Consider the following 115,343-nt stretch of genomic DNA (forward strand, 5'->3'; position numbering starts at 1 on the left):
ATGTCCCGCTCCTGCATCTCCAGCACCCCAAGACCGGTGGCCAGCAGCTCCTCTTCACGAGCCTGGATCAACTCATCGCGGGGATAGGTTTCCAATACGTTCAGCAGCGCCTTGTAGGCGTGGGAGCCCTTCTCGTGACCGGAGGCGGCCATGATGCGTTCGAGACGATGGCTGATGAGCGGGATCTGGGTCGCGCTGGTGTTGTAGATGGAAGAGGCGTAGAGGCCGATGAAGCGATCTTCCCCGATCACCTTGCCATGCTCGTCAAAGCGCTTGATGCCGATGTAATCCACATAAGCCGGACGGTGCACCCGGGACTTGCTGTTGGATTTGGTGAGGATCAGCAGGTCAGAACTCAGAGCGGCGTGACGGGCGCTGGCCGGCATATTGCCAAGGCGCTGACCCACCTCCTTGATGGAGTTTTTCATCAGCCCAAGGCTGGAGCTCGCCTGCGGCAGGATCTCGTGATCCCCCTCCACTGCCTTGACGTCGTAACGGCGATACCCCATCAGGGTGAAGTTGTGGGCAGCCACCCATTTGAGGAAGGCAACGCAGGAGGCCACCTCCTCCTTGCTGACCGGGTGCTTGCGCTTGGGCAGTTCGTCAATGATCTCATTGAGCTTGGCCAGCATGGGCTGCCAGTCGCCCACTGCCAGCGCCACTTCACCAGCCACCGAGTTGAGCTCGGCAGCCAGCGCGGCCATCTGCTCCTCGCTGGTGAGGTGATCGATCTCGATAAGGAAGGCCGTTTCAACCGAGGTCTGCCCATCGGTGTTGTCGAGCGCCAGAATGGCGTCAATCTTGCCATCCGCTCCACGAATGAGGTGCAGCGGTTGGTGCAGCATCATGTGGGCGGTGATATTGAGTCGCTTGAGCGCCATCCGGATGGAGTCCACCAGGAAGGGGGAGTCCTGCAGGATCACCTCGACGATGGTATGGGGCGATTGCCAGCCGTGACGGATCAGTTCGGGATTGTAGACCCGGATGTAGGGATCGGTACCGCTGCGCTGATTGAGGGCATTCCACAGGCTCAGGGCCGCGCCGTAGAGATCGCTGTCATTGCGATCGTGCAGGTCGGAGCTCGCCATGTTGCCGTAGAACTTGGCAACGAAGCGTTCGACCAAAGAGGCACTGTTTTTGGGCAACTTCTGATGGATCAGGCTGAGAACGTTTTCGAGCAGAACTGAGGTAGGGGCGTCTTTCAATGCCATTTTTATATTCCTTATCGGACGACATTAACCACCGACGCAGAGGCAACCACCCTGGTTACCCGCTGGTGCAGAGTTGTTGCGAAGTGTAATGGCTTGGATAAGGGAAGGCGAGGAAAGGTGATAACGAGATGTTAAAAACAAGGTGCAGATCACGGCTTAAACTGTGAGAAATTTTGCAAATAACCAAAAATACAGAAATTCCCACTACCTTTATGCCAGTTTACCGGATAGATAGTGACGCAAAGCAGATAAACAGTCGGTAATCTGTTCGATTTTTGTTAATTTATGCGTTCGAGACTGATAAAGCGGTAATCGTCCTGGGTTTTCAGCCGAAAGTAGCCATGCACACCATTGATGGCGACAAAGGGCCGTATTTTTTCTATACCAAGTTCCAGGGTCAATCCCTGTTCGCTACGCACCACCAGCCGTCTGACGTGGCCCTGATACATCAGCATCACCTCATCGCTATTCAATGAGAGCCGAAAAGTAAACTGCTTCACGCTTGCTCCTGATCACACGACAAATCACACAATGGGGCAGGAGCGTAACGCTCCTGCCCCATCGACACTTACTGCTGCAGCGCCTTGCTGACCTTCTCGAACAGATCCCGTGCCAGCCCCTCAAGGTTGGCAAGACGGGTCAGCTCGGCGCGGATCAGCGCCTTGCGCGCCTCATCCAGTCGCTTGAACTGGATAAGCGGCGTGATGAGGCGGGAGGCCACCTGCGGATTGACTTCGTTGAGCTCGATCAGCAGATCAGTCAGGAAGCGGTAACCGCTGCCATCCACCGCATGGAACTGCACCTGATTGCTCATGGCGAAGCTGCCGATCAGCGCCCGCAGCCGGTTCGGGTTGCGAATGCTGAAGGTAGGATGATTCATTGCCTGCTTCACTTCGCCGAGCACATCGGCAGCCGGCTTGCTGCCAATCAGCCGCAGCCAGTTGTCCAGCACCAGTCCATCCTTGGCCCACTTGCCCTCGAAGTCGGCCAGCAGCGCAGCGCGGCATGGCAGCAGATAGCCGTTGGCCACCTGCAACGCCGCCAGGGTGTCGGTCATGTTGTCGGCGGTTGCGTACTGCTCGCGCACCAGCGCATCGGCATGCTCCGCATCCAGCGCAGCCAGATAGCCGAGCACCACCCCTTTGAGGGCCCGCTTGGCCATATCGGCGTGCACCACCTGATAGCAGCTCAGACGCAGGCTCTGATAGGTAGCCGCCAAGCGCGCGCCAAAGGCCTCGGCAAGACGGGTGTGGATCGCGTCGCGCACCTGATGGATGGCATCGATATCGGCCACCTCGAACAGCTCGGCTAGGGTCGCTTCACCTGGCAGCGCCAGGATCTCCGCCTTGAGGGCCAAATCCAGCTCGCTGTCGTCCAAAATGGCGACGAAAGCGGCCAGCAGGGTTTGGGAGAGCTCAACCCCCTGCCCGTGTTGCACCCGCGCCACCCCGTCGATGACCGCTTTGTTGATCAGCATCTGGGCGGCATCCCAGCGGGCAAACTCGTTGCGAGCAAAGCGCATCAGGAAGGCGAGCGCTTCATCGCTGTAGTCATAGTACAGCTTGACCGGCGCGGAGAAGTCCCGCAGCAGGGAGGGAACCGGCTTGACCGGCACCTGATCGAATTCGAAGGTCTGCTCCGCTTCGAGCACATCGAGCACGTTGCCGATGGCCTTGCCCTGATATTGCAGCGCGATGACGGCACCTTGCTCGTCATAGAGCTCGATATCGAAGGGGATATGCAGCGGCAGCTTCTGCGGCTGATCCTGAGTCGGCGGGGTGTGCTGGCTCACATGGAGGCGATAGATACCGCTGGCGGCATCGTACTCGTCGGTGACGGTCAACTCGGGGGTACCGGACTGGCTGTACCAGCGGCGGAAACGGCCGAGATCGACACCGGATGCATCCTCCATCGCCTGCACGAAATCATCGCAGGTGGCGGCCGAGCCGTCGTGACGCTCGAAGTAGAGGCGCATACCGGCCTGGAAGGCCTCTTCACCTAGCAGGGTGTGCATCATGCGGATCACTTCCGACCCCTTCTCATAGACGGTCAGGGTGTAGAAGTTGTTCATCTCGATCACCACATCCGGGCGGATCGGATGCGCCATGGGGCCGGCATCTTCGGCAAACTGCGGGCCGCGCACGGTACGCACGTTGTTAATGCGGTTGACGCCGCGGGAGCCCAGATCGGAGGAGAACTCCTGATCCCGGAATACCGTCAGCCCCTCTTTCAGGCTGAGCTGGAACCAGTCGCGGCAGGTGACGCGGTTGCCGGTCCAGTTGTGGAAATATTCGTGACCGATCACCCGTTCGATACCGTGGTAGTCGCTGTCGGTGGCGGTGGCCGGGTTGGCCAGTACGAACTTGGAGTTGAAGATGTTTAGCCCCTTGTTCTCCATGGCGCCCATGTTGAAGAAGTCCACCGCGACGATCATGTAGATGTCGAGATCGTACTCGAGGCCGAAACGCTGCTCGTCCCAGCGCATGGAATTGATGAGGCTCTCCATGGCAAAACCGGCGCGATCGAGGTTGCCCTTGTCGACGAAGATCTCGAGGGCCACTTTGCGGCCGCTCTTGGTGGTGTAGTGGCTGCGCTCCACATCGAAATCACCGGCCACCAGCGCAAACAGGTAGCTCGGTTTGGGGAAAGGATCCTGCCACTGCACGAAGTGACGGCTGCCATCCAGATCACCGCTGTCGACCTTGTTGCCATTGGATAGCAGGAAGGGATATTTGGCTTTGTCGGCGGTAATGCGGGTGCTGTAGCGCGCCAGAATGTCGGGGCGATCCAGATAATAGGTAATGCGACGAAAGCCCTCAGCTTCACACTGGGTGCAGTAGGCATCGCCAGACTTGTAAAGCCCTTCGAGTGCGGTGTTGGCGGCCGGATCCAGCAGGGTGACAATGGTCAGCACACATTCGGCCGGCAGGTTGAACAGGGTCAGACTGCTCTCGCCTTGCTCGTAGTGGTCACAGGGAATGCCATCGATGGCAATGCTCTTGAGGGTCAGCTGCTCGCCATCAAGGACCAGCGGCGCATTGTGCTCGCCGTTGCGGCGAATGCGGGTGATGGCAGTGACCTGGGTCAGTGGTTCCTGCAATTGGAAATCGAGGTCGATAGTGTCGATCCAGTAGAGCGGCGCCTGATAATCCTGGCGATATTTGGCCGTCATGGCCTGGGAGTGATCGGTCATTATTGTCTGCTTCCACGCTTGTTAAAGGCGAGAAAGAGGCTGTCACAACCAACTGGCGGGGTCAAACGATTTGCATGACGTCAGATGTGCCAGATAAAAAGAAAGGGCGACCGCAGTCGCCCTTGTGCATGATGGGTTGCCTGTCAGCTGCGTTTGCTGTCCATAGCCAGATCCGCCGTGATATTGGCCGCTTCGATGAGATACTCATCGGGCGCTTCAAAATCAGCGGGCAGTTCGTCCAGGCTCTTGACTGCCGGCTTGCCAAGACGTGCCAAGCGCTCATTGGTACGTTTAAGCGCTTTCTCATCCTGTTTCGCCTGCTCTGCAACACGCTCCGCCTCGTTGAGGGAGACCGACTTCTTGTCTTTCTCCTCCTTGTAGTCAGCGATGTCCTGCATCACATAGGCAAACTCGGGATCCTTGGCGATCCGGGCATCGTGGGCAGCCTGCAACTTGGGCAGCAGACTGGTGAAATTGCCGAGTTTCTCGTAGTTGGCTGAGGCTATCTTGTCCCAAGGCAACGCATTAAACTCGCGGCTTTCGCCCGTCTCTTCCGGCGCAACCGGTGTCGGGAAGCTGATATCCGGCGCAACGCCCTTGTTCTGGGTACTGCCACCATTGATCCGGTAGAACTTGGCGATGGTGTACTGCACGTGACCCAGCGGCTGCTCGTAGAAGTCATAGACCTTGGCGAGGCTGCGATGTTGTTGCACCGTCCCCTTGCCGAACGAGTTTTCCCCCAGGATCAGGGCGCGACCATAATCCTGCATGGCGGCGGCGAAGATCTCGGAGGCAGATGCACTGTATCTGTCGATCAGCACCGACATGGGACCGCCGTAATAGACGTTGCCATCATCGTCACCGTTGACCGTAATACGACCCATATGATCCCGGATCTGAACCACAGGACCGCTGCCAAAGAAGAGACCGCTCAGGGCAGAGGCTTCGGTCAGGGCTCCGCCGCCGTTTCCGCGCAGATCGATGATCAAACCATCGATCTTCTGCTTGTTGAGGCTGGAGAGCTCCTTGATCACATCATCGTGCAGATTGACGTAGAAACTTGGAATCTCGATGACACCGATCTTCTTGCCTTCGGCGGTGATCACCTTGGACTTGGCTGCCCGGTCTTCAAGGCGCACCTTGTCACGGGTCAGCTCGATCTGTTCGGTCTTGGCGGTAGCGCCCTTGCCGCGCTGAATTTCAAGCTTGACCTTGCTCCCCTTGGGTCCCTTGATGAGCTCGACAACGTCATCGAGACGCCAGCCGATCACATCAACAATCTTGCCATCTTCCTGTCCCACCCCGGTGATCTTGTCATCAGGCTTGAGGTGGTTGGATTTGGCAGCAGGACCACCGGGTACCAAGGAGCGGATGACTGTAAAGTCATCTTCCGCCTGCAACACGGCACCGATCCCTTCCAGCGAGAGGTTCATCTCGGTGTTGAAACGATCGGCACTGCGCGGTGAGAGGTAACTGGTGTGGGGTTCGATGGCGCGAGCGAAGGAGTTCATGAAGAGCTGGAAGACATCTTCGCTCTCGGTCTGGGACATTCGCTTGATGGCGTTGTTGTAACGCTTGCCAAGCAGCTCCTTGATCTCGGGCCACTCCTTGCCGCTGAGTTTGAGGCTCAGGGCATCGAACTTGACTCGCTGACGCCACAGCTCGTTGAGCTCTGCTTCATCTTTGGGCCAAGCCGCACCTTCTCTATCGAACACATAGTTGTCGGGCTGGGTGAAATCAAAGGGAGTGTCAAGCAGTTTGAGGGCGTATTCGAACCGCTCATAACGCCGTTGCTGACTCAGGTTGAACATCTCGTAGGCGGGTGCCAGACGGCCTCTTTCGAGGTCGGTGTCAAAACCGTTACGGTATTTTTCAAAACGGCTGATATCAGAGGCCAAAAACAGGTTGCGACTGTAGTCCAGATTCTCCAGATATTTATCGAAAATCACGGAGGAAAAGGCATCATCCAGCTTGAACTGTTTGTAGTGCGAGCGGGTAAACAGATTGGTAATTCGCTTGCTGGCCGTAGCATGTTGGCTCTCTTGAGCCAACACAGGCAAATCACTCTCCTTGAGCACCGGCTCGATGGCCTGTGCAAGCCCGGCAAGCGCCAGGCTACAGGCAACGAGGGAAAAACGAATTACGCCATGCTTCAACATTTGTCTCCTTAGAGAACCAAGTGCTCTGATTTGACCCGCACCATCATGCCGGTCTGCAGTTGGACCTGTACATCGTCCTTGGTCACTTCCTTGATGGTTGCCGGAACCGGGAATTTACCCATAACGACGCGCACATCCTGGCCCACTTTCAGCGTAGCGGCATCCACTTTAACAAGCGGAGCTTCAGCAGCGGGCACTTTGGCGGCAGCCTTCGGCTTGGCAGCGACATCAGCCTTCTCGGTTTTGTGCACAGCAGGGCGACGAGGCTTCTTGGCCTTCTCATCCTTCTCTTTGGTATTGGTACGACGGCTGGCGAATACGCGCTCTTTGCTCTCTTTCAGAGCTTGCTTGGCGTGCTCGATGTGCTCTTCGGTCAGCAGTTCACCCGGATTACCATCCAGATCAACGCGAGCCTGGCCAGCTTTGAGTCCGTGCAGGTAGCGCCAGCTGGAGGTGTATTGACGCAGTGCGGAGCGCAGCATGGTCTTGGAGACTCTGGCATCGTCAGCAAGACGCTCGGCCAAATCCTGGAAGATGCCAATCTTGAGCGGCTTGGCCTCTCCTTCAGCAACGAAGCAGGCCGGGAATTTCTCGACCAGGTAGGCAACGATCTCTTTACTGTTCTTCAGCTTCTCAGTGTTTTCCATGTATAACCTTGGCTTTCATATAAACGCACGGGCACGTCCCGAGCACAACAAAGGCCCCATTATAGAGAGCTTGGGGCCTTTTGCGAACCATCTAGCAATGACTTAGAGCATGCTTTCCAAAATTTGCACTGTTTCTTCAAGACCAATTCGATCTTGCTGGTCGAAACGGTTAAAAACTGGACTATCGATATCGAGTACCCCGATGATCTCGTCACCGCGGCGCACCGGGATCACGATTTCCGAGTTGCTCGCGCCATCGCAAGCGATGTGACCGTCGAACTGGTGGACATCATCAATGAGCTGGGTTTTCCCCTCTGCCACTGCTGTGCCACACACCCCGCGGCCGACCGGGATCCGCACACAGGCCGGTTTGCCCTGAAACGGCCCCAATACCAGAGTCTCGCCCTGCAACAGATAAAAACCGACCCAGTTGATCTCCGTCAGCTCCTGATTCAGCAGCGCAGACAAGTTGGCCATATTGGCAATCAGATCGGTTTCGCCCTCCAGTAGTGCCTTGGCCTGCTGGTTGAGGGTGCGATAAAATGGTTGTTTTTCAATCATGATTAAATGCACTTCACTCCCTGATGGTTTGGGGAAGGTAACGCCTGCCAGGGAAATTTCAAATATTTTTTCCACTCTGCCACCATTGAACGATTATTCACGGGCAACAGAGAGGGCCAATTGCTGGCGTTGGCCATTGCTCCATTCAATATTGAGCAACCAGACCATGACCGGAGAGGTACAGCTTCCTACCTGTGTTGTACCCTGCCATCCTCCCGCGACTTGTTCAAAGTTCACCGGAATGGTCCCCATAAACATATCTCGCCCTTCCAGCCAGGCTTTTAACGGCTTGATTTCCGGGTCGCCCCCTTGGATATCTATTGCAAAGTCATGTTCGGCACGTAGCGGTAACACCTTGATGGCCACCGTTAGTGGCTTGTTACCAATCAATGCGCTGCAAGGTGTGTGGGAAAGATCACAAATCTGATCTTTTGTCTGGCCAGCAGTCATGCTGTTATCGGCCGAAAACCAGGTGCGATAGGCCACCAGCGCCAATAGCAGCGCCAATACAAGTGCAAGGTGCAGTACTTTACGTGCGGTAAGTCTCTCTTTCATCAAAAAACGTCCGTTTAAGATGCAATTAAAATGTTTTTTGTGATCTCGAACAAGGTAAAAAACGGCCAGAACGATACCGGACGGAACCAAATATATCACTGTTTATACTGTTATTTTACCTGTCGCTTCAGTATCATTCCCATGCAGTTTTCATTTAGCCATCTTTTGCTTTTCCTTTCGTTAACAGGCGTTAACAACTGGTTGGCGGTGGCTTGATGGAGCCAGTCCGGTTTTCCGGATAAAACATCAAACAACAGCAGCATCGGAAGCGGAATATAACGATGAGCCATACAACTAACCATCCTGAGTACAACTACACCGTTGTTCGCCAGTTTACCGTCATGACGATTGTCTGGGGAATTGTCGGCATGTCGGTTGGCGTACTGATCGCAGCCCAGTTGATCTGGCCTGCCCTCAACTTCGAAACCCCCTGGCTGACTTACAGTCGTCTGCGGCCCCTCCACACCAACGCAGTGATCTTCGCCTTTGGCGTCAGTGCCCTGATGGCCACCTCGTTCTACGTGGTACAGCGCACCTGTCAAACCAGACTGTTTGGTGGCCCGTTGGCAACCTTCGTCTTCTGGGGCTGGCAAGCCATCATTCTCTCTGCCGCCATCTCTCTGCCGCTGGGTTACACCTCCGCCAAAGAGTATGCCGAGCTGGAGTGGCCGATTGATATCGCCATCACTGTGGTATGGGTCGCCTATGCCATCGTCTTCTTCGGCACACTGATGAAGCGCACCACCTCCCACATCTATGTGGCGAACTGGTTCTTCGGCGCCTTCATCATCACCGTTGCGGTGCTGCACATCGTCAACAACATGGAAGTGCCGCTCTCCGGCATGAAGTCCTACTCCATGTACTCCGGCGCCATGGATGCAATGGTGCAGTGGTGGTATGGCCACAACGCGGTAGGCTTCCTGCTGACCGCCGGCTTCCTCGGGATGATGTACTACTTCGTGCCCAAGCAGGCGGGTCGTCCGGTTTACTCCTATCGCCTCTCCATCGTGCACTTCTGGGCGCTGATCTCCCTCTATATCTGGGCCGGTCCGCACCACCTGCACTACACCGCACTGCCTGACTGGGCTCAGTCGCTGGGCATGGTGATGTCCCTGATCCTGTTCGTACCCTCCTGGGGCGGCATGATTAACGGCATCATGACCCTCTCCGGTGCCTGGCACAAACTGCGTTATGACCCTATCCTGCGCTTCCTGATCGTCTCCCTGTCGTTCTACGGCATGTCGACCTTCGAAGGCCCGATGATGGCGATCAAAACCGTTAACGCCCTCTCCCACTACACCGACTGGACCGTCGGTCACGTTCACTCCGGTGCGTTGGGCTGGGTTGCCATGGTCTCCATCGGTGCTGTCTATCACCTGATCCCGAACCTGTTCGGCCAGGGCCGGATGTACAGCGTCAAGCTGATCAACGTTCACTTCTGGCTGGCGACCGTTGGCACCGTGCTCTACATCGTTGCCATGTGGATTTCCGGCGTGATGCAGGGCCTGATGTGGCGTGCAGTCAACGAAGACGGCACCCTGACCTACAGCTTCGTTGAAGCGCTGCAGGCATCCTATCCCTTCTATTTCGTGCGCTTCCTGGGAGGTTGCTTCTTCGTCACCGGCATGTTGCTGATGGCTTACAACGCCTATCGCACCATCACTGCGCCCAAAGGTTCTCTGGAACCTGTCGCCCAGCCAGCATGATTGAAGAGGTCAACCCATGAGCAACAATAACCGTCACGAAATATTTGAAAAAAGCGTTCCCATGCTGGTGGTCGGCATCATCTTCGCCATCAGTCTGGGGGGCCTGGTTGAAATCACTCCGCTGTTCTTCCAGAAGCAGACCACAGAGCCGGTGGAGGGCCTCAAGCCTTATACCGCACTGCAGATGGAAGGGCGCGATATCTTCATTCGCGAAGGCTGCACCAACTGCCACAGCCAGATGATCCGTCCGTTCCGTGCCGAAACCGAGCGTTACGGTCATTACTCGGTTGCTGGCGAGAGCGTCTGGGAGCACCCCTTCCTGTGGGGCTCCAAGCGTACCGGTCCGGATCTGGCCCGTGTCGGTGGCCGCTACTCCGACGAGTGGCACAAGGTTCACCTGATCAACCCGCGCGATGTGGTACCGGAATCCAACATGCCCGCCTACCCCTGGCTTGATACCAACGTGCTGACTGGCGAGATGACCGGCAAAAAACTGGCGCTGTTCCGCGATCACTTCGGTGTGCCCTATACCGACGCCGATATTCAGGGTGCTGGCGAAGCCGTGAAGGGTAAAACCGAGCTGGATGCGCTGGTGGCCTATCTGCAATCACTGGGTCATGCCCTGAAATAAGGAGGCGAAAATGGACTACGGCACATTTCGCGGTCTGTATACCTTGCTGTTGATGGCCATCATGATTGGCATCATCGTCTGGGCCTACAGCAAACGCCGCAAGACCTCTTTCGACGAGGCTGCCAATCTGGTTTTTGCCGATGATGAGCAACCCGGTGCTGATAAAAAGAACGCAGGAGCGAAACAATAATGAGCACTCTGTTTAGCATTTTTGTGACTGTCATCAGTCTGGGAACCATCCTCGGCTGCTTCTTGCTGCTGATGTGGTGCCGCAAGGACAAGATGGGTGTTGAAGAAGGCAAATCGATGGGTCACTCCTTCGATGGCATCGAGGAGATCAACAACCCGCTGCCGAAGTGGTGGACTTACATGTTCCTCTTCTTCATCGTCACCGGTCTGGTCTATCTGATCGCCTTCCCGGGGCTTGGCAACTTCAAAGGCCTTCTGGGCTGGCAAAGTTCCAACCAGGACGTGCGCTCGCTGGCAGAGTCCAAGGCTGCAACCGAATCGGCTAAGGCCGAAGGTCGCGCAGTGGAGTATGACCGCGAGGTCGCCAAGGCTGACGAGATCTACGGCGCCAAGTTCCGTGAACTCACCTACGAAGCGGATGGCAAAACCTATCGAGCCATCACCGAGATCGCCAAGGATCCGGAAGCCCTGAAAGTGGGTCAGCGTCTGTTCCTGCAGAACTGCTCCCAGTGCCACGGCTCCGATGCCCGTGGTGGCCGCGGCTTCCCGAACCTGACCGACAGCGAATGGCAATGGGGCGGCCAGCCTGATCAAATCAAGACCACCATCATGGGCGGTCGTCAGGGGATCATGGCTGCCTGGGGTGAAATCCTCGGCAAAGATGGCGTTCAGGAAGTGGCCTCCTATGTGCTGAGCCTCTCCGGTCGCAAGGTTGACCTGGTGGAAGCGAAGAAAGGTGAAGCCCGCTTCGCCATCTGCGCAGCTTGCCACGGTGCCGATGCCAAGGGCGGTATTGCCGTCGGGGCGCCAGATCTGACCAACAACACCTGGCTCTACGGTGGCTCCCGCGAAGTGGTGGTACAAACCATCACCCACGGTCGTCACGGCGTGATGCCAGCCTGGAAAGATATTCTGGGTGAGGACAAGGTTCACCTGCTGGCCTCCTACGTTTACAGCCTGTCCCATCAGCCTGCTAAATAAAGGTCGCTCACATAAGTCGTAACATGTGATAAACACGTGATTACACAGCAAAAAGCCTCGACTCCTCGAGGCTTTTTGTTATCTTGTGTTACGTAAAAACCATCTTCCACGTTAATCATTCGTTTCATGGCAGTAGCAATCATGACCCAACCTCTATCCAAACCGTGGTATCGCCAATTCTGGCCCTGGTTTATCATCGCCCTCCCCACTGCCGCCGTTGTCGGCAGCATCGCCACCGCCATCATCGCCAGCAAGGATGGGGTCAATCTGGTAGCCGAGGACTATTACAAACAAGGGAAAGAGATCAATCAGGACTTGAGCAAGTTTGACCGCTCCGAAGCGCTCAATATCCGCTTTGGGCTGGAGGTTGACGGCAACGAGCTGACCCTCAAACCCATCAGCGGTGACATTCCTGCCGGGCAAGCTCTCTATCTCTCATTGTTCCACCCGACCTTGGCCGGTCAGGACAGTGAACACATGATCACCGCCGATGCGAGCGGTACCTATCGCCTCCATTTCGACAAGCCGCTGGTCGGCAAGTGGCACATTCGGGTCGATGCCTTTGATCACCAATGGCGATTGCAAGAGACCGTCCAGCTGCCCACCCTGGCCCCTGTCGAACTCGACCCGAAAGGACGCTAAGCCATGACCGGCTGTTCTCACTGTGGCGAGCCGGTGCTCGCCAGTGCCCCTGCTGCTTGCATTCTGCATTCAGGGAGGCATAACGCATGACCCCCTGCTTTCACTGTGGCGAGCCGGTACCCGCCAATAGTGGCTATTCCCTCGAGATAAAGGGGATTGTTCGCCCCATGTGCTGCCCCGGCTGTCAGGCTGTGGCAGAAACCATCATGGAGTGCGGCCTCGCCAGTTACTACGATCACCGCACCGCTCCCGGCACCAAGGGCGATCTGGTGCCCGAGGAGCTGGCCGCCCTCACCCACTACGATCTGGCAGAAGTACAACAGGATTTTGTCACCGACAACGGTACCCTTCGCGAAATCCAGCTGACAGTTGAAGGGCTCACCTGCGCCGCCTGTGCCTGGCTTATCGAACGTCACCTAATGACCCTTGGCGGCCTGCGCTACATCAACGTCAACACCACCACCCACCGGGCCCGCATCAAGTGGGATCCGGGCCAGCTCTCCCTGAGTGACATCCTCAAGGGATTTGCCCAGATCGGCTATCGCGCCTATCCGTTCCAGACCCATCAACAGGAGGCGCTCTACGCCAAAGAGGTGCGCAGCTATATGTTCCGGCTGGCACTGGCAGGGCTTGGCTCCATGCAGGTGATGATGTGCGCCGTGGCTCTCTATATGGACCTCTTCATCAGTGTTGAAGATGAGTTCATGGTCTACTTCAAGTGGATAAGCCTGTTGCTCTCCACCCCCATCATGATCTATTCAGCCCAACCCTTTTACGTGGGTGCCTGGCGCAGCCTGAAACAGGGCCATCTGTCGATGGATGTGTCGGTGTCGCTGGCGCTGATCGGGGCTTTTATCGCCTCCATGTGGGCCACCGTGTTCAATACCGGTGAAGTCTATTACGACTCCATCACCATGTTCGTCTTCTTCCTGCTGCTGGGGCGCTTTCTCGAGTTGCGGGCCCGGCGCAAGGCGTCGGAATCGAGCTCCAACCTGGCGCGACTGGTGCCCATCATGGCGACCCGCATCGATGAGGAAGGGGAACATGAGGTAGCGGCCAAGACCTTGCAGGTCGGCGATCGGGTACGTGTGCTGGCTGGCGCCACCTTGCCGGCGGATGGCATCATTGTCGAAGGGCAAGCCAGCCTCAACGAATCCATGCTGACCGGTGAACAGCTGCCCCTGCTCAAACAGCGCGGTGATCAGGTCTATGCCGGTACCATCAACACCGATGCCCCGCTGCAGATCCGGGTCAGCCACCGTATCGAAGAGTCGCGGATCGCCCAGATCATGCGGCTGCAGGATCACGCCCTCGATGATAAACCGGCCATCGCCCAGATGGCGGATCAGCTGTCGCGCCACTTTATTCTGGTGCTGCTGATCATTGCCGCCGCGGTCTGGACCTTCTGGCACTTCCATCAACCGGATCAGGCGTTCTGGGTCACCCTCGCCGTGCTGGTTGCCACTTGCCCCTGTGCCCTGTCGCTGGCCACTCCGACGGCGCTAACCTCGGCCACCGCCAATCTGACCCGCAACGGCATTCTGCTGCGCCGTGGTCATGTGCTGGACATACTGACCAAGGCAAACCGGATCGTGATGGACAAGACTGGCACCCTGACCACCGGTGAGATCAGTCTGACCGGCACCACCACCTTGGCAGAGATGGACGAGACGCACTGCCTCGCCATCGCCCGGGCCATGGAGGCGCAATCCGAGCACCCCATAGCTCGCGCCTTCCGGCTGCCCGCCGACAGTATCAGTGTGCTGCCATCCGCCCGCGAGATCACCCCGGTCATAGGTCACGGCATCACAGCGCTGGTTGATGGCGTACGCTACCGCATCGGCAGTGCCCGCTGGCTTGGGCTGGATCCGGCGCAAGAGCGCGGCCGCGGTCTGGCTATCTATCTGGCCGACGAGCAGCAGGTCTTGGCCCGCTTCAATCTGGAAGATACCCTGCGCCCCGATGCCAGGGCGCTGATCGCGGCATTCAAGGCGGCCGGTCTGCAAACTACCGTGCTGACTGGCGACAGCTCTTTGCAGGCAGACGAGATTGCCCGCGAGCTAGGAGTGGATGAGCTGGTCAAGGGGGTCTCGCCCGATGGCAAGCTGGCCTACCTCAAGGCCCGGGAAGCCCAAGGGGATATCAGCATCATGGTGGGCGATGGCATCAACGACGCCCCGGTACTGGCTGGCGCTCACGCCTCGTTTGCCATGGCTGGTGGCACCGATCTGGCGAAAAACAGCGCCGATGCCATCCTGCTGGCCGATGACCTGAGCCGACTGCTCGAGGCCAGAGTGCTGGCAATGCGTACCCGCAAGATCATCATCGAGAACTTCGCCTGGTCCATCGGTTACAACCTGCTGGTGCTGCCGCTGGCGGCCTGCGGCTGGCTGCCCCCCTATCTGGCGGCGGCGGGCATGTCGCTCAGTTCACTCATCGTGGTAACCAACTCGATGCGCCTCAACCGATGAGACCGGTGGCGGAAAATAGCTGAAAATGTGGCCTGCCTCCAATGCAGGCCACATTTCTCACTGATAGCGGCTGGCCCCCTGCCCAAACAGGGTTACCATAGGGGACACTTGCCAAGGATGAACGCCAAGGTACCTCTCATGAATATAATTTTTGTCCTGATCCCCATCGCCATCCTGTTTGTGATCATCGCCGGGGTCGTCTTCTTCTGGGCCATTCGCTCCGAACAGTTTGAAGATCTCGACCGGCAGGGTTCCAACATCCTGTTTGACGAAGAGCAACCTGCCCACAAACCCGTAAAGCCTGCTGACCATGACCCACAACCTTGATCTGGCCGGCGCCCTGCTGGTCGGACTGGCAGGCTCTGCCCACTGTATCGGCATGTGCGGTGGCGTCTCCGCCGCGCTCTCCATGGCGATCCCCGCCAACAAGCAGCACTTCTGGGGGCGGCTTGCCTATCTGCTCAACTACAACCTCGGCCGGATCCTGAGCTATGTGATTGCAGGTGCACTGGTGGGCGGCCTGCTCGCCACCACCAGCGAGCTGGGCGCAGGCAAACACGCCATCGCCGGCTTACGCCTGGTGGCGGCGTTATTGATGATTGCGCTTGGTCTCTATCTGGCGGGCTGGTGGCAAGGGATCTTGCTGCTGGAGCGGCTCGGCGCAAGACTTTGGCCCCGTATCAAACCGCTGGCGGGCAAGTTTCTCCCCTTCACCTCACCTGTGCAGGCACTGCCCTTTGGCATGGTGTGGGGTTGGCTGCCCTGCGGGCTGGTCTACTCCATGCTGACCTGGAGCGCAGCGGCCGGTTCGGCCAGTGGCGGGGCGCTGATCATGCTCTTTTTTGGTCTCGGCACCCTGCCCACCCTGTTCGCATTGGGCGGGCTTGCCGATCGCCTGAGATACTGGCTCACCCTGCGCAGTTTGCGCCTTGGCGGTGCCCTGCTGCTCATTTTGTTCGGGGTGCATACCTTCTGGATTGGCATTGCTTCCTTTTGAAACCCTATCCAAAACGGATGAGTTGATGGTAAACTTGTTTGATATAAATCAATTATTCGTATGAGCCTATGATCCCGGAAAAGAAACCTGGCAGACGTATCCAGAGCGGTGGCTGTGCAATTCATTGCCAGGATTGCAGCATCAGTCAGCTCTGTATTCCCTTCACTCTGAACGACAACGAGCTTGATCAGCTGGACAGCATCATCGAGCGCAAGAAGCCGATCCAGAAGGGTGAAGAGCTGTTCAAGGCTGGCGATGAGTTCAAATCGCTCTATGCCATCCGTTCCGGGACCATCAAGTCTTACACCATCACCGAGCAAGGGGATGAGCAGATCACCGCGTTCCACCTCGCTGGCGATCTGGTCGGTTTTGACGCCATCCACAAACAGGCCCACCCCTCCTTCGCCCAGGCGCTGGAAACGGCCATGGTGTGCGAGATCCCGTTTGAAGTGCTGGATGATCTCTCCGGCAAGATGCCCAAACTGCGTCAGCAGATCATGCGTCTGATGAGCAACGAAATCATGGGCGATCAGGAGATGATCCTGCTGCTCTCTAAAAAGAATGCCGAAGAGCGCCTCGCCGCCTTCCTGCACAATCTGTCGGTACGCTTCTCCGAGCGCGGCTTCTCCGCCAAGGAGTTCCGTCTCTCCATGACCCGTGGTGACATTGGTAACTATCTGGGACTGACCGTCGAGACCATCAGTCGTCTGCTCGGCCGTTTCCAGAAGTCCGGTCTCATCAGCGTCAAAGGCAAATACATTACCGTGCTGGATCAGGTCGCGCTGGGCATGATGGCCGGTGCCACTCGCCCGCCCTGCGGCTGATTTTTCCGCTTACCCTCTCGCTTTTCTCCTGCTTTCCCTGCCGGATCCTTTCCTCTGGAATGTGATCCGGTACGTTCCCCATACCCTCCTCCTGCGCTAAGCTGTAATGGCTAAGATTCTGCTGTCATTGGACTTTTCCAAGGAGGAGAAGATGGTCAAATATCAGAATATTCTGGTGGTTATCAATCCAGAAGAGGAGCGTCAAATCGCCCTCGAACGGGCAGTCAAAGTCGCCGAGCTGGACGAAAACGCCCATCTGACCCTGCTGCTCACCATCTATGACTTCTCGTATGAAATGACCTCCATGCTCTCGGTGGACGAGCGGCAAGAGATGCGTGATGGCGTCATTTCACAGCGACGTGAGTGGCTGGACGAAATCCTGACCCCCTATCGGGCACAGGGGATCGAATGCGAAGTGAAAGTGGTCTGGCACAATCGTCCTTTCGAGTGCGTCATTCAGGAAGTGCTGGAGCAGCGACACGATCTGGTGGTCAAAGCCACTCACCATCACAGCTTTCTGCAAACCTTCATCTTTACCCCCACCGACTGGCACCTGCTGCGCAAATGCCCCTGTCCGGTGCTGCTGGTCAAGGAGGGTCACTGGCAACGGGGCGGCAACATCATCGCCGCCATCAACTGCTCAAGCGACGATCCGGATCAGAAATTGCTCAACGAACGGATCACCCAGGAAGGAAGCGACATCGCCGAGCTGCTGGGCTCCAATCTCTATCTGGTCAACACCTACCCGGGCACCCCGGTCAACGTGGCCATCGAGCTGCCGGAGTTTGACCCCAACGCCTACAACGAAGCGATCCGCAAACACCACGAAAGCCTGCTGCTCAGCCATGCCGACAAGTTCGGGATCGGTCATCTCTGGACCCGGGTAGCAGAGGGGCTACCGGAAGAGGTGTTGCCGGATATGGCCGAAGAGCTCAAGGCGACCCTGATGATCATGGGCTGCGTCGGCCGTACCGGGCTTTCTGCTGCTCTGCTCGGCAATACCGCCGAACATGTGATTGACCGCCTCTCCTGCGACATCCTGATCCTCAAACCGGCGGACTACAGCTGCCCGGTCGACAGTCGTCGCAATCAATCATAAGGTACCTGGCACCTTGCCCTCCCCCGGGACATGGCTATAATAACGCGCTTATTTGTGTCCCGGGTTTTACGAGCATGCTAGAAGAGCTGAACGCCAAAGAAAAATACAGTTTTAACAAACTGCAAAAGCGCCTGCGGCGCAACGTGGGTCAGGCCATTGCCGACTTCAACATGATTGAAGAGGGCGACAAGGTCATGGTCTGCCTCTCCGGCGGCAAGGACAGCTTCGGTATGCTCGACATACTGATGAGCCTCAAAGCCAGCGCCCCCATCCATTTCGATCTGGTTGCCGTCAACCTGGATCAGAAGCAGCCCGGCTTCCCCGAGCATGTGCTGCCCGAGTATCTGGATTCCCTCGGTATCGAGTACAAGATCGTCGAGGAAGATACCTACTCCATCGTCAAAGAGAAGGTACCGGAAGGCAAAACCACCTGCTCACTCTGCTCACGGCTGCGCCGCGGTATTCTCTACCGCACCGCCCAGGAGCTGGGTTGTACCAAGATTGCCCTTGGCCACCACCGCGACGACATCCTCGAGACCCTGTTCCTCAACATGTTCTACGGTGGCAAGCTCAAGTCCATGCCGCCCAAGCTGGTGAGCGACGATGGCAAGAACGTGGTGATCCGCCCGCTGGCCTACTGCAAAGAGAAGGATCTGATCCGCTACGCAGACGTCAAAGCCTTCCCCATCATTCCGTGCAACCTGTGCGGCTCGCAGGAGAACCTGCAGCGTCAAGCCATCAAACAGATGATGCAGGATTGGGATCGCCGCTTCCCCGGTCGTATCGAGACCATGTTCACCGCCATTCAGGACGTGATCCCGAGCCACCTGCTCGACCACAAGCTGTTTGACTTCAAGAGCATCAACCGCGACTCCGGCATCATCGATGGCGGCGACAAGGCGTTTGATCCGCCCGAGATGCCAAAGGCGCCGCTGCTGGATATCGACGAGATGGACATGCTGGATGTGATTGAAGTGCGCTAAGCCGCCGTCACAGGGCAAACACCACGCAATAAAAAAGGAGCGATGATCGCTCCTTTTTTGCTTTCTTTATCTGCCTGTTACCAACCCATCGGCATCAGCCCTTGTGCAACCAGGGGGTCAGTCGCAGCACGTCCCCCTGCAGGCGCAGTTGCCCGGCAGCGAACGCGGCCAGTTGCTTATTGCTCAGCAGCAGGTGTCCTTCCTGCCAGGGCAGCGCCTCCTGACGGGCGCCATCAATCAGATAAGCAGTGCCGCTCTGCTGCACCAGGGTAATACGTACCCCTTCCATCTTCGGCAGGAAGTGCTTGCCGACCATGCCCGCCATCTTGTCGAGTAGCGACTGCATCTGCTGCTGACGGGCCGCCAGCTCGGCCAGCGGCAGCTCGGGACCGTTCGGCGCATCGGCCATCACCTGTACCGTCATATCGCAAGTGGCGTGCTCTTCTTTCAGGCCGACGGTCACGATCCCCTTGTCGAGGTTGAGATCCTCATCAAAAGGCAGACGCAGTTCGCTATCGACCGTTACCTCGCCCGCCACTTCCTTGCTGTCGGTTGCAACCCGGGCAAAGGTGAGGCCGCAGCGCTGACCATTTTGCGGATCGGTCAGATAAAACCCCAGTCTGGCATGGCCAAACTCACCCTTGGCGAAGGTCTTCATCTGGCTGTAGAAGGCGCCATATTGCAGCTCCAGCACAGGTTGCCCAGCCATCGCCAGTGTCGGCAGCAGCAGGCTGGCCAGCAGGGTACGACGTACGGTAGAGATCACTCCATATCGACAGATCATTCAGCGTCCTTTTGCATCATGCATTGAAATGGTTGGGTCCTTCAGCCACCTCGTTAACCTCTACCGCCACCCCGCAGAGATCCCGATAGAGGATCCCCTTGCAGTTGAAGTAGAGCGGTGCCACCCAGATAAGACCCAACCCCATCGGGATCAGGGCCACAAAGAAGAGCGCAGCCATCACGCCGTGAAACAGCACCAGGCTCGGCCAGCCGCGCAAGAAGATCTTGAGCGAGACCACAATGGCCTGCGGCGGCGTCATGCCGCGTTCCAGCACCAGCGGCACGGTAAAGAGCAGCCCCATGCCGATCAGTGCGGAAGGGATAAACGAGAACATCACTGGCAACCCAATCAGCTCGAACAGCGGGCCAAACAGACTGGTGAGCAGACTGCCGAGCAGACTCAGCATGCCAAGGCGCACAAAGTGGCGGAAGAAGTCGAACACCTGGCTCGCCCGGGCGCGCACGCCGACCGACTGCTGCAAACCGAGCATGTCGAGGGCACTGGTCATGGGAGCCATGATGACGGTGATCAGCAGGCTCAGAACCATCGCCACATTCATCTGGCTGTCATCGCCGATATAGGGCACCAGCACCATGTTGCTGAGCAGGATCCAGATCGCCGTGACGCCGACAATCGCCAGCAGCAGGCCAAATCCGGTACGGCGGGTCTGTTGCCACCCCTCTTGAATGACCCCTTTGAGGTCCAGGCGATAACCCTTGTTCAAAGATTGCTCGAGAGAGCCGCCAATACGCATTCTGTTACTCAATTGACTATCCAACATCGAAAACGACCAAATCAGGTGGCACATTATAGCGACTTGGCCTGCTATTCGTAGTCGTTTTTCCTGACCACTTGCGGCCAAAAAGCCTTTAATTTCATGGATTGGCTGCATAGAATGCGGCCCTCTTTCAACATGATGGCCACTGGCTGGGGTGAGACTGGCGGATGATGAACAATCCACAGGTAATTGTCGCGCTGAACAAGATCAGCAAACTTTATGACGGCAAGGCGATATTGAGCGACCTTGACCTTGAGATCTATGACGGTGAGTTTCTCACCCTGCTGGGCCCCTCCGGCTGTGGCAAGACCACCTTGCTGCGCCTGCTGGCCGGGCTCGAATCGGTCGACGGTGGCACCATCCATCTGGCCGGTGACGAGATCACCCATATCCCCGCCGAACACAGGCACATCAACACCGTGTTCCAGAGCTATGCGCTCTTCCCCCATATGACGGTGTTTGAAAACGTCGCCTTTGGCCTCGAGATGCAGAAAGTACCGGTCAGCGAGATCCGCCAGCGGGTCGAGGAGACCCTCGCCATGGTGCAGCTCACCGAGCTGGCCAACCGACGCCCGGATCAGCTCTCCGGCGGCCAGCAGCAACGGGTCGCCATCGCCCGCGCCGTGGTCAACAAGCCGCGCCTGCTGCTGCTCGATGAATCCCTCTCGGCGCTCGATTACAAGCTGCGCAAGCAGATGCAGAGCGAGCTCAAGGCGCTGCAGCGTCGCCTTGGCATCACCTTTGTCTTCGTCACCCATGATCAGGAAGAGGCGCTCACCATGTCTGATCGCATCCTGGTGATGGAGGGAGGCAAGATCATCCAGCGCGGCACCCCGCGCGATATCTACGAATCGCCAGCCAATCTGTTCGTGGCCCGCTTTATCGGAGAGATCAATGTGATGGATGGCAAGCTGATCAATCAGCGCGAGCCCGGTATCTGGCAGGCGGAGGTAGAGGGGCGCGAATGCCTGCTTCATACCACCTTGCCATTCCATCCAGACGACAAGGTACTGGTGCTGCTGCGCCCGGAAGATCTGCGCATTCTCGATCAGGATGACGATCAGCGTGGTGCGCTGCGCGGCAATATCCGCGAGCGCAACTACAAGGGGGCGACGCTGGATTCGGTGATCGAGCTCGAAAGTGGCAAACAGCTGCTTATCTCCGAGTTCTTCGACGAGGATGACCCCGACATTGACTACCGCCTGGGTCAGGAGGTGGCGATCCACTGGGTCGACAGCTGGGAGGTGGTGCTGCCCTATGAGCCTCACTAATCTGCGGGTAGCGCACAGCTTTGCCCACAACGGCTTTCGCAACACGGCCATCGCGCTGATCCTCGGCTGGCTGACGCTGTTTGTCTTCCTGCCCAACCTGATGATCATCGGCGTCAGCTTCCTGACCCGGGATGAGTCCGAGCTTATCGCGCCGCTCTTTACCCTGAGCAACTATGGCCGCCTGCTGGACCCGCTCTATTTCGAGGTGCTGCTCCACTCCCTCTGGCTGGCGCTGCTCGCCACAACCATCTGCTTGCTGGTGGGCTACCCCTTTGCCTGGCTGCTGGCCCATCAGCCAGCGCGCATCCGCCCGCTGCTGCTGTTTCTGGTGGTGGTGCCGTTCTGGACCAACTCCCTGATCCGTACCTATGCGCTGAAAGTGCTGCTCGGCACCCGGGGGCTGATCAATGGCTGGTTGCTGGATCTGGGGATCATCGAGCGGCCGCTGCAGATGATGTATACCGAGGTGGCCGTCATCATCGGGCTGGTCTATGTGCTGCTCCCGTTTATGGTGCTGCCGCTCTACTCCAGCATCGAGAAGCTGGATGGCCGTTTGCTGGAGGCGGCGCGAGACCTTGGCGCCAACGGCTGGCAGCGGCTGGTGCGGATCATCTTGCCCCTCACCCTGCCCGGCATCATCGCCGGTTGTCTGCTGGTGTTTCTGCCCGCCATGGGGATGTTCTATGTCTCCGACTTGCTGGGTGGCGCCAAGCACCTGCTGATCGGCAACCTGATCAAGACCCAGTTCCTCAACAGCCGTGACTGGCCCTTTGGCGCCGCCATCAGCGTGATGCTGACGGTGCTGATGGCGCTGTTGGTCTACTGCTACTGGCGGGCGGGCAAGCTACTCAGCAAGAAGGGGGAGCTGGCATGATGCGCGCACTGAAGGCTCTGTTCCTGCTGCTGGTGTTTGGCTATCTCTATGTGCCCATCGGGGTACTGATCGCCAACTCCTTCAACCTGTCGAAATATGGCATCGACTGGCGCGGCTTCACCCTGGGCTGGTATGAGAAGCTGTTTGCCAGCGCCAGCCTGATGCAGGCGGCCCAGCACTCCCTGACCATCGCCGCCCTCACCGCCACCGCAGCGACCCTGATCGGCACCCTCACCGCCGTGGCGCTGTTTCGCTACCGCTTTCGCGGCAAGCAGTATGTGAGCGGCATGCTGTTCGTGGTGATGATGTCCCCCGATATCGTGATGGCAATTTCGCTCCTGACCCTGTTTGTGGTGACCGGCATTGCGCTGGGCTTCTGGTCGCTGCTGATCGCCCACATCACCTTCTGCCTGCCGTTCGTGGTGATCACCGTCTACTCGCGGCTATGCGGTTTTGATGTGCGGATGCTGGAGGCTGCGCGGGATCTGGGGGCTGGCGAGTGGATCATCCTGCGCCGCATCATACTGCCGCTGGCGCTGCCGGCGGTGATGGCGGGCTGGCTGCTCTCCTTTACCCTGTCGCTGGACGACGTGGTGGTGAGCTCCTTTGTTACCGGCCCGGCCTACGAGATCCTGCCGCTCAAGATCTACTCCATGGTCAAGGTGGGGGTCTCCCCCGAGGTCAACGCCCTGGCCACCCTGATGCTGGTCGCCTCCCTCGGGATGGTGCTGCTGGCGCAACTGTTACTGCGTAAACGGCAGGGTTGACCCTGCCCGTTTCGTCCCCGCCATCTTTGGCGAACTCTGTCACGGTGGGCCGCAAGGCCCCATAACCCCAAGGAGTTGTTGATGACAATCCAACACAAGGCCGGCGCCCTGCTGGCAGCCGCCCTCACCCTCACCACCCCGCTGCTGAGCCAGAGCGCTCACGCGGCCGACGACAAGGTGGTCTACTTCTACAACTGGTCGGAATATGTGCCGGACGGCCTGCTGGAGCAGTTCCAGCAAGAGACCGGCATCAAGGTGATCTACTCCACCTACGAATCCAACGAGACCCTCTACGCCAAGCTGAAAACCCATGGCGACGGCTATGACGTGGTGGTGCCCAGCACCTATTTCATCTCGAAAATGGCCAAAGAGGGGATGCTGCAGCCGCTGGATCGCGCCCAGTTGCCCAACTTCAAGCACCTCGACCCTACCCTGCTCAACCACGAGTACGACCCGGACAACCGCTACTCCATCCCCTATATCTGGGGCGCAACCGGCATCGGCACCAACACCGATATCATCGAACAGCCGGTGACCAGCTGGAAGCAGCTCTGGGCACCGGAGTGGAAAGAGAGCCTGCTGCTGATGGACGATGCCCGCGAGGTGTTCCATATCGCGCTGGTGCAGCTGGGCTACAGCCCCAACACCCAGGACAAGGCGCAGATCGCCGAAGCGTTCGAATACCTGAAAAAGCTGATGCCCAACGTCAAGGCGTTCAACTCCGACAACCCGGCCGACCCCTTTATCGCCGGTGAGGTCAATATCGGCATGCTGTGGAACGGCTCGGCCTACGGCGCCCAGCGCGAATATCCCTCCATACAGATGACCTACCCCGAAGAAGGCGCCGTGCTCTGGATGGACAACCTCGCCATCCCGGCCAAGGCCAAGCATGTGAAAGAGGCCCACGCCCTGATCAACTTCCTGATGCGCCCCGATGTGGCCGCCAAGGTGGCCGAGGCGATTGGCTACCCCACGCCGGTCAAGGATGCCATTCCCCTGCTCACCCCGGCGTTTCGCAATAACCCCATGGTCTTCCCGAGCGACGAGATCAAGCGCAAGGGCGAGTTCCAGTCCGATGTAGGGGATGCCTCCCGCCTCTACGAGCAGTACTTCCTGCAGCTTAAAGCCATGGTGGCCAAGACCGGTTAAGTCGGCGGTTAATCGACCCTCTGACGGGCTTAATGGATAAAGGGGGCAATATTTGCCCCCTTCTCTTTTTAACCACCAGCGCAATTTTTAAGCACAACAGTCATAGACACTGAGAGGCACAGGCGCGCATCGATTAACAGCAAAATATATAGATAGTCATCTTTAAGCCAGACAGACCACAATTTTTGTAAGTGCTCCACTGCAGCCGGCTTCAGAGCAAATTTGTAGGGAAATATGAGGGGGGCGATGTATTTCTCCATTTAGAAGGGAGGAACTCATAGCGACCCCACTGTGGAGATATAGGCAAAACGGATGTGTTTATGGGGAATAACTGTGCAATTTTATCGAAACAGCTAACGTCCGATTACGATTCGCTAATCTAACTAACAGTCTTTATACCCCCTTTTCATAGGACAAATTATTATTTAGTGGATCGCCATATGCACTCTCTAAAACAGTATTTTGTTTAGCGCTTGACATTTTGTCCTCCATAACGAATTTAAAATTAACTATCGATGGTAGCGGTTTATTATGAACTTTATAATTACGTCTATATGTATTTACTTCTCTTTGATTCAGTCGCTTACAAACAACACCACCTTTTAATTTGTTAAGACCAACATCTGGTCGGCATGAAATATTTACACTCCCCAATTTTAACTCACTCCAATTGCTGTATGCTGAAGATAAAAAATACCCTTGACGATTATGTTGATCTGAAGGGTTAGCTTTCAAATTAGCCTCCAACTCGGAACCTGCCTTCACTATAAAATAGCCAACAGAATCTAACACCCAATTACATCGGTCAGGCAATAAATAGTCTTTTGACACTTTTACACTGAATCTGTTTGATTGATATTTCTTAATGGGGTTATCTATTTGCCATCCCCTGAGTCTAGTATTTGCAGGTATAACACCGAACGCATAAAAAGTTTTGCTGCAAGTAGAGTCAGTTTTATTAGATGCAATGAAAGTACTATGAACAGCTAATTGATAGCCCTTATCAAAAGGAAACTCACCCTGAATAGTAAACAATTCTGTTGGGGTGGGATTAATCTCTGGCTCAATATAGGGCTCTTTAAGCCACCAGTACCACCCTCCGCCTATCACGGCCAAAGCTACAAAACCCGATATCAGTTTGGTTTTATTTTTGATATTGCTTGAGTTTCCCTTTTCATCATCCATTGATCACCTCTTTATTTTCCTTAACCTACTTCCTACCTTTCCTTAAGACTCTCAATTTCGCTGAGTTTCACTCCCCTTCTCTTAGTAAACAACATGGCTACTGCATATATATTTCCAACTACCTACATGCTGTTTTATAACCGGATTAAAGCATGATAAAACATTACAGCCACCATGAAAGCCGTGGAAAGTTTGTAGAAGAACATGGTATCAAACACAAACGATTGCAGTCATCAAAAAGTTATCTAAAAAGGCCGTTTTCTGTTTGATGATCTAAATGAAGATCAGTCTTGTTAGATAGGATTCATTGTAACGACCCAAAAATTAGAATATCTGATGACGATCATATCGTGCAAGAGCGGGAGAACAACCAAGGACGCTATTGTGCCCCAGTCCTTTCAGTACCAACCGCCCATCCTCAGGTATCAACTATCCCATCAAGTTCAACACCATCTGATTTGCGCCCTTAGCCGAGGAATTTATGAAATGGTCAAACAAACCGATTAATTCTGCGCTTTTTCATTACCCCTTAGGGGTGTAGATTGGTTGTGGGGGCAAACGTTGCCCCCTCTCTTTTTTCATGACCCCTCGAGGTATCACGGAAAACACGTTTTTCGCCGATATCGCGGGTGGCCTGAGCCAATCAGGAGTATTCATGTCCGATCTGACCCTCTATTTCGCTCCCGGCACCTGTGCCATGGCCGTGCAGATTGCCCTGCTGGAAGCGAATGCCCCGTTCCAACCCCGTCTCGTCAACCTCGCCGCAGGAGAGCAGCGTGATCCTGCGTATCTTGCCATCAACCCCAAAGGGCGGGTACCTGCCCTTGTCACCGAGCAGGGCACCCTGACCGAGACCCCGGCCCTGCTGCTCTATGTGGCGCAGCGCTTCCCCGATGCCAAGCTGGCGCCGCTGGACAACCCGTTCCTGCTGGCTCGCATGCAGGAGGTCAACAGCTTCCTCGCCTCCACCGTGCATGTCTCCCACGCCCACGGTCGCCGTGGCAGCCGCTGGGCCGATGACGAGCAGGCCATTGCCGCCATGCAGCAGAAAGTCGCCAGCAATATGCGTGACGGCTTTACCCAGATTGAGCAGCACTATCTGGCAGGCCCCTGGGTGCTGGGCGAGCAGTTCAGCGTGGCGGACATTTATCTGTTCGTGGTCGCGGGCTGGCTGAAAAGCGATGGGGTCGAGATCAGTGAATTCCCCAAGGTTGCCGATCATTATCAGCGCATGCTGAGCCGTCCGGCGGTCGCCAAGGCACTGGCCAACTAACCATAAAATCAATAGCTCGATGAATAACAAGGGTGTCAGGGCTCTGCTGACACCCTTCCTGCCTCCTCCCCTGCACTTCTTCTCCCGCCTTTGAGATCGTTTTCACATTTCCGTGGTTTTGCCGTGGCCCTTCCTTAGTAAAAAGCCTATCTTTGCGCCATAACGCAACCGGTTGCGTAACCGGTTGCCTGATAAGAAACTGCGATGGCGAGAGCCTGATGAGGTGCTGTATGAAACGAGGCGTACTGCTCAATGCTCCCCTGAGTGCTCTGGTGGCACAGATGGGCCACACCGACGAGATCACCGTCTGCGATGCAGGCTTGCCCATTCCGGCAGGTCCGGAGCGGATCGATCTGGCGCTGATGGCGGGCACCCCCAGCCTCGAAACCGTACTGACTGCCCTGCTCACCGATCTGGTGGTGGAGAAAGCGATCATGGCAAGCGAGATCAAGCAGATCAGCCCCACCGCCCATCAGGCGCTGGTCGATCAGCTTGAGGCGCACGCAGCCGCCCAGGGCAAGCCCATAGCCATCGAATACTGCCTGCACGAGGAGTTCAAAACCCGCTCCCGCCAGAGCAAGGCGATCGTGCGCAGCGGCGAGGTGACCCCCTACGCCAACCTGATCCTCTGCGCCGGTGTGGCGTTCTGAATTCGTCAAAGAATGCCTCTTCAAGGAAGCTGCAAATGAGCACAACCTCCCCCCTCTCACCCATTCTGGAGCTGACCGGGATCGTCAAGACCTTCCCCGGTGTGCGCGCCCTCGACGAAGCGGGTCTGCGGGTCTATCCGGGCCAGGTGATGGCCCTGCTCGGTGAAAATGGCGCCGGTAAATCCACCCTGATGAAGGTGCTGACCGGCATCTATCAGGCCGATGCGGGCAGCGTCAGCTATCGCGGTCAACCGGTTCATTTCAAGGGGCCGCGCGACTCTCAGGATCAGGGGATCAGCATCATCCACCAGGAGCTGAACCTGCTGCCGGAGTTGTCGATTGCCGCCAACATCTTCCTCGGTCGCGAACCGCGCACCCGTTTTGGCAGCATCGACCACAAACAGCTGCGCGAGCGGGCAAGCACCCTGCTGGCACGACTTGGCGTCAAACACGGGCCGGATACCCGACTCGGGGATCTCTCCATCGGCGAACAGCAGATGGTGGAGATCGCCAAGGCGCTGTCGTTCGATGCCAGCGTCATCATCATGGATGAACCCACCGATGCACTGACCGATACCGAGACCGAGCAACTGTTCAAGGTTATCCGCGAGCTACGTGAGCAGGGTTGCGGCATCGTCTATATCTCCCACCGTCTCAAGGAGATCTTCGAGATCTGCGATCGGGTCACTGTGCTGCGGGACGGCAAGTGGATCGGCGAGAAGGCGGTGAGCGATCTGGATGAAGACAAGATCATCGAGATGATGGTGGGCCGCCGGCTGGAAGAGCAGTACCCGCGCCTTGAGCGCGAGCTCGGCCCCGTCAGCCTGCAGGTGAAAGATCTGGCCGGTCCCGGCGTGCGCGGGGTGAGCTTCTCCCTGCGTCAGGGAGAAATTCTGGGCTTTAGCGGCCTGATGGGCTCCGGCCGCACCGAGCTGATGAAACTGATCTACGGCGCCAGCCCCATCAGCGCCGGTGAAGTGGCAGTGGACGGTCATGCTCTGGTGCCCAAAAGCCCGGCCGATGGGCTGGCCGCAGGCATCGCCTATATCTCCGAAGATCGCAAGGGGGATGGGCTGGTGCTGGAGCTGTCGGTGCGCGAAAACATGAGTCTGTGCGCCCTCGACGAGTTCATCAGCAACTGCAAGATCGACGGCAAGGCCGAGCGGCAGGCGGTGAGCGACTATGTGCGTCTGTTCAACATCAAGACCCCGAGTCAGGATCAGCTGATCAAGCTGCTCTCCGGCGGCAACCAGCAGAAGGTGGCCATCGCCAAGGGGCTGTTGACCCGGCCCAAGGTGCTGATCCTCGACGAGCCGACCCGCGGCGTCGACGTGGGGGCGAAAAAGGAAATTTATCAGCTGATCAACCAGTTCAAGAAGGAGGGGATGAGCATCATTCTGGTCTCCTCCGAGATGCCGGAAGTGCTCGGCATGAGTGATCGCATCATGGTGATGCACGAAGGGCGCATCAGCGCAGAGTTCAACACCCGCGATGCCAATCAGGAGAAGCTGATGGCGGCGGCAGTCGGTAAACAGTGGCAAGCAGAGCAAGAGGCATCCCAATGACAACCCAAACCCTTTCCCGCCGTGGCGTCATGAGCAAGGCGTGGTGGATCGAGAACAAATCCCTGGTCGCGCTGCTGGTCCTGATTGGTGTGGTCTCCTTCCTGAGCCCCAACTTCTTCACCGCCGACAACCTGCTCAACATCCTGCGCCAAACCTCGGTCAACGCCATCATGGCGGTCGGCATGACGCTGGTTATCCTCACCGCCGGTATCGATCTGTCGGTCGGCTCGGTACTGGCCCTGTGCGGTGCGCTGGCGGCGACCATGGTCGCCATGGAGCTGCCTATCTGGCTGGTGGTGCCCCTCACTCTGGGTGCCGGTGCCCTGCTGGGCGGCGTCAGCGGTCTCATCATTGCCAAGGGCAAGGTACAGGCATTTATCGCCACCCTGGTCACCATGACCGCTCTGCGCGGTATCACCATGGTCTATACCGAGGGTCGTCCCATCTCCACCGGTTTCAGTGACGGCGCCGATCACTTCGCCTGGCTCGGTACCGGTTACCTGTTCGGTCTGCCGGTGCCCATCTGGCTGATGGCCATCGTCTTCCTGCTCGCCTGGTTCATGCTCAACCATACTCGTCTGGGTCGCTACATCTACGCGCTGGGCGGCAACGAGTCTGCTACCCGCCTCTCCGGTATCAATGTGGATCGGGTGAAGCTGGCGGTGTATGGTCTGTGCGGCGCGCTCTCGGCACTGGCAGGGCTTATCGTCACCTCTCGCCTCTCCTCTGCCCAGCCGACCGCCGGCATGGGTTACGAGCTGGATGCCATCGCCGCCGTGGTGCTGGGTGGTACCAGCCTGATGGGCGGCAAGGGCCGCATCATGGGTACCCTGATCGGTGCCTTGATCATCGGCTTCCTGAACAACGCCCTCAACCTGCTCGACGTATCCTCCTATTACCAGATGATCGCCAAGGCCAGCGTGATCTTGCTTGCCGTGATGGTCGACAACAAAAGTACCCGATAACAACGTAAAACACGCCACACACAAGGAATGAAATGATGAAAAAGCTCAATACCCTGCTCGCTGCCGCCATCATGTCCGTGCTGGGCACCGCCCAGGCTGCTGACCATACCCTGGCGATGGTGGTCTCCACCCTCAATAACCCCTTCTTCGTCACCATGAAAGAGGGCGCCGAAGCCAAGGCCAAGGAGCTTGGCTACGAGCTGGTGGTGCTGGACTCCCAGAATGACCCGGCCAAAGAGCTCTCCAACATGGAAGATCTCACCGTACGCAAGGTCGGCGCCATCCTGATCAACCCCACCGACTCCGAAGCAGTCGGCAACGCCATTCGTCTGGCCAACCGCGCCAATATCCCGGTACTGACTCTGGACCGCGGCGCCGCGCAGGGGGAGGTCAAGGCCCACATTGCCTCCGACAACGTGGCGGGCGGCAAGCTGGCCGGTGACTTTATCACCGAGAAACTGGGTACCGGTGCCAAGGTGATCCAGCTGGAAGGGATTGCCGGTACCTCCGCCGCCCGTGACCGTGGCGAAGGTTTTGCCCTGGCCGTGGCGGCCAACAAGCTGCAGGTGCTGGCTTCCCAGCCGGCCGACTTTGACCGCACCAAGGGTCTGAACGTCATGGAAAACCTGCTGGCGGCCCATCCGACCGTACAGGCTGTGTTCGCCCAGAACGACGAGATGGCGCTGGGTGCCATCCGTGCGGTGCAGGCAGCCGGTAAAGAGGTGATGATCGTCGGCTTCGACGGCACTGACGATGGCAAAGCCGCCGTTGCCAAGGGTAAACTGGCCGCCACCGTGGCCCAGCAGCCCGCGCTGATCGGTGCCATTGGCGTCGAGACTGCTGACAAGGTGCTGAAAGGCCAGCCGGTGGAGAAATCCATTCCGGTACCGCTGCAAGTGGTCAGCAAGTAAGTGCTCGAGGGGAGGTTCGCCTCCCCTTTTCCCTCTCGTTCAGGTGCCTCCCGGCTTGGGCTCACTCAATCACTGTGTTCAAGCCAAGATGCATCAGGAGTAGTCAACATGAATCGTCTCGTCGTTCTGGGCAGTGTCAATGCAGACCATGTGCTGCGCGTTCCCCACTTTCCTCGCCCGGGTGAAACCCTGACCGGCCACAGCTATCAGGTGGTGCCCGGTGGCAAGGGGGCCAATCAGGCGGTTGCGGCCGCCCGTCTCGGTGCCCCCGTATCCTTTATCGCCCGCATCGGTGATGACGCCATCGGCCACCAGATGAAGAGCGGTTTTGCCAAAGACGGTATTGACGTGAGCGCCGTCGAGCTCGATCCCAAGCTCCCGACCGGCATCGCCATCATCTATGTGAGCGATGAGGGGGAGAACAGCATAGGTATCTCCGCCGAGGCGAACGGGGCCATCACCCCTGCCGTGGTGAAAAACCACGAAGCGATGATCGCCGACGCCCACACCCTGCTTTTGCAGCTGGAAGTGCCGCTCGAGAGTGTCCATGAAGCTGCACGGCTGGCTCGCGCCCACGGCACCCGGGTGGTGCTCAACCCAGCCCCCGCCCGCCCGCTCTCGAGCGAACTGCTGGCACTGGTCGACCTTATCACCCCCAACCAGACCGAAGCGGAGCTGTTGACCGGCGTCAAAGTCACCGACGAAACGAGTGCCCGAGAGGCGGCCGCCCGCTTCCACCAGATGGGCATTGCGGATGTGATGATCACCCTGGGGTCGCAGGGGGTCTATTGCAGCAACGCACAGCAGCAACAGCTGATCCCGGGCTTTCGGGTCAAGGCGGTGGATACCACTGCCGCGGGCGATACCTTCAACGGCGCCCTGCTGGCGGCGGAACTGGCCGGTGCCGATTTCCACAGCGCGGTTCGCTTTGCCCACGGGGCTGCGGCGCTCTCCGTCACCCGATTCGGCGCCCAGAGTTCTATCCCGAGCAAGCAGGAGGTCGACACCTTCCTGCTTGAACAGACTGCGCAGGGGCACTGATGGCCAATATCAAGGAGGTGGCGGCGCTGGCGGGGGTATCAACCACCACCGTCTCCCACGTCATCAACGAGACGCGCTTCGTCGCCGAGGAGACCCGCGAGCGAGTCTTTGCGGCCATGCGCGAGCTCAACTATGCCCCGAGTCTGGTGGCCCGAAGCCTCAAGGTGAAGGAGACCAACAGTATCGGCATGCTGGTCACCACCTCCAGCAACCCCTTCTTTGCCGAGGTGGTGCGCGGGGTGGAGCGTTACTGCTTCGAGCAGGGCTACAACCTGATGCTGGGCAACACCGAGGGGCAAGCCGAGACGGCCCTCTCCTACCTCAAGATGATGCTGCGCAAGCGGGTCGATGGTCTGCTGATCATGTGTAGCGAAGGCCAACAAGAGGTGTTCAATCAGCTCGACTGGCTCAAGAGCTTGCCGGTGGTGGTGATGGATTGGGGGCTGGTCAGCGATGATGTGGATCTTATCGCCGACAACTCCTTCCACGGCGGTTATCTGGCGACCCGCCATCTGATTGAGCTGGGCCACACCGCCATCGGTTGCATCACCGGCCCCCACAGCCGCGCCCCTGCCAACCAGCGCCAAGCTGGCTTCGAGCAGGCGTTGCAGGAGGCGGGTCTCGCCGTCAATCAGGAGTGGATCCTGGAGGGGGACTTTGACTGCGCCAGCGGCCATGAGGCGATGACTCGTCTGCTGGCATTGCCCGAGCGGCCCACCGCCCTCTTTGTCTGCAACGACATGATGGCGATGGGGGCCATCAGTGCCGCCCATCAGGCGGGGCTAGTGATCCCGCGGGATATCTCCATCGTTGGCTATGACAATGTGGCGCTGGCAGAATTTATGTCGCCGCCGCTCACCACCGTCAACCAGCCCAAAGAGGAGCTGGGGCGCCTCGCCGTCACCCGGCTGCTGGCCCGCATCAACGGCGAAGCGGTGGAGAACCACTTGATCACCGTCGACCCGGACCTGGTGATCAGACAATCTTGCGCGCCCTGCCCCTGACGTTCAGGGGCAATAAACGAACAAGGCGACCCTGAGGTCGCCTTGTTTCGTTTTATCTCTGCCGTGCAATACCGCTTTTGCCCTCAGGCCAGCGACCTCGTTTCCCTAGTTGCCAGCACTTGCAGTGGCACCAGCCCCAATCGTCTGGCCAGAGGCTGCAACAACTCGCCATCATCATCATCATCATCATCACCCTGCGGCAACCAGTAGCGGACAGGCCAGCCAGCTGCCAGCTGCGCCGCGGTGGTGCAGCCAATCTCTCTGAGCGCCAGAGTACAACCCTGCTGCCGCAATCCTGCCAGCAAGGCACTATCCTGCTGCAGCGTCGGTATCAGCAACACCAGCGGCGTACGGGAAGCCTCCGGCAGATAGGCCAGTAGATGGGTCAGCTGGGCCTGGTTGTCGAGCGGGACCAGCAGTTCCCGACCATCGTCATACTGCGCCTCGTACGCTTGCAGCACACGGGCCAACACGGGCCCCAGCACACCGCACTCCTGCAGCCAGCGCATATAGCAGGGTACTCCCTGCTCACGCCACTCAAGCGCCAATTGCCACATGTCGTTGCCCTGTCCGTCCGTCAGCGCCTGCAATGCCACTCGCAGCGGTGCAGGCTCGCGCCCAACCAGCCACTCTCGCAACTGATGAAGCTGCTGCTGACTCAACTGCAACTGCTGCAGCATGGCAGGCTCAAACCAGCTGATCGCCCCCTCCTGGCTACGCTTGGCCTGGTTGAGGGCCAGGATGGCCTGATCCAGCAGCCGGGCGGCATCCTGTTGCTGCGCCTTGGCGACCCCGAGTCGACAGGCCAGATCGAAGCTGCACTCCCGGGTCACGAACTCGAAATGGAGCAGATCCACCAGCTCATGAATGGCGGTTTTCAGCGCATCATTCGCCTTGGTCAGCACCACGGCAAATTCATCTCCGCCGAGCCGGTAAGCGTGGCTGCCATGGGCCTGTTGCAGCTTGTCGGCCACCATCTGCAACAGCCGATCACCGACCTGATAACCCAGCAGATCATTGACCTGCTTGAAGCGCTTGAGATCGAGCACCACCAGGGCGCTCACATCATCGGCATGCAGAGCGCGAGAGAGCTGCTCCTGCAGGGCACGGCGGTTGCCAAGCTGGGTCAGGGGATCGAGCAGGGCAAGCCGACGGTTTGCCAGATTGGCGCGAATAAGGGCAGCGACCAGAGCGCCGCCAGTCAGCAACAGGATCAGTTGCCAGATCTGCAGCCAGAACAGGCTGTTGCGGATCTGGCTGACCGAATGCTCCCGCTCCTGGCCCGAGAGGATCTGATCCCCTATCTGTTCGATGAGACGGGTCTGGCTGGCGATCGCCTCCTGCAAGCGGGCAAGCTCAGCCCCCTCGCGCAGCGCACCGGCCTCCATCTGGGGTTCGAGCTGCTTGATCTGCTCGAACAGGGTGGTCAGCACTTTGCCGAGCCCGTGCCGCTGGCGCATCTCGGCGGTCTCGCTACTGATGAGGAAGATATCGAGCCGGTTCCACAGCAGATCGTAATCAAGGCTCAGGGTCTCCATCGACAGTCTGCCAGCCCGATAGAGCTGCAGGTCGTAGAGGAAACGCTGGGATTCGAGCATTACCTGGCTGATGTTCCAGTGGACATTGCGGTAGAAAGTATCGACCAGCTGCTCCTGCCGATACTGCAGATAGAGGCTGCTGCCCGACGAGAGCAGAAACAGCAGCGACACCGCAACCAACAGCAGATTTTGGCGGGATAGCCCCATCAATCGACGATCTCGATGCGGGTCACCTGCCACACCATGCAGTTGTGAATGGCAGGCACGTCCAGCTTGGGATAGGTGGTGAACGGGATGAGCAGCCAGAGCGGCCCCTTGTTACGCCGGGTCAGCGGTTTGCCGTCCTCCTGACGCACCAGGGTCAGCGGCACGCCGTCGAACAGGGCCAGATCCACCACCTGCTGATAGCCGTTGAGGGCCGAGACGGCGATCTTGCGGGCATCCGGGATCCCTTGCGCCGCCAGCACGGCTGACAGGGTCGGCCCGCGATAGTGGTGGGCGCCCTGAGTCCAGGGGGTAGTCGTAGTGAATTCGGTCTGTGGCAAGGCGGAGAGGGCCGACTCATCGAGGGTCACCTGCTGGCCATCTGGCAGTACCAGGGTCATCAGGGGGATGGAGGCCGATGCACTGGCACTGGCCAGCATCAGGAGAAAAAAAGCGATCCATTGCTTGACTGCGATCATGGTAATTTGCGCCAACTGCGTCCCATTTTTTAAATGGTTGCCAGTGTGGCGATTTCACCGAACCATTGCAACTGTCCCGTCGCACAGTAGCTCAGGGACCGCGCATCTCCATCCAGTTGTGCCCCTCGACTTGCCTCGGTTGATGAATGCCGCACACCTCCAGCAACTCATCGACATAGGCGGGCACCAGCAGGGAGGCCGGCCCATAGCGTTTTTCGTCAAACTGGCTACCCACCTCGCTCGGTTCGAGATTGAGCTCGATGGTGTGCGCCCCGTTCAATCCCGCTTCATGGACAAACCCGGCGGCCGGATAGACAGCGCCAGAGGTGCCGATGGAGATAAAGAGATCGCACTGGGCCAGCGCACTATAGATGCGATCCAGCCCGAGCGGCATTTCGCCAAACCAGACCACATGGGGACGCATCGGCTGAGGGAACTGGCAGCAAGAGCAGAGCTCGTCCTGATGGAGATCACCGCGCCACTCGATCACCTGACCGGACTCTGGGCAGCGGGCCTTGAGCAGCTCCCCGTGCATATGGATAAGGTTCTTGCTACCCGCGCTCTCGTGCAGATTGTCGATGTTCTGGGTGACCAGGGTGACCGTGCCGGGCAGCAGCCGCTCGAGACGGGCCAACGCATAGTGGGCCGGATTGGGATGAACCTGGGGCTGTTGCAGCTGTTTGCGGCGGGAGTTGTAAAAGCGCAGCACCAGTTCGGGATCCCGGGCATACCCCTCGGGGGTCGCCACGTCCTCGACCTTGTGCTCTTCCCACAAACCATCGCAGGCACGAAAGGTCTTGATGCCGGATTCGGCAGAGATCCCCGCTCCGGTCAGGATCACGATATGTTTATATGACTGCGCCATAAGCTGCTCCGTCTATCCCCGCACAATAAATGTGACCTTAGCACAGGGAAAAAAGTGTCACTATTCGCCCTTGGTCTTAAGCGGCGCCGCTGGCGGTGCGGGTAACCAGGCATCCAGTACCGACAGATCCAGTCTGACAAAGACCATCTCCCGCCCGGTTACCAGGGTCAGCGGCAAGCCAAGGCGCTTGAGCAGGGTCAGCATGGGCCGGTTCTGGGCCAGCACTTCCGCCGTCCACTCCCGGATCCCGTCCGCCCTGGCCAGCAGTGCCAGCGCCAGCAGAATGCGCCGCCCCGCCCCCTTGTGCTGGAAGTGATCCGCTACGATGCAGGAGAACTCCGCCCGATCGGGATGAAGGCGGCGGCGGATTGATTGCGCCTGAGCCAGCGGCTCACCGGCCAGATCGGTCAGCAACAGCGAGATCTGTTGTTCGGGACGGTAATTGAGAAATTGGGCCACCTGTTCCGGTGGCGGTGTCCGTTTCGGACGCATAAAGCGCAGATAGATGCTCTCTTCACTCAATGCATCGTAAGCGGCCAGCATGCGGGCAGGCGCCACCCCATGCAGCTCGCGCAGCAGGCAAGGCACCCCGGAGACCTCCATCGCCAGTGGCAGCGCGGCCAGGGAAACCGGATGGGGCCAGCCTTCCAGCCCTTTGCCAAGGCGCTCCCGGTGCATGGGCCAGCAGAGGTAGCGCGGCATGGCTTACCAGCGCCCCGTCATACCGCGCTCTCGCCACACCTCGACGTCGAGCAGGTTGTAAGGATCATCCAGATAGACGGCGATCCCCAGCTCCCGAACCCGGGCCATAAAGCGTCCCAGCAGGGAGTCACCGGTCAAGGACTCCATCTCCGGCAAGATCCCCTGCCCCAACAGCAAGGCTTGCAGCGGCAAACGCTCCAGCAGATCGAATGGCAGATGCTGGCTGTTATCGAGCAGCAGCGCCAGCTTGCTCCCCGCCAGACTGGCTTGCAGCACCAGTGCGAAGCGATCGGCATTGCCGAGCAGGTGGTCTCGACGGTGGATCAGCAGGGTTAGTTCGGCTGGGGTACGCGACTGCTCCGTCAGCCACTCCTTGAGCGCCTCCCAGCGGCTGGGCAAACCCGTCACCGCCAGCCAGACCGGATGAGGGGTCGCGGGACTGGAGAGCAGCCCAAGCTGACCCTGCACCTCCCCCTGCCACCGGCGGATGGAGCGGCGCTGGCCGCTCAAGCGCTGTTGACGCAGCGGGCCCAGATAGAGTCGGCGCAGCAACCTGAGCAGCTCATCGCAATCAAGCGGCTTGGCCAGCGCCGCCAGAATATTGAAACCGGCATCGTGCAGCAGGCGGCGGGCACCGTCGATCAGCGTCTGCTCATGGGCCGAAAGCAGCACAATGGGCAGCCCGGCCTCCTGCAACTGGGGCTGGTTCATCAGCAGACTGATGGCATCTTGCTCCACTAGGCTGAGATCGCACACCAGCAGGCTGATGTCGCCCGCCGACAATGCCGCAAGACAGGCCGATTCATCCTGTACCCACTGACAGGAGAGCCCCAACCCGGCGATGGTCTGTTGCAGTTGCATCCCCTGAAACGGGTGATCCTCGAGCAGCAGCACCTTGTTAGCGGCCAGCCAGTTGCACCAGTTACGGTAACTGGCGGCAAGCCCCCCCAGCCAATCCTCGCCAATAGCGTAAATTCCCTCATGCTGCTGCAACTGGGGGAAGTAATCCGCCTGCTGATGAGCGGCGGGGTCGTAAAGGGCAATGGCACCTGCCGCAAACAGCCCTTCCCACTGCCAGCAGGCATCCGGTCGGGTACGGTGCAGCGTGACATAGGAGGGCAATGTCATGGTGCTGGCCAACTCATGGGCGGTGCTGTCGAGGGCATAGAGCACAATGGGGCAAAATCCTGCCGCCTCATGCTCTTCCGAATCGAGCAACGCCAGTAATTCTTCATCAGTGATGATCATCTTGAGCCCTCTTTGAAAACTGCTGGCTGAACTCATCCAGTGCCCGGTTCAATCTGGCTTGCAGCATCGGATGGGGCGCCTGTTGCCACTCTTCAATGGCCGCCACCAACGCAGTCGCCCCTACCATTCTGGCGGCCCCCTTCAACTTGTGTAAAGCAGCATTCACGCCAACTTCATCTTCTTCTGTGCTGCAGCGCTCAAGTTCGGCCAAATCATCACGGGTAGCCTTCAGATAAAGGGCGGCCAGTTCATCGGTCAGCAGCGAGGCAACCGGTGTCGGGGCGACAACATTGCTCCCCTCTTTGGCAATATGGCGCAGCAAGGTCGCCAGCTCCTTGAGGGCGACCGGCTTGTCCAGATGGCCATCGCAACCGCAGGATTGCAGCTCCCTTGCCGCCTGATCACTGAGATCTGCGGTGATCACATAGACCGGCAGACGGGCCCAACGAGCGGATTGGCGCAATTGCCTGCACAGCTCGGCCCCGTTCATCACCGGCATCTGCAGATCGGTCAGCACAAAATCCACCTCCTGTTGCGCCAGCATCTCCAGCGCCAGCTGCCCGTTGGCGGCAGTGATAACGCTGGCACCAAGTTGCCCCAGTTGCAGGCTGATCAGCTCGCGATTGACATCGTGATCTTCAACCAGCAGTACCCGCATGCCGAGCCCGGGCTGGGTGCCGGCCACCGGTTGATCCGGGGTCAACCGTGGCTGCAGCAGAGTGATGATGGTCCCAGGCACCCAGGACTCCCCTTGCCAGGCCCAATAGTAGAGCCCCTTCTCGTCCACCTCCGCTTGCAGCGTATCAACGGCGTTGCTGACGGTGGCGATCCCCAATCGACTGAGCCAGGGCGAGAGAGCTTGCGCCTCATCGTGGGGTAAAGAGAGTGCCAGCTGCCGCACATTGGGCTGCCAGTCCGGCTCCTGCTGCACCCGCTTCAGGGGCAACTCGCAATAGAAGCGGCTACCGCCACCGACACGCCCCTCGACATCGATAAGCCCCCCCATCTGATCGACCAGCTGCTTGCAGATCGCCAGACCAAGACCGGTGCCCGGCGCCCGCAGCTGCCCTTCAACGGCAAACTGCTCGAACGGCATAAAGAGCGTGGTGCGCATCTTGGCGGTGATTCCCGGTCCCTGATCATCCACACCGAAGCGCAAGGTCGATGCGACCACCTCGGCCCACAGCACCACTTCCCCACGCAGGCTGAACTTGATGGCATTGGAGAGCAGGTTGTGGAGCACTTGCCGTACCCGGTGAGGGTCGAGGGTCTGCAGGGCTGGCAGAGCCGGGTCCAACTTAAGGCGCAGTTGCAATCCCTTGGCCCGCGCCTTGGTCCAGTGCACTGCCGCCACGTGCTCGCACAGTTCGGCAAAATCGGTGGGTTGCGGCGAGAGGGAGAGTTTGCTGTTTTCGTTGCGGCTAAAGTCGAGCACATCGTTGAGCAGGCCGAGCAGCTCATCCCCCGCCTGACGCACCCGCGCCAGCGCAGAGTCTTGCTCTCTCGACAAAGGAGTACTGGCCAGCCACTCCAGCAAGCCGAGCATGGCGTTCATCGGCGTGCGGATCTCGTGGCTGATGGCGGCCAAAAAGCGCCCCTTGGCCAGAACTGCCTGTTGCGCCTGCTCATGGGAGTGCTGCAATGCCTGATCCTGCTCGACCCTGGTAGTGGCATCCTGCATCACCGCATAAATTCGCCAACCCTGCGGTTGACTGCGGCCACGGCCATAGAGCTGCAACCAGCGCAGACCCTTGGTCGGATGGTGATAGCGCATGGTGAACGCGAAGGGTTTGCCAGCCTGCAACATGGCGAACATCTCACGGCTTACCCGACGACGATCCTCGCGCTCCAGCATAATGAGCACACGTTTGGGCTCACGACGGATCTGCTGACTCGCCAGCCCCAGCAGCTCGTAACAGCCCCGGCTGATAAACTCGATCCCCCCTACCCGTCCCTGCTCGAACATAAACTGCAGCACCACGCCGGGCACGGTATTGGTCAGGGCGCGCAGGCGGCGCTCTGCCTGACGCAGAAAACGGGCCTGCTCACGCAGCACACTGATATCCGACAGGGCGATAAGATCGGTGGCAGGTGCCTGCTTGTCCAGCCGAAGCGGATGCTGGGCATAGGCGAAGACCTGATCCCCCAGCACCAGCTCCCCTTCACTCTTCTGAGGCTGCACCGGCGGCAACATCAACTGCTGCGAATAGCGCAGGGCCAGACGTCGCCCCTGTTTATTGGATTTGATCACCTTGCCCTGACTATTACGTAGATAGACGGGCACCGGCAACGCCTGAAACATGGTTTCCCGCAGCTCGCTCTCGATGGCCAGCGCCTTCTCGGCGGCGTGACGCTGGGCCACTTCCCTCGCCAGTTGCTGGCGGGAGCGCCAGATCCCGCCGATGACGATACCGCTGATCAGCAGTGCCATGGCAATGGAGCCAAACCAGGCGGCGTAGCTCACGCCGGGCTGCTGCACAACGAGCAAGCGGCGCCAGCGCTGGTTAAGTTCGTCAATCTGGGTGCTGGTCAGCGCCATCAGGTTGCGATCCATCACCCCGGCCAGTTCGGTCTGACTCTTGTTGATGGCAAAGCCAAGGCTGAAGCGATCTTCCAGCTCCTCGATATCGAGCCCTTCCAGCAAGTTGGTACGCTGGGGATATTGCAGCTGATATAGCTCGCTCAGCATGGCGTCAGCCTTGCCCTGTTTGAGCGCGGCAAGCCCCTGCTCGAGGTCGTCGGTGCGAACCCACTCCTGATCACCGAGCAGGGCGAGCAAGGAGGGATCGTAGAGGGATTCCGGCACCAGAATACGCTGCCGCTTGAGTTGGGTAATGCGATCGGCAGCCAGCTTGCGCTTGCTGATCAAGGCAAAACGGTTGGTGGAGATCGTCCGGCTGAAAATGAACTGATCCGTCAATGCCGGGGATTCCGGCAAACCGGCCATCATATCCGCCTCACCACGGCGCAGCTTTTCTACGGCCTCCGCCTTGCTGGCGGCAAGCACCAGCTTGTATTTCAGGCCGGTCTCCTGGGTGACCCAGCGCAGTACATCCGCGCTCCACCCCTTCGCCTCCCCCAGATCATTTATGCCGCTATAGGGCATCAACTCGGGATTGACCACCAGGCGAATGGTGCGACCGCGGCCGGATAACCAGGCCTGCTCGGTATCGCTGAAGTGGGGCTGGTTGACGTAGAGCGACCCCTGATCGAGATAACGGGCCAGATCGGTATAGATAGTGCCGGCCGGCATATGACGGATCAGGGTGTCCACCAGATTGGCCAACTCAGGCTGATCACGCATCATCAGGCGATAGCTGATGATCCTATCCTCACCAAACAGGCGGCGCAGACGCAAACCATCGGCCGGAAACTCGCGCATCAGATAGCGCAGTTGCAGATAGTCCCCCAGATAGGCGTCACCCTTGCCACTCTGCAGCGCGTCGTAGACCTTCTCTCCGCTCTTTAGGGAAATAATGCGCGCCTGAGGATAGAGCTCGTGCAGCAGGCGGGCAGAGTCTGCCACCGAGTAGACCAGAAAGCGGGCCTGTTTGAGATTTTCACCCTTGTAGAGGATGGCGGCATCGGTCTCCATCATCGGACGGCTTAACCGCATACCCTCCATGGCCTTCTTGCGGGTTCCGACATAGGGAATGATGTCGCATTCCCCCTCTGCGAGCCCGTTGCGCAATGTCTGCCAATCGGGCAACTCTTTGAGCACAAGCGGAATCGGGAACAGCTCCTGCAACCGGGCGAGGCGATCCTTGAGCAGTCCCCCCTCGGCCATCAGGTATGGTGGAGGAAGCGTCGCAGGATAGCAGAGCGAAAGCTGGCTCAGTGAATTCACATAAGCCTGGGTAGCCGGCGCCAGCGGCAGCACTGTGGTCTGCAAAGGCTTGGCGTGCAATGGCAGTGCCAGTACGGCACCCAGAAGAAAAACGGGGAATTTGGTCATCTGAAAACAAAAGCCAGGCATCTGCCTGGCTTTTTATCACTCGTTGGGTTCAACATTTTCTACCCTGGCCTTGAGCTTCTGGCCAGGCCGGAAGGTCACCACGCGGCGGGCGCTGATAGGAATATCCTCGCCCGTCTTGGGGTTGCGTCCGGGACGCTGATTCTTCTCACGAAGGTCAAAGTTACCGAAGCCTGAAATCTTGACTTGTTCACCACGCTCAAGCGCCTGTCGGATTTCCTCAAAGAAGGCTTCCACCATATCTTTGGCTTCACGCTTGCTCATCCCGAGCTGGGTGAACAGGTGCTCTGCAATGTCGGCTTTGGTAAGCGCCATAGATCAATCCCTCAAGGATGCATTCAACTCTTCACCAAGGGCCCGCACGACATTGTCTACGGTCTCGGCAATCTCTTTCTCCTCCAGGGTGCGCTGGGTGTCTTGCAATACAAGACTGATGGCCAGGCTCTTCTTGTCCTCTGCCATACCAGCACCCTGGTATACGTCAAACAAGTTTATTCCAACTACCTGATTTCCGCCAACTTTTTTAATTACCGCAAGCACATCCCCTGCCAGAACCTGACGATCGACCACGACGGCGATGTCGCGACGGTTCGCCGGGAACTTGGAAACTTCGGCTGCCACAGGCACCTTGGCCGGGGTCAGCTTGTCCAGCTCCAGCTCAAACATCACCGCGCGGCTCTTGAGGCCCAGCTTCTTCTCGAGGCTCGGGTGGATCACGCCGATGTGGCCGATGATCTCGCCATTGCGCAGGATGGCTGCGCTCTGGCCCGGGTGCAGGGCGCTGTGCTCGGTGCGCTCGAAGGTAAAGGTGGCCCCTTCGGCGGTCAAGTCCAGCACCGCTTCCAGATCCCCTTTCAAATCAAAGAAGTCGGCGGCGCGGGTTTTGATATCCCAGTGCTCGTCGCTCTGGTTGCCAGTGATGATACCGGCCAGCATCGGCTCCTGACGGATGCCGTTCTCGGCGCTTTCATCCTTGATGAAACGCAGACCCTGCTCGAACAGACGCACGCGCGGCTGCTGACGGTTCTGGTTGTAAACGACGGCCTGCACCAGACCCGGGAACAGAGAGACGCGCATGGCGGACATCTCGACCGAGATCGGGTTCGGCAGTACGATGGCATCGCTCTGCGGGAACAGGGTTTGCTGGGTCTTGGGATCGACGAAGCTGTAGGTGATCGCTTCCTGGAAACCGCGGTCAACCAGCAGATCGCGTACGCGCTTCAGGGTCACCTGCCCTTCTGCCTGCTCCACCATCGCCAGAGAGGCGGCGGGTTTCAGGTTCGGGATATTGTTGTAGCCGTAGATGCGGGCCACTTCCTCGATGAGATCTTCCTCGATGGCGATATCGAAACGCCAGGAGGGTGCCAGAGCCGTCCAACCGTCAGCATCCACAGTGACTTGCATGCCGAGGCGGGTCAGGATCTCGACCACCTGAGCATCCGCCACGCTGATACCGATCACCTTGTCTAGCTTGGCGCGACGCAGCTTGATGGGGGCAGCCTTGGGCAGATGGGCATCGGATTTGACCTCGATGACCGGACCCGCTTCGCCGCCGCAGATATCCAGCAGCAGGCGAGTTGCACGGTCCATCACCTTGGCTTGCAGCTCGGGATCAACACCGCGCTCGAAGCGATGGGAAGAGTCGGTGTGCAGACCGTAAGCACGGGCACGACCTGTGATGGAGAGCGGCGCGAAGAAGGCACACTCCAGCAGGATGTCGGTAGTGGTCTCGGATACACCGGTGCGGTTGCCGCCGAAGATACCGGCCATGCAGGCAGGACCTTTGGCATCGGCAATCACCAGGGTAGTCTCTTTGAGCTTTACTTCGTTGCCATCGAGCAGGGTCATCGGCTCATCGGCGTGGGCACGACGCACCACCAGTTCCCCTTCCAGGGTCGCCAGATCGAAGGCATGCATCGGCTGACCGAATTCCAGCAGCAGGTAGTTGGTGATATCGACGATGGCATCGATGGAGCGAATGCCGCCCCGACGCAGCTTCTCTTGCATCCAGAGCGGGCTCTGGGCCTGCAAGTTCAGCCCCTTGATGACGCGCCCCAGATAACGAGGGCAATCTGCCGGCGCTTCAACCCGGATCGGGAAGATAGCATCGATGGTGGCAACAGCTGGTGCCCAGGTCGGCTCGACCACGTCCACACTGTTGAGCACGCCGATTTCGCGGGCCAGACCGGCGATACCGAGGCAATCGGCACGGTTCGGAGTCAGATCCACGTCGATGGAGACGTCGTTCAGATTGAGGTAGTCACGAATATCGCTACCGATGGGGGCATCGGCCGGCAGCTCGATGATGCCATCGGCTTCAACGTCGATACCCAGCTCGCTGAAAGAGCAAAGCATGCCGTGAGACGGCTGGCCACGCAGCTTGGCTTTCTTGATGGTGAAATCACCCGGCAGGGTCGCCCCTACTTTGGCTACGCACACTTTCAGGCCCTGACGGCAGTTCGACGCACCGCAGACGATGTCCAGTAGCTCGGCTTCACCCACGTTGACCTTGGTCACCCGCAGCTTGTCGGCGTCCGGATGCTGGGCGCACTCGACCACTTCACCCACCACCACATTGTTGAACTGGCCGGCAACCGCTTCCACGGCGTCCACTTCCAGACCGGCCATGGTGATCTGCTCGGCCAGTGCGTTGTCACTCAACTCGGTGCGGACCCACTCCATCACCCAGGATTTACTGAATTTCATGTTCTCTCGCCCTTACTTGAACTGCTTGAGGAAGCGCAGGTCGTTTTCGAAGAAGGCACGCAGGTCGTTGACCCCGTAACGCAGCATGGTCAGGCGCTCAACGCCCATGCCGAAGGCAAAGCCGGAGTATTTTTCCGGATCGATGCCAACCGAACGCAGTACATTCGGGTGCACCATGCCGCAGCCCAGCACTTCCAGCCACTTGCCGTTCTTGCCCATCACGTCGACTTCGGCGCTAGGCTCGGTGAACGGGAAGTAGGAAGGACGGAAGCGAATGGTCAGATCTTCCTCGAAGTAGTTGCGCAGGAAGTCGTGCAGAATGCCCTTCAATTCGGTAAAGCTGGCATGCTCGTCGACCAGCAGGCCTTCGACTTGGTGGAACATCGGGGTATGGGTCATGTCGTAGTCGTTACGATAGACGCGGCCCGGCGCGATGATGCGGATCGGCGGCTGCTGATGCTCCATGGTGCGGATCTGCACACCGGAGGTGTGGGTACGCAACATCAGATCAGGATTGAAGTAGAAGGTATCGTGATCGGTACGCGCCGGGTGATGAGCCGGAATGTTCAGCGCATCGAAGTTGTGGAAGCCATCTTCAATCTCGGGACCACGGGCAACCTTGAAGCCCATCTCGCCAAACAGGCGCTCGATGCGCTCGATGGTGCGGGTTACAGGATGAAGACCGCCATTCTCGATGCGGCGACCCGGCAGGCTGACGTCGATGGTCTCGGCGGCCAGCTTCTGATTCAGCACGGCGATTTCGAGCGCTTCACGGCGCTCGTTCAGCGCATCCTGAACCTGCTGTTTGGCCTGGTTGATCACGGCGCCCGCGGCGGGACGCTCTTCGGCAGACAAGGCACCCAGGCCCTTCATCTGCTCGGTAAAAAAGCCCTTTTTACCCAGATATTTGACCCGGATCTCGTCGAGGGTAGCGATATCGCTCACGCCCTCAATTTCGGCTCTGGCTTGGCCGACTACTTCTTCAAGCTGTTGCATGTCTTCCTCGTCACCACTCCCGGTACAGGAGCCTTTAGGCTAAATAAGGTCAAGAGGGGAATAATACAAAAAAAGCCCCTTCGCTGACCATAGTTAAGGTGGGCTTTTCTCCCTACAAATCATTTTGTTATATCAAGTGAGTCTCACCAGCTCACCTACACTCTCAAATAATGGAATAAAAAATTAGTTTGTTGGCATATCTGATGTTTGTAGAACTAGAGATTGGCATCATCTCTCACATATCACCTTCTGTGGAGAATGTGTTAACCGGCTGACAGATGTAGCAAGAGAAAGGACTTTGTGATGTAGCGCTGCGGATTACAGATACAAAAAAGGAGGCCTGAGCCTCCTTTATTTTTTATAACAGAGCTGGATTAGACCAGAGCTGCTTTAGCTTTTTCAACCAGGGCGGTGAAAGCCAGCTTGTCGTGAACGGCGATATCGGACAGGATCTTGCGATCGATCTCGATAGAAGCCTTCTTCAGACCGTTGATCATACGGCTGTAGGACAGACCGTTCTGACGGGCTGCAGCGTTGATACGTGCAATCCACAGCTGACGGAACTGACGCTTTTTCTGGCGACGGTCACGGTAGGCATACTGACCAGCTTTGGTTACCGCTTGTACCGCTACGCGGTAGACACGGGAACGGGCGCCGTAGTAACCCTTGGCGGCTTTCATTACTTTCTTGTGACGAGCACGAGCAGTCACACCACGTTTAACTCTTGGCATTTTTCACATCCCCCCTTATGCGTACGGCAGACAAGCGACAACACGTTTGTGGTCGGCAGCGGAAACAAAGAACTTCGGTCCCAGCTGACGCTTACGCTTACTGCTCTTCTTGGTCAGGATGTGACGCAGGTGGTTGTGCTTGCACTTGAAGCGACCTGAGCCAGTCTTCTTGAAGCGCTTTGCGGCGCCCCGGTTGGTTTTCATCTTCGGCATTTCATACTCCGCATTGTGAGTGACAACAAAATCGCAAGGCGAACCGACTCATGGGGATAGCCCCATGAGTCAATTTCTTGTGGGCCTTAAGATTTCTTCTTAGGTGCGAGGACCATCACAGCTTGACGGCCTTCGACTTTCGGGAACGACTCGACTACGGCCAACTCTTCCAGATCGTTCTTGACACGCTCCAAAACCTTGATACCAAGATCCTGATGGGCCATTTCACGACCACGGAAGCGCAGAGTGACCTTAGCCTTGTCCCCGTCTTCCAGAAAGCGAACCAGGTTGCGTAGTTTTACCTGATAGTCGCCTTCGTCAGTGCCAGGACGGAATTTGATTTCCTTGACCTGGACGACTTTCTGCTTTTTCTTCTGTTCTTTGGTTGTTTTGCTCTTTTCGTAGAGGAATTTGCCGTAATCCATGATCCGGCAAACGGGCGGCTCAGCATTTGGACTGATCTCGACCAGATCAACTCCGGCCTCTGCGGCCAAGTTCAGAGCATCCTGAATGGAGGTGATGCCAATGGCTTCACCATCCAGACCAGTCAGACGAACTTCTTTCAGACGGATCTCTTCATTGATCCGGTGAGCGCGGGCTTGCGGTTGCTTACCCAGTTTTTTTCCGCCTTTTATAGCTTATTCCTCCACTTTCTTTTGTCCGCGGGTCTGAACTTCCTGGGTCAACAGAGAGATGAACTCTTCAACAGGATAAGTGCCCAGGTCAGCCCCTTTACGAGTACGTACTGCAATCTTACCGGCTTCAACTTCTTTATCGCCGCAGACCAGCATGAAAGGTACTCGCTTCAAAGTATGCTCGCGGATTTTAAAGCCAATCTTCTCATTTCTCAAGTCCGCTTTTGCGCGAAGACCCGCATCATTCAATGCTTTGGCTACTTTCACAGCATAATCGGCCTGATTATCCGTGATATTCATGACCACAGCCTGAGTCGGTGCCAACCAAGTCGGGAACAGACCGGCGTACTCTTCAGTCAGAATACCGATGAAACGCTCGATAGAACCCAGGATGGCCCGGTGGATCATCACAGGTACATGGCGATCGTTGTTTTCGCCCACATAAGTGGCACCCAGACGACCAGGCAGGGCAAAGTCGAGCTGCACGGTACCACATTGCCACGCACGATCAAGGCAATCGTGCAGGGTAAATTCAATTTTGGGACCGTAGAACGCCCCTTCACCCGGCTGCAGATCGTACTTCAGACCGTTGAGCTCCAGCGCTTCGGCCAGTGCTTTCTCGGCGCGATCCCACATCTCGTCGGAGCCGATACGCTGCTCGGGACGAGTGGAGAGCTTGACCACGATGTTCTCGAAGCCAAAAGTACCGTAGACGTCATAGACCATACGAATACAGCCGGAGACCTCTTCCATGATCTGCTCTTCAGTACAGAAGATGTGAGCATCATCCTGAGTGAAGCCGCGCACCCGCATCAGACCGTGCAGGGAGCCTGACGGTTCGTTACGATGGCAAGAGCCAAACTCGGCCATACGCAGCGGCAGATCGCGGTAGGATTTCAGACCCTGGTTGAAGATCTGGACGTGACCCGGGCAGTTCATCGGCTTGATGGCGTACTCGCGGTTCTCGGACTGGGTGGTGAACATGGCCTGGGCATATTTCTCCCAGTGACCTGAACGCTCCCACAGGACGCGGTCCATCATGAACGGACCTTTCACTTCCTGATAGTCGTACTCTTTGAGCTTGCCGCGGATGAAGGTTTCCAGCTCGCGGAAGATGGTCCAGCCATCGTTGTGCCAGAACACCATGCCCGGCGCCTCTTCCTGCATGTGATACAGGTCGAGCTGCTTGCCGATCTTGCGGTGGTCGCGCTTGGCGGCCTCTTCCAGACGCTGCAGATAGGCCTTGAGCTGCTTCTTGTCAGCCCAGGCAGTACCGTAGATACGCTGCAGCATCTTGTTGTTGGAGTCGCCACGCCAGTAGGCGCCGGACATCTTCAGCAACTTGAAGTGGTGGCAGTGACGCATGTTGGGTACGTGCGGGCCACGACACATGTCGATGTACTCTTCGTGATGATAAAGACCGGGCTTGTCATCACGGGCAATGTTCTGATCCAGGATTTCGACCTTGTAGGTCTCGCCACGGGCAGCGAACACGTCGCGCGCTTCCTGCCAGGAGACCTTTTTCTTGATAACGTCGTAATCCTTGGCTACCAGCGCCAGCATGCGCTCTTCCAGGGCAGCCAGATCTTCATCGGTCAGGGTACGGTCAAGATCAACGTCATAGTAGAAGCCGTTGTCGATGACGGGACCGATGGCCATCTTGGTCTGGGGCCAGAGTTGCTTGATGGCATGACCCAGCAAGTGGGCGCAGGAGTGGCGCAGAATGTCCAGACCTTCTTCGTCTTTGGCAGTGATGATGGCCAGCGAGGCATCGGCTTCGATCAGCTCGCACGCATCCACCAGTTCACCGTTTACCCGACCGGCAATGCACGCCTTGGCGAGACCGGGACCGATGTCCGCAGCCACATCCATGACGGAAACAGAGTGGGCAAATTGACGTTGGCTGCCGTCAGGCAGAGTAATGATTGGCATTATGTGTTTCCTTATACAGTGGTGACCCCTACCAAAGGTCACATGCGGGATGGAAAAGAGAGTCAAAAAGGTGATGTTCTGGTTCTCCACAGCACTTTGCGAAGACGGCCTGACACGTAAACCACATGTCTAACGTGACAAACCAAGCCAAAACGGCCCCATGCTACCAGAAGTCGGGCGTGCTGTATCGGATTTGCAGATATTTTCTACAGTCAAATGAGTCGCCTGCCGACTATTCGCCAAGCAGGGATTGCCAGTTGAAGTCAAAGTCACTGCTCCCCTCCTCTGCCAGCGCCAGCTCTTGCAGCACCTGAAGCGCCAGTTTGTTGCCCTTTTGAGCCGCCTGATAGAGCCACTGCTTCCCCTGCGAGAGATCGACACGCCCGCTCGCCCCCATCAGATGGAGCACCCCGACTTTCAGCATCGCCGGCACATCGCCATTGCGGGCGGCAAGATCCATCCAGTGAAAGGCTTCGCGCAGATCCCGCTTCACCCCGGCGCCACGCAAATAGGCATCCGCCAACCGGTATTGGCCAAAGGGATCGCCCGCCTGCGCCGACTGACGATAGAGCATGATGGCCCGATTGATATCCTGCTCGCTCCCCTGCCCCACTTCATGACTCCAGCCCATCAGAGCCTGCGCCCTTGGTTGCCCTTGCTCGGCCAGCGGCGACCAGATCCGGGTCGCCTCATCAAAGTGACCGGTACGCCAGGCACGGTTGGCGGCAGCCATCTCCTGCTCGGTGGAGAGCGGAAGCAGACGCCAGATAACCAGCGCAAGCAGACCGATAAACAGCCAACGGGAAGTGGTGGGGCTCATGATGATTTCCGTGATCCAGTTCTCATTTCGTCTATGTAAACGAAATGTAGCGCCGCAATCAAGCAAGAGATCCCTGCAACAGCCCTTTTTGCACCCGGTCGCTCAGCAGTTGTTGTCATTTATCCGGGGTACCGGCAAAATGACTGTATGTATGAACAGTGTCGGTGCACACCATGGCAGGACGAGGCAGCCCCTACAATATCGATCACCGTTTTAGCGGTCCCCTTGTCGAGGCGGTCGATGACGGCTGGCAATCGTCCGATTGGGATGCCGCCTTCACCCCCTCTGTGCCTGGCACCGAGGTGCGGGAGATCGGTGCACGCAGCATCATCAGCTACAACAGCTCACCGGATGTCCCCTTTGGTCGCTCCATCAACCCCTATCAGGGATGCGAACACGGCTGCATCTACTGCTATGCCAGACCCAGCCATGCCTATCTGGAGCTCTCCCCCGGCCTCGATTTCGAGAGCAAGCTGTTTGCCAAACGCAATGCAGCCGACCTGCTGCGCCGAGAGTTTGCCAAACCTGCCTATCAGCCACAGACCATCGTCATTGGCGCCAATACCGATCCCTATCAACCCATCGAACAGCGCTATCGCCTGACCCGGCAGTTGCTGGAAGTGATGCTGGCCCACCGCCATCCGGTCGGGCTCATTACCAAGAGCGCCATGATCTTGCGCGACCTCGATCTGTTGACCGAGCTGGCCAGAGAGGGACTGTGTCAGGTGATGGTGTCGGTGACGACCTTGAACGAAACCCTGCGCCGACAGCTGGAGCCCCGCGCCAGCACGGGTGCAGGCCGCTTGAAAGTGATCGAGAAGCTGGCCAACGCTGGCGTGCAGGTGGGGGTACTGGCCGCCCCCATGATCCCGCGGCTCAATGAACCGGAGCTGGAGCAGATCATCAAATCGGCGGCCGAGGCAGGCGCCAGTTGCGCCGATTACATTCTGCTGCGCCTGCCCCACGAGCTGGCGCCGCTATTTGGTGACTGGCTCGATACTCACTATCCGGGCCAGAAGGAGGCTATTTTGAATCAGTTGCGAGCCAGCCGCGGTGGCGGGCTCAACAGTACCGCCTTCGGTACCCGCATGCGCGGTGAGGGGCACTTTGCCGATCTGCTGGCCCAGCGCTTTCGCCTTATCAGCAAACGCCTCGATCTGGGCAAACGCCATATTCAGCTCAGGCTGGATGGGTTTATCCGCCCCGGGGAGCAGCTGTCGCTCTTCTAATCCCCCTGTTCACGCCCTTCACACATCAAGCACAAAGCCCTTGCTTGCCAAGAGGTTGAGAGGAAAGACTGCCGCGACACATCCTGTGGAAACCCCGCGTTTCAGAATTTTCCAACGAAGTAGCCATGTCGCGACAAGAAAGCGCTATTCGGTAAAGAGAGGGCTAATGCCTTAGCCTGCGCGCTGATCCCGCCCCTGCTGCACCATTTCAACCGGTAGTCGCGAGGGTTCATGAGCCACTTCGTGCTCATCCTCTTCATACTGCGCCACCTCTGACTCGCCCCATACCCGGCTCCACCAAATTTCCCACGTGATCCAACTGGTCATATGCAGCTCCTGACGGTGAAGGTGATGGCAACAACGCACCACTCGCCCGGCAGGATAGCGACTGGGAATGACAGGGAAATGACAAAAAAACCACTTGTAAAAAGGCAACTGGCCGTGACAAGGAAAAGCCGAAATAGCTCACATAATCGGCGAAATCATCCTGAAAGCGGTCACAAATCTGCAGGTTGTGGATTGCAGCACATCCTGTTCCCGCCAAAGCTGGGTTGCCCATTCAGGCATCTATAAAAACAGGGACACAATAATGAAACACACAGCGGGAATATGGGCGATCGCAGGCATGCTGATCGCCCCCTTGGCGCACGCCGACGTCATACTGCACGCCTTCAACTGGAAATACAGTGAAGTGACCGCCAAAGCCGACCTTATCAAGTCGGCCGGTTACAAACAGGTACTCATCTCACCGCCTCTCAAATCATCAGGCAACGAGTGGTGGGCCCGTTACCAGCCGCAAGATCTGCGTCTTGTCGACTCACCCCTTGGCAACAAACAGGATCTCGAGCAGCTGATCGCCGTCATGAAGGCGCGGGGTATCGCCGTCTATGCCGATGTGGTGCTCAACCACATGGCCAACGAAAGCTGGAAACGCCAGGACCTCAACTATCCCGGCAACGAGCTGCTGCAAAGCTACGCCAGCAACCCGGCCTATTTCGAGCGCCAGAAACTGTTTGGCGATCTGGGACAAAACTTCCTCTCCGGTCGGGATTTTCATCCCGAAGGGTGCATCAGCGACTGGAGCGATCCGGGTCATGTCCAGTATTGGCGTCTCTGTGGCGGTGCCGGTGACAAGGGGTTGCCGGATCTGGATCCCAACAACTGGGTGGTAAGCCAGCAACAGGCCTATCTCAAGGCGCTCAAGGGGATGGGGATCAAGGGTTTTCGGGTCGATGCGGTCAAACACATGAGCGATTACCAGATCAATGCCGTGTTCACCCCCGAGATCAAACAGGGGATGCACGTGTTTGGCGAGGTGATCACCACTGGGGGGGCTGGCAGCACCGATTACGAGCGCTTCCTCAAACCCTACCTCGACAGCAGCGGTCAGGGAGCCTATGACTTTCCGCTGTTTGCCTCCCTGCGCGGTGCCTTCAGTTACGGTGGCAGCATGAACCTGCTGGCGGATCCGGGCGCCTATGGTCAGGCGCTGCCGGGCAGTCGTGCCGTCACCTTTGCCGTGACCCACGACATCCCCACCAACGACGGCTTCCGCTATCAGATCTTAAGCCAGACTGACGAGAAGCTGGCCTATGCCTATTTGCTCGGCCGCGATGGTGGCTCGCCGCTGGTCTATTCGGATCACGGCGAGACCCAGGCCAAGGATGGACTGCGCTGGCAGGATTACTACCAGCGCGCCGATCTCAAGGGGATGATCCGCTTCCACAATGCGGTGCAGGGTCAACCCATGCAGTTGATCGGCAGCGGTGACTGCTTCGTGCTGTTCAAACGGGGCAAACAGGGGCTGGTCGGCATCAATAAGTGCGACTATGAGCAGGAGTATTGGCTTGATACCGCCAAATTCGAGATGAACTGGTATCGCAACTATCGTGACGTGCTCGACCAAGGGGCCGTAGTCAACGTGCAGAGCCAGTGGGTACGGGTCGCCATTCCCGCCCGCAGCGCCAGAATGTGGCTGCAGGAGTGATCCAGCCGTAAGATCAGCGGAGAGTCATAAAAAGCAGACAAATAAAAAGAGCGACCACCAGGGTCGCTCTTTTTGCTCAGAGACGTTGCTCGGGTAACTGATGACGATTACTCGTCGCCCGCTTCCCCTGCATCGACCGCATCAGTGCCGGTCGCGGTATCGGCACCTTCAGATACCTCACCGTCAACAGCCAGTGCGTCGTTCTCGTCTTCGTCGCTCTCGGCGATGCGCTGCAGGCCAACCACGGTCTCGTCTTCACCGGTACGGATCAGACGGACACCGCCGGTGTTACGGCCAATGACGCTCACCTCGGCAACACGGGTACGCACCAGGGTGCCGCCGTTGGTGATCAGCATGATCTGGTCGGTATCTTCGACCTGGATCGCATCGATCACCTTGCCATTGCGCTCATCCACCTTGATGGAGATAACGCCTTGGGTACCACGGCTCTTGGTCGGGTATTCGGCCAACGCAGTCCGCTTGCCGTAACCGTTCTCGGTGGCGGTGAGGATGGCACCTTCGCCGCGCGGAACGATGAGGGAAACCACCTTGTCACCGGCGCCCAGCTTGATGCCACGGACACCGGCTGCGGTACGACCCATGGGACGCACACCCTTGAAGGTACCCTTGCTTTCGGTGCCTTCGCCGTTGTCGCTGCCATCATCGTCATTGCCAGCATCGTCGTCGGTTTCAACGTCATCGCTGACATCGGCATCAGCGCGACCGCTGCCTTCGGCGAAGCGAACGACTTTGCCCGCGTCGGAGAAGAGCATGATCTCGTTGCTGCCATCGGTGATATCCACCCCGATCAGCTCATCACCCTCTTTGAGGTTGATGGCGCGGATACCGGAGGAGAGCGGACGGCTGAAGTCAGAGAGGCTGGTCTTCTTCACGGTACCGTTGGCGGTGGCGAAGAACACATACTTCTCGGCGTCATATTCCTTCACCGGCAGGATAGCGGTGATACGCTCACCCTCATCAAGCGGCAGCAGGTTGATGATCGGACGACCACGGGCGCCACGGGACGCCTCCGGCAGCTGATACACCTTGAGCCAGTAGACCTTGCCACGGGTGGAGAAGCACAGAATGGTGTCGTGGGTGTTGGCCACCAGCAGACGCTCAACAAAGTCCTCTTCCTTGATCCGGGTGGCTGACTTGCCACGACCACCGCGGCGCTGGGCCTCGTAGTCGGAGAGCGGCTGATACTTCACGTAACCCTGGTGAGACAGGGTCACCACCACGTCTTCCGGAGTGATCAGATCTTCGATGTTGATCTCGGCACTGGACATGCTGATCTCGGTGCGACGCTCGTCGCCGTACTGCTCGCGCACGGCCAGCAGTTCGTCGCGGATCACTTCCATCAAGCGAACCGGGCTCGCCAGGATGTGCAGCAACTCGGCGATGAGATCCAGCAGAGATTGGTACTCTTCCAGGATCTTCTCGTGCTCGAGGCCGGTCAGCTTGTGCAGACGCAGGTCAAGGATGGCCTGGGCTTGCTGTTCGGTCAGGAAGTATTGACCTTCACGGATACCGAACTCTGGCTCCAGCCACTCTGGCCGTGCCGCGTCGTCGCCCGCTTTTTCCAGCATGGCGGCCACGTTGCCGAGTTCCCAGCCCTTGGCAACCAGGCCCGCTTTCGCGTCGGCCGGGGTCGCGCTGTGGCGGATCAGCTCGATGATGGGATCGATGTTGGCCAGCGCAACCGCCAGACCTTCCAAAATGTGTGCCCGATCCCGCGCCTTGCGCAGTTCGAACACGGTCCGGCGAGTCACCACTTCACGGCGGTGCAGCAGGAACGCATCCAGGATCTCTTTAAGGTTCATCACCTTGGGCTGGTTGTTATCGAGCGCCACCATGTTGATGCCGAACGTGGTCTGCATCTGGGTGTGCTTGTAGAGATTGTTCAGCACAATCTCGCCGGACTCGCCGCGCTTGATCTCGATAACGATGCGCATGCCGTCTTTGTCAGACTCATCGCGCAGGGCACTGATGCCCTCGATCTTCTTCTCTTTGACCAGCTCGGCAATCTTCTCGATCAGTCGAGCCTTGTTCACCTGATAGGGGATCTCGTGAACGATGATGGTCTCGCGACTGGTCTTCTCGTCCACTTCCACTTCAGCTTTGGCCCGCACATAGATGGAGCCACGACCGGTACGGTACGCCTGCACGATGCCGGAACGACCGTTGATAATGCCGCCGGTGGGGAAATCCGGGCCGGTGATGTAGGTCATCAGCTCGTCAATGGTGAGGTCGCCGTTTTCGATCAGCGCCAGACAGCCATTGACAATCTCGGTGAGGTTGTGAGGCGGAATGTTGGTCGCCATGCCCACCGCGATACCGGAGGAGCCGTTGACCAGCAGGTTGGGAACCTTGGTAGGCATGACAGCCGGGATCATCTCGGTGCCGTCATAGTTCGGCACCCAGTCCACGGTCTCTTTGTCCAGATCAGCCAGCAGCTCGTGGGAGATGCGGGCCATCCGCACTTCGGTATAACGCATCGCCGCGGCGCTGTCGCCGTCGACTGAACCGAAGTTGCCCTGACCATCGACCAGCATGTAACGCATGGAGAAATCCTGCGCCATCCGGACAATGGTGTCATACACAGCGCTATCGCCGTGCGGGTGATATTTACCGATTACGTCACCGACCACACGGGCCGATTTTTTATAGGGCTTGTTCCAGTCGTTCCCCAACTCGTTCATAGCAAACAGAACGCGGCGGTGAACCGGTTTCAAGCCATCACGCACATCCGGCAGAGCTCGTCCTACGATCACGCTCATGGCGTAATCAAGATAGGAACTCTTGAGCTCTTCTTCGATGTTGACCGGCGTGATCTCTCTGGCCAGATCGCTCATAGAAAGCCTTATCCCTAATTAGTTGTTCTTTGGCTTAAACAGCGCGACATGGTAACACACTGAGCCAAATACCTTAAGCCACAAATCGGGTATCAGATCGGGCTGGTGTGACAAAGTCCGTCCGTTATAATGCCCGCCAGGACAATAGATTGCGCCCATGACTCAGATGCGGGCGCCCTGCCACAGGATCTTCGAAAAATGAACAGTGATGCCAATGTCGATCTGACAGAAATCGCCAAGTTTGAAGCCATCGCCTCCCGCTGGTGGGACATGGAGGGTGAATTCAAACCCCTGCATCAAATCAATCCGGTGCGCCTTGACTGGATCACCGACAAAAGTGGCGGTCTGTTTGGCAAGCGCATGCTCGATATCGGATGTGGTGGCGGCATCCTCTCCGAGAGCATGGCCCGCCGTGGTGCCAAGGTCACCGGCATCGACATGGGCAAGGAACCTCTCGGCGTCGCCCGCCTGCACGCCCTGGAGCAGGGTGTTGAGCTCGAATATCGCCAGATCACTGCCGAAGCCCATGCCGCCGAAGTACCGGGCCAGTATGACGTGGTCACCTGCATGGAGATGCTGGAGCATGTGCCGGACCCCGCCTCCGTGTTGCGCGCCATCGCGACTCTGGTACGCCCGGGCGGCCGAGTGTTCGTCTCCACCATCAACCGCAACCCCAAATCCTATCTGATGATGATCATCGGGGCCGAATACCTGATGAAGATGGTGCCCAAGGGTACCCACGATCACAAAAAATTCATCACCCCGGCCGAACTGTGTCGCATGGGTGAAGCCGCGGGCCTGCTGGTGCGGGATATGAGCGGTGTGCACTATGCACCGCTCTCCAACAGTTTCAAGCTCGGCAAAAATGTCGACGTCAACTATATGGTGGAGTTTGTCCGCCCGGAGCAAGGTTGATGAGCGCCTCTCACCCTCTGCCCCTGCACGGTGTGCTGTTCGATCTGGACGGCACCCTGCTCGACACGGCCCCGGATCTGGGGGCCGCCGTCAACCACGTGCTGATCAGCGAAGGCTTTGCGCCGCTCTCTGACGATATTATTCGTCAGACCACCTCCCACGGGGCGCTCGGGCTGCTGAAAGCGGGCCTCGGCGACGAACTGCTTGAAGAGCTGGGGGCCACCCGCCTGCGCAATGCCCTGCTCGACTACTACGCGGCCAATCTCTGCGTCGGTACCCGTCCCTATGAGGGAATGGTGGATCTTATCGAGTGGCTCGACGAGAAACAGCTCCCCTGGGGCATCGTCACCAACAAGCCGGGCTTTCTCACCGAGCCACTGCTGGCAGCCCTGCCACAGCTTGCCAGCTGCGGCGTCACCGTCAGTGCCGATACCCTGCCAGTACGCAAGCCCGACCCCGCCCCCATGTTCTTTGCCTGTGAGAAGCTGGGGGTCGAGGCGGCTCACTGCCTCTATGTGGGGGATCATGTGCGGGATATCGAAGCGGGCCGCAATGCTGGGATGCGCACCGCCGTCGCTGGTTGGGGGTATCTCAATGATGAGGAAGACCCCGCCCAGTGGGGCGCTGATCTGCAGTTTGATACCGTGCAAGCCCTGCACCACTGGCTGCGCTATGAGTTGACGGCCAAGGTGTAACGGCAGCCTTACCGGCTGACATGTGATAACGGGGTGGAGAGACTCTCCGCCCCCTGAATCTCTTCCTTTACGCTCCCGCGTCCTGCGCCACCGTCACTCCTCTATTGATGGATAATAAAGGCAACTTACCGCCTGTTGGATACCCATTTGACAAGCTCATAGCCGTCACAAAGCGGCCACAACACCCCATCGTCTGATGCAAAGCCCTTGCCACGCTGAGCCCGCGGCTAGAACAACTGGACAGCTTTTGACCCTTATTGCATAAGGGATAATCAGCCGCCGTTTGCTAGTAAAAAGCACCCTGTTCCGCAAGCAAAAAAAGTTATTTAAATTTTCCATCTTCGATCGGGAGGCTTGCATTTGACGAAGCGGACGAATGAAAACCCGCTCACTGTGAGCGGTCACTAACTGAGGTGGCAAGACTCACAATTTATCCACAGCTCGTCACTTATCCACACATTGCAATGGTGGGCTGACCTCACTATCTTGTAGCTCGAACTTAAAATAACACTACATCTTGTGATTCATCGCACAATCTCTACCCAATACCTGCACATCGCCGGGCAAGGGTGGTGTCATTGTGCGATGGTTTTTCGGGAATCAACTAAAGGTCATCAGCCAATGAACTTGTTTGTGACGAAGCGTAACGGACACAAAGAACCCATCGATCTGGATAAAATTCACCGCGTGCTGGACTGGGCCGCCGAGGGTCTGGACAACGTGTCGGTCTCTCAGGTGGAACTCAAGTCCCACATCCAGTTCTATGACGGTATCCGTACCGCAGACATTCACGAAACCATCATCAAGGCGACGGCTGACCTCATCTCCGAGCAGACCCCGGACTACCAGTACATGGCCGCCCGTCTGGCCATCTTCCACCTGCGCAAGAAGGCCTACGGCCAGTTCGAACCGCCCCACCTCTACCAGCACGTGGCTCGTCTGGTGGACATGGGCAAGTACGACAAACACCTGCTGGAAGACTACACCCAGGCTGAATTCGAAGAGCTGAACGCGCACATGGATCACTGGCGCGACATGAACTTCTCCTACGCGGCGGTCAAGCAGCTGGAAGGCAAGTATCTGGTACAAAACCGTGTCACCGGCGAGATCTACGAGAGCCCGCAGTTCCTCTACATCCTGGTAGCGGCCTGCCTCTTCTCCAAGTACCCGAAAGATACCCGTCTGGACTACATCAAGCGCTTCTATGATGCGGTCTCTACCTTCAAGATCTCCCTGCCGACCCCGATCATGAGCGGCGTGCGCACCCCGACCCGTCAGTTCAGCTCCTGCGTACTGATCGAGTGCGACGACAGCCTGGACTCCATCAACGCCACCGCCAGCTCCATCGTGCGTTACGTTTCCCAGCGCGCCGGTATCGGCATCAACGCTGGGCGCATCCGCGGTCTGGGCAGCCCTATCCGTGGCGGCGAAGCGTTCCACACCGGTTGCATCCCCTTCTACAAATACTTCCAGACTGCCGTGAAGTGCTGCTCCCAGGGCGGCGTGCGCGGCGGTGCGGCCACCCTGTTCTACCCGCTGTGGCACACCGAAGTGGAAAGCCTGCTGGTACTGAAGAATAACCGCGGCGTGGAAGAGAACCGTGTTCGTCACATGGACTACGGCGTGCAGATCAACAAGCTGATGTACCAGCGCCTCATCAAGGGCGGTGACATCACTCTGTTCTCCCCGTCCGATGCGCCGGGTCTGTACGATGCCTTCTTCGCCGATCAGGACAAGTTCGAAGAGCTCTACGTCAAGTACGAGCAGGATCCGGCCATTCGCAAGAAGACCCTGAAAGCGGTAGACCTCTTCTCCCTGATGATGCAGGAGCGTGCCGGTACAGGTCGCATCTACATCCAGAACGTCGATCACTGCAACACCCACAGCCCGTTTGATCCGAGCGTGGCGCCAGTGCGCCAGTCCAACCTCTGCCTCGAGATTGCGCTGCCGACCAAGCCGCTCAACAACATCGACGACGAGAACGGCGAGATCGCCCTGTGTACCCTCTCCGCCTTCAACCTGGGTGCTATCGAGAAGCTGGAAGATCTGGAAGAGATGGCCGATCTGGCCGTACGCGCCCTCGATGCCCTGCTCGACTATCAGGACTACCCGATTGCCGCCGCCAAGAAGGGCAGCATGGGTCGTCGTACTCTGGGGATCGGCGTCATCAACTACGCCTACTACCTGGCCAAGAACGGTGCCCGCTACTCTGACGGCTCAGGTCTGGCCCTGACTCACCGTACCTTCGAGGCCATTCAGTACTACCTGCTGAAAGCCTCCGTGCAGCTGGCCCGCGAGTTCGGCCCCTGCCCGCTGTTTGGCGAGACCACTTATGCCCAGGGCATCCTGCCCATCGACACCTACAAGAAGGATCTGGATGCACTGTGCAACGAGCCGCTGCATCTGGATTGGGAAAGCCTGCGCGAAGAGATCAAATCCGTGGGCTTGCGCAACTCCACCCTGACCGCCCTGATGCCGAGCGAGACCTCCAGCCAGATCTCCAACGCCACCAACGGCATCGAGCCGCCGCGCGGTCTGGTTTCGGTCAAGGCGTCCAAAGACGGCATTCTCAAACAGGTGGTGCCCGAGTATGATCGCCTGAAAGATCAATACGAACTGCTCTGGAAGCAACCGAGCGTTGACGGCTACCTGCAGCTGGTCGGTATCATGCAGAAGTTTGTGGATCAGGCGATCTCCGCCAACACCAACTACGATCCGGCCCGTTTCGAAGGCAACAAGGTGCCGATGAAGCAGCTGCTGAAGGACTTGCTGACCGCCTACAAATACGGCCTCAAGACCCTCTACTATCACAACACCCGTGATGGTGCAGACGACACCCAGACCGACCTGCAAGATGACGGTTGTGCTGGCGGGGCTTGCAAAATCTAAGTCACGGCAAGAACTGATAACCGGGCGGGAGCATGAAGCTCCCGCTCTCCTGTTTTCTCCATACAGACATTCTGGTAACCATGGCCTATTCAACTTTCTGCCAAACCCAAAACGACCAGCTCAAAGAGCCGATGTTTTTTGGCCAATCGGTCAACGTAGCCCGTTATGATCAACAAAAGCACGAAGTGTTCGAGCGGCTGATCGAGAAGCAGCTCTCCTTCTTCTGGCGCCCGGAAGAGGTGGATGTCTCCCGTGATCGCATCGACTATCAGGCCCTGCCGCCCCACGAGCAGCACATCTTCATCTCCAACCTGAAGTACCAGACCCTGCTGGACTCCATTCAGGGTCGCAGCCCCAACGTGGCCCTGCTGCCGCTGGTCTCCATTCCGGAGCTGGAAACCTGGATCGAGACCTGGGCATTCTCCGAGACCATCCACTCTCGCTCCTACACCCATATCATCCGCAACATCGTCAACACTCCCGCCCAGGTGTTCGACGACATCGTGACCAACGAGCAGATCTTGAAGCGCGCCGGCTCCATCAGCCACTTCTACGACGACCTGATCGAAGCGACCGCCCTCTACAACCTGCATGGTGAAGGGACCCACACCGTCGCTGGCCGCGAAGTGACCATCACATTGCGCGAGCTCAAGAAGAAACTTTATCTGTGCCTGATGAGCGTCAACGCGCTGGAAGCAATTCGCTTCTACGTCAGCTTCGCCTGCTCCTTTGCCTTCGCCGAGCGTGAACTGATGGAAGGCAACGCCAAGATCATCAAGATGATCGCCCGCGACGAAGCGCTGCACCTCACCGGCACCCAACACATGCTGAACCTGATGCGCACCGGCCAGGATGACCCGGAGATGGCCGAGATCGCCGCCGAGTGCGAACAGGCCTGCTTCGAGATCTTCAAGGAAGCGGCCATTCAGGAGAAAGAGTGGGCCGAGTACCTGTTCCAGGACGGCTCCATGATCGGCTTGAACAAGGACATCCTCTGCCAGTACGTGGAGTACATCACCAACCTGCGCATGAGTGCGGTCGGCCTGCAGCCAGCCTTTGCCGGCACCAAGCAAAACCCGATCCCCTGGATCAACACCTGGCTGTCATCCGACAACGTGCAGGTCGCCCCGCAAGAGGTAGAGGTCAGCTCCTATCTGGTCGGTCAGATCGACAGCGAAGTCAATGCCGACGACCTGGGTGATTTCGAGCTGTGAGTGACGCCACCAACACGCTGATCCCTGCCCCGCACGCACCTGCCGAACAGCATGCGGTCGTGGCACCACGGGTACATACCCGGGATGGTGCCGTGCTGCACGCCCATCCCGGCGAAAGCGTGTTGGAGACCCTGGAGCGCCATGGTCATCATGTGGAGTTCCAGTGTCGCAGCGGATATTGCGGCGCCTGCCGCACTCCACTGATGGCTGGCAAGGTGCACTATCCTTCGGTGCCGCTGGCATTCGTCGCCCAGGGGGAGTGCCTCCCCTGCTGCTGCAAACCGGTCGGCGCCATCCGGCTGGATATCCAGAAGAGCTGACGCAGCCACAGACTGGCAACTCGCACAAAATAGAAAGCCGCCGGAGCAATCCGGCGGCTTTTTTTGTCTCTTCACATTGCTAGGGCGCGCGATGACAGACGCCCAACCCATCAGAGGATTACAACCAGGGGGCGGCAGTCGGCCCATGGTGCAGGCCCAGCTTCCAGACCCGGCCAAAGTGCTTGTAGTGACCGGCTGCGACGCCAGCCTTCTCACCCATACCGTGGTAGAGATCGAGGTGGCCCTTCTTCACTGCCCCGCCCACATCCAGCGCAATCAACAAGCGCAGCTGGTGCTTGCCGGTCCAGTTGCCCTCTTTATCGAGCAAGGGAACTTCGGCGAGGATCGGCGTCCCCATCGGCAACAGGGTCTTGTCGGCGGCAACAGCCGCCAGCGGCAGCAGCGGGATACCGGCCGCGCCGATCACATCATTGGTGGGTCGACGCTCGAAGAAGACATAGGAGGGGTTCTGCTCCACCAGCTCCTTGACGCTCTCCTCTGGTTGACGGTTGGCCCACTCCTTGATGGCCTTCATCGACATCTGCTCTTTGGGCACTTCACCGCGATCGATTAACACCCGGCCGATACTGACGTAACCGTGACCGTTCTTGCCGCTGTAGCCCAGATATTGCAGCCGATCGTCATCCCCGTAGTGGACAAAGCCCGAACCCTGCACATCCATCAGGAAGTTGTCGATAAGGGATTTGCTGTAACCCAGCTCCAGCCCGCGGTTGGCCAAGGCCCCCTGATGGATCTCGGCCCGGGTCGGACAGCGACCGCCACATTTGGGCATGGCATAGATGGGATATTTATACTTGGCATCCGGGCGGTGGCGCACCTCCAGCACCGGCGAGTAGTAACCGGTAAAGAGCACGTTACCCATGCGATCGGCGCCACCCAGCTGAGCCAGGCTGATACCGTAACGGGTGATGTCGGCAGGATTGCCGCCGCCCGCCACCCAGCGGGAGAGCTGGTGATAGAGCTCGCCATAACGGCGGGTCATCTTGCCGGAGCGCTCCAATACCAGTCTGCTTTGCGGGCCAAACTTGCTGTAGTCGGCACGCGCACGGCTATTGACCCGCTCCACCCTCACCAGATCCTCTGGCAGGGTCCCGTCCAGATACTGCTTGCCCAGATTTTCCGGCACCTCGCAGTTAAGAAAGCATCTGTTGTCGGTCTGCTTTTTGGGCATTTCTGCTTTGTCAGAGTTGCCCGCACAACCGGCTAGTCCCAGCACTGCGGCGGTCAGCCAGTACGCGTGTTTGTTCATATGTCCTCATATAACGCCAAGAGCCATGCTCGGCGGGGAAGATGCCAAATTTGCAGGGGGAAAGCAAACGACATCAATCACTTGAAGCAGGATTTCTCCAAAGGGGATCCGCTGGGTTATAACAAGGTGACAGGATGTGCGAGGTGATAAATGGAACAGCTCGAAATATTCCCGCTGCAGAGCCCCTGCATCGGGGTCTGCGAAGTGAACAACAAAGGCTACTGCAAGGGGTGCCTGCGCAATCGCGAAGAGCGTTTCAACTGGCTCACCATGACCCCTGCCCAGCAACAAGAGGTGATGCGCCTGTGCCGCAACCGCAAGGCGCGGGTCGACGCCGCCCGCCGCAAGGCACAGGAAGTAGCCCAATCCGAGCTGCCAGAACAACCAGGTTGGGACTTTTAACCACTCCCTATTCTTCCCCTCACAGGTTACCTATCCTCCCGACAAAACAAAAAGCGGCCCGCAGGCCGCTCTTGGTTATAACGTATTGCCGGACGGCAAGGTTTATGCGGTGGCCAGCTTGGCCTGCTCTTCGCCGCGCTTGAGCATGGCGTAGGAGACACCGGTCAGCAGCGAGCCTGCGGCAATCGCCACGATATACATCATGACGTTGCTGATGGCGTGCGGGATAAAGAGCACAAACAAACCGCCGTGGGGCGCCATCAGCTCGCAACCGAACAGCATGGAGAGCGCACCGGTCAGGGCACCGCCGACCATGCAGGCCGGGATAACCCGCATAGGATCCTTGGCGGCAAACGGGATGGCCCCCTCGGAGATAAAGCACAGACCCAGCACGAAGGAGGCTTTGCCCGCTTCCTGCTCCGCCTTGATGAACTTGGTGCGGGCCAGGAAGGTAGCTATCCCCATCCCCAGTGCCGGCACCATACCGGCGGCCATCACGGCGGCCATCGGGGCGTAGGTTTTGGAGGCCAGCAGGCCAACCCCGAAGGCGTAGGCCGCCTTGTTGACCGGGCCGCCCATGTCGAAGCACATCATGGCCCCGATGATGACACCCAGCAGCACGGCGTTGGCAGAGCCCATGTTGTTGAGGAACTCGGTCATGGCATTCATGATGCCGGCCACCGGACCACCCACCACATAGATCATCACCAGACCGGTAAAGAGGCTGGCAAACAGCGGAATGATCAGGATGGGCTTGAGCGCTTCCAGAGTGGTCGGCAGGCGCACCTTGTCACTCAGATATTTGGCGCTGTAACCGGCCAGGAAACCGGCCACGATACCGCCAAGGAAACCGGCACCCAGTGAGCTTGCCAGCATACCGCCGATCATGCCGGGAGCGAGACCCGGACGGTCAGCGATGGAGTAGGCAATGTAACCGGCCAGCACCGGGATCATCAGGGCAAAGGCTGAGCCACCACCGATCTTCATCAGCGCGGCGGCAAGAGTCCCTTCCACCTTGAACGCCTCGATACCGAACACGAACGAGAGAGCGATAATAAGACCGCCCGCCACCACCATCGGCAGCATAAAGGAGACACCGGTCAGCAGGTGCTTGTAGGGGCCGGCTTTTTCCTCTTTCTTGGGCTGGCTGGCACCGCTGTGGCGATAGAGTGTCGCCTCGTTCCACGCCTTGTCGAGTTCGGCGCGGGTTTTCTTCAATGCCGCGCCCGTGCTGGTACGATAGACCGGCTTACCGTCAAAGCGCGCCATGTCCACTTCGATATCGGTGGCGAGGAATACCAGATCGGCAGATGCAATCTCCTCGGCAGTCAGGGCATTCTGGGCACCGACCGAGCCTTGAGTCTCGACGCGGATCTGATAACCCAGCTGTTTGGCCATGGTCTCCAGCGCTTCTGCCGACATAAAGGTGTGGGCAACGCCAGTCGGGCACGCTGTCACTGCCACGATGCGCTTGCCAGCGGCGGCGGGTTTAGCTGCTGCGGGAGCGGCTTGATGACGATAGATGCTGGCACCGCTGGTGGCAGCTTCCAGCAAGGCAGCCGGATCCTGCAGGGCGAGATCCATGCTCCCTTGATAGACTCGCTTGCCATCATAGGCGGCGAGATCCACCGGGGCACTGGCGACAACCAGCACCAGATCGGCGGCAGCAATCTGCTCCTTGCTCGGTACTTGGCGGGGCTGCACGCTGGAGCCGACGTCGAGGGTGAGTTCCCAGCCAGCCAGTTTGGCCTGCTGTTCTATCCGTTTTGCAGCGAGAAAGCTGGTGGCAATGCCCGCCGGGCAAGCCGTAACCAAGATTGCTTTCATTGGGCATCTCCTGAGTTTTTCATTGAGGGGGTATTGCACTGAACCGGTGCCAGCTCATCCAGACGCTCTACGCGCACCTGTTCAAGTAAAGGGTTGAGCACATTGATATCGTCAAAGCCGACCGCGACCTGACTGACCGCCAGTGCCGAGACGGCGGTGGCCAGCCGCAGGGTCTGCTCCGGCGTCCAGCCAAGGCTGAGACCATGGGCGAGACCGGCCACCAGGGAATCGCCGGCACCCACGGTGCTGACCACCTGCATCCGCGGCGGAATGGCTTGCCAGACGGCATCCGGGGCAAACCAGATGAGGCCATCGGCGCCGTTGGAGATCACCACGTTGGGGATCCCGCTTGCCTGCAGCGCGCGGGCACACTCGGCCTGCTCGCTCAGGGTCTTGATGGGGCGGCCCGCCCACTGGCTCAGCTCCTCCAGATTGGGTTTGACCAGGGTCGGCGCCGCCTTGATCCCTTCGCTTAAGGCCGCACCGCTGCAATCGAAGATCACCTGCTTGCCCTTGGCCTTGAGCAGACGGATCAGATGGGCGCAGTAATCGGGAGCCACCCCTTTGGGCAGGCTGCCCGCCAACACGAACCACTCGGCATCCGGAGCCAATTGGTCGATGGCCAGCTCCAGCGCGCTCACCTCCCCTTGCTGGATGGTGAGCCCCGGCAGGTTGAGATCGGTGACCCGACCGGATTGCTCGGAGATCTTGACGTTGATGCGGGTGCTGCCCGCGACACGGACAAAGTGATCATCCAGCGCCCGCTCTGCAAACAGGGAGACAAAGCTCTGCTCATTGTCTGCGCCCAGCCAGCCGGTCACGCCCACCTCACAGCCCAAGTCCTTGAGCACCATGGCGACGTTGATCCCCTTGCCCGCCGCGCGCAGGTTGGCCTCACTCACCAGATTCACCTCGCCAAGGCTCATCGCCTCGAGACGGGTGGTGAGATCAAGGGCGGGGTTGAGGGTAATGGTGACAATCTTCATCAATGCGCCCCCTCGCCAAGACCAGCGGCGATGGCCTCACCGATCCCCTTGAGGGCCGCTTCGGCATCTGCCCCTTCGGCGCGAAATGCCAGACGGTGCCCGCATTTGACGCCAAGGCCGATCACCTTCATCAGGCTCTTGGCGGAGACCGCCTCGCCGCTGCCATCCAGATTGGCAACCCGGATATCTGATTCAAACTCTTTGGCCACCTTGACCAGCATGGCACCGGGACGGGCGTGGAGGCCGTGGGGGTTGATGATGGTGAAGGTTTCGGAAAGACCGCTCGCGGGGCCCGCTTGCAACATGGCCAGCCCCTCGCTGCCCGCCAGCGTCGCCAGCTGACCGGCGGCCGCCAGTTTGGCCAGATTCTCCAGTTGCGGCAGATGGCCGCTATCTGCAGCGCACAGCAGCAGCATGGCGCTAACCGGCAGCTCCCCTGCCGTGAGGGCGCTACTCGGGGTGGCCAGCACCCAACCGGTCTGGGCCGATGCTGTTTGCTGAACATTGGCCCGCGCCAGCCAGACGCCCTCACCCAGATAAGCAGGGTCGCTTGCCAGCAGCGCGCTCACCATGGCGGCATCGCCCCAACCGGCGGACTTGGCGCGGGCAGCGGCGCCCAGCAACAGCTGGTCGCGATCATCGGCCGGGAAGTCGGCCAGGGTCAGGTATTGCACCTCTTTGGCGGCAGTGGCGCCGGTCAGGATATTGATGATGGTGTCGGCATCGGTGGCCTCTTTGAGCTGGGCTGCCGCCTGCTCGTCACCCAGCACATGGGTGAGCTGGCGCAAAATGCCCAGATGCTCGTCTGACTTGGCGGCGATACCGATGGCGACGTAGGCGATCTGCCCCTCGTCCCACTCGATGCCATTGGGGAACTGAGCCACCATGACGCCGGTGCTCTTCACCAGATGACGGGTGTCGGTGGTGCCGTGGGGAATGGCGATGCCACTGCCAAGGTAGGTGGCATGCTGCGCTTCACGGGCCAGCATCCCATCCACATAGCCCGCTTCCACCAGACCGGCTTCGGTCAGTTTGCCTGCCAGCAGGGCAATGGCGTCCGACTTGGTTGCCACCGACTGCCCCAGCAAGATCTGCTCTCGCGCCAACTTCAACATAGAGACTCTCCATCAGGTTCCGGCCGCGCCGGTACGTCACAATTGAACATTCGGGTAACTCGCCAGCTGACAATAGACCCGAACACGGTTGACTGTGATCGGAGCCTGATTTTCAGGCCACTGGGTCTCTTCGTTGCTGACAGGCTGAATCGTTTCACTTACACTCAGACTGAATCGTTTCAGCGAATTGATCAAGTACCCACAAAGAGTGCTTTTCAATGATATGATCCCGCGCACACTTTTCGGTGCCCTCACCCGGCAGTGACCGTGGGCCTTGCAACTCAAACAGAGCCAATATGATGAAACTGGATGAAATCGCCGCCCTCGCCGGTGTCTCGCGCACCACGGCAAGCTATGTGATCAATGGCAAGGCCGATCAATACCGCATCAGCCAGGCCACCCGCGACAAGGTGATGGCCGTGGTCACCGCCCATAATTACCAGCCGGACAGCCGCGCAGCCTCCCTGCGTGGCGGCCAGACCAAGACTCTGGGCTTTATCCTGCCCGACCTTGAGAACGCCAGTTACGCCAAACTGGCCAAACGGCTGGAACAGGGGGGCCGGGCGCAGGGCTATCAGCTGCTGATCGTCTGCTCGGAAGATGAGCCCGCCACCGAAAAAGAGCTGGCCCAGATGCTGGTGAGCCGCCATGTGGATGCCCTGCTGGTGGCCAGTTGCCTGCCGCCGGACGACCCCTTCTACGGCAAATTGCAGGCGCAAGGCAGCCAAATCCTCGCCATCGACCGGGCGATGGCAGCCGACAAGTTCGTCACCGTCGCCAGTGAAAACGAGAAAGCGAGCTTTGATCTCACCAGCTCCCTGCTCACCCCGAACTTACGCCATATCGCCTTGATCACCGCGCTGCCAGCACTCACGATCAGTAAGGAGCGCAAAGCCGGTTTCGAGCAGGCGGTTGCCAGTCACAGCGCGGCTCGCCACCTGTGCGAGGGGGATCACTTCTCTCGCCTTGAGGGGTATCGCCTGATCAAAGATCTGCACCAGCAGCTGGGTCAACTGCCCGAAGCGCTAATCACTACCTCCTATATCCTGATGGAGGGAGTACTCGACTACCTGTTGGAGCAAGAGATCGATATGAGCCAGCTCGCCATGGCCACCTTCGGGGACGATCGCCTGCTCGACTTCCTCCCTTTTGGCATCAACTCCCTGCCCCAGCAGCACGACGCGCTGGCGAGCCAGGCGCTGGATCTGGCGCTCAAGGCGGTGAACGGCGAATACCAGAGCGGGCTGCACTATGTGAGCCGCACCCTCAAGCGCCGCCGCTAACCCTCTCTGCATCGCGCGCCGCTGCGACCCGGTTCGCAGCGGCGCGTTTTTTCACCAGACGAAGTGCACTACTGTCATTTTTTATTTCCACTTATTCTACTCACCCAGTACAAAATCCGCTTTTACACGCTTGTATCCAACATTTTAATTCGCTAAGTTGGCAACCATCTTTTACAACCAGCGGATTTTTCGTAACGATGGCTTCACTCCGATATTGCTAGCCTCCGGTCTCGACCCCGGAGGCGCCTTGCCAACACCTCATATGCCTGCTGCGCACCGCGCAGTTTCTCGATTCGGATGGACACCATGAATACCAAAACCCTGGGATGTACCCTGTTGATTGCCGGCACCACCATAGGCGCCGGCATGCTGGCCCTACCGCTGGCCTCCTCCTCCCTGGGCGGCCCTGCCACCCTGCTGCTGATGATCGGTCTCTGGGGCCTGATGGCCTTTACCGCCATGCTGCAGGTGGAAGCAAGCCTCAACACCGGCAAGTGGTACCTGCACCAACTGGCGGATCACCTGCTCGGCCCCTGGGGCAAGCGCATTGCCTCCCTCTGCATCCTGATGCTGTTCTACTCGCTGGCCTCCGCCTACATCAGCGGCGGCAGCAGCCTGCTGGCCCAGGCGCTGGCCGATGCCGGCCTGCCCCTCAGCCAGGAGCAGGCGGCCTGGGCCTTTACCCTGCTGTTTGGCGGCATGGTCTGCGTCGGCACCAAACAGGTGGATTACCTCAACCGACTGATGTTCACCGTCAAGCTGGTGATCATGGTGGCCGTCCTCGGACTGCTGCTGCCGCGTGCCGAGGGACAGCACCTGCTCTCCATGCCGCTCGGTCAGGGCTTGTTGCTGGCAGGCCTGCCGGTCATCTTCACCTCGTTCGGTTTTCACGGCTCCATCCCGAGCGTGATGCTCTACCTGGGGGACTGCCCCAAGCAGCTGCGCCGGGTCTTCGTGTGGGGCTCCGCCCTGCCACTCATCCTGTATGTACTGTGGCAAGTGGCCATCCTGGGGCTGCTCGGTCAACAATCCCTGATCCAGACCGGCGGAGCGCTGGACAGCCTGCTGGCCAACGTCGGCAATCTGGTGAGCTGGCCCGCCTTCAACCAGGCGATGCACCTGTTCGCCGATCTGGCGCTGGCCACCTCCTTCCTCGGGGTGACGCTGGGACTGTTCGACTTCATGGCCAAGGTGACCCGCCGCAAGGACAACTGGCAGGGCCGCACCCAGACCGGCCTCATCACCTTTGTGCCGCCCCTGCTGTTTGCTCTCTACTTCCCGCAGGGCTTCATCATGGCGCTCGGCTACGCCGCCATCGCGCTGGCGGTGCTGGCGGTGCTGCTGCCGGTGGCCCTGGTGTGGCAGAGCCGCAAGCAGGCCGAGGCGCACCACTACCGCGCCCCGGGCGGCGTGCTGGCCCTGGGCCTTGCCGGCGCCATGGGTGTGCTGATCGTCGGGGTGCAGATAAGCGTCAGCATGGGATTGCTGCCCGCGCTCTAAGCCAGCGCCGGTATTGCATGCCCCAATAGCAAAAGCACAAAAGCCCCGCCAACCCAGTTGGCGGGGCTTTTTCTATGCCATCGGTATATGCCATCGATATAAAGGGGTCCGCTGGCGCGGTGATCATCTCCCTGATGCACCACGCGTTCATATATGCACCATATATAGACACCCTGTATATATGTGAACAATTCTTGTACACTGATAACATATCGCCTTTTTGGCAACAGAACACACGCTCAATCCAGCAAGGAGCCTGACATGGTCGCAACCGTACACGTGCAACGGCAAGATGGCGCCGTTGATCCCAGCAAGGCGCTGCCAGTGGTGTTTCGCATCCTGGACAAATGGCAGTGCAACACAGATGAACAATTGCGACTGCTCGGCATCTCTTCGCGTTCAACTTTGAACAAGTACAAGGAGTCCCACGGCGGGATCAGACTGAGTGCGGATCTGCAGGAGCGAATGAGCTACCTGCTCAACATTCACAAGAGCCTGCGGGTACTGTTCAGCGCGGACGAGAGCATCTATGGCTGGGTACGCAAGTCCAACAGCCACCCCTTCTTCGCCGGCCGCAGCGCCATGGAGGTGATGCAGGGTGGCCGCGTGGCCGATCTGTATGAGGTCGCTACCCGCCTGCACGCCTGGCGCGGAGGCATGGCCTGATGCAGACGCCTCCGCAGCGCGCATTCAAGGACGAGTCCGCCTACCGGATCATCCCGAGCCGCTACCCCACCATCTGCCTCTATGAGGATGTGGCCAACGCCGACGAACTGGAGGCGGTCTGGGCCATCGAGGCGCTGACCAACGACAGGCTGAGGGAAGAGGCCGGCGAGCTGACGCGGGTACCGAAAGCGGACTGGCTGGTGGGCTTGCCCGGCGGCAGCCATGTGATGGCCGCCTTCACCCACCTCAATCCGGAAGGTGCCCGCTTCACTACCGGCGATTTTGGCGGTTATTACTGCGCCCCCAGCCTCGACACCGCCATCAAGGAGACGGTCTACCACCAGGAGCGCGTCTTCGGCTACACCCGTGAACCCGCCCAGAAGGTGCAGATGCGGGTGATCCATGCCGAGTTCAGCGCCAGCCTGGTCGATATTACCGGTGAGGCCTTTCTCGCCACACCGCTCTACCATGCTACCGACTACGGATATTCCCAGGCCTTCGCCCGCGAGCAGAAAGCCCTGGATGTGGACGGCATCTGTTACCGCTCGGTGCGCCACAGCGGCCACGACTGCTACCTGCTCTATCGCCCGCGCCTGGTCAATCGCGTCCATCAGCCCCGCCATCTGGAGTACCACTGGAACGGCAGCGCCATCGCCAACGTGCTGCAAATCACGCTCTATGGCGAGTGACGGGCACTGCCCGCCCCACTCGGCTAACTCCCGGATATAGAAAAGCCCCGCCAGACTGGCGGGGCTTTTTACATCAACCGAGCGAGGGAGCAGGCTCCCTGGCCGCTTACTGGTTGTGGGTAGCACGACGAGGACGACGGGCCTGAGCCGGTTTGCCGGCGCCGCCTTCCGGACGCTGGCCACCTTGGGGCTTGGGCTTGCCACCGTTGCCGGAGCGGTTACCGCCGCCATTGCCACCGTTGGCAGAGCGACCGGCGCCCTGACGCTGGCCTTGACCTTGCGGGCGCGGCGCACGGCGCTGCTCGCTTGGATCGCGCGGCTCTTTGCGCAGCGGCGCACCGATGCCACGGGCGATGTTGTCGAGGGTCTCGCGGGAGGCTTCAAAACCGGCCACCTGCTCGCAGGGAATGTTCTGCTTGGTCAGCCGCTCGATGGCCTTGATGAGCTTGCCTTCATCGGCAGCAACCAGGGAGATGGCATGACCGGCAGCGCCGGCACGGCCGGTACGACCGATACGGTGCACGTAATCTTCAGCCACGTTCGGCAGCTCGAAGTTGACTACCTGCGGCAATTTGTCGATGTCCAGGCCACGGGCGGCGATGTCGGTCGCTACCAGCACCTTGACGCTGCCATCCTTGAAACCGGCCAGGGCGCGGGTACGGGCGCCCTGGCTCTTGTTGCCGTGAATGGCGGCAGCACTGATGCCGTCTTTTTCAAGCTTCTCGGCAACGCGGTTGGCGATGTGCTTGGTACGGGTAAAGACCAGCACCTGCTGCCAGTTGTTGCTGGAGATCAGGTGGCTCAGCAGGGCAATCTTGTTGGCCTTGTCGCACGGGTGCACCAGCTGTTCGATACGCTCGGCGGTACTGTTGCGCGGGGCAACTTCAATGACAGCCGGGTTGTCCAGCAGGCCAGTGGCCAGCTCGCGAATTTCATCGGCGAAGGTGGCGGAGAAGAGCAGGTTCTGGCGCTTCTTCGGCAGCAGGGTCAGGATGCGGCGGATGTCGCGGATAAAGCCCATGTCGAGCATGCGATCCGCTTCGTCCAGTACCAGGATCTCCACCTCGTCAAACTTGACGGCGTTCTGGTTGTAGAGATCGATCAGACGGCCCGGACAGGCCACCAGCACGTCCAGACCACGGCGAGTCGCCATCATCTGCGGGTTGATGCTCACGCCACCGAATACCACGTGGCTGCGCAGGGGCAGATGCTTGCCATAGTTGCGCACGCTCTCGCCCACCTGGGCGGCCAGCTCGCGCGTCGGGGTCAGTACCAGCGCACGGACGCGGTTCGGAGAGACCTTGCGCTTGCTCTCCATCAGACGTTGCAGCATCGGCAGGGTAAAGCCTGCGGTCTTGCCGGTCCCTGTTTGGGCCGCCGCCATCAGATCGCGGCCAGCCAGAACGGCGGGGATCGCTTGTTGCTGAATGGGAGACGGGGTGTCGTAGCCTTGTTCGGCAACGGCACGCAACAAGGGTTCGGCCAGACCGAGGGAAGTAAAACTCATAGTTACCTGCTAGGGATAGGGGCGCCGACAATCCGGGATGGGGCTCCTCTGCTGAGCCGATGCCATCTCGCCAGACTCGGGCCTGTTGAGAACACAACGATTTCCCCGGGGAGCAGAGCAAAGGGGAAAGAATAGGGGCGCAGTCTAACGGAGTTGTGCCGGATAAACGAGAAAAATGTGATGCTCCTCCCAGCACGCACAGAAAAGCCCTCTGCTCTCCACCGAATAATCCCGTTGACCAGTGAAGCACGCACCACACTATTAACTGACAACTTATTACCTGTCCCGCCATCGTGATGCGCGGGTCGCAGGCGCACGGGATAGCAGAGAACAAAAAGCAGAATAACGAGGTTAAGCTATGAGCACGCAATATCGTCCCCACGGCAACTGGCAGGCCAAGCTCTGCCTGCTGCTGCTTTTGCTGACCCCTTCCCTGCAGGCCAGTCAGACCCTGACCGTGGCCTGGAGCCACTGGCCCCCCTTCAGTCAAATCAACAACAGGGGTGAGCTGGACGGGCTGGATGTCAGCCTGACTCGCCAGATCCTCACCCAGGCGGGCTTTGCCCCCAAATTTCGTGAGATCCCCTGGGCGCGGGCACTCCATCTGGTGGAGCACGATCAGCTGGATGTGGCGATGGCCGCACTACCACTACCGGAGCGGCAGAAGTATGCCCGCTTCTCTGCACCCTATCGCCAGAGCGCCTATGTGCTGTTGAGTAATAACCCGATTCCAGGCCATCAGGATCGCTGGGGAAAGCTCGATACCTTGTCCAAACTGTGCCACAACAAGGATCTCAAAATTGGCAAACTGCGCGGTACTCGCCCCATTCATCAAATGGACGAGTGTCCTGCCCTCAAGGGGGCGACCGAGTACAATGCCGATGATCGACTAATCGAACTGCTGCTGGCCCGCCGTCTCGATGGCATCATTATGGAGTGGCAATATGCACGCTATCGGCTCTCCCAATTGGGCGCCGAGGGGTTTATCAGTTGTCAGCTGTTGCTGCACCATCAGCCGGTCAGCCTGATGTTTGCCAAAAACAGCATGAGCGAAGAGCAGCTCCTCAAGGTCAACGAGGCCATTCACGCTATGCCCAAACACCATGGGAAGTTCTCTCCCCCCAACTGCCGTCTCGATGCCGATCCGCAGGACGCTGATCACTCTTGATAATCGACGAGTGATAGAAGTACCGCAGAGCATAAGAACAAAGGCGACCCGAAGGTCGCCTTTGATTTGGTTGACGAACCAGCACCCTGAACAGGGTGCGATCAGTCGATGTGCAGCAAGAGCGATCAACGCAGCTGTGGGGTATGGGTCAACACCCCCTGATTCTGGGCACGATGGCGCAGCAGGTGATCCATCAACACCAGCGCCAGCATGGCTTCGGCGATGGGCACGGCGCGAATGCCGACACAGGGATCGTGACGCCCCTTGGTGATCATCTCGATTGCCTCGCCTTCGGTATTGATGGTCTTGCCCGGCACAGTGATGCTGGAAGTCGGTTTGAGCGCCATGCTCACCACAATATCCTGACCCGACGAGATGCCGCCCAGAATGCCGCCCGCATGGTTGCTGGCAAAGCCCGCCGGGGTCATCTCGTCGCGATGCTCGGAGCCTTTTTGCTCCACCACCGCAAAGCCATCACCGATCTCCACCCCTTTCACCGCATTGATGCCCATCATGGCATGGGCAATGTCGGCGTCGAGACGATCAAACACCGGCTCACCCAGGCCCACCGGCACATTGCGCGCAATGACCTGCACCTTGGCACCGATACTGTTGCCCTCTTTTTTCAGGTCGCGCATATATTGATCGAGCGCTTCCAGCTTGCCCGCATCGGGGAAGAAGAAGGGATTCTGCTCAATCTGCGCCGCGTCAAACGCCTCAGCCTTGATGGGGCCGAGCTGGGAGAGAAAACCGGTGATCTCGATGCCATGTACCTGTTTCAGGTACTTCTTGGCAATCGCCCCCGCCGCCACTCGCATCGCGGTCTCGCGGGCAGATGAGCGACCACCGCCACGATAGTCCCGCTGACCATACTTCTGGTGGTAGGTGTAGTCAGCATGACCCGGGCGGAACAGATCCTTGATATCGGAGTAATCCTTGGAGCGCTGATCGGTATTCTCGATGAGCAGCCCGATGGAGGTGCCGGTGGTCTTGCCCTCGAACACCCCGGAGAGGATCTTCACCTCGTCCGGCTCGCGGCGCGGCGTGGTGTAGCGGGAAGTGCCGGGCTTGCGCCGATCCAGATCCCCCTGCAGATCCGCTTCGCTGATCTCCAGCCCAGGCGGGCAACCATCGACCACGGCGCCCAGCGCCAGGCCGTGGCTCTCGCCAAAGGTGGTGACCCGAAAGAGTTGACCAAAACTGTTCCCTGCCATGCGCGCTCCTGCTTAGTTCTTGTAGATGGCGAAATGATCCTGATACTGCACCAGCTCTTCACGGGTCATCACAAAGACGCCGTGACCGCCGTTTTCGAATTCAACCCAGGTAAAGGGGATCTCGGGGAACTGGGCTTCCAGATGGATCATGCTGTTGCCTACTTCAACCACCAGCACACCGTTATCCTTGAGGAAATCGGCGGCATGGGCCAGCAGACGCTTGGTCAGCTTGAGACCATCGGAGCCGGACGCCAGCGCCAGCTCAGGCTCGTGACGGAACTCGTCCGGCAGATCCGACATATCTTCGGAGTCCACATAGGGCGGATTGGAGACGATGAGATCGTACTTGTCGCCCGCTGGCAGATCGCGGAACAGATCGGAACGGATCGGAATGACCTGCTGCTCCAGCCCGTGATCGTTGATATTGCGCTCGGCCACGTTCAGCGCATCGATGCTGATGTCGATGGCATCCACTTCCGCTTCCGGGAACTCGTGGGCCATGATGATGGCGATACAGCCGGAGCCAGTGCACAAGTCCATGATCCGGGTCGGTTCATGTTTGAGGAAGGGCGCGAAACGGTTGGCGACCATCTCGGCAATAGGGGAACGGGGAATGAGCACCCGCTCGTCCACGTAGAACTCCCAACCGGCATACCAGGCCTTGTTGGTCAGGTAGGCGGCCGGTACCCGCTCCTGTACACGGCGGATAATCAGCTCGGCGATGCGGTGACGCTCGCTGCTGGTGAGACGGGAGTGGCGCATGGCCGGGTCTACATCCGGTGGCAGATGTAACGCGGGCAGTACCAGCTGCACAGCTTCATCCCAGGCGTTGTCGGTTCCATGACCGTAAAAAATCCCGGCGTCGTTGAAACGACTCATGGCCCAACGCAACATGTCCTGGATGGTGTGCATCTCGGCAACCACCTCATCGATAAATATCTTGTCCAAATCCACCTCCAAGTCGAGTAATATCCGGCCCGAGCCCCGTTTACGTTGCGGGCAAGACGCATTCCTAATACATGAGCATCTGATGAAAAAAACGCCCTCACCGACAGACGAGGAAACCCTGCTGTTCCGCGATGCGATAAAAGGTACCCGGAAAATCAAGCAAGATACCATAAGGGCCGAGTTACGCCCGGTCAAGCAGAAACGCGAATTGCGCGAAACCCGCGAAAAGCTTGGGGTTGACCACTATTTCAGCGATGAGTATCAGCCCCATCTCGACGATGATGGGCCGACCCGTTACGTGCGGGAAGATGTGTCAAAATTTGAGCTGAAAAAGCTCAAGCGGGGCATTTATCCGCCGGAGATCTACCTGGATCTGCACGGCATGAACCAGCAGCAGGCAAAACAGGAGCTGGCCGCCCTGCTCACCCTCTGCCAGAAAGAGAACATTCACGTCGCCTCGGTGATGCACGGCATCGGCAAACATATTCTCAAGCAGCGCATTCCCAGCTGGCTGGCCCAGCACCCCAATGTTCGCGCCTTCCATCAGGCTCCCCGCGAATGGGGCGGCGACAGCGCCATTCTGGTGTTGCTGGATATCGAAGAGTAGAAAAAGCAGCGCACAAACTAACTCTGCCCAACCGGTCGATTGAATCGCAATGGTGATATAGAGGAGTCAAGATTGACCACCAGCATGCCGCCGTTGGGCAACTGCCACGCGAAGAAGTCATCAAATCCGGCGGTCGTTAGGGCGCGGGTCACCTTGGCGACCACACCGTGCGCCACCAGCAATACCCGCTCCCCCTGCATGGTCGAGGCCAGTGCCGTTAGTCCCTGCGAGACTCAGGCAATCACCTCATCCAGCCTCTCACCGCCAAGCGGAGCCTCCGCCCAGCGCCGGGTGATGTTGCGCACCCACAACTCGGGATAACGCGCCTTGGCCTCTGCCTGCGTCAGTCCCTCAAACAGACCGACATGCCGCTCACGAAAGGCCGGAGCAAGCTCCACAGGCAACCCCAACTGGCGTGAGAAGAGCGCGGCGCTCTCTCTTGTTCGCAGCAGGGGCGACGCCAGCAACCGATCGAACGGGGCCAGTGTGGTCGCTATCTCATTGGCCAGCCAGCATATATGCCGCGCGCCATCTTGGTTGAGCCCGATATCCAACGCCCCTTGATAGCGCCCCTCGGCGTTGGCTTGGGTCTCTCCATGGCGGATCACTATCAGCTCCATGGTGTACTCCTCTTTCTACGTGGAATATCGCAAAACTACTTCCCTTTCGGATAACGGGGATGATCGTCCTGGATCGGCAACCAGGAGAGCTGGCTGACGGTATGGATGTGATAGGTTGGTGCGACCGTTTCGGGGTTATCAAGTGAGACAATAGCCAGCGTCAGGTACTCGGGGTATTGAATGCTGCGATAGCTGAGGGTGGCGCCACAGGTTGCACAAAAGCCGCGTCGAATCGCCTCCGACGAGGCGTACTCAGTCAATACGCCGCATAGCCATTGCACCTGTTTCACCCGAAAATCCATCCAGGCGCCGGTCGTGCGCTGACAATCCCGGCAGTGGCAAAAATCGGTAGCAAAGGGAGCAGCTAGCACCTTGTAGCGGATTGCACCACAATGGCAACCCCCCCTCTAATATACCGTCACGAGAAATCACCATCTTGTTTACCATCCAGTCCACGTTTGAAGGCATATATTGCCAGCCTAACATCCCGTTACACTAAGTTGATTAGTGCAGAAAACCAATGAAACTTGCGATTTATCAGCGCTCATTTCAGATAGGATTGACACATTTCACCATTGTTCAGACAGAAGATAACCACTCTCACCTCCCATCATAACAACTATGGGAGCTCTGATTATTCATCCCCCTGACAATATGAGATATTGCCACTCACTACTGGCCTGCGAATATAAGACAAGCTCACCCGAGCCCATATAAATCTGTTCGTCGCAGCCATATTCCACGCTATTTAATTGGAACCTGCATGATGAAGTTATTCACTCCCCTGGTGGTTGCCACGGCGATCTTCTCTTCCGTGGCGATAGCAACCCCCTCTCCCCATATCGTCGGCGCCACCCTTGGCTATGGCACCCAGTCATTCAAAGCACAAAATGGGGATCAGGCCGATGGCGGTGACAATATGACTGCCGATCTCTATTACCGTTATATGTTCAACGATTATATCGGTATCGATTCAGGAATATTGTTTGGTACCGGTGGCGTAGTCAGCGCCCTCTTCGATGCAACCCTCAATGACGTAAAAGATATCCATTACAAAGGGATCCGCTCTGCCTTGTATGCACAATTCCCGGTCTCTTCCGGCAACAGCTTTTATGCCAAACTGGGTGCCAACGCCCACAGAGTCGAATACACCATCAACAAGGAAGATCAGAGCAACTCCGGGGTCGGTTTGTATGGCGCTGCGGGTTGGCAATATCGCTTTGATTCGGGTATCGGACTCAATGCAGAGTACCAATATATCCCCATGCCTCGACTCGATGTCAAAGGGGTCAGTGTCGGTCTCAACTACCGTTTCTGATCCCGCCTGATGGGGCGACAACAGGCCGATAACGGGTAAAAAGCAGGGAGATATCTCCTCCCTGCTGCCTGCTTGTTTCCACTACCGATAGATCATGGTGATTGACCATGATCCCAACGGCAACCTTATTTGGTCACCACCACAGCCCAGGGGCCACCTTTGGCGGGATCATCCCCTTGCGTCCACCATTTGGCCTGATAGACGGCGCCCTTGTAGCTCACCTTGTTGCCCGCGGTATAGACCTTGCTGGCCTCCCAGGCAGGCTGGCCATCAATGGGCGGGTCAACCGGATCGACCGGGGCAGGATCGAGCTTGGCGACGATCCGCACTTTCGGCCAGTTGGCGTGGGAACCGTAGAAGTTGGTCACGCACTTCTCGTAATCACCCGGCACCAGCGCAGAATAAGCGGTCTGGAAGCCCACCAGCTCACACTCGAAGGAGTAACCGCCCGGGCGATCAGGATAGTACTTCCAGTTGCCATCCCAGTTGGTGTAGAGCACGTCGGTAGCGCCGTTGAGATTGAGGCTGCCATAGGGAGTCTGCTGCCAGCAGGTGTTCTTCTCATCCGCCTTGACCGGGATCTGGTAGTGGTTGGCCAGCCCTTCCCAGTAGCGGATGCGATTGACCGGCTGCCCTTTGTCCTTGTTCTGTTCACCACACTCGATACCGCCGTTGATGACGTTGATGGTGGTACCGAAGCCATAGCCGATACCGGCGTCAGCTTCCCGTTTGGAGGGTACCCAGGTGCGATCAATCACGTGCAGCATGGCCGGTTTCGGGGCCTGCGGGGTGAGGAAGAACCAGATGGCAGAAGCGAGGTTGAGCCAGGAGTCCGCCACCAGCCCCGGGTTGTTGAGCAGCACTGAGGCATCGCCATCAAACATCGCCTCGGAGAAGGCCCCGTAGTTGAAGTGGTAAGAAAGCTGCTTGGCGCCGCGGCCAAAGTAACCTTGTCCGGTACTGCAGGGCCACTTCTTGTTCTGCCAGTCGTTCTGGCCACAGCCGGTGGTATAACCGGTCTGTCCCTCTGACCAGCCCATCTCCCGCACATGCACCAGCGCCTGTTGCCACTCCTCCAGCCCCAGCGGGTTATCGGAGACGTTCTCCTTGGCAATATGGCCGCCGGTCTCCTGAGAGAAGTGGGCAAAGGCCGTCACAATGGATTTTTTACAGATCGCATCAGAATCGCGCCCGTCGTTATATTCGCCGCAGAACGCAGGAAATTTACCGATGGCCCGCAAGAAGCGGACATAGGTATATTCCGGCGCGGCCATCTGGGTTAAATATTCCCATTCAGATTGGGGAAATACCCGTTCAACCCGTTTTACGTTGTCAGGATTGCTTGCCAGACCCGGTTCAATGGCATCGACTATTTTATTTGACCGGGTGGCCAGTGCCTTGGCCCATATTGTATACATGGGGTTGGCCGTCTTGGCCTTTTCCACCGCGGCCAGATCCGGGGCCGCAATCACATATCCTCCCGCATTTTGTGGATCGGGTTGAATATTCATCGTTGCACTTATTACGGCATAGCTGGGCAATACGCAAGCGGCAGCGATCAGCCAGGCACAACGCTTGGGTTTGAACATGTTTATCGTCCTTGTTTGAATTAATGCGCGCCAAGAGTAGGTGTTCCAACAACTAAATTTACGATGAAAATTAAGAAATGCGCGTAATTTGTGAACCATTTCACCTTGTGCTACTCAACGCAGCTAAAACGACATAAAAGAACTCAAACGATGACCATTTTGGCCTGTTTTGCCACCCGTATGGGGAGGCGAAAGACGATCAGATGATCTGTCACCAATTAATTATTCGTGGCAAAAAAAAATGGCTGACCCGCTTCACCAGTCAGCCATCAACAATGTTCAAATAACGCTCACAAAGAGCTCGCTGTCAGGCGCGCACGGCACGGATCAGGATATTGCGCGGGGTCATGGGTTTGGCACAGAACTCCCCCACTTCGACCCGATAACCCTGCTCTTGCAAAAAGAGCGCGCGATCCAGCGCCAGCCAGATCTCGAGAGGACGGCGAAACAGATGACGCACCAGCTCCATGCGGGCGACATCACCAAAGCGACGCTCCCCGTGCTCCAACCAGGCGGGATAGTCGAGCCCGGCGGGCAGCACAATCCCTTTGCGTTCAGCAGCCCAAACGCAGAATGCCTCGAAGGTGCCGGTCAGCAGGCTCTTTTGCATATTGGGCACCGGCAGATACTCATCCACCCCGCGCACCTGACGCTGCAGGCAGTCAAACCCGAGCCGCCACACCACTTCCTGCTCGCGCAGGCGGGCGATCCGCGCACCGCCGGTGACCGTCTCCTGTAGCGGCAACTTGAGATCCGCTTTGCTCAACACCAGCTCGCTGGCGCTGGCCGCGGCCGACAGCGGGCGATAGTGGCTGGTACGGATCAGGTGGTAACAACAGGGAGAGATGGTCACTCCGCGGGCACCGCGCTCGGCCACCCGCTCCAGCAGATGGGTGTGGAGCTCGCCGCAGGCATGGAGTGCCATGGCGTGATGTTCGGAGGCGATCAGCGCCGCCGATTCAGGGGCAAAGGCATCGGCGCAGGTAAAGGTCATATTGGCGCCATCCCGCTCGGCCAGCAGCCGACCTTCGTCACAAAGCTGTCCTTGCAGCTCCAGACTGAGGATAGGAGCCTGTCGATGAAGTGACACCAGCCGCCCAAGATGTCCCTTGCCAGCACACCACTCCAGATAGGGGCCCTGATGGGCAGGCAGACAGGCGGTGAACGACTCGATCTGGGCCTGCTTGCGCCCCGGCATATGCAGCGCCATCTCCTTGCTGCAAGTGATTGGCTCAGGGGTAAACGGGGCAAGCTGACTGAGTTGCTGCAGCTCGGCTCCCTCGGCAATCCAGGGGGCAAGCAGACTGCTGAGGGCATCCATATCCGCATCGAGCTCTGCCAACTGGACGAGCGTCAGCCCATTGAGCAGTACCGCCAGCTCGGGCGCCTCATCGGCAAAGGCCATGGTCAGATGATGATATGGCTGATACTGCCACCAGCGTCGGTAGCGGGTGAGCAGTCGATCCAGGTGTTGAAAACGTTGAGCCAGCACGAATGCCCCTGCCTTGCAGTCATAAAGGAGGCTCATTCTAGCGATCCCGCTTCAAATTGCACTCTCAATACCAAACGATCAGCGCCGCGCAACAGCACAGCCAACCTTGTGAGCCAGGGCAGACCTGACAAAGTACGGGGTTTTATGCTATATTCCGCCCCCTCTTTCACGCGCCCCGCCAACGCGGGACGCTTTATCACTAGCTATGGGACCAACAACATGACCATCAACGCCATTCTGCAAGCGCGCGCGGGCGCCAAGTGTGAACTGTGCAGCGCCGAGCAGGCGCTGACCGCCTTCGTGGTGCCTCACTCCCCCGCCAGTGACGATGATCACAGCGTTGCTATCTGTGACACCTGCCGTGGTCAGCTGGAACAACCGGATACCCTGGTGGTCAACCACTGGCGTTGCCTGAGCGACAGCATGTGGAGCCAGGTGCCTGCGGTGCAGGTGATGGCATGGCGCCAGCTGAAAGCACTCTCCGGCAAGGGTGAAGTGTGGGCTCAGGATCTGCTGGATATGATGTACATGGAAGACGAAGCCAAGGCCTGGGCTGAAGCTGGTATTGCTGACGAAGATGACGACAGCGTACCGACCGTTGACTCCAACGGCGCCGTGCTGCAAGAGGGCGACTCCGTTACCCTGATCAAGGATCTGGACGTGAAAGGCGCCGGTTTCACCGCCAAGCGCGGCACCCTGGTCAAGGGCATCCGTCTGACCAACAACCCGCTCCATATCGAAGGCAAGGTCAACGGCGTGCAGATCGTACTGGTTGCTGCCTACCTGAAAAAGGCCTAAAGCCAAGGGCGATTGCTCTGCTGTCTGCTGCCAGAGCACAAGCACAACGAAAAAGGATGGCGTCACGCCATCCTTTTTTATACCCGCTTGCCGCAAACGGCCAACTTGAGCCCATAACAGGCCAGCCAAAGCAAAAAGGCGCATCCGGATGGACGCGCCTTCTTTACAGGGCCGATACCGTTAACCGGCAGCGGAAACGGTCACTCAGGAGGAGAGTTTGCCGTCCAGCTCAGCAATCTTGGCCGACCAGTAGGCCGGGCCGGTTTCGTGGATATTGTTGCCTTCGGAATCGACGGCAACGGTCACCGGCATATCTTCCACTTCAAACTCGTAGATCGCTTCCATGCCGAGATCGGCAAAGGCCACCACGCGCGCCTTCTTGATAGCCTTGGCCACCAGATAGGCTGCGCCACCGACGGCCATCAGATAGACGGCCTTGTGCTGTTTGATGCTCTCGACGGTTTTCGGGCCTCGCTCGGATTTGCCGATCATGCCGATAAGGCCGGTTTCACCCAGCATCATGTCGGTGAACTTGTCCATCCGGGTGGAGGTGGTGGGGCCAGCCGGGCCAACTACTTCGTCACGCACCGCATCGACCGGGCCAACGTAATAGATGAAGCGGTTGGTGAAATCGACCCCTTCCGGCAGCCCTTCGCCATTTTTCAGCATGTCGGCGATACGCTTGTGGGCGGCATCGCGACCGGTGAGGATCTTGCCGGAGAGCAGCACGGTATCACCGCTCTTCCAGCTGGCCAGCTCGGCCTTGGTGATGCCATCGACGTTGACGCGGCGCACATTGCCACCCGCTTCACGGGTGATCTCCGGCCAGTCACTCAGTTTCGGCGGAGTCAGTTCGGCAGGGCCTGAACCATCCAGCTCGAAGTGAACGTGGCGGGTGGCGGCGCAGTTGGGGATCATCACCACCGGCTTGGAAGCGGCATGCGTCGGCGCAGATTTCACCTTCACATCCAGCACGGTAGTGAGGCCGCCCAGACCCTGGGCACCGATCCCCAGCTTGTTGACCTTGTCGTAGAGCTCGACGCGCAGCTTCTCTTCGGTGGTTTGCGGGCCACGGGCGATCAGCTCCTGAATGTCGATGTGCTCCATCAGGGCCTCTTTGGCCAGCACCGCCGCTTTCTCGGCGGTACCGCCGATGCCGATGCCCAGCATGCCGGGCGGGCACCAGCCCGCGCCCATGGTCGGCACGGTTTTCAGCACCCACTCGACGATATCATCGGAGGGATTGAGCATGACCATCTTGGATTTGTTCTCGGAACCACCACCCTTGGCCGCGATGCTCACTTCCACCTTGTTGCCGGGGATCATGTCGATATGCACCACGGCAGGGGCGTTGTCTTTGGTGTTTTTGCGACTGCCGGCCGGATCGGCCAGCACGGAGGCGCGCAGCGGGTTGTCAGGATTGGTGTAGGCACGACGGGTCCCTTCGTCCACCATCTCCTGCACCGTCATGTCGCTGTCCCACTGGACTTGCATGCCGATCTTGACGAAACAGGTCACGATGCCGGTGTCCTGGCAGAGCGGGCGATGACCTTCGGCGGACATGCGGGAGTTGATCAGGATCTGGGCCAGCGCATCTTTGGCGGCCGGGTTGGCCTCACGGTCATACGCCGCTTTGGCAGCCTGAACAAAATCCAACGGGTGGTAATAGGAGATGTACTGGAGGGCATCTGCGATAGAATCGATGAAATCCTGTTTTTTTATAATGCTCATATCATCCTCACTGGTCCTTGTCTCTGCCACGGAGCAGGGCAAGGGCTTCCATATGATGGGCCGTGCTGACGTGCTGGCTAAAAACTATCAACCAGCAAAAAACGAACGACACGGCAGTTTTTTCTTAAGTCACCGACACCTATGATACGCTTGCCCACCAGCACCGACTAGGGTTCGGGAACCAAACTGTTGCCTGTGTAACATAAAATGACGCCAACACTTCATATCCATCATCTAGACCATAGTGCTGAGCTCCATCAGCTTTTTGCCCGCCTGCAACATCAGCCGTGGGCCATGTTGCTGGAATCGGCGGGGCCACTCGGCGCCGATAACGGCTTTGATATCATCACTGCCGACCCGCTGGCGACCCTCGAAACCCGCGGCGAAGTGACCACTCTGCGTGTCGGGGCGAATATCAGCAAACACCACGAAGATCCCCTCGCCCTGCTGGCCCATACCCAGCAACAGTTGCTGGGGGAGCTGGAACTGTGCGCCACTCACCTGCCCTTTATTGGTGGCGCCCTCGGCTTGTTTGGGTATGATCTCGGCCGCCGCTTCGAACGACTGTCGGTGCAGGCCGCCGCCGATATCGCGGTGCCGGACATGGCGGTAGGCATCTACGACTGGGCGCTGCTGCGCAATGTGGCGACCGGCGACTGGCAGCTGGTGCACTGGGGGGATGAAGCAGGCCTTGCCAACCGGCTGGCCTGGTTTGAACAGCAGCAGGCCAAACCGGCCCCTGCTTTTGCCTTGTTGGGGGCGTGGCAGAGCAATATGAGCCGCGCCGAGTATGGCGAGAAGTTTGCCCGCATTCAGGAATATCTCGCCGCGGGGGATTGCTACCAGATCAACCTGACCCAGCGTTTCAGCGCCCCCTATCAGGGGGATGAGTGGCAGGCCTATTGCCTGCTGGCAACCGCCAACAAGGCCCCCTTCTCAGCCTTTATCCGCCTGCCGGAGAGCGCGCTGCTGAGCCTCTCCCCCGAGCGGTTCCTGCTGCTCGATGGCCGTCATATCGAAACCAAACCCATCAAGGGCACTCGCCCTCGCCACCCCGATCCGGCAATCGATCGGCAAGTCGCGCAGGAGCTGGCGCAGGCGGACAAGGACAGATCAGAGAATCTGATGATCGTTGATCTGCTGCGCAACGATATAGGTCGGGTCAGCCGGCCTGGCTCGGTCAGCGTGCCTCATCTGTTTGCGGTGGAGTCGTTTCCAGCGGTACATCATCTGGTCTCCACCATCCATGGTGAGCTGGATGCACGCTGGCAAGGAGTCGATCTGCTGCGGGCCTGTTTCCCTGGTGGCTCCATCACCGGCGCCCCCAAGATCCGCGCCATGGAGATCATCGAAGAGCTTGAGCCCCAGCGCCGCAATGCCTATTGCGGCAGCATCGGCTACCTCAGCCAGCATGGTCGGATGGACACCAGCATCTGCATTCGCACTTTGATCGCCGAAGCGGGTCGCCTGCACTGCTGGGCCGGTGGCGGCATCATCGCCGACTCCGACGCCGACAGCGAATATCAGGAGACCTATGACAAGGTTGCCCGCATCCTGCCGCCGCTGTCGGCGCTGTAATCCTCCCCACTGTCAGGCCAACGCACAGGAGAGCTCCCCGCCATGGATCGCCACGAACTGCTGACCCGCTTCCAGTTGCAGCGACCCGCCCCGGCCCATCGCCTCGCCATTGGCGGGCTCAGTCCGGCGGCGGTGTTGATCCCGGTGGTGATGCGCGACGAGGGGCTCAGCGTGTTATTGACCCGGCGCAGCCCACGGCTGCGTCATCATGGGGGCCAGATCAGCTTCCCCGGCGGGCGACAGGATCCCGGTGACGAAAACCTGATTGCCACGGCGCTGCGGGAGACCGAAGAGGAGCTCGGCATTCCGGCACGGCTGATTGAAGTGATCGGCACCCTCAACCCGCTCAATACGGTGTCACGATTCGAGGTACTGCCGGTGCTGGGGCTGCTCGATGGCAACTATCCCCTCATCCTGAGTCCGGATGAGGTGGATCACGCCTTCGAAGTGCCGCTGACCCATCTGCTGGATCGGCGCAACCACATCCCCCTGACCCTTTCCAGAGGGGGGAAAGCGCACACCATCTACTGGATCCCCTGGCAACAGCACTTTATCTGGGGGGCTACCGCCAGCATGATCAACCAACTAGCCCAGCATCTCGCAAAATAACAATTTACCTACATTTGGCTGAGCAAGATTTAATCATTAACACTAAAATAACGTGCCAATTGATAAACAATAATTGAATTTTTCTTGTTTTGATCACATTTCCATAAGAAAGTGCGGTTTTTCGTGCCGTAAAGATGAATTTGATCAACATTTTTGATTAGAAAAACCGTATCCTTGCGCCGACTTAATAAGAACCACACATTCGGGGTGAGATAGATGTCAAACACAGTCACTGGCACGCAGGGAGTTGCGGCGTCAACAGAGCAAGGGATCAGCTCTACTCAAACCACTCGTTGGGAAAAACGCGACTCTACCTGGGTCATCAGTCTGTTCGGGACCGCGGTTGGCGCGGGGATCCTGTTCCTGCCGATCAACGCGGGTATGGGCGGTTTCTGGCCGCTGGTCGTCATGGCGCTGCTGGTAGGTCCCATGACCTATCTGGCACACCGTGGTCTGGCCCGCTTCGTGCTCTCCTCCAAAAAGCCAAATGCAGACATCACCGAAGTGGTGGAAGAGCACTTTGGCGTGGGTGCCGGTAAATTAATCACCCTGCTCTACTTCTTCGCCATCTACCCCATCGTGCTGATCTACGGCGTGGGTATCACCAACACCGTGGAAAGCTTTATGGTCAACCAGCTGCAGATGAGTGCCCCGCCGCGCTGGATCCTCTCCATCGTGCTGATCATGGGCATGATGTCGGTGATGCTGGCCGGTGAAAAGCTGATGCTGAAAGTGACCGAGCTGCTGGTTTATCCGTTGATCGCCATTCTGGCCGGTATCTCTTTGTACCTGATCCCGGACTGGACCGGTGCCGCGCTGGAGCAAGTACCCTCTGCCAAGGATTTCGCCACTACCCTGTGGCTGACCATCCCGGTACTGGTCTTCTCCTTCAACCACAGCCCGGCCATCTCCAGCTTCTCCCTGGCCCAGCGCCGCGACCACGGTGATCAGGCTGTCGAGAAAGCCGATGCCATCCTCAAGCGTACCGCCATGGTGCTGCTGGGCTTCGTGATGTTCTTCGTCTTCTCCTGCGTTATGAGCCTGACACCGGCTCAGCTGGCAGAAGCCAAGGCTCAGAACATCGCCGTGCTCTCCTATCTGGCTAACCAGCATGCCAGCCCCATCATCTCCTACTTCGGTCCGTTGGTTGCGTTTGTCGCCATCGTCTCCTCCTTCTTCGGCCACTATCTGGGTGCCCGTGAAGGTCTGAAGGGGATGATCGTTCAGAACATGCGCAAGTCTGGCAAAGAGCCGAACGCCAAGAAAGTCGAAATGTTCATCATCGCCTTCTTCATCCTGACCCTGTGGGGCACTGCCATTGCCAACCCCTCCATCCTGGGCATGATTGAATCCTTGGGCGGCCCGATCATCGCTACCATCCTGTTCATCATGCCGATGTACGCCATCAAGCGCGTACCGGCCATGGCGAAATATCAGGGCCATATCAGCAACGTATTTGTCGCTGTGATGGGGATGATCGCTATCTCCGCCATCCTCTATCAGCTGGTCGGTTAATCCCTCACCTGCCACTGATAGCAAAAAGCCAGCCGAACACTCGGCTGGCTTTTTTATCTCTGCAATCTGTGCCCCCGCAATTGCCCTGCTCTCTCCATATTACTCTCCTCACCTTGTTGGATATCTGCATGCTCACCAGCGCCATGATTGAACATGCTTAGGGATTCACCATGTACCGCCCCCATACCCGCAGCTCAATTCGCCCACACGTTTACTCCCCCTCACCAAACCATGATGGCGTGTCTGATAGGACGGGTTGGGCTCATCTGCCGCAGCCAGCCACCTCCATTCTTCTTTGATGCTGTGATGCTGTGATTGTCTTGAAGATCTGGGGTAAGCCATAGCAATCGGCTCTTGGCAGAGCAGGCAAAAATGTGTAACGCACAACAGAAGGAGGAAGCACGACTCAAAGGGATAAAGATAAGGCAACGCCCTGGACAAGGGCGACAGAATGTCCGGCACATCAGCCAATGAGATTGCTTAAAGAGGAAAAGAGAGCAAATCCGGCAATAAAAAGCGCCCTCCTAAGAGGGCGCAAGTGTGTTACGAAACTGACCGTTGCGAGATCAGGCTTCGCGGCTCGGTACCGGAGCCACATCCAGCAGGGTTTCATCTTCGGCCATGCAAGCTGCGGCGGTAAACAGCACGTCGGTGGAGCTGTTAAGGGCAGTCTCGGCAGAATCCTGAAGTACGCCGATGATAAAGCCGACGGCCACCACCTGCATGGCGATGTCATTGCTGATACCAAACAGGCTGCACGCCAGCGGGATCAGCAGCAAGGAGCCACCGGCGACACCGGACGCGCCACAGGCACTGACGGTGGCAACCACGGAAAGCAGCACGGCCGTTGCCATGTCCACTTCCATCCCCAGGGTATGTACCGCCGCCATGGCAAGCACTGTGATGGTGATGGCCGCACCCGCCATATTGATGGTGGCACCCAGCGGGATGGAGACCGCGTAGGTATCTTTGGGCAGACGCAGTTTTTCACACAGCGCCATGTTGACCGGGATGTTGGCGGCAGAGCTGCGAGTAAAGAAGGCGGTCACGCCGCTCTCTTTGAGGCAGGTCAGCACCAGCGGATAAGGGTTGCGCTTGATCTTCCAGAAGACGATCAACGGGTTGACCACAAAGGCGATAAACAGCATGCAGCCGATCAGCACCACCAGCAGTTGAGCATAGCCAAACAGGGCGTCAAAACCGGTCTCTGCCAGCGTGGAGGCAACCAGACCCAGGATCCCGAGCGGAGCACAGCGGATCACCGCTTTCACGATGGCGGAGACACCGTGAGACAGATCAGTGATCAGCGCCTTGGTGCTCTCGTTGGCATGGCGCATGGCGATGCCCAGACCGATGGCCCACGCCAGGATCCCGATATAGTTGGCATCCATCAGCGCCTTGACCGGGTTGGTCACCACGTTGAACAGCAGGGTCTGCAGCACCTCGGTGATCCCGCCTGGCGGGGTGATCTCGGCAGTATTGGCCACCAGATGGAGGTTGGAGGGGAACAGGAAGCTGGCAATCACCGCGACCACGGCCGCAGAGAAGGTACCAAACAGGTAGAGCGCAAGCAGCGGGCGAATATTGGTCTTCTGACCCTGCTTGTGACCAATGATGGCCGCCATCACCAGTACGAATACCAGCAGCGGGGCTACCGCTTTCAGTGCACCAACGAACAGACTGCCGAGCAGACCTGCCGTTTTCGCCCACTCGGGGGCAAACAGTGCCAGCAAGATACCGAATACCAGACCAACCAGGATCTGGCTGACCAGACTGGTGCTATTGACCAGCCGAAGGAGGGGGTGTTGTTGTGTCATCAAAAAAGTCCCTAAGCACCGTAGTGCATGAATCATGAGTCCTGTCTGCAACCACTCATCGGGAGACCCCTGTCGCCCGAATGTGGTGTCTGTGGCCAGCCTTCTGCCGGGCCGATCCGCCAGTCACCGGATTGCATGACGGAATATCCCATTCGCCATCTTTTTTTTCCAGAGACTCACCAAAAAATATCCCGTTTCCATCACAAAAAACCGCAACAAAACCTTAACCACAGCGCAACCACCCATTTTTGTACGTTTTATCGACACTCTCTGCCCTTACCCTCACGACCATTCCTGTGTCACCCGTGACCGGCATCGCTGTGCTATCATCCCCCATTTGCCGCGGAGCCTTGCCATGATCCCATCCCTGCTCAACCAATATTTTGGTTTCTCCGCACTCAGGCCAGGTCAGGAAGCGGTGATCAGCCGGGTGCTGGCAGGTCAGAGTGCCGCCGCCATCTTTCCCACCGGCTCCGGCAAGTCCCTCTGTTATCAACTGCCGGCCCTCGCCCTGCCTCACCTGACCCTGGTTATCTCGCCGCTACTGGCGCTGATGCACGATCAGCTCGCCTTCCTTAAAAGCAAGGGAATAAGCGCCGCTACCCTCGACTCAAGCCAGAGCCCGGAGGAGAGCCGACGAGTGATGCAGCAGGCGCTGGATGGCCAGCTCAAGATCCTGATGATCTCGGTGGAGCGACTCAAGAACGAGCGCTTTCGCCGCTTTATCCAGCAAGTGCCGCTCTCGCTGCTGGTCGTCGATGAGGCGCACTGTATCTCGGAGTGGGGCCACAACTTTCGCCCCGACTACCTCAAGCTGCCGAGCTATCGCCATGATCTGAAGATCCCGCAGGTATTGCTGCTCACCGCCACCGCCACACCGGCGGTGATTCAGGATATGCAGACCAAATTCGGCATCGCGCCGGAGGGGGTCGTGGTCACCGGTTTCTACCGCCCCAATCTTGATCTGGCGGTCATTCCCCTGTCGCCCGACGCGCGGGATAGCTGGCTCGCGCAGGAGTTGGCCAACGATCCGGCGGCCCCCACCATCGTCTACGTCACTTTGCAACACACCGCAGAAGCCTGTGCCGAGCAACTCATTAGAGAAGGGATCAACGCCCGCGCCTATCATGCCGGACTCGACTCGGTGCTGCGCAGTCAGATCCAGCACGACTTCATGGCGGGCAAGGTGGATTGCATCGTCGCCACCATCGCCTTTGGGATGGGGATCGACAAAGCGGATATCCGGCGGGTCATTCACTACGATCTGCCCAAATCCATCGAAAACTACAGCCAGGAGATTGGCCGCGCCGGAAGGGATGGCCAACCATCGCGCTGTATCGTGCTGGCCAACCAGAGCCAGCTGCCGGTGCTGGAGAACTTCGTCTACGGCGATACGCCGGATTTGAGTGCCATCCTCCAGCTCCTTGCCATCATCAAGCAGAGCGGGAGCGAGTGGGAATTCACCCTGCTGCGTCTCTCCAACGACACCAATATCCGCCAGTTGCCCCTTAAAACCCTGCTGGTCTATCTGGAGATGGCAGGCATCATCACACCGGCCTACAGCTACTACGCCGACTACCGCTTCAAGTTTGTGCTGGATAAAGGCGAGATAGTGAGCCGCTTCAATCCGGATCGTCGCCAGTTTCTGGAGCAACTGTTCGCCTGCGCCCCGCAAGCCCGCAGCTGGTGCACCATGGACTTTGACACCCTCTGGCAGGGCTATCAGGGGGAGCGACAGCGGGCGGTTGCGGCGCTCGACTACCTGCAGCAGCAAGGCTGGATCGAGCTTGAAAGCAAACAGATGACCGAGGTCTACCGGATCACCCGTCAGGGGTGGGACAACGAGCAGGAGGCTAACGCGCTCCATGCGCTCTTCTTGCAAAAAGAGCAGAGTGAGTTGGCCAGACTGCAAGCCATGCTCGACTTTTTCACCTCGGATGAGTGCCTGAGCCACCGCCTCGCCCGCTATTTTGCCGATGAGGTGGCGCCGGTTCATTGTGGCCACTGTTCGGTTTGTCGCGGCGAGGTGGCGCATCTCCCGCCCCTGCCCTCACTGACCATGCCAAACGAGGCGGGGATCCGCGCCTGGTGCGATCCGCTGATTGCCAAGACCGGTTCCGTGGATGCGCGTGTTCTGGCCCGTTTCCTGTGCGGTATCGCCACACCGCTGACCAGCCGGGTCAAGGCCAAATCGCTGGCGGGCGCAGGCCAGTTGGCCGCCCACCCGTTTGCCCGCGTCCTGGCGGCCGTGCAACAAGCCTACCCTTGCTAGGTGAGTGCTGGCTGCGTCAATAGCCACCAGCAGTAACAAGCGTTTACAGACGCAGAAAAAGAAGACCCTCGCGGTTGCGAGGGTCAAGCCAACGGAAACGTGCTTAAACAGAGCTTGGTGAGGCAACAGTCAACTCTCTTGCTAAAGCATCTTGCTGCTCACACATCGCCAATCTAGGGCACTCAAAATGTAGCGTCAATGTAAAAATTAGAGCCAAAACTCCAAACAAAGTGATTTACGTTGACGTTCACGTAATGACATTCTCATCCATAACCCCGCCAACCCGCAGCCCCATTGCCTTTCGTCAAACCCCTTAATCTTTTCGCAATAAGTTCCCTGTTTCCCATAAACATTTATTTTTTATGTCTTTGACATTTACCTCGCTATCGTGGCAAAAATAATTTAACAGTCAGTAACATAGCGGTGTTGTTGACTGACCCTCCCCGCACAAGGATCGGGCAGGTTTCTTCAGAATTTAACCTATCAACCGTGATGGATTACTGGAGTCTGTTGACTAGGCTTTAAAAGCGCACAACACAAAAGCAGTCATCCACTTTTTTCAGGGTAAGCGACTATAACGAGGGCAAAGTTATGGGCATATTCGAGCATTACCAACAGCGATATGAAAAAGCGAGAGAAGAGGAATATACCATTCAGGAGTTCCTGGATATGTGTAAGCAGGACAAAGCCTGCTACGCCTCTGCCGCCGAACGTCTGCTGACCGCCATCGGTGAGCCGGAGATGGTAGACACCTCAGCCAACCCCAGACTGAGCCGACTCTTCTCCAACCGCGTCGTGGCACGCTATCCCGCCTTCAAGGATTTCTACGGGATGGAAGAGGCCATCGAACAGATCGTCTCCTACCTCAAACACTCCGCCCAGGGGCTGGAGGAGAAGAAACAGATCCTCTATCTGCTGGGCCCCGTTGGCGGCGGTAAATCCTCGCTGGCAGAGAAACTCAAATCCCTGATGCAGAAGGTGCCCATCTATCGCATCAAGGGCTCACCGGTCAACGATCACCCCTTCTGCCTGTTCGATATCGAAGAGGATGGTGAGATCCTGGAAAAAGAGTACGGCATCCCACGCCGCTACCTGCGTCCCATCATGTCCCCTTGGGTGGCCAAACGCCTGCACGAGTTTGGCGGCGACATCACCAAGTTCAAGGTGGAGAAGGTCAACCCCTCCATCCTCGACCAGATCGCCATCGCCAAAACGGAACCCGGTGATGACAACAACCAGGACATCTCCTCACTGGTCGGCAAGGTCGACATCCGCATGCTGGAGCACTTCGCCCAGGATGATGCCGATGCTTACTCCTACTCCGGTGCGCTGTGCAAGGCGAACCAGGGGATCATGGAGTTTGTCGAGATGTTCAAGGCGCCTATCAAGGTGCTGCACCCGCTGCTGACTGCAACACAGGAGGGGAACTACAACGGCACCGAGGGGCTCTCCGCCCTCCCCTTTGACGGCATTCTGCTGGCCCACTCCAACGAATCCGAATGGCAGCAGTTCCGCAACAACAAGAACAACGAGGCCTTCCTCGACCGGGTCTACATCGTCAAGGTGCCTTACTGCCTGCGCGTCTCGGAAGAGGTGAAGATCTACGAGAAGCTGCTGATCAACAGCGAGCTGACCGAGGCCAAGTGTGCCCCGGGTACCCTCGAGCTGCTGGGCCAGTTCTCTGTGTTGTCACGGCTGAAAGAGCCGGAAAACTCCAGCATCTACTCCAAGATGCGGGTCTATGATGGCGAAAGCCTGAAAGACACCGACCCCAAGGCGAAGAGCTATCAGGAGTATCGCGACTACGCCGGTGTAGACGAAGGTATGAATGGTCTCTCTACCCGCTTTGCGTTCAAGATCCTCTCCCGCGTCTTCAACTTCGACCACGCGGAAGTGGCCGCCAACCCGGTGCACCTCTTCTATGTGCTGGAGCAGCAGATCGAGCGCGAGCAGTTCCCGCAAGAGCTGCACGATCGCTACCTTGAGTTCATCAAGGGTTATCTGACCCCGCGCTATGTGGAGTTCATCGGCAAGGAGATCCAGACCGCCTATCTCGAGTCCTACTCCGAGTACGGGCAGAACATCTTCGATCGCTACGTCACCTACGCCGACTTCTGGATCCAGGATCAGGAGTACCGTGATCCCGAAACCGGCCAGCTGTTTGACAGAGCATCCCTCAACAGCGAGCTGGAGAAAATTGAAAAACCTGCCGGGATCAGCAACCCGAAAGATTTCCGTAACGAAATCGTCAACTTCGTGCTGCGTGCCCGGGCAAACAATGCAGGCCGTAACCCCAACTGGACCAGTTACGAGAAGCTGCGCACCGTGATCGAGAAGAAGATGTTCTCCAACACGGAAGAGCTGCTGCCGGTTATCTCCTTCAACAGCAAAACCTCGGCTGAGGAGCAGAAGAAGCACGATAACTTTGTCGAACGGATGATGGAGAAAGGCTACACCCGTAAACAGGTGCGACTGCTCTCCGAATGGTATCTCAGGGTACGCAAGTCATCCTGACCCTGACTGTTCAAGGGGGAGTTATGGCGCATTTTATCGACCGCAGGCTCAACGGCAAAAACAAAAGCGCTGTCAATCGGCAGCGCTTCATCCGCCGCTACAAGAAGCAGATAAAACAAGCGGTCTCGGATGCTGTCTCCAAGCGCAGCATTCAGGACGTAGACAAGGGTGAGAGCATCAGCATCCCGACCAAGGATATCGGCGAGCCCCATTTTCATCAGGGACACGGCGGTAAACGGGAGATGGTGCATCCCGGTAATGATCAATTCGTCTCCGGCGACAAGATTGACCGCCCCAAAGGAGGGGGCGGCGGACAGGGTTCCGGCGAGGGGCAGGCATCCAATCAGGGTGAAGGGGCCGATGACTTCGTGTTCCAGATCTCCAAGGATGAGTATCTCGATCTGCTGTTTGAAGATCTGGAGCTGCCCAGGCTGCAGAAAACCCAGCTCAACCAGCTAATGGAGGTGAAAACCTATCGGGCGGGCTACACCTCCAACGGGGTGCCCGCCAATATCAACGTGGTGCGTTCCCTGCAAAATTCACTGGCGCGGCGCATGGCGCTGCAAGCGGGCAAGAAGCGCCAACTGCATGAACTGGAAGATAGGCTGGCTCTGCTGGCCGCCGATCCCAACGAGCACTTTGCCGAAATCGCCCTGCTCGAGAAGGAGATTAGGGAGCTGAAACGACGGATCGATGCGGTGCCGTTTATTGACACCTTCGATCTCAAGTTCAACAACTTCGTCAAACGGCCCGTCCCTTCCAGTCAGGCAGTGATGTTCTGTCTGATGGACGTCTCGGGCTCCATGGATCAGGCCACCAAGGAGATGGCAAAACGTTTCTATATCCTGCTCTATCTGTTCCTGAGCCGGACCTACAAGAACGTCGAGGTGGTCTATATCCGCCACCACACCCAGGCCAAGGAGGTGGACGAACACGAGTTCTTCTACTCCCAGGAGACCGGCGGCACCATCGTCTCCAGCGCCCTCAAGATGATGAATGACATCATCAACGAGCGTTACCCCGCCAACCAGTGGAATATCTATGCGGCGCAGGCGTCGGATGGTGACAACTGGGCAGATGATTCACCGCAATGCAGGGAGATCCTGGTGCGGGACATCATGCCAAGGGTGCGGTACTACTCCTACATCGAGATCACTACCCGTGCCCACCAGACCCTGTGGCACGAATATGAGTCGGTAGCCAGCCAGTTCCCCCACTTTGCGATGGAGCACATTCGCAAGGTCGAGGATATCTATCCGGTGTTCCGCGAGCTGTTCAAGAAACAAGCGGCGTGAGGAGGTCACATGATCCAAACTGAAAAACGTGTAGCGCCACTGGATGACGGACCAGACTGGAACTTCGATCTGCTGGAGACCTATCACCAGGAGATCGCCCGGGTCGCCCGTTTCTACAAGCTGGACACCTACCCCAACCAGATCGAGGTGATCACCGCCGAGCAGATGATGGATGCCTACTCCAGCGTCGGCATGCCCATCGGCTATCAGCACTGGTCGTTCGGCAAGCGTTTTATCCATACCGAGCGCAATTACAAGCGCGGACAGATGGGACTGGCCTACGAGATCGTCATCAATTCCGATCCCTGCATTGCCTATCTGATGGAGGAGAACACCATGCCGATGCAGGCGCTGGTGATGGCCCACGCCTGCTACGGTCATAACTCCTTCTTCAAGAACAACTACCTGTTCAAGGCGTGGACCGATGCCTCTTCCATCATCGACTACCTGCTGTTTGCCAAAAAATACATCACCGAGTGTGAAGAGAAGCACGGCATCGAGGCGGTGGAGCAGTTGCTCGACTCCTGCCATGCCCTGATGAACTTCGGGGTCGATCGCTACAAGCGTCCCCAGAAGATCTCGATGGCGGAGGAGAAGCGGCGTCAGAAGGCGCGGGAAGATTATCTGCAGACTCAGGTCAACGAGCTATGGCGCACCCTGCCAAAGCAGCATAAAGCGGCAGGGGTGGAGGACAGACGATATCCTGCCGAGCCTCAGGAGAACATTCTCTACTTCATCGAGAAGAATGCCCCCTTGCTGGAGCCCTGGCAGCGAGAAGTGGTACGCATCGTGCGCAAGATCAGCCAGTATTTCTATCCACAAAAGCAGACTCAGGTGATGAACGAGGGGTGGGCCACCTTCTGGCACTACACCATCCTCAACCACCTCTATGACGAGGGCAAGCTGAGCGATCGCTTCATGATGGAGGTGCTGCACAGCCACACCAACGTGGTCTATCAACCGGCTTACAACAGTCGCTACTACTCGGGGCTCAACCCTTATGCGCTGGGGTTTGCCATGTTTACCGACCTGCGCCGCATCTGCGAGAACCCAACCGAGGAGGATAGATACTGGTTCCCGGATTATGCCGGCAGCAACTGGGTGGAGACCCTTCATTTTGCCATGCAAAACTTCAAGGACGAGAGCTTCATCAGCCAGTTCTTAAGCCCCAAAGTGATGCGCGACATGAAGCTGTTCGCCATTGATGACGACGATCTGAAGAACTACATCAAGGTCTCCGCCATCCACAATGACGAGGGCTACCGTCAGGTGCGCAACACCCTGTCAGCTCAATACAATCTCAGCAATCTGGAGCCCAATATTCAGGTCTACAACGTCGCCGTGAAGGGGGATCGATCCCTCACCCTGCGCTATGTGCCCCACAACCGCATCCCCCTTGGCGACTCACGCCATGAGGTGCTCAAACACCTCCATCAGCTGTGGGGGTTTGATGTAGTGCTGGAGCAGGATAACGGCGAGCTGCCGCCCGATATCATAGGTCGTTGCCCGGAGCGCAAACCGGGGATCTGACCCGTGACCCGATATCTCGACGGCCCACTTCGGTGGGCCGTTTTTTAATCGGTTGCTTCTGCCAGCATGAGCGCTGCCCAAGCCGTACAACCCGAACAAACCACAACATAGAAGGAGGCCCGCATGGTGTGCGGGCCTCTTTGCCTTGCGGTCACTCTGCAGCGATTATCAGTAGAAGGTCTGCTGCTCCGCGGCCATCGCCTTGAGGCGGGCACAGGGAGCAAACCGGTCGCCGTGGCGCTTCTGGTAATACTCCAGACGACCAACCAGATGATCGATCCCGAGTGTATCCATATAGCGGAACGGACCGCCGAGGAACGGCGGGAAGCCGATGCCGAAGATGGCCCCGATATCGCCATCACGGGCCGAGGCCACCACACCGCTATCCAGCGCCATGGCGGCTTCGTTGAGCATCAGCAACACACAACGCTCGGCAATCTCCTGACGGGCCAGCTTGGCGGAAGGTTTGATGCCGAGCACGCCATAGACACTCTCGTCCACCGTCTTCTTGCCCTCTTTGCCGGTCAGCTTGTTGCGCGGTGCCGCCTTGCCATAGAGATAGAAGCCCTTGCCGTTCTTGCGCCCCTTGCGATCGTCTTGCAGCAGCTTGTCGAACGCCTTGGGTGCCTGGAACTGCTCGCCGCCCAGCTCTTTCTCGAGAATGGGGGAGATCTTGGCACCCACATCGATCCCCACCTCATCGAGCAAGGTGATGGGACCAACCGGGAAACCAAAGTCCAGCAGCGCGCTGTCCAACACCTCCACCGGCTCACCTTCCAGCACCAGTCGCGCCGCTTCATTCATGTAGGGCGCGAGGATGCGGTTGACGTAGAAACCGGCTTCGTCCTTCACCACGATGGGCGTTTTGCCCTGGGCACGGGCAAAGGCCAGGGTGGTGGCGACCGTCTCGGCACTGGTGCCAGCGTGGGGGATGATCTCCGCCAGCGGCATCTTGTCCACCGGGCTGAAGTAGTGCAGCCCCACGACCCGCTCCGGATGTGCCGCCTCTGCCGCAATCTGATTGATGGGCAGTGACGAGGTATTGGAGGCAAACACTGTATGCTCACCGCACTCACGCTCTACGTCTTTCACCATCTGGTGTTTGAGCGCGAGATCTTCAAACACCGCCTCCACCACCATGTCCACCCGGTGGAAACCGGAGTAGTCGAGGGTGCCGGTCAGCAGGCTCATCTGCTTTTCCAATTCGCTGCGCAGAATGTGACGGCGCTTGAGCTTCTTGGCCAGAATGTCATAGCTGTAGCGCATGGCATTGCCGATCCCGGAGCTTGCCACATCCTTGATCCGCACCGGCACGCCCGCCTTGGTAGCGGTGACGAACGCGATGCCGCCCCCCATCAGACCACCGCCCAGCACAGCAGCATGGGCCACTTTGCGCGGCTCGGCCCCCTGATAGTTGACCTCTTTCTTCATCTCGGTGGTGGCAAAGAAGATGGAACGCAGGGCGGCAGACTCAGCAGTCATCACCAGCTCGCCAAAGTGGCGGGATTCGGCAGCCAGACCGGCCTTCATCCCCTCCTCCACGCCGATGCGCACAACATCCAGGATCCGCTCCGGCGCCGGGTAGTTGCCGCGGGTCTTGGCTTTCACCCCCTTGCTGGCCTGATCGAACAGCACCTTGCGGCCCAGCTTGTTGGTCTCCAGCACCTTGCCCTGCAGATCCCGCTTCAACTGATGGCGCGGTTTACCCTTCTTGGCCAGCTTGATGGCAGCATCCAGCAAGATTGACGGCGGCACCACATCGTCCACCAGCCCCAATTTCTTGGCTTGTTTGGCACGAACCTGCTTGCCGGTCAGCATCAGATCCAGCGCCTTGGCCACCCCGATAAGGCGCGGCAGACGCTGGGTACCGCCAGAACCCGGCAATAAACCGAGCTGCACTTCCGGCAATCCCAGCACAGATTTGCCATGATCGGTCACCACCCGGCCATGACAGGCCAGCGCCAGCTCCAACCCGCCACCGAGGCAGGGACCATGAATGGCGGCGATCACCGGAATGGTCAGCCCCTCGATCTCGGCGAAGATTTCCTGCCCTTCCCGCGACAGGGTCTCGGCATCCTTGGCACTGGTGCAGGCGGCCAGCATGGTGATGTCAGCGCCGGCGATGAAGGAGTCTTTCTTGCCGGAGGTGATCACCAGACCGATCAAATCCTTGTTACGTTTCACTTCGGCCAGCACGGTGCGGATCTCCTCCACAAAGGCAGCCTTGAGGGTATTCATGCTCTCGCCCGGCACATCCATGGTGAGGATACCGATGCCATCTTTGCGAACATCCAGGGAAAAAGTCTTAGCGCTCATTATTCAACCTCCAACACCATAGCCACGCCCAATCCACCCGCCGCACAGGCGGTGTTGAGCCCCAGTCCCCCACCGCGACGACGCAGCTCGTGCAGGGTCTGGGTGATCATCCGCGCACCGGTCGCGGCAAAGGGGTGGCCATAGGCCAGCGAACCGCCGAGGACGTTGAACTTCTCCATGTCCACCTCGCCGATGGCCTGATCGCGACCCAGCTTGTCACGGGCAAACTCGTGGCTGGCAAACATCTTGAGGTTGGCCAGAGTCTGGGCGGCAAAGGCTTCGTGCATGTCGATCAGGGTCAGTTCGCTGAGCGTGATGCCGGCTCTGTCCAGCGCCAGCGGCGTGGCATAGGAGGGGCCCATCAGCATGTCTTGCCAGACATCGATGGCCGAGAAGGCGAAGCTGCGGATAAAGCCAAGCGGTTCGAGGCCAAGCTCTTTCGCCCGACCTTCGCGCATCAGCAACACGGCGGCGGCGCCATCGGTCAGCGGCGTGGCGTTGGCCGCAGTCACTGTGCCATGAACCCGGTCAAAAACCGGCTTGAGCTTGGCGTAGCTCGCGAGATCCGAGCTTTCACGGATATTGTTGTCCCGCTCGAGCGGCGACTTGTAGGGCGGCACATGGGCGGTAAACACCTCACCGCTGAGCTTGCCATCAGCCCAAGCCTGCGCGGCCAGGGTATGGGAGCGGTGCGCCAGCGCATCTTGCGCTTCACGGCTGATTTGGTGGCTCTTGGCCATCTGCTCGGCGGTCTGCCCCATGGAGAGGCCAGTAGAGTATTCCGCCACGGCAGGCGGCACCGGCAGCAGATCCTTGATCCTCAATGTCCGCAGAATATTGAAGCGCTGCTGCAGATTGCGCGCCTTGTTGAGATCCACCAGGGCGCGGGCCAGCTTCTTGCTCACTCCGATAGGCAGTACGGAGGAGGAGTCAGCACCGCCGGCGATGGCGATGTCTACGGTACCGGCCATGATGGATTCGGTGACGTTGGCCACCGCCTGAAAACTGGTGGCGCAAGCGCGGGAGACGCTATAGGCATCGGTATTGACGCTCATGCCGGTACCGAGCACGATCTCGCGGGCAATGTTGGGGGCTTCCGGCATCTGAACCACCTGACCAAACACCAGCTGGTCGATAAGCTTGGGATCGAGATCGGTACGGGCGAGCATCTCGCTCACCACCAGTTTGCCGAGATCGACTGCAGGCACGCCATGAAAGGCGGTAGCCTGCTTGGCAAAGGGGGTACGCAGCCCCGCCACGACGGCAATCCGTTCGCCCTGGCGAGTCGTCAGTTTCAATGGCTGTTTCATCCTGGCTCCTTGGTTTAAAAGGCAGAGGTCTGACCTCATTGTGCCACATCTTAACAATCCAATCACAAGTTTCATACAGCTGATTGAAACTAAATTAAGCACGGCAAGGCCCCTTTGCTCGCCCTTGGGGAGCAACTGGAGTATAAAAAGATCAACTTCCATAAAAACAACGGGTTTATCGCATGGCAGCGGCCGAGTTCAGAGCACTTAGGGACTATCTTGGCAGTCAGATCCTGGGGCAGGAGGAGCTAATAGAAGGGCTCCTGATTGCACTGTTATGTGAAGGACATGTGTTAATCGAAGGGGCTCCCGGGCTGGCCAAAACCCGCGCCGTCAAGGCGCTCGCTGGCGCCGTCGAAGGGCGCTTTGCCCGTATCCAGTTCACCCCCGACCTGCTTCCCGCGGATCTCACCGGCAGCGAGGTGTTTCACCCGCAGGATACCAGTTTTGTATTCCAGCCAGGCCCCCTCTTCAACCATCTGGTGCTGGCGGACGAGATCAACAGGGCGCCGGCCAAAGTGCAATCAGCGCTGCTGGAAGCCATGGCCGAACACCAGATCACCGTGGGCAAAAAGAGCTGGCGGCTGCCGCCCCTCTTTATGGTCGCCGCCACCCAGAACCCTATCGAGCAGGAGGGAACCTATCCCCTGCCGGAGGCCCAGCTCGACCGCTTTCTGCTCAAGCTGATGGTGGATTACCCGAGCCCCACCATGGAGCTCGCCATCTTGCAGCTCAACGCCAGCGGCGAACAGCTTGGCGCGGCACCAGTGACCCTGAGTCAGACCAGCTTGCTGCGTGCCCGCAGCGAAGTGCTGGCGGTGACCATGCAAAGCCGACTGGAGCACTATCTGGTGGAGCTGGTCTGCGCCACTCGCCCGGGCAGTGGTCTTTGCCCTGCCCTTGAGCCATTGATTGCCGTGGGGGCCAGCCCTCGGGCTACGCTGGGGCTGGCTCGCTCCGCCCGCGCCCGAGCCTGGCTTGCCGGACGAGATTATGTGCTGCCGGAAGATATCCAGCTGCAAGCCTATCCGGTGCTGCGCCATCGCCTTATTCCCAGCTATCAGGCACTGGCCGACAATCTGGATAACGACATCCTGATCGCCCAACTGCTGGATCAGGTGCCATGTCCCTAGCGCCGGACCTCCATCCCGATATCGCCCTGTCGCTGCCACGGCTGCTCAATATCCGGCTCTGGGCGAAAGCCAAGAAGCCACCTAACTTAGGCCGAATCAATAGCGAACGCGGCAAACCTGGCCGCTCTCCCGGACTCACGTTTCGCGAGCTGCGCGCCTATCAGGCGGGTGACGAGGTACGCCATATCGACTGGCGAGTGACGGCGCGCCTCGGTCGTCCCTATACCCGCCTCTATAGCGAGGAGCTGGATCAGGCGCACTGGCTGCTGCTTGATCTCTCCCCCGCCATGTATTTCGGCTCCACACGGCAGCTCAAGGCGCGTCTGGGATGCGAGCTGGCAGCAGCCCTGATCTGGCAAGGGGAGAAGCAGCACAACACCCTGATCTGCCACGGGCTTATCCCAAATCACCAGAGCCAGCGCGGCAGCGTGCTGCCCCTGCTCGAATCCCTCTACCATCACTACCAGCAAGGGCTGGCACGTCGGGTACTATCCCATTCACTGGCCGACACCTTGGCCAGCGTGAAGCTGCCCCATGGTGCCAAACTGACGCTGATCACCGACCACAGACCCTGTGAGTCAGCGCTCTGTCAGCAGTTGCAGCTGCTCTCCCGCCGCCACGATATCCACTATTGGCAGATCCGCGATCCCCTTGAGGCTGCCCTTCCCCCTGACGGCCAGCTGCCGGTGGCCATCGATCGGCCAGCCCAGCACTATCAGGGCTGGCTGGATGGGGGCCATGCCGGTTTCTCCCGCCGCTACCAGCAAGCTGCCGAACAGCAGCTGGCCCATGGCAAGCAGCTGTTGCTGCCGCTGGTGCAGCGCCTCTATCTGCTCGATAACAGCCAGACGCTGCAACAGCAGTGGCAGGAGGGGTTATGTCATCAGGGATGATCTCCCCCGCCGAACTCGGCAGCGCCAGTCCCGCCTCCGACGCCATCACTCCGCCGCTGGCCGCCCTGATGCGAGACATCCACCCGGGGCCGGATCTGATTGAACAGAGTCTTGACCCCAGAGTGCAGGCGCTATTGTGGCTATTGATCACAGCGTTAGTGCTGCTGCTGATCATCCTGATTGCCCGCAGGGTGATACGTTACCGCCGCTGGTGTCGTCAGCTGGAGGGAGATCCGGCGCTGCTGGTGGCACGCATACAGGAGGCCCTGCGTCATGAAGCACTGCAACGCTGGCCCGAGGCGCGCCAGTTACAGGGAGAGGCTTGGCTCGCCTTCGTCGATCGTCACGGCGGCAGCGATTTCAGCCAGTTCTCGTCTCACTGGAGCAGTTGGCTCTATGGCAACCAGAACCCGAGCAGTGAGCAGAGCGAACAGCTTCGGCAACATTATCGCCGCTGGGGTAAGAGCCTCTTCTTGCAACGCTCCACCCGCCCAAGGCGTAAAGCCGCGCGGAGGCATTCATGATCCTGGCCTGGCCCTGGTTTGCGCTGGCACTGGTGCTGCCCTTGCTGGTGCGCTTCGGCTTGCCACCCTTGCGCCGCGGCTATCTGGCTCACCCCGGGTTTCCGCTGCTGCGTCCTCAGGCCGGATTGCCGCTCTGGCGCGCCATGCTGCTCTGGTGCGCCCTTATCCTCGCCCTCTGCCGCCCCCAGTGGTGGGGGGAACCGGTGATCCAATATGAGGGGAGTCGGGATCTGCTGCTGGCGGTGGATCTGTCAGACAGCATGCGTACCCCGGATATGCTCGACAACGGCGAGCAGCAAGCACGGCTGACGGCAGTGCGCCAGCAGATCAAGGCGCTGATCGCCAAACGGGCCGGTGACAGGGTGGGCATTATCGTCTTTGCCGATCACGCTTACCTGCTCTCTCCCCTCACCCAGGAGATCCCGGCGCTGCTGACCTTGAGCGACGAGCTCGATTTTGATCTGGTCGGCCGAACCACCGCCCTTGGCGAGGCGATCCAGCTGGCACGCCAGCATGGGGATCCTGGTCGCCCCACCGCCCTGCTGCTGGTCACTGATGGCCGCAATACCGCAGGCAATGCCGACCCGCTGCAGGAGGCCAAACTCGCCGCGGCACAGGGAATACGGATCTACACGCTGGGGGTCGGGGCCGATCCCGATACCTTTATCCAACCCTACGATGAGGCGGGCAGCGGTCAGGCCGATCCCAGCAGCGAACTGGACGAGCCGCTTCTGAAAGAGCTGGCACAGACAGGCCAGGGGCGTTACTTTCGGGCACGCACCCAAAGCGATCTCGATGCCATCAACGCGACCCTCAATGCCCTTGAACCTGCCCCAATGCCGATTGCCCAGTACCAGCCGGTGATCGAGCTCTACCCCTGGCCATTGGCACTGCTTTGTGGCTTGCTGCTTCTGCCATCAGGGCACGGCAGACTGGAGTTTCGCATGGTGCGCAACTGGCTGGCACGAGGCGCGCGCAGATGGAGCTGATCTTGCTCCGCCCCCTGTGGCTGATCGCACTCATCCCCTGGCTCTGGCAAGGGTGGCACCATCGTCGCCAGCCCCCGCTGCTCGCACCTGCTATGCAGGCTTATCTGCTGCCAGCATCTCGTCCTCAGCGCCCCTGGCTCTGGCTGGCAACCCTGCCCGTCATTTTAGCCCTGAGTGGTCCCGCACTGCGCGGCGAGCTGCAACAGCAGCCTGCGGCGCCGCTCGATATCTGGCTGCTGGACTTGTCACGCTCGATGACCGCCACCGACCTCAAACCGGATCGGGCGACCCGGGTCAGATGGCAGTTGCAGCAGCTGCTGAGCCGCGCAAAGGGAGAGCGCATTGCGCTGATCCTCTACGCGGGCGATGCCTACCTCGCCATGCCACCAACCCGTGATCATCAAGCCCTTTCGCTGCTACTGCCCGACTTGCGCCCCGATATCATGCCGCTGCAGGGCAGCAACCCGGCACGGGCGGTGGAACTTGCCATGAAGCAGATTGCTCCCGGTGAACAAGCACGTCTGCTGCTGATCACCGACGACCTCACCCAGAATCAGATGACCCAAATCGCTGCTCTGTGGCCCTGCCAGCAACGCCTTCTCTGCCGCGACACCCAGTCGGCACGCCTCGATATTCTGCTTGCCAGCAGCGGTCAACCGGCCCCCATGCCCGCCATTCCGGCCAGTGAGTTGGGGTTTGCCGCCCGCATGCCTGCACAGTTGCCCGCCCCCGATAGTCAGGCCATTGCCGCTCTGGCCAACCGTCTCGGCGGTGAGCTACAGTGGCTTGGCAGCGACGTCCCCCGCTTTGCCCCTCTCCCCACCACGACCTTGGCCCTCACCCCGGCACCACTGGATCTTGGCCCATGTTTGCTGATCCCCTTGTTACCACTGGCCTTGCTGGCCAGAGTCGGCGCCCGGTTGATGATGGCGCTGATGGTAGGAGCTCAGCTGCTTTCGCCACAAGACCTGCAAGCGGCAGAGAGGGTAGACTTGCAAGCGATGCAGGCTTATCAAGAGGGGGATTTTCAGCGGGCTGCCCGCACCTTCAACGATCCAGTCTGGCGCGGCAACTCCTGGTATCGGGCCGGAGCCTATCGGCAAGCTATCTCAGCCTATCAGGAAGCAGCGAGTGCCACTGCCCACTACAACCGCGGCAATGCCCTGCTGCAACTGGGGGAGTTTGCCGCAGCCAAAGAGGCCTATCTGGCCGCTCTGGCGCTTGAACCCGGCCATGAAGATGCGCTCTATAACCTCTCTCTGTTACAGGGCACAGCGGCGGCTCCCAATACCAGCAACAGCAAGCAACCCGAACCATCGGCTGAACAGCAGGTGACGGCAATGCCCATGCCACCCTCCCCCCCGGTGTTGCTGCTGGAGCAACGACTGCGCAAAGAGGCGCTGCGCCGGGATCTGATCAAGGTGGAGGAGCCTTGGTGACGCGGGCAGGATGGGGACTGTTGCTCGCACTGGCGAGTCCACTTGGTTGGGCCCTGCCCCCCCGGGCAGAGCTGCTGCCAGGGGCTGACCCCAGCGATTGGCTGCTGATCATCGAAGCGGATGGCGAGCGCCAGAGCAACGAGCTGGAGATCTCCCCCCTACTGCGCCAATTTGCAGTGGGCAGAGTGACCATGAGCCGGGTCACCACCCCGGTACAACAACTGACTCGCTGGCAGATCCCGCTGCACCAGAGCGACTCACCCGCGAATACAAAGGTGATGATTGCCCCGCTCAAGCTGGGAAATGAGTTCACCCCCTCGCTCACCCTGCCATTGAGAGAGGTGAAAACAGCGGCGCTGCCGCAACCCGCAGCCCCCTCGCCCCTCGAGATGCAGGCCAGCCTTGATCATCAGGGCCCGCTCTATCCCGGCCAGCCGGTGATCTACCGCCTGACTCTTTGGCTGCCCACCAGTATGCAAAACCCGGCCCTGAGCGAGCTCAGCTCTGCCCACTTCACCATCCGTCGCCTCGGTAGCGACGAGTGGATCGCCCCCGCTCAGGCAGGTCTACCCGGCCGGCTCACCCGCAGCTGGCTTATTCAGGCAAAAGCGCCGGGACTCTGGTACCTCGACTCACCCCGCTTGCAGGGGCAGCTCACGCAGCAAGGGGGAAAAGCGCAACGACTCTCGGCCCGTGCGGCACCGCTAGAGGTGAGGGTCGACAAAGCCCCCGCCACGCCGGTGGCCACCCGGCTGACCCTGAGCCAGCGTCTTGAACCGGCCACCACGGGGGAAGTGGGTGAACCGCTGATCCGGATCCTCAGCCTGACCATGGAGAATGGTGACAGCGGTCAGATACAGCTTGCCCCCCTGATGGCCCATCAACTGCCAAGCGGCATACAGGCACATCCCGATGGCGAGCAACAGCAGGAGCGTTACCGCGATGGCAAGCTGCTGTTTGAGCGACAGTGGCGCCAGACTCTGGTCGCGGAGCAGAGCGGTGACTATCAGCTGCCCCCCATTGATCTGCCCTGGTTTAATACCCAAAGCGGCCGGATTGAGCAGGCCAGCCTGCCCGCCATCACGCTGACGTTTCAGGCAACAGCAAATCGGCAACCTGATGAGCAGACATCGCAGGTGGCACTGCGAGAGAGCCTTTGGTGGGTCGTGCTGGCCATAACACTGCGTGCGCTATGGCGCCGCAGCCCCCGCTGGCGAGCCTTCTATCAACTGCAACGTGCCCTTGCCCGACACCAGCCGGATGCCAGTCGCAAGGCACTGATCCTGTGGGCGACCTTACGCTGGCAGGTCCCCTATTATCAATTAGGCCAGTTGCCTGACGCTGGGCATAATCGGGTAGGCAACGCGCTCGCCGCACTCGAGCGAGCCTGTTTTGCACGGCCCTCTTCTGCCCCTCCCATCGAGTGGCGCGCTCTGGCGCGTACCCTCAGGGCTGATGAAACCGCCGGTATTGCGCACCTGATTTACCTGCTGGCGCACGGGAGTTAGCGCTCCCGCCGCCACGCCCCCTGACAAGGATTGCCCTATGGCACTGCTGTTTTTTAGAAAAAAACGTGCTCAGCAGCATATTGGTGGAAATGATCCGGCCACTTCGCCGGTCTCTGATCCCATGGCTGACAAACAAACCAAATTTGAAGCACTGGTTCATGCGCTGCACGGCGATCTATACCGGTATGCCTACTGGCTGACCCGGGATCCCAACGTAGCGGAAGATCTGGTGCAAGAGACCTTCCTGCGTGCCTGGAAGGCTATCGACACACTGCAGGATGACAAGGCGGCCAAGGGGTGGCTGATCACCATCCTCAGACGGGAGAACGCCCGCCGCTTTGAACGCAAACAGCTGGAACTGGTGGCTCTCGACGATCACCCTCAACCCCAGCACGATACGCTGCACAGTGAACAGGAGATGGAGAACGAGTGGTTGCACCGTCACATCGCCCGGTTGCCGGAGGAGTATCAGGAGCCACTGCTGCTGCAAGTCGTGGGAGGATTCAGTGGTGAGGAGATTGCCGAGATGCTCGGCCTCAACAAGAACACCGTCATGACCCGACTGTTTCGCGCCCGCAACCAGCTCAAGGAGGCGATGGAGCAGAAGAACCAAGCAAGAGGACACGGACATGGATGAACTCGAATTTCGCCGCAACGCCATGATCCAGCCCAACGATCAACAACCGGACTTTCTCAAAACCGCTGAAGCAAGCCAGGCCAATCGGAACTACCTCAACGAGATGAAGCAGTTCGACAGAAGCCTCAAGCGCGCCATGCAGGTAGAGGTTCCCGCCGGACTGGCCGAGCGGATCCTGCTCAGGCAAGCCATGCTGCAAGACAGTGACAGGCAAGATGATATGACGCCATCCCGCCCCCTTGGCACGGCACCAGTCAAGCTCCGGACATCAACATCCTGGCGCCAGATCGCCCTGGCTGCATCGGTCGCCTTCCTGCTGGGAATGAGCACCCGCTGGATCACGCTGCCAGAAACGGCTCCTGCGGCCCTCTCCCTCGCACAGGTGGCGATGGCTCATGTCTATGGCGAAGAACCCTTTATTGAAGGTGTCGATGAGCAGGTCAATCTGCATAACATAAATGCCAAGATGGAGAAGTATGGCGCCACCTTAAGCGGGATGGATGGGCTCAAGGTGACCTATGTCAATCACTGCTCGTTTTATCAGGGACCAGCCTTGCACATGGTGATCCAGGGAAAGATGGGGCCAGTCACTCTCTTTTTAGTGCCCAAACATGTTCCATTAACCCTGCAACAGGCCACCTTTGAAGATGGCACCCTCAAAGGGGAGATAGTCCAGCTCAAAGGCGCCAATATGGTACTGATTGGCGAAATGAAAGAGCCACTTGCCCCCGTTGCCAACGCCCTGCAGTCACGTCTGCAGTGGGACATTTAACATCGCTGGTTAACAACCTCAGATCCATCCTCAATAGCAGGCGGCGGTCACGAGCCGCTGCCTGTTCCCTCCCTGATTACTCCCCTTTGTCACTCATTTGCCTCAAGATTTCGAAAAATTGACAAAATTATTTTTGTGACGGAGATCAGCAATCCAGGTCAATATTCCGCCTTTAGACCCTGAAAATGATGAATTAAACAGCAAGTTAAAACAAATGATTAACACATCGATCACTTTTATGTATTCTGCTGTCACTGGTCTGATTTCTTACCTCCTACCAGATCCATAGAATCACGCCAGAATTGATTGGGAAGAAGCTGAAATAAAAACGGATTTTGTCGAGGTTTGCATTGAACGTGCAGCCAATATCGGCAAAAAAATCTGCCTACAAGAGAGAACACCATGACGACAACTATTTTCAAGAAGAGCCTGATTGCCGCCACCATCGCGCTGGCCACCGGTCAAGTCCATGCCGCGGCATTCCAGTTGAACGAGCACTCGGCCTCCGGTCTGGGTCGCGCCTATGCCGGCGAAGCGGCTATCGCCGACAACGCCTCCGTATTGTCCCGTAACCCTGCCGCCATGACCACCTTTGACAAGATGGCAGTTTCCGTCTCCGGTACCTACATCAAACCGGACGTAGATGTTAATGGCAGCGTTGGTACTCCCTTTGGGCCAATTCCCGCCAGCGAATCAGGCATTGCTCCGGCAGCCTTCGTTCCTGCTGCTTACTTTATCCAGCCGCTGAATGACCAGTGGGCCTGGGGTATCGGGCTCTTCTCCAACTACGGGCTGTCTACCGAGTACTCCAAAACCTTCCCTGCTGGTGCAGGTGCTGGTGATACTGAGCTGATGACTCTCAATATCAACCCGAACATCGCCTATCGCATCAATGAACACTTCAGCGTCGGTGCAGGTATTAATGCTGTTTACGGTGCAGCCGAACTGAACCGCTATGCCGGTCTGCTGGGTCCGTTGAACCCGCCGAGTCAAGGCGGTCCGCTGGCAACAGATACTCGTCTGGCTCACCTGAAAGGCGACACCTGGGGTTTTGGCTGGAACGTAGGTACTCTGTACGAAGTCAATGAAAACAATCGCTTTGCGTTGACTTATCGCTCACAAGTCGATATGAGCTTTGATGGTGACTTCCAGGGACTCACTTCAGGGAACCGCGTTGTTGATGGCAATCTGAAACTGGATCTGCCTGCTCAAGCAGAGTTTGCCGGTTATCACCGTTTGAATCAGCAATTCGCCGTACACTACTCCGTGAACTGGACTGACTGGAGCGCATTCCAGGAGCTGAAAGCAACCAGTAACCAATGCGCTGGCGGCGTATGTCTGCAAAAGGACGAAAAGTTTAAAGACTCTACTCGTTACTCTATCGGTGGTACCTGGTATATCAACCCGGCTTGGGAAGCACGTATTGGTTTTGCATATGATAACAGTCCTATCGAACCGGAATATCGTAGCCTGAGTATCCCGGACTCCGACCGTGTCTGGTATAGCGCTGGCGCCACCTACCATATCAACACCGATATGAGTGTTGATTTCGGCATGGCCTATCTGGATGGTAAAGAGGTTGATGTCAACGAGGGTCTGCGTAACCACTCAGACGCTCTGCGTTGGAAAGGTTCTTCCCACGGCAACGCCTTCCTCGCCTCAGCCCAGTTCAACATGAAGTTCTGATTACAGCTCACTCTAAAAGAGCGCCGACAGGCGCTCTTTTTTTATCCGAAAACCCATTTCAGCGCACACATGTAGCACACATGTGTTTATTTTTCCTTTTCAATCAATCTATTAGAGCACATCATCCCAGCATTTAATCTTGTTTTCTCCAGATAGATGCCATTGCCGTTGCCTTACTGGTCATACCATATAAAATCCTGTCTCCATTCATATGACCGATTGAACCTTCGGGTAACAGCAAGGATTTTGCCATGCATCCCATCATCAAACCGTCCGCCATCGCCCTGCTGGTGATCGCGGGTCAGACTCATGCCGCCGGGTTCCAGCTGGCTGAACAATCCGCCACAGGCCTTGGACGCGCCTTTGCCGGTGAGGCAGCCATCGCGGATAACGCCAGTGTGCTCTCCCGCAATGCAGCAGCCATGACCCGCTTCGATCAAATGGCGCTGTCTGGCGGTGTCATCTATGTCAGTCCTGACGTCAATATTGAAGGTAACACCCGCTTGCCGACCCAAGCTGGTATCGTCACCTCGGATGCGAGTGCGCACGATATCGCGGCCGCAGCCTGGGTACCCAACGCCTATTTGATCATCCCGCTCAATGAACAGTGGCGCCTCGGCTTATCGGCCACCTCTTACTACGGCCTTGGCATCAAGATGCCAGATAACTACAGCGCCGGGCACTTTGGTAATGTTTCCGATATCAAGACCATGGATCTGGGTACCTCACTTGCCTACCGCATCAATGAGATGTTGTCGGTAGGAGCCGGTATTTCAGCTATTCAGGGTGAGGGCGAAGTCGGCGGCACCTTCCCCTCGCGCAACCTGATAGCAAAGCATCTGCAAGGAGATGGCTGGGCATGGGGCTGGAATGTCGGCGCGTTGCTGGAACTATCCAAACAGACCCGGATTGGCCTCTCATACCGGCACGATGTCAACTTGACACTCTCGGGTGACGCCATCATTGGCCTGCCCAGCGGCAAAGAACTCAGAGACACAGGTTCTCTGGATCTTCCGCTACCGGCAACGGCAGAGCTTGCAGCGTTTCATCAGCTGACTGAAAAACTGGCTATTCATGGCAGCCTGAACTGGACCAACTGGAGCAAATTTGTCCAGCTGGAAGCAGATCTGGATACACTGCCCAACATGCATATCAAGGATGAACACTGGGAAGATAGCTGGCGCTATGCGATCGGGATGACCTATCAACTCACTCCACAGTGGCAACTGCGATCAGGAGTAGCTTACGATGCGAGCCCTGTACCAGCAGATCGCCGTACCATCTCCATTCCGGATGCAGACCGAATTTGGTACAGCCTGGGGATGGGTTATCAATTCACCCCCAACCTGACCATGGATCTGGGGCTGACCCTGATCGATGGCAAGAAGGTTGATGTTACTGAAAAAATGGCTTTGCAACCTGGCAACCCGCAGAGTATTTCCACCTTCCAAGGGACATCCGAGGGAGATGCCTGGCTGGCTGGCGCCCAATTGAGTTATCTCTTCTAAATTCCTTCCCTGCAGAAAAACGCTATGCCAATTATTGCCTTACCGAACAGGGTCAAAACTGGCATAGTGTTCCGCAACACCATAAAATCAACCCAGTACCTTTACTGGAGCAAGGCATGTATTCCTACGTAGCAAGACAGCCGATCCTCGACAGAGACCTCAATACCCATGCCTATGAGCTGCTCTTTCGCGATAGTCTGAATAATGTCTTCCCGAGTATCTCCTCCCAGCAGGCGACGTCACGCCTGGTGGTTGAACAGTTTCTGCAACAAAATATCGATCAGCTGTTGGGGGGCCGCCCCTGCTTTATCAATTTTCCCCACTCACTGCTGCTGGAGGGATTGGCAGAGTGCCTGCCGCCCGAAAAAGTGGTGATTGAGATCCTGGAAGATTCTCCACCGGATGATGCCCTGCTGGAAAAGGTGAAACAGCTGCACAAGCTGGGTTATCAGCTGGCCCTCGATGACTTCACCATGTCGCCGGATTGGGAGCGCTTCCTCCCCTTTATTCACATCATTAAGTTTGATCTTCGCGCTACCCCCCTGCTGCAGATCAAGGTGTTTATCCAACGTCATCAAACGCTGGGGCTCACCTATCTGGCGGAAAAAGTAGAGGACAAGGCTGAGTTCGAACGGGTCAAACAGCTGGGGATCCAGCTGTTCCAAGGCTTTTTCTTCAGTCGACCCGAGATGGTCAAGCAAGCTACCATGGAGCCGGCTCAGGTCGTAGTGATGCAGTTGCTCAACGTGGTCAACGAGGCAGAGCCTGATATCAACAAGATTGAGCAACTACTCGGTCAGGATATCTCTTTATCACTCAAGCTGCTGCGCTACGTTAACCATCTCAAAGGTCACACCAACCCTATTTCGTCATTTCGCCAGGCTGCCATCTATCTGGGCAACACCCAGCTAAAGCGCTTTGTCTCGCTGGTGGCGGCGACCAGCGCTGGCAAAGGCAAGAGCGCCGAGCTTTACCAGATGTCGATGATCCGTGCCCGCTTCTGTGAGCTGCTGGCTCATGCCCATGCCCCGAGCCAGCAGGCACAACAGGCATTTATTACCGGCCTCTTTTCCCTGCTGGACGTGCTGATGGAGCAGCCGATGGACAAGCTGCTCGGCACTATTCCCCTTATCGACGATATTCGGCTGGCGCTACTGGAACGCAAAGGCAATCTCGGTTTCTACCTCGCGTTTTGTGAAGATTACGAAAATGCCAACTGGTCAAGAGTCACGGCCAGAACCGCAAAGTTAGGGCTCAACGAGGATAAGGTGAGTCACCTCTATCTGGCCGCCACCACCTGGGTCAACGAACAGCTGCTGGCGATGGAAGCCACCAATTAATTCGTCTCGTCATTCACCTCGACAGCGATAGCGGTCGCCTCACCACCACCGATACAGAGGGCGGCCACTCCCCGCCGTAAACCCCGTTGCTGCAGCGCGGCAATGAGCGTCACCAGAATGCGCGCGCCACTCGCCCCCAGGGGATGACCGAGGGCACAAGCCCCCCCATGCACATTGACCTTGTGATGAGGAATACCGACCCCGTTCATGGCCAGCATGGTGACCATGGCAAAAGCCTCGTTGATCTCGAACAGATCGACCTCTTCCACCGACCATGCCAAACGCGCCAGCAGCCGTGAAATGGCGCCAATGGGCGCGGAGGTAAATTCTGCGGGCAATGCCGCGTGGCTCTGATAAGCGACAATCCGTGCCAGCACTGGTACCTGCCAGGCTTTAGCCGTGGCACCATCCATCAATATCAGCGCCGCCGCGCCGTCCGAGATGGAGCTCGAATTAGCCGCCGTGATGGTGCCCTCCTTGCCAAACGCTGGCTTCAGGGTCGGGATCTTCTCCGGTCTGCCCTTGCCCGGTTGTTCGTCCTCGGCCAGCAACAGACGATCACCGCGATAGACACTTGTCAATTCGGACACAAACGCACCTGATTGCTGTGCGTTGCGCGCACGCTGCAGTGATGCCAGGGCGAACTCATCCATAGCACGGCGAGTCAAACCGGCCTGATCGGCACTGCGCTGGGCATGTATCCCCATCAACTGGCCATCATAGGCATCTTGCAAACCATCAAGGAAGAGGTGATCCAGCACCTGTTGATGCCCCATCCGAAAGCCACTGCGCGCATTATCCAGTAGATAGGGAGCACGACTCATGCTCTCCATCCCTCCCGCCACCACCACTCTGTTGTCGCCAAGACGGATGGTATCAGCCGCCAGCATCACTGCTTTCATGCCAGAGCCGCACACCTTGTTGATCGTGGTAGCGGGCACTCCATGTGGCAGCCCTGCTTTCAACAATGCCTGCCTGGCGGGCGCCTGCCCCACGCCCGCCGCCAGCACATTGCCCATAAACACTTCATTGACAAGCTCCTTACGAAGCCCACTTTGCTGTAGTGCAGCCTCAATGGCACAGGCTCCCAACTCAGGCGCAGTCACCTCTGCCAATGCCCCCTGAAACGCCCCCATCGGAGTCCGTTTTGCCGCCACAATTGCAATATCCATTTGCCTACCTCTGTTTGTTACATGGCCATAACATAGGGGTTCTG

General features: G+C 58.4%; 98 protein-coding genes and 1 pseudogene (1 of these 99 only partly in view). 56 read left to right on the forward strand and 43 right to left on the reverse strand.

Features of this window, described 5'->3' with window-relative positions:
- The 8 genes from G5149_RS00275 to G5149_RS00310 form a co-directional block, all read right to left on the reverse strand.
- Positions 1–1,211, reverse strand: the 5' end (the start) of a protein-coding gene (locus G5149_RS00275; protein WP_421211055.1) for an NAD-glutamate dehydrogenase. 3,628 nt of this gene lie to the left of the window's left edge; the window shows 1,211 of its 4,839 coding nt (coding positions 1–1,211); the start codon lies at positions 1,209–1,211; its stop codon lies off the left edge, out of view.
- A 278-nt stretch (positions 1,212–1,489) separates the two neighbouring features.
- Positions 1,490–1,711 carry a DUF2835 family protein gene (locus G5149_RS00280; RefSeq protein WP_005345441.1) on the reverse strand — a complete coding sequence of 74 codons (222 nt, stop codon included), beginning with the start codon at positions 1,709–1,711 and terminating at the stop codon, positions 1,490–1,492.
- A 68-nt stretch (positions 1,712–1,779) separates the two neighbouring features.
- Positions 1,780–4,404 carry an aminopeptidase N gene (gene pepN, locus G5149_RS00285; protein ID WP_421211057.1) on the reverse strand — a complete coding sequence of 875 codons (2,625 nt, stop codon included), beginning with the start codon at positions 4,402–4,404 and terminating at the stop codon, positions 1,780–1,782.
- Positions 4,405–4,547: 143 nt separating this feature from the next.
- A complete protein-coding gene (prc, locus tag G5149_RS00290; protein ID WP_005345439.1) occupies positions 4,548–6,563 on the reverse strand; it encodes a carboxy terminal-processing peptidase in 2,016 nt (671 codons plus the stop codon).
- A gap of 8 nt (positions 6,564–6,571) precedes the next feature.
- Entirely contained in the window at positions 6,572–7,210 is a 639-nt protein-coding gene (gene proQ, locus G5149_RS00295) for an RNA chaperone ProQ (protein WP_421211059.1), read from the reverse strand.
- Between the two features lie 102 nt (positions 7,211–7,312).
- Positions 7,313–7,771: a GAF domain-containing protein gene (locus tag G5149_RS00300; protein WP_005345435.1), complete on the reverse strand. Its 459-nt coding sequence runs from the start codon at positions 7,769–7,771 to the stop codon at positions 7,313–7,315.
- 93 nt (positions 7,772–7,864) lie between these two features.
- A complete protein-coding gene (locus G5149_RS00305; RefSeq protein WP_421211060.1) occupies positions 7,865–8,326 on the reverse strand; it encodes a hypothetical protein in 462 nt (153 codons plus the stop codon).
- Between the two features lie 110 nt (positions 8,327–8,436).
- Positions 8,437–8,616 (reverse strand): hypothetical protein, encoded by a 180-nt coding sequence (locus G5149_RS00310; protein ID WP_148344940.1) that lies wholly within the window; start codon positions 8,614–8,616, stop codon positions 8,437–8,439.
- On the opposite strand from G5149_RS00310, the gene ccoN reads away from it, so the two are divergent.
- From ccoN to ttcA, 11 genes are all read left to right on the forward strand, one after another.
- Positions 8,608–10,032 (forward strand): cytochrome-c oxidase, cbb3-type subunit I, encoded by a 1,425-nt coding sequence (gene ccoN, locus G5149_RS00315; RefSeq protein ID WP_005336616.1) that lies wholly within the window; start codon positions 8,608–8,610, stop codon positions 10,030–10,032. The two genes, G5149_RS00310 and ccoN, sit on opposite strands and share 9 nt — an antisense overlap.
- A 16-nt stretch (positions 10,033–10,048) precedes the next feature.
- A complete protein-coding gene (ccoO, locus tag G5149_RS00320; RefSeq protein WP_021230095.1) occupies positions 10,049–10,663 on the forward strand; it encodes a cytochrome-c oxidase, cbb3-type subunit II in 615 nt (204 codons plus the stop codon).
- A gap of 10 nt (positions 10,664–10,673) precedes the next feature.
- Entirely contained in the window at positions 10,674–10,853 is a 180-nt protein-coding gene (locus tag G5149_RS00325) for a CcoQ/FixQ family Cbb3-type cytochrome c oxidase assembly chaperone (RefSeq protein ID WP_005336620.1), read from the forward strand.
- Positions 10,853–11,833, forward strand: coding sequence for a cytochrome-c oxidase, cbb3-type subunit III (gene ccoP, locus G5149_RS00330; RefSeq protein WP_047435046.1), 981 nt, complete (start codon positions 10,853–10,855; stop codon positions 11,831–11,833). The genes G5149_RS00325 and ccoP overlap by 1 nt, the downstream gene beginning before the upstream one ends.
- A 141-nt stretch (positions 11,834–11,974) precedes the next feature.
- Positions 11,975–12,475, forward strand: coding sequence for a FixH family protein (locus G5149_RS00335; protein ID WP_005345427.1), 501 nt, complete (start codon positions 11,975–11,977; stop codon positions 12,473–12,475).
- 86 nt (positions 12,476–12,561) lie between these two features.
- Positions 12,562–14,946, forward strand: a complete 2,385-nt coding sequence (locus G5149_RS00340) for a heavy metal translocating P-type ATPase (RefSeq protein WP_421211061.1) — start codon at positions 12,562–12,564, stop codon at positions 14,944–14,946.
- 138 nt (positions 14,947–15,084) lie between these two features.
- On the forward strand, positions 15,085–15,273 hold the full coding sequence (gene ccoS, locus G5149_RS00345; RefSeq protein WP_005336630.1) for a cbb3-type cytochrome oxidase assembly protein CcoS: 189 nt from the start codon (positions 15,085–15,087) through the stop codon (positions 15,271–15,273).
- Entirely contained in the window at positions 15,257–15,943 is a 687-nt protein-coding gene (locus G5149_RS00350; RefSeq protein WP_019446375.1) for a sulfite exporter TauE/SafE family protein, read from the forward strand. Before ccoS ends, G5149_RS00350 begins: the two co-directional genes overlap by 17 nt.
- Positions 15,944–16,011: 68 nt before the next feature.
- The gene (locus G5149_RS00355; protein ID WP_005336632.1) at positions 16,012–16,767 is read left to right on the forward strand and encodes an FNR family transcription factor; all 756 of its coding nucleotides are present in this window, start codon (positions 16,012–16,014) and stop codon (positions 16,765–16,767) included.
- A gap of 151 nt (positions 16,768–16,918) precedes the next feature.
- Positions 16,919–17,866 (forward strand): universal stress protein UspE, encoded by a 948-nt coding sequence (uspE, locus tag G5149_RS00360; protein WP_421211064.1) that lies wholly within the window; start codon positions 16,919–16,921, stop codon positions 17,864–17,866.
- A gap of 74 nt (positions 17,867–17,940) precedes the next feature.
- Positions 17,941–18,849: a tRNA 2-thiocytidine(32) synthetase TtcA gene (gene ttcA, locus G5149_RS00365; RefSeq protein ID WP_005336634.1), complete on the forward strand. Its 909-nt coding sequence runs from the start codon at positions 17,941–17,943 to the stop codon at positions 18,847–18,849.
- A gap of 94 nt (positions 18,850–18,943) precedes the next feature.
- Here ttcA and G5149_RS00370 read toward each other — a convergent pair whose 3' ends face one another.
- Together G5149_RS00370 and G5149_RS00375 are read right to left on the reverse strand one after the other, a co-directional pair.
- Positions 18,944–19,633 (reverse strand): DUF2987 domain-containing protein, encoded by a 690-nt coding sequence (locus G5149_RS00370; protein ID WP_421211066.1) that lies wholly within the window; start codon positions 19,631–19,633, stop codon positions 18,944–18,946.
- Positions 19,634–19,649: 16 nt separating this feature from the next.
- Positions 19,650–20,387 carry a hypothetical protein gene (locus G5149_RS00375; RefSeq protein ID WP_043850773.1) on the reverse strand — a complete coding sequence of 246 codons (738 nt, stop codon included), beginning with the start codon at positions 20,385–20,387 and terminating at the stop codon, positions 19,650–19,652.
- Positions 20,388–20,578: 191 nt separating this feature from the next.
- Here G5149_RS00375 and potA point away from each other — a divergent pair, with 191 nt between their 5' ends.
- From potA to G5149_RS00395, 4 genes are all read left to right on the forward strand, one after another.
- Complete coding sequence (gene potA / locus G5149_RS00380; RefSeq protein WP_421211068.1) at positions 20,579–21,682, forward strand: spermidine/putrescine ABC transporter ATP-binding protein PotA; 1,104 nt, start codon at positions 20,579–20,581, stop codon at positions 21,680–21,682.
- On the forward strand, positions 21,669–22,556 hold the full coding sequence (gene potB / locus G5149_RS00385) for a spermidine/putrescine ABC transporter permease PotB (protein WP_209298528.1): 888 nt from the start codon (positions 21,669–21,671) through the stop codon (positions 22,554–22,556). Before potA ends, potB begins: the two co-directional genes overlap by 14 nt.
- On the forward strand, positions 22,553–23,323 hold the full coding sequence (gene potC / locus G5149_RS00390) for a spermidine/putrescine ABC transporter permease PotC (RefSeq protein ID WP_005336644.1): 771 nt from the start codon (positions 22,553–22,555) through the stop codon (positions 23,321–23,323). The genes potB and potC overlap by 4 nt, the downstream gene beginning before the upstream one ends.
- Positions 23,324–23,404: 81 nt before the next feature.
- Positions 23,405–24,472: an extracellular solute-binding protein gene (locus G5149_RS00395; RefSeq protein ID WP_421211070.1), complete on the forward strand. Its 1,068-nt coding sequence runs from the start codon at positions 23,405–23,407 to the stop codon at positions 24,470–24,472.
- A gap of 393 nt (positions 24,473–24,865) precedes the next feature.
- Here the strand turns inward: G5149_RS00395 and G5149_RS00400 are convergent, their stop codons facing one another.
- Positions 24,866–25,657: a hypothetical protein gene (locus G5149_RS00400; RefSeq protein WP_421211072.1), complete on the reverse strand. Its 792-nt coding sequence runs from the start codon at positions 25,655–25,657 to the stop codon at positions 24,866–24,868.
- Positions 25,658–26,312: 655 nt separating this feature from the next.
- Here G5149_RS00400 and G5149_RS00405 point away from each other — a divergent pair.
- The 7 genes from G5149_RS00405 (at position 26,313) to G5149_RS00435 (ending at position 33,066) form a co-directional block, all read left to right on the forward strand.
- Entirely contained in the window at positions 26,313–26,930 is a 618-nt protein-coding gene (locus tag G5149_RS00405) for a glutathione S-transferase family protein (protein ID WP_337072225.1), read from the forward strand.
- Positions 26,931–27,160: 230 nt separating this feature from the next.
- On the forward strand, positions 27,161–27,580 hold the full coding sequence (rbsD, locus tag G5149_RS00410; protein ID WP_337072224.1) for a D-ribose pyranase: 420 nt from the start codon (positions 27,161–27,163) through the stop codon (positions 27,578–27,580).
- 35 nt (positions 27,581–27,615) lie between these two features.
- Complete coding sequence (gene rbsA / locus G5149_RS00415) at positions 27,616–29,145, forward strand: ribose ABC transporter ATP-binding protein RbsA (protein WP_337072223.1); 1,530 nt, start codon at positions 27,616–27,618, stop codon at positions 29,143–29,145.
- Complete coding sequence (gene rbsC / locus G5149_RS00420; protein WP_236271436.1) at positions 29,142–30,110, forward strand: ribose ABC transporter permease; 969 nt, start codon at positions 29,142–29,144, stop codon at positions 30,108–30,110. The genes rbsA and rbsC overlap by 4 nt, the downstream gene beginning before the upstream one ends.
- Positions 30,111–30,145: 35 nt before the next feature.
- Positions 30,146–31,021, forward strand: a complete 876-nt coding sequence (gene rbsB / locus G5149_RS00425; protein ID WP_337072222.1) for a ribose ABC transporter substrate-binding protein RbsB — start codon at positions 30,146–30,148, stop codon at positions 31,019–31,021.
- 108 nt (positions 31,022–31,129) lie between these two features.
- Positions 31,130–32,062 (forward strand): ribokinase, encoded by a 933-nt coding sequence (gene rbsK / locus G5149_RS00430; RefSeq protein WP_337072221.1) that lies wholly within the window; start codon positions 31,130–31,132, stop codon positions 32,060–32,062.
- A complete protein-coding gene (locus G5149_RS00435; RefSeq protein ID WP_337072220.1) occupies positions 32,062–33,066 on the forward strand; it encodes a substrate-binding domain-containing protein in 1,005 nt (334 codons plus the stop codon). The genes rbsK and G5149_RS00435 overlap by 1 nt, the downstream gene beginning before the upstream one ends.
- An 83-nt stretch (positions 33,067–33,149) precedes the next feature.
- On the opposite strand, the gene G5149_RS00440 is transcribed toward G5149_RS00435, so the two are convergent.
- The 14 genes from G5149_RS00440 to G5149_RS00505 form a co-directional block, all read right to left on the reverse strand.
- The gene (locus G5149_RS00440) at positions 33,150–34,811 is read right to left on the reverse strand and encodes a diguanylate cyclase domain-containing protein (protein WP_421211077.1); all 1,662 of its coding nucleotides are present in this window, start codon (positions 34,809–34,811) and stop codon (positions 33,150–33,152) included.
- The gene (locus tag G5149_RS00445) at positions 34,811–35,287 is read right to left on the reverse strand and encodes a hypothetical protein (protein ID WP_421211079.1); all 477 of its coding nucleotides are present in this window, start codon (positions 35,285–35,287) and stop codon (positions 34,811–34,813) included. Before G5149_RS00445 ends, G5149_RS00440 begins: the two co-directional genes overlap by 1 nt.
- 91 nt (positions 35,288–35,378) lie before the next feature.
- The gene (gene cobB / locus G5149_RS00450; RefSeq protein ID WP_421211081.1) at positions 35,379–36,152 is read right to left on the reverse strand and encodes a Sir2 family NAD+-dependent deacetylase; all 774 of its coding nucleotides are present in this window, start codon (positions 36,150–36,152) and stop codon (positions 35,379–35,381) included.
- A gap of 60 nt (positions 36,153–36,212) precedes the next feature.
- Complete coding sequence (locus tag G5149_RS00455; protein WP_421211082.1) at positions 36,213–36,854, reverse strand: GNAT family N-acetyltransferase; 642 nt, start codon at positions 36,852–36,854, stop codon at positions 36,213–36,215.
- Positions 36,855–36,857: 3 nt separating this feature from the next.
- Complete coding sequence (locus G5149_RS00460) at positions 36,858–38,102, reverse strand: response regulator (RefSeq protein ID WP_139402131.1); 1,245 nt, start codon at positions 38,100–38,102, stop codon at positions 36,858–36,860.
- Positions 38,089–42,078, reverse strand: a complete 3,990-nt coding sequence (locus tag G5149_RS00465) for a response regulator (RefSeq protein ID WP_421211084.1) — start codon at positions 42,076–42,078, stop codon at positions 38,089–38,091. The genes G5149_RS00460 and G5149_RS00465 overlap by 14 nt, the downstream gene beginning before the upstream one ends.
- A 15-nt stretch (positions 42,079–42,093) precedes the next feature.
- Positions 42,094–42,390 (reverse strand): integration host factor subunit alpha, encoded by a 297-nt coding sequence (gene ihfA / locus G5149_RS00470; protein ID WP_005300715.1) that lies wholly within the window; start codon positions 42,388–42,390, stop codon positions 42,094–42,096.
- 3 nt (positions 42,391–42,393) lie between these two features.
- Complete coding sequence (pheT, locus tag G5149_RS00475; RefSeq protein WP_337072216.1) at positions 42,394–44,781, reverse strand: phenylalanine--tRNA ligase subunit beta; 2,388 nt, start codon at positions 44,779–44,781, stop codon at positions 42,394–42,396.
- Positions 44,782–44,793: 12 nt separating this feature from the next.
- Complete coding sequence (gene pheS / locus G5149_RS00480) at positions 44,794–45,777, reverse strand: phenylalanine--tRNA ligase subunit alpha (RefSeq protein ID WP_139459358.1); 984 nt, start codon at positions 45,775–45,777, stop codon at positions 44,794–44,796.
- Positions 45,778–46,151: 374 nt separating this feature from the next.
- On the reverse strand, positions 46,152–46,508 hold the full coding sequence (gene rplT, locus G5149_RS00485; RefSeq protein WP_421211087.1) for a 50S ribosomal protein L20: 357 nt from the start codon (positions 46,506–46,508) through the stop codon (positions 46,152–46,154).
- Between the two features lie 15 nt (positions 46,509–46,523).
- Positions 46,524–46,721 (reverse strand): 50S ribosomal protein L35, encoded by a 198-nt coding sequence (gene rpmI / locus G5149_RS00490; RefSeq protein ID WP_005300673.1) that lies wholly within the window; start codon positions 46,719–46,721, stop codon positions 46,524–46,526.
- An 86-nt stretch (positions 46,722–46,807) separates the two neighbouring features.
- Complete coding sequence (gene infC / locus G5149_RS00495) at positions 46,808–47,338, reverse strand: translation initiation factor IF-3 (protein WP_196783562.1); 531 nt, start codon at positions 47,336–47,338, stop codon at positions 46,808–46,810.
- 21 nt (positions 47,339–47,359) lie between these two features.
- Positions 47,360–49,288, reverse strand: coding sequence for a threonine--tRNA ligase (gene thrS / locus G5149_RS00500; RefSeq protein WP_421211088.1), 1,929 nt, complete (start codon positions 49,286–49,288; stop codon positions 47,360–47,362).
- Positions 49,289–49,520: 232 nt separating this feature from the next.
- Positions 49,521–50,108 (reverse strand): tetratricopeptide repeat protein, encoded by a 588-nt coding sequence (locus G5149_RS00505; protein WP_421211090.1) that lies wholly within the window; start codon positions 50,106–50,108, stop codon positions 49,521–49,523.
- A gap of 173 nt (positions 50,109–50,281) precedes the next feature.
- Here G5149_RS00505 and G5149_RS00510 point away from each other — a divergent pair, with 173 nt between their 5' ends.
- A complete protein-coding gene (locus G5149_RS00510; protein ID WP_337072215.1) occupies positions 50,282–51,337 on the forward strand; it encodes a PA0069 family radical SAM protein in 1,056 nt (351 codons plus the stop codon).
- 171 nt (positions 51,338–51,508) lie between these two features.
- Here the strand turns inward: G5149_RS00510 and G5149_RS00515 are convergent, their stop codons facing one another.
- Positions 51,509–51,664, reverse strand: a complete 156-nt coding sequence (locus tag G5149_RS00515; RefSeq protein WP_019445149.1) for a hypothetical protein — start codon at positions 51,662–51,664, stop codon at positions 51,509–51,511.
- Positions 51,665–51,926: 262 nt separating this feature from the next.
- Here G5149_RS00515 and G5149_RS00520 point away from each other — a divergent pair, with 262 nt between their 5' ends.
- On the forward strand, positions 51,927–53,324 hold the full coding sequence (locus G5149_RS00520) for an alpha-amylase family protein (protein WP_421211093.1): 1,398 nt from the start codon (positions 51,927–51,929) through the stop codon (positions 53,322–53,324).
- 107 nt (positions 53,325–53,431) lie between these two features.
- Here G5149_RS00520 and gyrA read toward each other — a convergent pair whose 3' ends face one another.
- Entirely contained in the window at positions 53,432–56,179 is a 2,748-nt protein-coding gene (gene gyrA / locus G5149_RS00525) for a DNA topoisomerase (ATP-hydrolyzing) subunit A (protein ID WP_421211095.1), read from the reverse strand.
- A gap of 198 nt (positions 56,180–56,377) precedes the next feature.
- On the opposite strand from gyrA, the gene ubiG reads away from it, so the two are divergent.
- From ubiG to yfaE, 5 genes are all read left to right on the forward strand, one after another.
- A complete protein-coding gene (gene ubiG, locus G5149_RS00530; RefSeq protein ID WP_069554821.1) occupies positions 56,378–57,094 on the forward strand; it encodes a bifunctional 2-polyprenyl-6-hydroxyphenol methylase/3-demethylubiquinol 3-O-methyltransferase UbiG in 717 nt (238 codons plus the stop codon).
- Complete coding sequence (locus G5149_RS00535; RefSeq protein WP_421211097.1) at positions 57,094–57,789, forward strand: HAD family hydrolase; 696 nt, start codon at positions 57,094–57,096, stop codon at positions 57,787–57,789. The genes ubiG and G5149_RS00535 overlap by 1 nt, the downstream gene beginning before the upstream one ends.
- Positions 57,790–58,410: 621 nt before the next feature.
- Positions 58,411–60,678 (forward strand): class 1a ribonucleoside-diphosphate reductase subunit alpha, encoded by a 2,268-nt coding sequence (nrdA, locus tag G5149_RS00540; RefSeq protein ID WP_323908400.1) that lies wholly within the window; start codon positions 58,411–58,413, stop codon positions 60,676–60,678.
- Between the two features lie 80 nt (positions 60,679–60,758).
- A complete protein-coding gene (gene nrdB / locus G5149_RS00545) occupies positions 60,759–61,892 on the forward strand; it encodes a class Ia ribonucleoside-diphosphate reductase subunit beta (protein ID WP_005336708.1) in 1,134 nt (377 codons plus the stop codon).
- Positions 61,889–62,212, forward strand: a complete 324-nt coding sequence (gene yfaE / locus G5149_RS00550) for a class I ribonucleotide reductase maintenance protein YfaE (RefSeq protein WP_421211099.1) — start codon at positions 61,889–61,891, stop codon at positions 62,210–62,212. Before nrdB ends, yfaE begins: the two co-directional genes overlap by 4 nt.
- Positions 62,213–62,330: 118 nt before the next feature.
- Here the strand turns inward: yfaE and mltA are convergent, their stop codons facing one another.
- Complete coding sequence (mltA, locus tag G5149_RS00555; protein WP_421211101.1) at positions 62,331–63,482, reverse strand: murein transglycosylase A; 1,152 nt, start codon at positions 63,480–63,482, stop codon at positions 62,331–62,333.
- A 150-nt stretch (positions 63,483–63,632) separates the two neighbouring features.
- Between mltA and G5149_RS00560 the strand changes: the two genes are divergently transcribed.
- Complete coding sequence (locus G5149_RS00560; RefSeq protein ID WP_421211103.1) at positions 63,633–63,884, forward strand: DUF1289 domain-containing protein; 252 nt, start codon at positions 63,633–63,635, stop codon at positions 63,882–63,884.
- Positions 63,885–63,986: 102 nt separating this feature from the next.
- On the opposite strand, the gene fruA is transcribed toward G5149_RS00560, so the two are convergent.
- From fruA to fruB, 3 genes are read right to left on the reverse strand one after another with little or no spacing between them, the layout of a single operon-like run.
- Positions 63,987–65,711 (reverse strand): PTS fructose transporter subunit IIBC, encoded by a 1,725-nt coding sequence (gene fruA / locus G5149_RS00565; protein WP_421211105.1) that lies wholly within the window; start codon positions 65,709–65,711, stop codon positions 63,987–63,989.
- Positions 65,708–66,697 (reverse strand): 1-phosphofructokinase, encoded by a 990-nt coding sequence (gene pfkB / locus G5149_RS00570; RefSeq protein ID WP_421211107.1) that lies wholly within the window; start codon positions 66,695–66,697, stop codon positions 65,708–65,710. The genes fruA and pfkB overlap by 4 nt, the downstream gene beginning before the upstream one ends.
- On the reverse strand, positions 66,697–67,812 hold the full coding sequence (fruB, locus tag G5149_RS00575; RefSeq protein WP_421211109.1) for a fused PTS fructose transporter subunit IIA/HPr protein: 1,116 nt from the start codon (positions 67,810–67,812) through the stop codon (positions 66,697–66,699). Before fruB ends, pfkB begins: the two co-directional genes overlap by 1 nt.
- Positions 67,813–68,108: 296 nt before the next feature.
- On the opposite strand from fruB, the gene cra reads away from it, so the two are divergent.
- From cra to G5149_RS00595, 4 genes are all read left to right on the forward strand, one after another.
- Positions 68,109–69,095: a catabolite repressor/activator gene (gene cra, locus G5149_RS00580; protein ID WP_199251945.1), complete on the forward strand. Its 987-nt coding sequence runs from the start codon at positions 68,109–68,111 to the stop codon at positions 69,093–69,095.
- Between the two features lie 306 nt (positions 69,096–69,401).
- A complete protein-coding gene (locus tag G5149_RS00585; protein ID WP_421211111.1) occupies positions 69,402–70,595 on the forward strand; it encodes an aromatic amino acid transport family protein in 1,194 nt (397 codons plus the stop codon).
- Positions 70,596–70,856: 261 nt separating this feature from the next.
- The gene (locus tag G5149_RS00590) at positions 70,857–71,261 is read left to right on the forward strand and encodes an MbcA/ParS/Xre antitoxin family protein (protein WP_421211113.1); all 405 of its coding nucleotides are present in this window, start codon (positions 70,857–70,859) and stop codon (positions 71,259–71,261) included.
- On the forward strand, positions 71,261–71,950 hold the full coding sequence (locus tag G5149_RS00595; RefSeq protein WP_076360812.1) for an RES family NAD+ phosphorylase: 690 nt from the start codon (positions 71,261–71,263) through the stop codon (positions 71,948–71,950). The genes G5149_RS00590 and G5149_RS00595 overlap by 1 nt, the downstream gene beginning before the upstream one ends.
- A gap of 106 nt (positions 71,951–72,056) precedes the next feature.
- Here G5149_RS00595 and G5149_RS00600 read toward each other — a convergent pair whose 3' ends face one another.
- Complete coding sequence (locus G5149_RS00600; RefSeq protein ID WP_421211116.1) at positions 72,057–73,457, reverse strand: DEAD/DEAH box helicase; 1,401 nt, start codon at positions 73,455–73,457, stop codon at positions 72,057–72,059.
- Between the two features lie 358 nt (positions 73,458–73,815).
- Between G5149_RS00600 and G5149_RS00605 the strand changes: the two genes are divergently transcribed.
- Positions 73,816–74,625, forward strand: coding sequence for a substrate-binding periplasmic protein (locus G5149_RS00605; RefSeq protein ID WP_106843347.1), 810 nt, complete (start codon positions 73,816–73,818; stop codon positions 74,623–74,625).
- Positions 74,626–74,750: 125 nt separating this feature from the next.
- Here the strand turns inward: G5149_RS00605 and aroC are convergent, their stop codons facing one another.
- Complete coding sequence (gene aroC / locus G5149_RS00610; protein ID WP_201951171.1) at positions 74,751–75,839, reverse strand: chorismate synthase; 1,089 nt, start codon at positions 75,837–75,839, stop codon at positions 74,751–74,753.
- Positions 75,840–75,851: 12 nt separating this feature from the next.
- Positions 75,852–76,787, reverse strand: a complete 936-nt coding sequence (prmB, locus tag G5149_RS00615; RefSeq protein ID WP_005345333.1) for a 50S ribosomal protein L3 N(5)-glutamine methyltransferase — start codon at positions 76,785–76,787, stop codon at positions 75,852–75,854.
- Between the two features lie 82 nt (positions 76,788–76,869).
- Between prmB and smrB the strand changes: the two genes are divergently transcribed.
- Entirely contained in the window at positions 76,870–77,394 is a 525-nt protein-coding gene (smrB, locus tag G5149_RS00620; protein ID WP_005333198.1) for an endonuclease SmrB, read from the forward strand.
- 17 nt (positions 77,395–77,411) lie between these two features.
- On the opposite strand, the pseudogene G5149_RS00625 reads toward smrB, so the two are convergent.
- A pseudogene (locus G5149_RS00625) lies at positions 77,412–78,014 on the reverse strand (histidine phosphatase family protein).
- Between the two features lie 35 nt (positions 78,015–78,049).
- Positions 78,050–78,385 (reverse strand): GFA family protein, encoded by a 336-nt coding sequence (locus G5149_RS00630; RefSeq protein ID WP_421211118.1) that lies wholly within the window; start codon positions 78,383–78,385, stop codon positions 78,050–78,052.
- 392 nt (positions 78,386–78,777) lie between these two features.
- Between G5149_RS00630 and G5149_RS00635 the strand changes: the two genes are divergently transcribed.
- A complete protein-coding gene (locus G5149_RS00635; RefSeq protein ID WP_337072204.1) occupies positions 78,778–79,332 on the forward strand; it encodes a porin family protein in 555 nt (184 codons plus the stop codon).
- A gap of 125 nt (positions 79,333–79,457) precedes the next feature.
- Here the strand turns inward: G5149_RS00635 and G5149_RS00640 are convergent, their stop codons facing one another.
- Both G5149_RS00640 and G5149_RS00645 read right to left on the reverse strand, forming a co-directional pair.
- The gene (locus G5149_RS00640; protein WP_227342829.1) at positions 79,458–80,921 is read right to left on the reverse strand and encodes a chitinase; all 1,464 of its coding nucleotides are present in this window, start codon (positions 80,919–80,921) and stop codon (positions 79,458–79,460) included.
- Between the two features lie 307 nt (positions 80,922–81,228).
- Entirely contained in the window at positions 81,229–82,449 is a 1,221-nt protein-coding gene (locus tag G5149_RS00645; protein ID WP_421211121.1) for a methyltransferase, read from the reverse strand.
- Positions 82,450–82,632: 183 nt separating this feature from the next.
- Here G5149_RS00645 and G5149_RS00650 point away from each other — a divergent pair, with 183 nt between their 5' ends.
- Positions 82,633–83,211, forward strand: coding sequence for a PhnA domain-containing protein (locus G5149_RS00650; RefSeq protein WP_005333203.1), 579 nt, complete (start codon positions 82,633–82,635; stop codon positions 83,209–83,211).
- 204 nt (positions 83,212–83,415) lie between these two features.
- Here G5149_RS00650 and G5149_RS00655 read toward each other — a convergent pair whose 3' ends face one another.
- Positions 83,416–84,942, reverse strand: a complete 1,527-nt coding sequence (locus G5149_RS00655) for a fumarate hydratase (RefSeq protein WP_005351759.1) — start codon at positions 84,940–84,942, stop codon at positions 83,416–83,418.
- Positions 84,943–85,236: 294 nt separating this feature from the next.
- On the opposite strand from G5149_RS00655, the gene pabB reads away from it, so the two are divergent.
- From pabB to G5149_RS00670, 3 genes are all read left to right on the forward strand, one after another.
- A complete protein-coding gene (pabB, locus tag G5149_RS00660) occupies positions 85,237–86,520 on the forward strand; it encodes an aminodeoxychorismate synthase component I (RefSeq protein ID WP_337072203.1) in 1,284 nt (427 codons plus the stop codon).
- Between the two features lie 42 nt (positions 86,521–86,562).
- Positions 86,563–87,129 carry a CoA pyrophosphatase gene (locus tag G5149_RS00665; RefSeq protein WP_005351753.1) on the forward strand — a complete coding sequence of 189 codons (567 nt, stop codon included), beginning with the start codon at positions 86,563–86,565 and terminating at the stop codon, positions 87,127–87,129.
- 216 nt (positions 87,130–87,345) lie between these two features.
- Positions 87,346–88,644: a serine/threonine transporter gene (locus G5149_RS00670; protein WP_005345325.1), complete on the forward strand. Its 1,299-nt coding sequence runs from the start codon at positions 87,346–87,348 to the stop codon at positions 88,642–88,644.
- Between the two features lie 566 nt (positions 88,645–89,210).
- On the opposite strand, the gene sstT is transcribed toward G5149_RS00670, so the two are convergent.
- Positions 89,211–90,461 (reverse strand): serine/threonine transporter SstT, encoded by a 1,251-nt coding sequence (sstT, locus tag G5149_RS00675; RefSeq protein ID WP_005345324.1) that lies wholly within the window; start codon positions 90,459–90,461, stop codon positions 89,211–89,213.
- Positions 90,462–90,816: 355 nt separating this feature from the next.
- On the opposite strand from sstT, the gene G5149_RS00680 reads away from it, so the two are divergent.
- From G5149_RS00680 to G5149_RS00695, 4 genes are all read left to right on the forward strand, one after another.
- Positions 90,817–92,733 carry a RecQ family ATP-dependent DNA helicase gene (locus tag G5149_RS00680; RefSeq protein WP_421211124.1) on the forward strand — a complete coding sequence of 639 codons (1,917 nt, stop codon included), beginning with the start codon at positions 90,817–90,819 and terminating at the stop codon, positions 92,731–92,733.
- Positions 92,734–93,324: 591 nt separating this feature from the next.
- The gene (locus G5149_RS00685) at positions 93,325–95,247 is read left to right on the forward strand and encodes a PrkA family serine protein kinase (RefSeq protein ID WP_005345315.1); all 1,923 of its coding nucleotides are present in this window, start codon (positions 93,325–93,327) and stop codon (positions 95,245–95,247) included.
- A 23-nt stretch (positions 95,248–95,270) separates the two neighbouring features.
- Positions 95,271–96,542 carry a YeaH/YhbH family protein gene (locus tag G5149_RS00690; protein WP_064337906.1) on the forward strand — a complete coding sequence of 424 codons (1,272 nt, stop codon included), beginning with the start codon at positions 95,271–95,273 and terminating at the stop codon, positions 96,540–96,542.
- Between the two features lie 9 nt (positions 96,543–96,551).
- Entirely contained in the window at positions 96,552–98,072 is a 1,521-nt protein-coding gene (locus tag G5149_RS00695; protein WP_421211126.1) for a SpoVR family protein, read from the forward strand.
- Positions 98,073–98,240: 168 nt separating this feature from the next.
- Here G5149_RS00695 and fadJ read toward each other — a convergent pair whose 3' ends face one another.
- The gene (gene fadJ, locus G5149_RS00700; protein WP_337072200.1) at positions 98,241–100,388 is read right to left on the reverse strand and encodes a fatty acid oxidation complex subunit alpha FadJ; all 2,148 of its coding nucleotides are present in this window, start codon (positions 100,386–100,388) and stop codon (positions 98,241–98,243) included.
- Positions 100,388–101,698, reverse strand: a complete 1,311-nt coding sequence (gene fadI / locus G5149_RS00705) for an acetyl-CoA C-acyltransferase FadI (RefSeq protein WP_337072199.1) — start codon at positions 101,696–101,698, stop codon at positions 100,388–100,390. Before fadI ends, fadJ begins: the two co-directional genes overlap by 1 nt.
- Positions 101,699–101,880: 182 nt before the next feature.
- On the opposite strand from fadI, the gene G5149_RS00710 reads away from it, so the two are divergent.
- The 11 genes from G5149_RS00710 (at position 101,881) to G5149_RS00760 (ending at position 114,127) form a co-directional block, all read left to right on the forward strand.
- A complete protein-coding gene (locus tag G5149_RS00710; RefSeq protein ID WP_337072198.1) occupies positions 101,881–102,831 on the forward strand; it encodes a MoxR family ATPase in 951 nt (316 codons plus the stop codon).
- Positions 102,822–103,724 carry a DUF58 domain-containing protein gene (locus G5149_RS00715; RefSeq protein WP_421211129.1) on the forward strand — a complete coding sequence of 301 codons (903 nt, stop codon included), beginning with the start codon at positions 102,822–102,824 and terminating at the stop codon, positions 103,722–103,724. The genes G5149_RS00710 and G5149_RS00715 overlap by 10 nt, the downstream gene beginning before the upstream one ends.
- Positions 103,709–104,248, forward strand: a complete 540-nt coding sequence (locus tag G5149_RS00720) for a DUF4381 domain-containing protein (protein WP_236768099.1) — start codon at positions 103,709–103,711, stop codon at positions 104,246–104,248. The genes G5149_RS00715 and G5149_RS00720 overlap by 16 nt, the downstream gene beginning before the upstream one ends.
- Positions 104,245–105,237 carry a VWA domain-containing protein gene (locus G5149_RS00725; RefSeq protein WP_236768100.1) on the forward strand — a complete coding sequence of 331 codons (993 nt, stop codon included), beginning with the start codon at positions 104,245–104,247 and terminating at the stop codon, positions 105,235–105,237. The genes G5149_RS00720 and G5149_RS00725 overlap by 4 nt, the downstream gene beginning before the upstream one ends.
- Positions 105,228–106,676, forward strand: coding sequence for a VWA domain-containing protein (locus tag G5149_RS00730; RefSeq protein WP_337072197.1), 1,449 nt, complete (start codon positions 105,228–105,230; stop codon positions 106,674–106,676). Before G5149_RS00725 ends, G5149_RS00730 begins: the two co-directional genes overlap by 10 nt.
- Positions 106,677–106,696: 20 nt before the next feature.
- The gene (locus tag G5149_RS00735) at positions 106,697–108,184 is read left to right on the forward strand and encodes a hypothetical protein (RefSeq protein WP_337072336.1); all 1,488 of its coding nucleotides are present in this window, start codon (positions 106,697–106,699) and stop codon (positions 108,182–108,184) included.
- 37 nt (positions 108,185–108,221) lie between these two features.
- Positions 108,222–108,821, forward strand: coding sequence for a sigma-70 family RNA polymerase sigma factor (locus G5149_RS00740; RefSeq protein ID WP_216978736.1), 600 nt, complete (start codon positions 108,222–108,224; stop codon positions 108,819–108,821).
- A complete protein-coding gene (locus G5149_RS00745) occupies positions 108,814–109,593 on the forward strand; it encodes a DUF3379 domain-containing protein (protein WP_421211132.1) in 780 nt (259 codons plus the stop codon). The genes G5149_RS00740 and G5149_RS00745 overlap by 8 nt, the downstream gene beginning before the upstream one ends.
- A 402-nt stretch (positions 109,594–109,995) precedes the next feature.
- Positions 109,996–111,279, forward strand: coding sequence for an outer membrane protein transport protein (locus G5149_RS00750; protein WP_216978735.1), 1,284 nt, complete (start codon positions 109,996–109,998; stop codon positions 111,277–111,279).
- Between the two features lie 251 nt (positions 111,280–111,530).
- Entirely contained in the window at positions 111,531–112,787 is a 1,257-nt protein-coding gene (locus G5149_RS00755) for an OmpP1/FadL family transporter (protein WP_337072196.1), read from the forward strand.
- Positions 112,788–112,903: 116 nt separating this feature from the next.
- Positions 112,904–114,127 (forward strand): EAL and HDOD domain-containing protein, encoded by a 1,224-nt coding sequence (locus G5149_RS00760; protein WP_005345291.1) that lies wholly within the window; start codon positions 112,904–112,906, stop codon positions 114,125–114,127.
- Here the strand turns inward: G5149_RS00760 and G5149_RS00765 are convergent.
- Positions 114,124–115,299, reverse strand: a complete 1,176-nt coding sequence (locus G5149_RS00765; RefSeq protein WP_337072195.1) for a thiolase family protein — start codon at positions 115,297–115,299, stop codon at positions 114,124–114,126. The genes G5149_RS00760 and G5149_RS00765 overlap by 4 nt on opposite strands.
- Between the last annotated feature and the right edge of the window lie 44 nt (positions 115,300–115,343).

The organism is Aeromonas sp. 600479 (assembly GCF_049175515.1).
GTDB lineage: Bacteria > Pseudomonadota > Gammaproteobacteria > Enterobacterales > Aeromonadaceae > Aeromonas > Aeromonas veronii_A.

Coding starts and splice junctions, on each gene's coding strand:
- G5149_RS00325 (WP_005336620.1), top strand. CDS start 10,674: ATGGACTACGGCACATTTCGCGGTCTGTATACCTTGCTGTTGATGGCC.
- G5149_RS00750 (WP_216978735.1), top strand. CDS start 109,996: ATGACGACAACTATTTTCAAGAAGAGCCTGATTGCCGCCACCATCGCG.
- G5149_RS00600 (WP_421211116.1), bottom strand. CDS start 73,457: ATGAGTTTTACTTCCCTCGGTCTGGCCGAACCCTTGTTGCGTGCCGTT.
- rbsB (WP_337072222.1), top strand. CDS start 30,146: ATGAAAAAGCTCAATACCCTGCTCGCTGCCGCCATCATGTCCGTGCTG.
- G5149_RS00635 (WP_337072204.1), top strand. CDS start 78,778: ATGATGAAGTTATTCACTCCCCTGGTGGTTGCCACGGCGATCTTCTCT.
- G5149_RS00740 (WP_216978736.1), top strand. CDS start 108,222: ATGGCACTGCTGTTTTTTAGAAAAAAACGTGCTCAGCAGCATATTGGT.
- G5149_RS00465 (WP_421211084.1), bottom strand. CDS start 42,078: ATGCCTGGCTTTTGTTTTCAGATGACCAAATTCCCCGTTTTTCTTCTG.
- rbsD (WP_337072224.1), top strand. CDS start 27,161: ATGAAACGAGGCGTACTGCTCAATGCTCCCCTGAGTGCTCTGGTGGCA.
- smrB (WP_005333198.1), top strand. CDS start 76,870: ATGAAAAAAACGCCCTCACCGACAGACGAGGAAACCCTGCTGTTCCGC.
- G5149_RS00505 (WP_421211090.1), bottom strand. CDS start 50,108: ATGAGCCCCACCACTTCCCGTTGGCTGTTTATCGGTCTGCTTGCGCTG.
- G5149_RS00590 (WP_421211113.1), top strand. CDS start 70,857: ATGGTCGCAACCGTACACGTGCAACGGCAAGATGGCGCCGTTGATCCC.
- aroC (WP_201951171.1), bottom strand. CDS start 75,839: ATGGCAGGGAACAGTTTTGGTCAACTCTTTCGGGTCACCACCTTTGGC.
- G5149_RS00765 (WP_337072195.1), bottom strand. CDS start 115,299: ATGGATATTGCAATTGTGGCGGCAAAACGGACTCCGATGGGGGCGTTT.
- cra (WP_199251945.1), top strand. CDS start 68,109: ATGATGAAACTGGATGAAATCGCCGCCCTCGCCGGTGTCTCGCGCACC.
- G5149_RS00395 (WP_421211070.1), top strand. CDS start 23,405: ATGACAATCCAACACAAGGCCGGCGCCCTGCTGGCAGCCGCCCTCACC.
- G5149_RS00695 (WP_421211126.1), top strand. CDS start 96,552: ATGATCCAAACTGAAAAACGTGTAGCGCCACTGGATGACGGACCAGAC.
- rbsA (WP_337072223.1), top strand. CDS start 27,616: ATGAGCACAACCTCCCCCCTCTCACCCATTCTGGAGCTGACCGGGATC.
- G5149_RS00685 (WP_005345315.1), top strand. CDS start 93,325: ATGGGCATATTCGAGCATTACCAACAGCGATATGAAAAAGCGAGAGAA.
- G5149_RS00300 (WP_005345435.1), bottom strand. CDS start 7,771: ATGATTGAAAAACAACCATTTTATCGCACCCTCAACCAGCAGGCCAAG.
- G5149_RS00755 (WP_337072196.1), top strand. CDS start 111,531: ATGCATCCCATCATCAAACCGTCCGCCATCGCCCTGCTGGTGATCGCG.
- rpmI (WP_005300673.1), bottom strand. CDS start 46,721: ATGCCGAAGATGAAAACCAACCGGGGCGCCGCAAAGCGCTTCAAGAAG.
- G5149_RS00400 (WP_421211072.1), bottom strand. CDS start 25,657: ATGGATGATGAAAAGGGAAACTCAAGCAATATCAAAAATAAAACCAAA.
- fadI (WP_337072199.1), bottom strand. CDS start 101,698: ATGAAACAGCCATTGAAACTGACGACTCGCCAGGGCGAACGGATTGCC.
- G5149_RS00690 (WP_064337906.1), top strand. CDS start 95,271: ATGGCGCATTTTATCGACCGCAGGCTCAACGGCAAAAACAAAAGCGCT.
- G5149_RS00725 (WP_236768100.1), top strand. CDS start 104,245: ATGATCCTGGCCTGGCCCTGGTTTGCGCTGGCACTGGTGCTGCCCTTG.
- G5149_RS00595 (WP_076360812.1), top strand. CDS start 71,261: ATGCAGACGCCTCCGCAGCGCGCATTCAAGGACGAGTCCGCCTACCGG.
- fruB (WP_421211109.1), bottom strand. CDS start 67,812: ATGTTGAAGTTGGCGCGAGAGCAGATCTTGCTGGGGCAGTCGGTGGCA.
- G5149_RS00445 (WP_421211079.1), bottom strand. CDS start 35,287: ATGATCGCAGTCAAGCAATGGATCGCTTTTTTTCTCCTGATGCTGGCC.
- prc (WP_005345439.1), bottom strand. CDS start 6,563: ATGTTGAAGCATGGCGTAATTCGTTTTTCCCTCGTTGCCTGTAGCCTG.
- mltA (WP_421211101.1), bottom strand. CDS start 63,482: ATGAACAAACACGCGTACTGGCTGACCGCCGCAGTGCTGGGACTAGCC.
- ubiG (WP_069554821.1), top strand. CDS start 56,378: ATGAACAGTGATGCCAATGTCGATCTGACAGAAATCGCCAAGTTTGAA.
- G5149_RS00710 (WP_337072198.1), top strand. CDS start 101,881: ATGGCAGCGGCCGAGTTCAGAGCACTTAGGGACTATCTTGGCAGTCAG.
- sstT (WP_005345324.1), bottom strand. CDS start 90,461: ATGACACAACAACACCCCCTCCTTCGGCTGGTCAATAGCACCAGTCTG.
- G5149_RS00560 (WP_421211103.1), top strand. CDS start 63,633: ATGGAACAGCTCGAAATATTCCCGCTGCAGAGCCCCTGCATCGGGGTC.
- G5149_RS00720 (WP_236768099.1), top strand. CDS start 103,709: ATGTCATCAGGGATGATCTCCCCCGCCGAACTCGGCAGCGCCAGTCCC.
- rbsC (WP_236271436.1), top strand. CDS start 29,142: ATGACAACCCAAACCCTTTCCCGCCGTGGCGTCATGAGCAAGGCGTGG.
- G5149_RS00760 (WP_005345291.1), top strand. CDS start 112,904: ATGTATTCCTACGTAGCAAGACAGCCGATCCTCGACAGAGACCTCAAT.
- nrdB (WP_005336708.1), top strand. CDS start 60,759: ATGGCCTATTCAACTTTCTGCCAAACCCAAAACGACCAGCTCAAAGAG.
- G5149_RS00310 (WP_148344940.1), bottom strand. CDS start 8,616: ATGGCTCATCGTTATATTCCGCTTCCGATGCTGCTGTTGTTTGATGTT.
- proQ (WP_421211059.1), bottom strand. CDS start 7,210: ATGGAAAACACTGAGAAGCTGAAGAACAGTAAAGAGATCGTTGCCTAC.
- potB (WP_209298528.1), top strand. CDS start 21,669: ATGAGCCTCACTAATCTGCGGGTAGCGCACAGCTTTGCCCACAACGGC.
- G5149_RS00645 (WP_421211121.1), bottom strand. CDS start 82,449: ATGAGCCTCCTTTATGACTGCAAGGCAGGGGCATTCGTGCTGGCTCAA.
- G5149_RS00670 (WP_005345325.1), top strand. CDS start 87,346: ATGTCAAACACAGTCACTGGCACGCAGGGAGTTGCGGCGTCAACAGAG.
- potC (WP_005336644.1), top strand. CDS start 22,553: ATGATGCGCGCACTGAAGGCTCTGTTCCTGCTGCTGGTGTTTGGCTAT.
- rplT (WP_421211087.1), bottom strand. CDS start 46,508: ATGCCAAGAGTTAAACGTGGTGTGACTGCTCGTGCTCGTCACAAGAAA.
- rbsK (WP_337072221.1), top strand. CDS start 31,130: ATGAATCGTCTCGTCGTTCTGGGCAGTGTCAATGCAGACCATGTGCTG.
- G5149_RS00650 (WP_005333203.1), top strand. CDS start 82,633: ATGACCATCAACGCCATTCTGCAAGCGCGCGCGGGCGCCAAGTGTGAA.
- G5149_RS00510 (WP_337072215.1), top strand. CDS start 50,282: ATGGCAGGACGAGGCAGCCCCTACAATATCGATCACCGTTTTAGCGGT.
- pabB (WP_337072203.1), top strand. CDS start 85,237: ATGTTGCTGGAATCGGCGGGGCCACTCGGCGCCGATAACGGCTTTGAT.
- G5149_RS00520 (WP_421211093.1), top strand. CDS start 51,927: ATGAAACACACAGCGGGAATATGGGCGATCGCAGGCATGCTGATCGCC.
- G5149_RS00535 (WP_421211097.1), top strand. CDS start 57,094: ATGAGCGCCTCTCACCCTCTGCCCCTGCACGGTGTGCTGTTCGATCTG.
- cobB (WP_421211081.1), bottom strand. CDS start 36,152: ATGGCGCAGTCATATAAACATATCGTGATCCTGACCGGAGCGGGGATC.
- pepN (WP_421211057.1), bottom strand. CDS start 4,404: ATGACCGATCACTCCCAGGCCATGACGGCCAAATATCGCCAGGATTAT.
- G5149_RS00665 (WP_005351753.1), top strand. CDS start 86,563: ATGGATCGCCACGAACTGCTGACCCGCTTCCAGTTGCAGCGACCCGCC.
- ccoO (WP_021230095.1), top strand. CDS start 10,049: ATGAGCAACAATAACCGTCACGAAATATTTGAAAAAAGCGTTCCCATG.
- G5149_RS00585 (WP_421211111.1), top strand. CDS start 69,402: ATGAATACCAAAACCCTGGGATGTACCCTGTTGATTGCCGGCACCACC.
- G5149_RS00335 (WP_005345427.1), top strand. CDS start 11,975: ATGACCCAACCTCTATCCAAACCGTGGTATCGCCAATTCTGGCCCTGG.
- G5149_RS00515 (WP_019445149.1), bottom strand. CDS start 51,664: ATGACCAGTTGGATCACGTGGGAAATTTGGTGGAGCCGGGTATGGGGC.
- pheT (WP_337072216.1), bottom strand. CDS start 44,781: ATGAAATTCAGTAAATCCTGGGTGATGGAGTGGGTCCGCACCGAGTTG.
- G5149_RS00405 (WP_337072225.1), top strand. CDS start 26,313: ATGTCCGATCTGACCCTCTATTTCGCTCCCGGCACCTGTGCCATGGCC.
- gyrA (WP_421211095.1), bottom strand. CDS start 56,179: ATGAGCGATCTGGCCAGAGAGATCACGCCGGTCAACATCGAAGAAGAG.
- G5149_RS00460 (WP_139402131.1), bottom strand. CDS start 38,102: ATGATCATCACTGATGAAGAATTACTGGCGTTGCTCGATTCGGAAGAG.
- pfkB (WP_421211107.1), bottom strand. CDS start 66,697: ATGAAGATTGTCACCATTACCCTCAACCCCGCCCTTGATCTCACCACC.
- G5149_RS00730 (WP_337072197.1), top strand. CDS start 105,228: ATGGAGCTGATCTTGCTCCGCCCCCTGTGGCTGATCGCACTCATCCCC.
- G5149_RS00640 (WP_227342829.1), bottom strand. CDS start 80,921: ATGTTCAAACCCAAGCGTTGTGCCTGGCTGATCGCTGCCGCTTGCGTA.
- G5149_RS00350 (WP_019446375.1), top strand. CDS start 15,257: ATGACCCACAACCTTGATCTGGCCGGCGCCCTGCTGGTCGGACTGGCA.
- G5149_RS00435 (WP_337072220.1), top strand. CDS start 32,062: ATGGCCAATATCAAGGAGGTGGCGGCGCTGGCGGGGGTATCAACCACC.
- nrdA (WP_323908400.1), top strand. CDS start 58,411: ATGAACTTGTTTGTGACGAAGCGTAACGGACACAAAGAACCCATCGAT.
- G5149_RS00655 (WP_005351759.1), bottom strand. CDS start 84,942: ATGAGCATTATAAAAAAACAGGATTTCATCGATTCTATCGCAGATGCC.
- potA (WP_421211068.1), top strand. CDS start 20,579: ATGATGAACAATCCACAGGTAATTGTCGCGCTGAACAAGATCAGCAAA.
- thrS (WP_421211088.1), bottom strand. CDS start 49,288: ATGCCAATCATTACTCTGCCTGACGGCAGCCAACGTCAATTTGCCCAC.
- G5149_RS00605 (WP_106843347.1), top strand. CDS start 73,816: ATGAGCACGCAATATCGTCCCCACGGCAACTGGCAGGCCAAGCTCTGC.
- pheS (WP_139459358.1), bottom strand. CDS start 45,777: ATGCAACAGCTTGAAGAAGTAGTCGGCCAAGCCAGAGCCGAAATTGAG.
- fruA (WP_421211105.1), bottom strand. CDS start 65,711: ATGAAAGCAATCTTGGTTACGGCTTGCCCGGCGGGCATTGCCACCAGC.
- G5149_RS00370 (WP_421211066.1), bottom strand. CDS start 19,633: ATGATCTGTCGATATGGAGTGATCTCTACCGTACGTCGTACCCTGCTG.
- G5149_RS00680 (WP_421211124.1), top strand. CDS start 90,817: ATGATCCCATCCCTGCTCAACCAATATTTTGGTTTCTCCGCACTCAGG.
- G5149_RS00455 (WP_421211082.1), bottom strand. CDS start 36,854: ATGCCGCGCTACCTCTGCTGGCCCATGCACCGGGAGCGCCTTGGCAAA.
- G5149_RS00715 (WP_421211129.1), top strand. CDS start 102,822: ATGTCCCTAGCGCCGGACCTCCATCCCGATATCGCCCTGTCGCTGCCA.
- fadJ (WP_337072200.1), bottom strand. CDS start 100,388: ATGAGCGCTAAGACTTTTTCCCTGGATGTTCGCAAAGATGGCATCGGT.
- G5149_RS00355 (WP_005336632.1), top strand. CDS start 16,012: ATGATCCCGGAAAAGAAACCTGGCAGACGTATCCAGAGCGGTGGCTGT.
- uspE (WP_421211064.1), top strand. CDS start 16,919: ATGGTCAAATATCAGAATATTCTGGTGGTTATCAATCCAGAAGAGGAG.
- ccoS (WP_005336630.1), top strand. CDS start 15,085: ATGAATATAATTTTTGTCCTGATCCCCATCGCCATCCTGTTTGTGATC.
- G5149_RS00340 (WP_421211061.1), top strand. CDS start 12,562: ATGACCCCCTGCTTTCACTGTGGCGAGCCGGTACCCGCCAATAGTGGC.
- G5149_RS00745 (WP_421211132.1), top strand. CDS start 108,814: ATGGATGAACTCGAATTTCGCCGCAACGCCATGATCCAGCCCAACGAT.
- ihfA (WP_005300715.1), bottom strand. CDS start 42,390: ATGGCGCTTACCAAAGCCGACATTGCAGAGCACCTGTTCACCCAGCTC.
- ccoP (WP_047435046.1), top strand. CDS start 10,853: ATGAGCACTCTGTTTAGCATTTTTGTGACTGTCATCAGTCTGGGAACC.
- G5149_RS00375 (WP_043850773.1), bottom strand. CDS start 20,387: ATGCGTATTGGCGGCTCTCTCGAGCAATCTTTGAACAAGGGTTATCGC.
- ccoN (WP_005336616.1), top strand. CDS start 8,608: ATGAGCCATACAACTAACCATCCTGAGTACAACTACACCGTTGTTCGC.
- G5149_RS00440 (WP_421211077.1), bottom strand. CDS start 34,811: ATGGGGCTATCCCGCCAAAATCTGCTGTTGGTTGCGGTGTCGCTGCTG.
- ttcA (WP_005336634.1), top strand. CDS start 17,941: ATGCTAGAAGAGCTGAACGCCAAAGAAAAATACAGTTTTAACAAACTG.
- G5149_RS00305 (WP_421211060.1), bottom strand. CDS start 8,326: ATGAAAGAGAGACTTACCGCACGTAAAGTACTGCACCTTGCACTTGTA.